Source organism: Paraburkholderia phymatum, from assembly GCF_040965635.1.
GTDB classification, from domain to species: domain Bacteria; phylum Pseudomonadota; class Gammaproteobacteria; order Burkholderiales; family Burkholderiaceae; genus Paraburkholderia; species Paraburkholderia phymatum_B.
Genome location: NZ_JBFRCH010000005.1, coordinates 1 through 115343 on the forward strand (window position 1 = coordinate 1; position 115343 = coordinate 115343).

92 protein-coding genes and 2 tRNA genes (1 of these 94 running past the window's edge) are annotated in these 115343 nt (G+C 63.5%); 53 read left to right on the forward strand and 41 right to left on the reverse strand.

Annotation, left to right across the window (positions count from 1 at the left end; translation table 11 throughout):
- Window positions 1–723 precede the first annotated feature (723 nt).
- The 7 genes from iolB to AB4Y32_RS11785 all read right to left on the reverse strand — a co-directional run bounded on the left by iolB (window position 724) and on the right by AB4Y32_RS11785 (window position 9957).
- Window positions 724–1527 (reverse strand): 5-deoxy-glucuronate isomerase, encoded by an 804-nt coding sequence (gene iolB / locus AB4Y32_RS11755; protein ID WP_368721524.1) that lies wholly within the window; start codon window positions 1525–1527, stop codon window positions 724–726.
- Entirely contained in the window at window positions 1524–2444 is a 921-nt protein-coding gene (iolE, locus tag AB4Y32_RS11760) for a myo-inosose-2 dehydratase (protein ID WP_368721525.1), read from the reverse strand. Before iolE ends, iolB begins: the two co-directional genes overlap by 4 nt.
- 10 nt (window positions 2445–2454) lie before the next feature.
- Window positions 2455–4392, reverse strand: coding sequence for a 3D-(3,5/4)-trihydroxycyclohexane-1,2-dione acylhydrolase (decyclizing) (gene iolD / locus AB4Y32_RS11765; RefSeq protein ID WP_368721526.1), 1938 nt, complete (start codon window positions 4390–4392; stop codon window positions 2455–2457).
- Window positions 4389–6428 (reverse strand): bifunctional 5-dehydro-2-deoxygluconokinase/5-dehydro-2-deoxyphosphogluconate aldolase, encoded by a 2040-nt coding sequence (locus AB4Y32_RS11770; RefSeq protein ID WP_368721527.1) that lies wholly within the window; start codon window positions 6426–6428, stop codon window positions 4389–4391. Before AB4Y32_RS11770 ends, iolD begins: the two co-directional genes overlap by 4 nt.
- Window positions 6429–6494: 66 nt before the next feature.
- Window positions 6495–7298 carry an ATP-binding cassette domain-containing protein gene (locus tag AB4Y32_RS11775; RefSeq protein ID WP_368721528.1) on the reverse strand — a complete coding sequence of 268 codons (804 nt, stop codon included), beginning with the start codon at window positions 7296–7298 and terminating at the stop codon, window positions 6495–6497.
- Between the two features lie 98 nt (window positions 7299–7396).
- Entirely contained in the window at window positions 7397–8578 is a 1182-nt protein-coding gene (locus AB4Y32_RS11780; protein WP_368721529.1) for an ABC transporter permease, read from the reverse strand.
- 326 nt (window positions 8579–8904) lie between these two features.
- Window positions 8905–9957 (reverse strand): sugar ABC transporter substrate-binding protein, encoded by a 1053-nt coding sequence (locus AB4Y32_RS11785; RefSeq protein ID WP_368721530.1) that lies wholly within the window; start codon window positions 9955–9957, stop codon window positions 8905–8907.
- A gap of 275 nt (window positions 9958–10232) precedes the next feature.
- Here AB4Y32_RS11785 and AB4Y32_RS11790 point away from each other — a divergent pair, with 275 nt between their 5' ends.
- The 4 genes from AB4Y32_RS11790 (at window position 10233) to AB4Y32_RS11805 (ending at window position 13520) form a co-directional block, all read left to right on the forward strand.
- Window positions 10233–11114, forward strand: a complete 882-nt coding sequence (locus tag AB4Y32_RS11790) for a MurR/RpiR family transcriptional regulator (RefSeq protein WP_368721531.1) — start codon at window positions 10233–10235, stop codon at window positions 11112–11114.
- Window positions 11107–12126, forward strand: a complete 1020-nt coding sequence (iolG, locus tag AB4Y32_RS11795) for an inositol 2-dehydrogenase (RefSeq protein ID WP_368721532.1) — start codon at window positions 11107–11109, stop codon at window positions 12124–12126. The genes AB4Y32_RS11790 and iolG overlap by 8 nt, the downstream gene beginning before the upstream one ends.
- A complete protein-coding gene (locus AB4Y32_RS11800; protein WP_368721533.1) occupies window positions 12126–13148 on the forward strand; it encodes a Gfo/Idh/MocA family oxidoreductase in 1023 nt (340 codons plus the stop codon). Before iolG ends, AB4Y32_RS11800 begins: the two co-directional genes overlap by 1 nt.
- Before the next feature lie 141 nt (window positions 13149–13289).
- On the forward strand, window positions 13290–13520 hold the full coding sequence (locus AB4Y32_RS11805; RefSeq protein WP_087733718.1) for a sulfurtransferase TusA family protein: 231 nt from the start codon (window positions 13290–13292) through the stop codon (window positions 13518–13520).
- Window positions 13521–13639: 119 nt separating this feature from the next.
- On the opposite strand, the gene galU is transcribed toward AB4Y32_RS11805, so the two are convergent.
- Complete coding sequence (gene galU, locus AB4Y32_RS11810; RefSeq protein ID WP_342938356.1) at window positions 13640–14521, reverse strand: UTP--glucose-1-phosphate uridylyltransferase GalU; 882 nt, start codon at window positions 14519–14521, stop codon at window positions 13640–13642.
- Window positions 14522–14591: 70 nt separating this feature from the next.
- A complete protein-coding gene (locus AB4Y32_RS11815; protein ID WP_368721534.1) occupies window positions 14592–17474 on the reverse strand; it encodes a valine--tRNA ligase in 2883 nt (960 codons plus the stop codon).
- A gap of 314 nt (window positions 17475–17788) precedes the next feature.
- On the opposite strand from AB4Y32_RS11815, the gene AB4Y32_RS11820 reads away from it, so the two are divergent.
- Both AB4Y32_RS11820 and AB4Y32_RS11825 read left to right on the forward strand, forming a co-directional pair.
- Window positions 17789–20155, forward strand: a complete 2367-nt coding sequence (locus tag AB4Y32_RS11820; RefSeq protein WP_368721535.1) for a UvrD-helicase domain-containing protein — start codon at window positions 17789–17791, stop codon at window positions 20153–20155.
- Window positions 20152–20940, forward strand: a complete 789-nt coding sequence (locus AB4Y32_RS11825) for a 5'-methylthioadenosine/adenosylhomocysteine nucleosidase (RefSeq protein WP_368721536.1) — start codon at window positions 20152–20154, stop codon at window positions 20938–20940. The genes AB4Y32_RS11820 and AB4Y32_RS11825 overlap by 4 nt, the downstream gene beginning before the upstream one ends.
- 29 nt (window positions 20941–20969) lie before the next feature.
- Here AB4Y32_RS11825 and AB4Y32_RS11830 read toward each other — a convergent pair whose 3' ends face one another.
- Both AB4Y32_RS11830 and AB4Y32_RS11835 read right to left on the reverse strand, forming a co-directional pair.
- Window positions 20970–22886, reverse strand: a complete 1917-nt coding sequence (locus tag AB4Y32_RS11830; RefSeq protein ID WP_368721537.1) for a propionate--CoA ligase — start codon at window positions 22884–22886, stop codon at window positions 20970–20972.
- 289 nt (window positions 22887–23175) lie between these two features.
- Window positions 23176–24441, reverse strand: a complete 1266-nt coding sequence (locus AB4Y32_RS11835; protein ID WP_368721538.1) for an MFS transporter — start codon at window positions 24439–24441, stop codon at window positions 23176–23178.
- Window positions 24442–24904: 463 nt separating this feature from the next.
- On the opposite strand from AB4Y32_RS11835, the gene AB4Y32_RS11840 reads away from it, so the two are divergent.
- The 3 genes from AB4Y32_RS11840 to AB4Y32_RS11850 all read left to right on the forward strand — a co-directional run bounded on the left by AB4Y32_RS11840 (window position 24905) and on the right by AB4Y32_RS11850 (window position 28684).
- A complete protein-coding gene (locus AB4Y32_RS11840) occupies window positions 24905–26575 on the forward strand; it encodes a methyl-accepting chemotaxis protein (protein ID WP_368721539.1) in 1671 nt (556 codons plus the stop codon).
- Window positions 26576–26754: 179 nt separating this feature from the next.
- The gene (locus AB4Y32_RS11845; RefSeq protein WP_368721540.1) at window positions 26755–27822 is read left to right on the forward strand and encodes a type IV toxin-antitoxin system AbiEi family antitoxin; all 1068 of its coding nucleotides are present in this window, start codon (window positions 26755–26757) and stop codon (window positions 27820–27822) included.
- A 19-nt stretch (window positions 27823–27841) separates the two neighbouring features.
- Window positions 27842–28684 carry a nucleotidyl transferase AbiEii/AbiGii toxin family protein gene (locus AB4Y32_RS11850; protein ID WP_368721541.1) on the forward strand — a complete coding sequence of 281 codons (843 nt, stop codon included), beginning with the start codon at window positions 27842–27844 and terminating at the stop codon, window positions 28682–28684.
- An 11-nt stretch (window positions 28685–28695) separates the two neighbouring features.
- Here the strand turns inward: AB4Y32_RS11850 and AB4Y32_RS11855 are convergent, their stop codons facing one another.
- The 4 genes from AB4Y32_RS11855 to AB4Y32_RS11870 are packed head-to-tail and all read right to left on the reverse strand — an operon-like array spanning window position 28696 to window position 33599.
- Window positions 28696–29559 carry an efflux RND transporter periplasmic adaptor subunit gene (locus AB4Y32_RS11855; RefSeq protein WP_368721542.1) on the reverse strand — a complete coding sequence of 288 codons (864 nt, stop codon included), beginning with the start codon at window positions 29557–29559 and terminating at the stop codon, window positions 28696–28698.
- 13 nt (window positions 29560–29572) lie between these two features.
- Window positions 29573–29773 carry a DUF1656 domain-containing protein gene (locus tag AB4Y32_RS11860; RefSeq protein WP_087733654.1) on the reverse strand — a complete coding sequence of 67 codons (201 nt, stop codon included), beginning with the start codon at window positions 29771–29773 and terminating at the stop codon, window positions 29573–29575.
- Complete coding sequence (locus AB4Y32_RS11865; RefSeq protein WP_368721543.1) at window positions 29763–31994, reverse strand: FUSC family protein; 2232 nt, start codon at window positions 31992–31994, stop codon at window positions 29763–29765. Before AB4Y32_RS11865 ends, AB4Y32_RS11860 begins: the two co-directional genes overlap by 11 nt.
- A gap of 15 nt (window positions 31995–32009) precedes the next feature.
- Entirely contained in the window at window positions 32010–33599 is a 1590-nt protein-coding gene (locus AB4Y32_RS11870; protein WP_368721544.1) for an efflux transporter outer membrane subunit, read from the reverse strand.
- Window positions 33600–33761: 162 nt separating this feature from the next.
- On the opposite strand from AB4Y32_RS11870, the gene AB4Y32_RS11875 reads away from it, so the two are divergent.
- A complete protein-coding gene (locus tag AB4Y32_RS11875) occupies window positions 33762–34700 on the forward strand; it encodes a LysR family transcriptional regulator (protein WP_368721545.1) in 939 nt (312 codons plus the stop codon).
- A gap of 198 nt (window positions 34701–34898) precedes the next feature.
- Window positions 34899–35057 (forward strand): hypothetical protein, encoded by a 159-nt coding sequence (locus AB4Y32_RS11880; RefSeq protein ID WP_368721546.1) that lies wholly within the window; start codon window positions 34899–34901, stop codon window positions 35055–35057.
- Window positions 35058–35111: 54 nt separating this feature from the next.
- Here the strand turns inward: AB4Y32_RS11880 and AB4Y32_RS11885 are convergent, their stop codons facing one another.
- The 4 genes from AB4Y32_RS11885 to wrbA all read right to left on the reverse strand — a co-directional run bounded on the left by AB4Y32_RS11885 (window position 35112) and on the right by wrbA (window position 38599).
- On the reverse strand, window positions 35112–35972 hold the full coding sequence (locus tag AB4Y32_RS11885; RefSeq protein ID WP_368721547.1) for a metallophosphoesterase: 861 nt from the start codon (window positions 35970–35972) through the stop codon (window positions 35112–35114).
- A 27-nt stretch (window positions 35973–35999) separates the two neighbouring features.
- On the reverse strand, window positions 36000–37427 hold the full coding sequence (locus AB4Y32_RS11890; protein ID WP_368721548.1) for an FAD-binding oxidoreductase: 1428 nt from the start codon (window positions 37425–37427) through the stop codon (window positions 36000–36002).
- A 138-nt stretch (window positions 37428–37565) separates the two neighbouring features.
- Window positions 37566–37994: a DUF2069 domain-containing protein gene (locus tag AB4Y32_RS11895; protein ID WP_368721823.1), complete on the reverse strand. Its 429-nt coding sequence runs from the start codon at window positions 37992–37994 to the stop codon at window positions 37566–37568.
- 2 nt (window positions 37995–37996) lie between these two features.
- Window positions 37997–38599: an NAD(P)H:quinone oxidoreductase gene (gene wrbA, locus AB4Y32_RS11900; protein WP_368721549.1), complete on the reverse strand. Its 603-nt coding sequence runs from the start codon at window positions 38597–38599 to the stop codon at window positions 37997–37999.
- A 210-nt stretch (window positions 38600–38809) separates the two neighbouring features.
- Between wrbA and AB4Y32_RS11905 the strand changes: the two genes are divergently transcribed.
- Window positions 38810–40132, forward strand: coding sequence for a YihY family inner membrane protein (locus tag AB4Y32_RS11905; protein WP_368721550.1), 1323 nt, complete (start codon window positions 38810–38812; stop codon window positions 40130–40132).
- Window positions 40133–40216: 84 nt separating this feature from the next.
- Here AB4Y32_RS11905 and AB4Y32_RS11910 read toward each other — a convergent pair whose 3' ends face one another.
- The 3 genes from AB4Y32_RS11910 to AB4Y32_RS11920 form a co-directional block, all read right to left on the reverse strand.
- Window positions 40217–40540 (reverse strand): Mpo1-like protein, encoded by a 324-nt coding sequence (locus AB4Y32_RS11910; RefSeq protein ID WP_368721551.1) that lies wholly within the window; start codon window positions 40538–40540, stop codon window positions 40217–40219.
- 129 nt (window positions 40541–40669) lie between these two features.
- The gene (locus AB4Y32_RS11915; protein WP_368721552.1) at window positions 40670–41515 is read right to left on the reverse strand and encodes an alpha/beta fold hydrolase; all 846 of its coding nucleotides are present in this window, start codon (window positions 41513–41515) and stop codon (window positions 40670–40672) included.
- Entirely contained in the window at window positions 41512–42873 is a 1362-nt protein-coding gene (locus AB4Y32_RS11920) for an O-acetylhomoserine aminocarboxypropyltransferase (protein WP_368721553.1), read from the reverse strand. The genes AB4Y32_RS11915 and AB4Y32_RS11920 overlap by 4 nt, the downstream gene beginning before the upstream one ends.
- A 378-nt stretch (window positions 42874–43251) precedes the next feature.
- On the opposite strand from AB4Y32_RS11920, the gene AB4Y32_RS11925 reads away from it, so the two are divergent.
- The 4 genes from AB4Y32_RS11925 (at window position 43252) to AB4Y32_RS11940 (ending at window position 48601) form a co-directional block, all read left to right on the forward strand.
- Window positions 43252–43719 carry a CBS domain-containing protein gene (locus AB4Y32_RS11925; RefSeq protein ID WP_368721554.1) on the forward strand — a complete coding sequence of 156 codons (468 nt, stop codon included), beginning with the start codon at window positions 43252–43254 and terminating at the stop codon, window positions 43717–43719.
- A 177-nt stretch (window positions 43720–43896) separates the two neighbouring features.
- Window positions 43897–45834: an MFS transporter gene (locus AB4Y32_RS11930; protein ID WP_368721555.1), complete on the forward strand. Its 1938-nt coding sequence runs from the start codon at window positions 43897–43899 to the stop codon at window positions 45832–45834.
- Window positions 45835–45978: 144 nt separating this feature from the next.
- Window positions 45979–47079, forward strand: coding sequence for a chorismate synthase (gene aroC, locus AB4Y32_RS11935; protein ID WP_368721556.1), 1101 nt, complete (start codon window positions 45979–45981; stop codon window positions 47077–47079).
- Between the two features lie 58 nt (window positions 47080–47137).
- Window positions 47138–48601 (forward strand): tetratricopeptide repeat protein, encoded by a 1464-nt coding sequence (locus AB4Y32_RS11940; RefSeq protein WP_368721557.1) that lies wholly within the window; start codon window positions 47138–47140, stop codon window positions 48599–48601.
- An 84-nt stretch (window positions 48602–48685) separates the two neighbouring features.
- On the opposite strand, the gene AB4Y32_RS11945 is transcribed toward AB4Y32_RS11940, so the two are convergent.
- The gene (locus AB4Y32_RS11945) at window positions 48686–50359 is read right to left on the reverse strand and encodes an electron transfer flavoprotein-ubiquinone oxidoreductase (RefSeq protein ID WP_368721558.1); all 1674 of its coding nucleotides are present in this window, start codon (window positions 50357–50359) and stop codon (window positions 48686–48688) included.
- Between the two features lie 186 nt (window positions 50360–50545).
- Between AB4Y32_RS11945 and AB4Y32_RS11950 the strand changes: the two genes are divergently transcribed.
- Window positions 50546–51322, forward strand: coding sequence for an SDR family oxidoreductase (locus AB4Y32_RS11950; RefSeq protein WP_368721559.1), 777 nt, complete (start codon window positions 50546–50548; stop codon window positions 51320–51322).
- 220 nt (window positions 51323–51542) lie between these two features.
- Window positions 51543–51971, forward strand: a complete 429-nt coding sequence (locus AB4Y32_RS11955; RefSeq protein ID WP_368721560.1) for an acyl-CoA thioesterase — start codon at window positions 51543–51545, stop codon at window positions 51969–51971.
- Between the two features lie 62 nt (window positions 51972–52033).
- Here the strand turns inward: AB4Y32_RS11955 and AB4Y32_RS11960 are convergent, their stop codons facing one another.
- Window positions 52034–52579 (reverse strand): LuxR C-terminal-related transcriptional regulator, encoded by a 546-nt coding sequence (locus AB4Y32_RS11960; protein ID WP_368721561.1) that lies wholly within the window; start codon window positions 52577–52579, stop codon window positions 52034–52036.
- A gap of 289 nt (window positions 52580–52868) precedes the next feature.
- Between AB4Y32_RS11960 and AB4Y32_RS11965 the strand changes: the two genes are divergently transcribed.
- From AB4Y32_RS11965 to AB4Y32_RS12035, 15 genes are all read left to right on the forward strand, one after another.
- Window positions 52869–53573 (forward strand): CoA transferase subunit A, encoded by a 705-nt coding sequence (locus AB4Y32_RS11965; RefSeq protein ID WP_368721562.1) that lies wholly within the window; start codon window positions 52869–52871, stop codon window positions 53571–53573.
- Window positions 53574–53575: 2 nt separating this feature from the next.
- The gene (locus tag AB4Y32_RS11970) at window positions 53576–54217 is read left to right on the forward strand and encodes a CoA transferase subunit B (RefSeq protein ID WP_368721563.1); all 642 of its coding nucleotides are present in this window, start codon (window positions 53576–53578) and stop codon (window positions 54215–54217) included.
- Between the two features lie 224 nt (window positions 54218–54441).
- A complete protein-coding gene (locus AB4Y32_RS11975) occupies window positions 54442–55362 on the forward strand; it encodes an alpha/beta fold hydrolase (protein WP_368721564.1) in 921 nt (306 codons plus the stop codon).
- Window positions 55363–55489: 127 nt separating this feature from the next.
- A complete protein-coding gene (locus tag AB4Y32_RS11980; RefSeq protein ID WP_368721565.1) occupies window positions 55490–55843 on the forward strand; it encodes a RidA family protein in 354 nt (117 codons plus the stop codon).
- Between the two features lie 98 nt (window positions 55844–55941).
- Window positions 55942–58182, forward strand: coding sequence for a bifunctional (p)ppGpp synthetase/guanosine-3',5'-bis(diphosphate) 3'-pyrophosphohydrolase (locus AB4Y32_RS11985; RefSeq protein ID WP_368721566.1), 2241 nt, complete (start codon window positions 55942–55944; stop codon window positions 58180–58182).
- A 124-nt stretch (window positions 58183–58306) separates the two neighbouring features.
- A tRNA-Val gene (locus tag AB4Y32_RS11990) sits at window positions 58307–58383 on the forward strand.
- Window positions 58384–58657: 274 nt separating this feature from the next.
- Window positions 58658–60565, forward strand: coding sequence for a threonine--tRNA ligase (gene thrS / locus AB4Y32_RS11995; protein WP_090872015.1), 1908 nt, complete (start codon window positions 58658–58660; stop codon window positions 60563–60565).
- Window positions 60566–60614: 49 nt separating this feature from the next.
- Window positions 60615–61139, forward strand: coding sequence for a translation initiation factor IF-3 (gene infC, locus AB4Y32_RS12000; RefSeq protein ID WP_081767593.1), 525 nt, complete (start codon window positions 60615–60617; stop codon window positions 61137–61139).
- A 265-nt stretch (window positions 61140–61404) separates the two neighbouring features.
- Complete coding sequence (rpmI, locus tag AB4Y32_RS12005; protein WP_004191477.1) at window positions 61405–61602, forward strand: 50S ribosomal protein L35; 198 nt, start codon at window positions 61405–61407, stop codon at window positions 61600–61602.
- A gap of 30 nt (window positions 61603–61632) precedes the next feature.
- Window positions 61633–61992, forward strand: a complete 360-nt coding sequence (rplT, locus tag AB4Y32_RS12010) for a 50S ribosomal protein L20 (protein WP_004192938.1) — start codon at window positions 61633–61635, stop codon at window positions 61990–61992.
- A gap of 159 nt (window positions 61993–62151) precedes the next feature.
- Window positions 62152–63165 carry a phenylalanine--tRNA ligase subunit alpha gene (gene pheS / locus AB4Y32_RS12015; RefSeq protein WP_368721567.1) on the forward strand — a complete coding sequence of 338 codons (1014 nt, stop codon included), beginning with the start codon at window positions 62152–62154 and terminating at the stop codon, window positions 63163–63165.
- Window positions 63166–63331: 166 nt separating this feature from the next.
- Window positions 63332–65764, forward strand: a complete 2433-nt coding sequence (pheT, locus tag AB4Y32_RS12020; RefSeq protein WP_368721568.1) for a phenylalanine--tRNA ligase subunit beta — start codon at window positions 63332–63334, stop codon at window positions 65762–65764.
- Between the two features lie 54 nt (window positions 65765–65818).
- Entirely contained in the window at window positions 65819–66229 is a 411-nt protein-coding gene (locus tag AB4Y32_RS12025) for an integration host factor subunit alpha (protein WP_368721569.1), read from the forward strand.
- Between the two features lie 56 nt (window positions 66230–66285).
- Window positions 66286–66684 (forward strand): MerR family transcriptional regulator, encoded by a 399-nt coding sequence (locus tag AB4Y32_RS12030; protein ID WP_368721570.1) that lies wholly within the window; start codon window positions 66286–66288, stop codon window positions 66682–66684.
- A 69-nt stretch (window positions 66685–66753) separates the two neighbouring features.
- Window positions 66754–66830: transfer RNA gene (locus tag AB4Y32_RS12035), tRNA-Pro, on the forward strand.
- A gap of 183 nt (window positions 66831–67013) precedes the next feature.
- Here the strand turns inward: AB4Y32_RS12035 and AB4Y32_RS12040 are convergent.
- From AB4Y32_RS12040 to AB4Y32_RS12055, 4 genes are all read right to left on the reverse strand, one after another.
- Entirely contained in the window at window positions 67014–67304 is a 291-nt protein-coding gene (locus AB4Y32_RS12040; protein WP_368721571.1) for a DUF3303 domain-containing protein, read from the reverse strand.
- A 158-nt stretch (window positions 67305–67462) separates the two neighbouring features.
- Window positions 67463–67699 (reverse strand): hypothetical protein, encoded by a 237-nt coding sequence (locus tag AB4Y32_RS12045; protein WP_368721572.1) that lies wholly within the window; start codon window positions 67697–67699, stop codon window positions 67463–67465.
- 44 nt (window positions 67700–67743) lie between these two features.
- A complete protein-coding gene (locus tag AB4Y32_RS12050; protein ID WP_368721573.1) occupies window positions 67744–67947 on the reverse strand; it encodes a hypothetical protein in 204 nt (67 codons plus the stop codon).
- Window positions 67948–67975: 28 nt separating this feature from the next.
- Window positions 67976–68392 carry a type II toxin-antitoxin system HicB family antitoxin gene (locus AB4Y32_RS12055; protein WP_368721574.1) on the reverse strand — a complete coding sequence of 139 codons (417 nt, stop codon included), beginning with the start codon at window positions 68390–68392 and terminating at the stop codon, window positions 67976–67978.
- A gap of 25 nt (window positions 68393–68417) precedes the next feature.
- Between AB4Y32_RS12055 and AB4Y32_RS12060 the strand changes: the two genes are divergently transcribed.
- Window positions 68418–68924 (forward strand): SOS response-associated peptidase family protein, encoded by a 507-nt coding sequence (locus AB4Y32_RS12060; protein WP_368721575.1) that lies wholly within the window; start codon window positions 68418–68420, stop codon window positions 68922–68924.
- Window positions 68925–68937: 13 nt separating this feature from the next.
- Here the strand turns inward: AB4Y32_RS12060 and AB4Y32_RS12065 are convergent, their stop codons facing one another.
- Complete coding sequence (locus AB4Y32_RS12065; RefSeq protein WP_368721576.1) at window positions 68938–70095, reverse strand: acyltransferase family protein; 1158 nt, start codon at window positions 70093–70095, stop codon at window positions 68938–68940.
- A gap of 343 nt (window positions 70096–70438) precedes the next feature.
- Between AB4Y32_RS12065 and uvrA the strand changes: the two genes are divergently transcribed.
- From uvrA to AB4Y32_RS12080, 3 genes are all read left to right on the forward strand, one after another.
- Window positions 70439–76363 carry an excinuclease ABC subunit UvrA gene (gene uvrA / locus AB4Y32_RS12070; protein ID WP_368721577.1) on the forward strand — a complete coding sequence of 1975 codons (5925 nt, stop codon included), beginning with the start codon at window positions 70439–70441 and terminating at the stop codon, window positions 76361–76363.
- Window positions 76364–76386: 23 nt separating this feature from the next.
- Window positions 76387–77451: a DMT family transporter gene (locus tag AB4Y32_RS12075; RefSeq protein WP_368721578.1), complete on the forward strand. Its 1065-nt coding sequence runs from the start codon at window positions 76387–76389 to the stop codon at window positions 77449–77451.
- Window positions 77452–77594: 143 nt separating this feature from the next.
- Window positions 77595–78299 carry a glutathione binding-like protein gene (locus AB4Y32_RS12080; protein WP_368721579.1) on the forward strand — a complete coding sequence of 235 codons (705 nt, stop codon included), beginning with the start codon at window positions 77595–77597 and terminating at the stop codon, window positions 78297–78299.
- 92 nt (window positions 78300–78391) lie between these two features.
- Here the strand turns inward: AB4Y32_RS12080 and AB4Y32_RS12085 are convergent, their stop codons facing one another.
- The 4 genes from AB4Y32_RS12085 to AB4Y32_RS12100 form a co-directional block, all read right to left on the reverse strand.
- Complete coding sequence (locus tag AB4Y32_RS12085) at window positions 78392–80506, reverse strand: phosphocholine-specific phospholipase C (RefSeq protein WP_368721580.1); 2115 nt, start codon at window positions 80504–80506, stop codon at window positions 78392–78394.
- A gap of 717 nt (window positions 80507–81223) precedes the next feature.
- Complete coding sequence (locus tag AB4Y32_RS12090; RefSeq protein WP_439899776.1) at window positions 81224–82078, reverse strand: alpha/beta fold hydrolase; 855 nt, start codon at window positions 82076–82078, stop codon at window positions 81224–81226.
- On the reverse strand, window positions 82078–83676 hold the full coding sequence (locus AB4Y32_RS12095) for a benzoate-CoA ligase family protein (protein ID WP_368721582.1): 1599 nt from the start codon (window positions 83674–83676) through the stop codon (window positions 82078–82080). The genes AB4Y32_RS12090 and AB4Y32_RS12095 overlap by 1 nt, the downstream gene beginning before the upstream one ends.
- A gap of 64 nt (window positions 83677–83740) precedes the next feature.
- Window positions 83741–84220 carry a DUF4863 family protein gene (locus tag AB4Y32_RS12100; RefSeq protein ID WP_368721583.1) on the reverse strand — a complete coding sequence of 160 codons (480 nt, stop codon included), beginning with the start codon at window positions 84218–84220 and terminating at the stop codon, window positions 83741–83743.
- 526 nt (window positions 84221–84746) lie between these two features.
- Here AB4Y32_RS12100 and AB4Y32_RS12105 point away from each other — a divergent pair.
- The 4 genes from AB4Y32_RS12105 to boxA all read left to right on the forward strand — a co-directional run bounded on the left by AB4Y32_RS12105 (window position 84747) and on the right by boxA (window position 90321).
- Entirely contained in the window at window positions 84747–85709 is a 963-nt protein-coding gene (locus AB4Y32_RS12105) for a helix-turn-helix transcriptional regulator (RefSeq protein ID WP_368721584.1), read from the forward strand.
- Between the two features lie 131 nt (window positions 85710–85840).
- Window positions 85841–87523, forward strand: a complete 1683-nt coding sequence (gene boxC, locus AB4Y32_RS12110) for a 2,3-epoxybenzoyl-CoA dihydrolase (protein ID WP_439899777.1) — start codon at window positions 85841–85843, stop codon at window positions 87521–87523.
- Window positions 87524–87610: 87 nt separating this feature from the next.
- Window positions 87611–89038 (forward strand): benzoyl-CoA 2,3-epoxidase subunit BoxB, encoded by a 1428-nt coding sequence (gene boxB, locus AB4Y32_RS12115; protein WP_368721585.1) that lies wholly within the window; start codon window positions 87611–87613, stop codon window positions 89036–89038.
- A gap of 35 nt (window positions 89039–89073) precedes the next feature.
- Complete coding sequence (gene boxA / locus AB4Y32_RS12120; protein ID WP_368721586.1) at window positions 89074–90321, forward strand: benzoyl-CoA 2,3-epoxidase subunit BoxA; 1248 nt, start codon at window positions 89074–89076, stop codon at window positions 90319–90321.
- A 40-nt stretch (window positions 90322–90361) separates the two neighbouring features.
- Here the strand turns inward: boxA and AB4Y32_RS12125 are convergent, their stop codons facing one another.
- Entirely contained in the window at window positions 90362–91066 is a 705-nt protein-coding gene (locus AB4Y32_RS12125; RefSeq protein ID WP_439899778.1) for a TetR family transcriptional regulator C-terminal domain-containing protein, read from the reverse strand.
- Between the two features lie 398 nt (window positions 91067–91464).
- Here AB4Y32_RS12125 and AB4Y32_RS12130 point away from each other — a divergent pair, with 398 nt between their 5' ends.
- The 11 genes from AB4Y32_RS12130 to AB4Y32_RS12180 all read left to right on the forward strand — a co-directional run bounded on the left by AB4Y32_RS12130 (window position 91465) and on the right by AB4Y32_RS12180 (window position 105017).
- On the forward strand, window positions 91465–92742 hold the full coding sequence (locus AB4Y32_RS12130) for a Zn-dependent hydrolase (RefSeq protein ID WP_368721587.1): 1278 nt from the start codon (window positions 91465–91467) through the stop codon (window positions 92740–92742).
- A 111-nt stretch (window positions 92743–92853) separates the two neighbouring features.
- On the forward strand, window positions 92854–94203 hold the full coding sequence (locus AB4Y32_RS12135) for an NAD(P)-dependent oxidoreductase (RefSeq protein WP_368721588.1): 1350 nt from the start codon (window positions 92854–92856) through the stop codon (window positions 94201–94203).
- Window positions 94204–94252: 49 nt separating this feature from the next.
- Entirely contained in the window at window positions 94253–95575 is a 1323-nt protein-coding gene (preA, locus tag AB4Y32_RS12140; RefSeq protein WP_368721589.1) for an NAD-dependent dihydropyrimidine dehydrogenase subunit PreA, read from the forward strand.
- A gap of 130 nt (window positions 95576–95705) precedes the next feature.
- The gene (locus tag AB4Y32_RS12145) at window positions 95706–97217 is read left to right on the forward strand and encodes an NCS1 family nucleobase:cation symporter-1 (RefSeq protein WP_368721590.1); all 1512 of its coding nucleotides are present in this window, start codon (window positions 95706–95708) and stop codon (window positions 97215–97217) included.
- A 28-nt stretch (window positions 97218–97245) separates the two neighbouring features.
- A complete protein-coding gene (gene hydA, locus AB4Y32_RS12150) occupies window positions 97246–98697 on the forward strand; it encodes a dihydropyrimidinase (RefSeq protein ID WP_368721591.1) in 1452 nt (483 codons plus the stop codon).
- Window positions 98698–99159: 462 nt separating this feature from the next.
- Window positions 99160–99942 carry an amino acid ABC transporter substrate-binding protein gene (locus AB4Y32_RS12155; RefSeq protein WP_162497881.1) on the forward strand — a complete coding sequence of 261 codons (783 nt, stop codon included), beginning with the start codon at window positions 99160–99162 and terminating at the stop codon, window positions 99940–99942.
- Between the two features lie 22 nt (window positions 99943–99964).
- Window positions 99965–100642: an amino acid ABC transporter permease gene (locus AB4Y32_RS12160; protein ID WP_090872065.1), complete on the forward strand. Its 678-nt coding sequence runs from the start codon at window positions 99965–99967 to the stop codon at window positions 100640–100642.
- A gap of 3 nt (window positions 100643–100645) precedes the next feature.
- A complete protein-coding gene (locus AB4Y32_RS12165; RefSeq protein ID WP_368721592.1) occupies window positions 100646–101413 on the forward strand; it encodes an amino acid ABC transporter ATP-binding protein in 768 nt (255 codons plus the stop codon).
- Between the two features lie 154 nt (window positions 101414–101567).
- A complete protein-coding gene (locus tag AB4Y32_RS12170) occupies window positions 101568–102017 on the forward strand; it encodes a hypothetical protein (RefSeq protein ID WP_368721593.1) in 450 nt (149 codons plus the stop codon).
- A 102-nt stretch (window positions 102018–102119) separates the two neighbouring features.
- Entirely contained in the window at window positions 102120–102350 is a 231-nt protein-coding gene (locus AB4Y32_RS12175) for a hypothetical protein (RefSeq protein ID WP_368721594.1), read from the forward strand.
- A 561-nt stretch (window positions 102351–102911) separates the two neighbouring features.
- Window positions 102912–105017 carry a YadA family autotransporter adhesin gene (locus AB4Y32_RS12180; protein WP_368721595.1) on the forward strand — a complete coding sequence of 702 codons (2106 nt, stop codon included), beginning with the start codon at window positions 102912–102914 and terminating at the stop codon, window positions 105015–105017.
- 141 nt (window positions 105018–105158) lie between these two features.
- On the opposite strand, the gene AB4Y32_RS12185 is transcribed toward AB4Y32_RS12180, so the two are convergent.
- Both AB4Y32_RS12185 and AB4Y32_RS12190 read right to left on the reverse strand, forming a co-directional pair.
- Window positions 105159–106466 (reverse strand): DUF3443 domain-containing protein, encoded by a 1308-nt coding sequence (locus AB4Y32_RS12185; RefSeq protein ID WP_368721596.1) that lies wholly within the window; start codon window positions 106464–106466, stop codon window positions 105159–105161.
- An 11-nt stretch (window positions 106467–106477) separates the two neighbouring features.
- Complete coding sequence (locus tag AB4Y32_RS12190; protein ID WP_368721597.1) at window positions 106478–106957, reverse strand: DUF2844 domain-containing protein; 480 nt, start codon at window positions 106955–106957, stop codon at window positions 106478–106480.
- A 473-nt stretch (window positions 106958–107430) separates the two neighbouring features.
- On the opposite strand from AB4Y32_RS12190, the gene bamC reads away from it, so the two are divergent.
- A complete protein-coding gene (gene bamC / locus AB4Y32_RS12195) occupies window positions 107431–108660 on the forward strand; it encodes an outer membrane protein assembly factor BamC (protein WP_368721598.1) in 1230 nt (409 codons plus the stop codon).
- A 547-nt stretch (window positions 108661–109207) separates the two neighbouring features.
- Here the strand turns inward: bamC and AB4Y32_RS12200 are convergent.
- From AB4Y32_RS12200 to thiC, 5 genes are all read right to left on the reverse strand, one after another.
- Entirely contained in the window at window positions 109208–110182 is a 975-nt protein-coding gene (locus AB4Y32_RS12200; RefSeq protein WP_368721599.1) for a DMT family transporter, read from the reverse strand.
- A 284-nt stretch (window positions 110183–110466) separates the two neighbouring features.
- Window positions 110467–112065 carry an L-lactate permease gene (locus AB4Y32_RS12205; protein WP_368721600.1) on the reverse strand — a complete coding sequence of 533 codons (1599 nt, stop codon included), beginning with the start codon at window positions 112063–112065 and terminating at the stop codon, window positions 110467–110469.
- A gap of 334 nt (window positions 112066–112399) precedes the next feature.
- Window positions 112400–113026: a hypothetical protein gene (locus AB4Y32_RS12210; RefSeq protein ID WP_368721601.1), complete on the reverse strand. Its 627-nt coding sequence runs from the start codon at window positions 113024–113026 to the stop codon at window positions 112400–112402.
- A 333-nt stretch (window positions 113027–113359) separates the two neighbouring features.
- Window positions 113360–113572 carry a glycine zipper 2TM domain-containing protein gene (locus AB4Y32_RS12215; protein ID WP_087735561.1) on the reverse strand — a complete coding sequence of 71 codons (213 nt, stop codon included), beginning with the start codon at window positions 113570–113572 and terminating at the stop codon, window positions 113360–113362.
- A 343-nt stretch (window positions 113573–113915) separates the two neighbouring features.
- Window positions 113916–115343, reverse strand: the 3' portion of a protein-coding gene (thiC, locus tag AB4Y32_RS12220) for a phosphomethylpyrimidine synthase ThiC (RefSeq protein WP_368721602.1). 504 nt of this gene lie beyond the right edge of the window; 1428 of the gene's 1932 nt are visible here — the last part of the coding sequence; its start codon lies off the right edge, out of view — the gene reads right to left on this strand; it ends in the stop codon at window positions 113916–113918.

Below are 115343 nucleotides of genomic sequence, written 5' to 3' on the forward strand. Positions count from 1 at the left end.
CTTGCGGGTGCGCTTCGTCGACAGATCCAGACCAAGACCAAGCTGTGTCATCTCGCCGCTCCTTGAAGTATCCCCATCCCAGGATAGTTCACGCTCACGTCAGTGCCAGGACTTTTGCAGAGATTCCTAAGCAAAGAAATCGGGCTCACACCGCCAGCGCTTGACGTTTACCCACGGGCTCTCAGCGTCCCCATCCTTCACGCTGCAACACACATGGCCCATGTTCGTTGCCAGCTCACTACTTAAGCGCCTCACCCGCTTCGTGCACCCGAATTACGGCCCGCGATATCGAACATTCCGCGCCCCTTTGCGGCAAACTGTGTGTAGGCATTCGCGCCGCACAGGACACCGTCGCTACGCGATGCGGCACAAGTGCGGGCGTTGCCCTGTACCGTACAGCAACCGCATTCACTACCGAAATGGGGCGCTAAGAAGTTCGATGCCCTACGCCGTGCCACAGATGCACGGAGCGGGTGAGGCGTATAGCCAAGGCGTTGGCAACGAATATAAGTTAGTTCACTGCCGCGTGAAGCACGGGGACGTTGAGAGCCCGTGGGTAAAGGTCAAGCACTGGCGGTGTGAGCGGCTTTCTTCTGCCTACTCTTCTTTGCCGCGGCAAAGAAAAGTAGGTGCCGCCCCGCACAGGGGCAACGCCCGCGCCGCGAGGCGCATCGCGGATGCCTGCGATAAAGGCAACAAACCCACAGCGTCGCAGGCAAAAAATCACTTCGAATCCCTCTCCACGATCCACTCATGCTTCGGATCGTTCTTGAAGTGCCACGTGCGCGTCGGTCCCGCCATCACATTCAGATAGTACGAGTCATAGCCGTACGGCACGACGACGGGATGATAGCCGCGCGGCACCATCACGACATCGTGATCCTCGACGGCGAGTGATTCGTCGATATCGCGCTCATCCGTATAAACGCGCTGAAACGCAAACCCTTGCGAAGGATTGAGCCGGTGATAGTACGTCTCTTCGAGCGAGCTTTCCGTCGGGATGTTGTCGGTGTCGTGCTTGTGCGGCGGATAGCTCGACGAGTGGCCACCCGGCGTGCGCACTTCGACGACGAGCAGCGACTCCGCAGGCTCCGTTTGCGGAAGAATGTCGCATACGTAGCGCGTATTTGCCCCCTTGCCGCGCACCGAACGCTTCATCTGCGATGGCTCGATCAGACGCGCAGGGTAGTCGCCCTTCGCGGGCGCGCTGGCGACGCCTACTTCGGCATGCCGGTTCGCGCGAATCGTTGCGCGGGTGTTGGGCGGCAGATAGACCGCGACGGGTGCGCTGTCTTCGAACACGCTGTCGCGCGAGCCGAGCCCCGTCCATGTCTGCGCATCCGTTTCGACATCGACGGCGCCCGCCATTACGACGATACACACTTCGCGCGACGCTTCGAGCACGTGCACGACTTCATTCGGCTCCATCCGGTACGCGGCGAAACCCACATACTTCCAGCCCGCCGTGTCGGGCGTGACGCGCGCGATCGTTTGACCTTCGCGCTGTGCTTTCACGAGCAAGCTCATGCTGCCTCCTGTGCGACATCGAGGGGCGCATCGACGAGCGTGCGCAGCGTGCGATACCCCTTCTGCGCAAAAGCATACGACGGCGCGACGGCGGGGTCCTGCTCCGCTTCGACGACGAGCCAGCCGCGATAGCCATGCCGCTTGAGCGTATCGATGATCGCGGGGAAATCGACGGCGCCATCGCCCGGCACCGTGAACGCGCCCGCGATCACCGCATCGAGAAAGCTCCAGTTGCGATTGCGCGCGAGCTTCATCACGGCCGGGCGCACGTCCTTGCAATGCACGTGACAGACGCGGCCGATATGTTTGTTCAGTACCGTCAACGCATCGCCGCCCGCGAACGTGATATGGCCCGCGTCGAACAGCAGGCCGACATCGTCGCTCGTCAGCGCCATCAGACGGTCGACGTCGGCAGGCGTTTCGACATACGCACCCATATGATGGTGATATGCGACGCGCACGCCCTTGCTCAGCGTATAACGCGCGAATTCATCGAGGCGCTTCGCGTACGTGCTCCATTGCTCATCCGTGAAGAAGCGCGGACGCTGATAAAGCGGCAGAGGCGAGCCCTGTATCGTGTTGTGCACTTCGCCGTAGACCATCACGGTCGCGCCGTTTTTCGACAGCAGTTCCAGATGCGAGCCGACGGCCTTGCATTCGTCTTCGATGCTGCGGCTCAAGTCCGCGAGCCGCCCCGAATACCAGCCGGAGACGAGCGACAGATCGTACTGCTTGAACAACGCCTTCAGCGCGTCGGGCTCGCGCGGAAACTTGTTGCCGAGCTCAAACCCCTGATAGCCGATTTCTCGCCCTTCCGTGAGCGCGACTTCGAGCGGCGTCTCGCCGCCGAGCGACGGCAGATCGTCGTTCATCCACGACAGCGGATTGATGCCGATGCGTACTTCGAACTGACTCATGTGCGCTTCCTCACTGGTTGTCCCTGCCGCGTGCGTTCATGTGCGCTTCGTAGTCGGCGCGCGCGTCGCGCACGCCTTCGCGCGACGACACTTCCGGCACGGCGACTTCCCACCAACAGCCGCCTTCGTCGGTGGTGCGCGCGGGGTCGGTATCGATACAGATCAGGTACGTGCGGTCCGCGGCGCGCGCGCGCTGCATCGCGGCTTCGAGTTCCCGCACGTTGGCGACATGCTCGGCCTGCGCGCCCATCGCACGCGCATGCGCGGCGAAATCGATGTTCGGCGCGCCCGGCGCGCCTTGCACGCAGTCGTCGAACATGTTGTTGAACGGCGCGCCGCCGCACGCCTGTTGCAGCCGGTTGATGCAGCCATAGCCGCGATTGTCGAGCACGACGACGACCAGCTTCGCGCCGAGCATCACCGACGTCGCGATCTCGCTGTTCATCATCAGATAGCTGCCGTCGCCGACCATCACGATCACTTCGCGCTCTGGCCTCGCGAGCTTCGCACCGAGACCGCCCGCGATCTCATAGCCCATGCACGAGTAGCCATACTCGACGTGATACGCGCCCGGCCGGCCCGCGCGCCACAGCTTGTGCAACTCGGCGGGCAGCGTGCCCGCCGCGCAAACGACGATGTCGTCCGTCGTCGAGCGCGCGCTCGAACGCTGGACGGCACCGATCACGTCGGCATCGTAGGGGAGCGCATTGTCGGCTTGCGGCGCGTGCGTGAGCCTGTGCACGATGTCTCGCCATTCGTTCGCGCGCTGCTGGGCGCGCGCGGTCCACGACGCATCCGCTTGCCACCCTTCGAGTTGCGACGTCAGCGCTTCGAGTGCGAGGCGCGCGTCGGCTTGCACGATGCAGCCGCGATGCTTGAGGCCATCGAACGCGTTCGCGTTGATGCCGATCACCTGCGCCTGCGTGAAGAGCGTGTTCGATCCCGTCGTGAAGTCCTGCAAGCGCGTGCCGATGGCGAGCACGCAATCGGCTTCGTGCGCAAGCTCGTTCGCGCCGGGCGAACCCGTCACGCCGAGCGCGCCGAGATTGAGCGGATCGTCCCACGCGAGCGCGCTCTTGCCCGCCTGCGTCTCCGCGACGGGAATGCCGTGCTCGTGCGCGAACGCCTTCAGCGTATCCGTTGCGCGGCCGTACAACACGCCGCCGCCCGCGACGATCATCGGACGCTTTGCGTTGCCCAGCACCAGCAGCGCATCGTCGATTTCGCTCGCGACGGGCGAGGGCGCATGCAGCTTCACGACGCGCGGTTCGAAAAACACGGCGGGGTAGTCGTAGGCGGTTGCCTGCACGTCTTGCGGCATCGCGAGCGTCACGGGACCGCACAGCGCGGCGTCCGTCAGCACGCGAATCGCGCGCGGCAACGCATTGAGCAGTTGCGCCGGATGCACGATGCGATCGAAGTAGCGCGACACGGGCTTCAAAGCATCGTTGGCCGAGATGCCGCCGTCGTGGAAGTCCTCGACCTGCTGCAACACCGGGTCGGGGGCGCGCGACACGAAGATGTCGCCGGGCAGCAGCAACACGGGCAAGCGGTTCACGTGCGCGAGCGCGGCCGCCGTGACGAGGTTCGTCGCGCCAGGACCGATCGATGTCGTGACGGCCATCAGCCGTCGGCGGAAATGCGACTTCGCGAACGCGATCGCGCTGTGCGCCATCGCCTGCTCGTTGTGCGCGCGATACGTCGGCAGTTCGTGACGATGCTGATAGAGCGCTTCACCGAGGCCCGCGACGTTGCCGTGCCCGAAGATCGCGAACACGCCGCCGAAGAGCGGCTCGGTGCTCTCGCCGTCTTCTGTCTCGACGAGTTGCGCAGCGAGATAGCGGACGACGGCCTGCGCTGCCGTCAGACGAATCGTGCCGTCCGCCGACACTTGCGCGGCCGCGTCGGATGAGACCGTTTCATCGTGATGCACCACGCGCTGATTCATGCCACCTGCTCCTGATGAACGTTACGTGGCGAAGTCGCATTCGACGTGCCACCCCCGCTGCCTGGACCAGCCGTTGCACGCGAGTCACGCCACGACTGGATCAGCGTTTCGAATGTGCGGCGCACGCGCGCGATCACTTCGTCGTCGCCGATCTCGCCCGTGAGCCACGCCTGGCTCGGCTCGTGGAAGATCGTGCGGCCGACCGTGAAGCCCTTGCACGTCGTCGATTGCGCGGCCGAGCGGAAGCCTTCGATCATCTGCTCGACAGGCGCTGACAGGCCGAGCAGCACGACGCCGCGGCAATACGGATCGCGCTCGTGGATAAGAGCATCGACGGCTTGCCACTGCGACGCTTCCATCGGTTCGAGCTTCCACCACTCCGGATAGATGCCGATGTTGTAGAGGCGCTTCAACGCGCGAAACACGATGTCCGGTCCGGCCGGCAGATGCTTCGGCGGGATCACTTCGAGCAGCAGCTCGTGGCCGGACTCCTGCACGGCGTCATAGAGCGAACGAAGCTGCGCTTCCTGCTCGATGCGCTGCTCGATCGGCTCGTCGGGGTGGTATTGAACGAGGCACTTCACCACGTGCTCGCGCGGCCAGCTCGTGAGCGTCGTACCGACGGAGCGCCCATGATCGAACACCAGCGGCACCGAGCCCGGCAGCTCGACGGGACGGCCGATCCACCAGCCGCGTCCCGTTGCTTCGTTCAGTGCATCGTGGCCATAGCGATCGTCGATCAGGACCCCGATGCGGCCTTGCAAGCCAAGCGCCTGTTCCGTCTGCTCGACGGCTTCGACGAACAGGCTCTTCAGCTTTGAAATGCGCGCCGGGTTCGCGCCCGCTTGTTGCGCGAGTTCGAAGAACTGATTGCGATGATCGAACGCGAAGCCGAGCACTTCGTCCCAGGCCTTGCGCGCGGGCGTCACGCGATGCAGACGCGCGAGCGTTGCGTCGCGATCGGGGCGGCGCATGCGCGCCGGGTCCGCTTTCGCTTCGCGCAGGAAGTAGTCGAGCTCGGCAGGTGTAGGCATCGCGGGCGCGCAGCCGTGACGCGACACGACGAGCGCGCCGCTCGCATTCGCGGCGCGCGCGCATGCTTCGAGCGGCTGGTCGCGCAGCCACCCCGACAGGAAGCCCGACGCGAACGCATCGCCTGCGCCGAGCACGTTCAGCACTTCGACTTCGACGCCGCCGTGAATCGGCGCATCGTCGATCGAAGCGGGCACGTCGCCGTCGATGATCTGGCAGCCGAGCGGCCCGCGCTTCACGACGAGCGTCGCAGGCGTCACGTTGCGCACTTGCGCGAGCGATTCGATGAGCGATTCCTTGCCGCCCGCGATGCGAAACTCTTCTTCCGTGCCGATCACGAGATCGAAGAGGGGCAGGATGTTCTGGATGTGCGCGCTCACGCTGTCGTTCGCGATGAAGCGCGTCTCGCCATCGGCCTTGCCCGTCAGTCCCCACAGCACGGGTCGATAGTCGATGTCGAGCACGGTGCGCACGTCGTTGCGGCGCGCGTACTCCAATGCGCGGCGGCTCGTGCGGTTCACCTGTTCCGTCGAAAAGTGCGTGCCCGTAATGAGCAGCGCTTTCGACGATGCGATGTATGCCTCGTCGAAATCCGCTTCGTCGACGGCCATGTCCGCGCAGTTCTCGCGATAGAAGATCAGCGGAAACGTGTCGCGGTCCTTCAGGCCGAGCAGCACGAGCGCGGTGAGCCGCTCGTGATCGACGCGCACGTGGCTGACGTGGCAGCCTTCCTTCGTGAGTGTTTCGGTGAGAAAGCGGCCCATGTGATCGTTGCCGACGCGCGCGAGCATCGACGCGTTCAAGCCGAGCCGCGCGCAGCCGAACGCGATGTTCGCCGACGAGCCGCCCAGATATTTCGCGAAGCTCGCGACGTCTTCGAGCCGCGCGCCGACCTGCTGCGCGTACAGATCGACGGCGAGCCGGCCAAGGCAGACGATGTCGAGGGCGCGGCCCGCTGCGAAGCGGCTCGCGCTGTTGGCGTTGGGTGTGCTGGTGAGAGCCATAGGTGTGTCCTGAGTATGCTGCACGCAGCGAGAAGGGCGTAGGGATGCAGCGGCAAGCCGCGCGAATCAGATCGTCGCGCCTTCGAGCTCGCTGATCATCTTCTGCATTTCGGCGCCGCCTGCCATCATGTCGAGCACCTGGTCCTTGGTGATGGTTTCCTTCGTGAAGGTGCCCATCGACTTGCCCCGATTGAGCAGCGTGAACGAATCGCCGATCGGGTACGCGTGGTGCACGTTGTGCGTGATGAAGATCACGGAGATGCCTTTCGCGCGAGCCTTGTGGATCAGCTTCAGCACGTTGAAGCTCTGCTTCACGCCGAGCGCCGCAGTCGGTTCGTCGAGGATCAGCACGCGCGCGCCGAAGTGAATCGCGCGTGCAATCGCGAGACATTGCCGCTCGCCGCCCGACATCGTGCCGATCGGTTGATGCGGGTCGCGCACCATGATGCCCATTTCGGCGAGCTTGTCGCGCGCGATACGCGCGCTCGTGTCGAGGTCCATCACGTTGACGAGGCCGAAGAGCTTCTTCTGCGGCTCGCGTCCCATGAAGAAGTTGCGCGCCACCGAGAGCAGCGGCACGAGTGCGAGATCCTGATACACGGTCGCGATGCCGAGGTCGAGCGCGTCGCTCGGCGATTCGAACAGCACCTTCTTGCCATCTACCAGGTAGTCGCCGGAAGAGGGCTGGTGCACGCCCGCGAGCGTCTTGATGAGCGTCGACTTGCCCGCGCCGTTGTCGCCGAGCAGGCAGTGCACTTCGCCGCGCTTCAGCCGAAGCGTGACGCCCGACAGCGCGATCACCTTGCCGAAATACTTGCTGACGTTTTCGAGCGAGAGAATGTAGTCGTCTTGCTGGAGAGTGTCGGACATGGCCGTTTCCTCGTGTCTGGTGCGTGTCTATCGCATGTTCGATGCGATGGCGTGGTTACGATTGCCGGGGTTGTGATTGCCGGGGCAAGACTGACGGGTCACGATTGAGACACGCGGCGGCGCACATAATGGTTGAACAGCACCGCGATCAGCAGCATCACGCCGAGGAACACACGGAACCAGTCGGAACTGACATTCGTATAGGTGATGCCGATCTGCACGACGCCGAAAATCAGCGCGCCGAAGCAGGCGCCCACCACCGAGCCGTAGCCGCCCGTCAGCAGCGTGCCGCCGATGACCGCGGCGATGATCGCCTCGAATTCCTTTTGCAGACCACGGTCGGCGGCGGCCGAGCCGATGTCGCACACTTGCAGCACGGCGAACAGGCACGAGCAGAAAGCCGTCAGCACGAAGAGCGAAATTTTCACGCGGCGCACGGGCACACCGACGTTCTTCGCGGCGTTCGCATCGCCGCCGACTGCGAGCATCCAGTTGCCGTAACGCGTCTTCGCGAGCACGAATGCGCAGATCGCAGCGAGCCCGAACCACCACAGCAGCACTTTCGGAATGCCCGGCACGAGCGGCTGGCCGTTGTCGAGCAGCGAGCCGATGCCGATGTGCGCGAGGCTCGTGAAGAGGCCATGCAGTGCGACGCCATGGAACAGAAAGTTCGTCACGTGGTCGGCTTGCGCGAGATCGCCGACGCCCGAGATGATCGTGCGGTCCGCGACCATGATCGACAGCGCGAGCGTGAGGCCGCGCAGGATGAACAGGAACGCGAGGGTCACGATGAACGACGGAAGACGCGTGCGCATCACCAGGTAGCCGTTCAATGCGCCGAGCGCCATCGATCCGGCGAACGCAAACACGATCGCGGCCCAGATCGGCCAGTGAAAATAGACAGCGGGTATCGCGACCATCATCCCGGCGAAACCGATCATCGAACCGATGGACAGATCGAACTCGCCCGCGATCATCAGCAGACAGGCGCCGACGGCCAGAATGCCCAGATACGCGGACACCTGCGACCAGTTCATCACGCCATCGAGGTTGAACATGCCCGAGCCGCCCGCGCCGATCGCGAACACGAGGAACACGAGCACGGTGCCGGAAATCGCGGCGAATTCCGGCCGGTTCAGCAGATGTCCGAAGAACGATTCCTTTCTGATTCGCTCGTCGGCTGCCGAGGCCGGGACCGACTGCGACGACTGCGACGATTGCGCGTCGTTGTCCGCTGCGTCGTGACCATGCGAAGGAAAGTGTTTGCCGGCTACGCCCATGATGTCTCCTTTGTGGACCCGAGTCGGCGCTACAGCGCCTTTCCCGGGTCCCATGCAAGCAATTGCGGTCGACGGTAACTGGTGCGCGAACGCCCGCTCCCGTCACATGCACGATAGTTGCTGATGCCCGGCCTCGCTGCGCGGTTCACTCGTGAGAGTGGCGAGAGATGCGCAGAAGGCCGGTCAATCTCGCGGTCGGACGCCCGACGATGGCGGCTGCTGCTTGCACGTGAAAATGCGAAAGTGCGAACGTGCAACAGGCCGCCGGGGTCGCGCATTGGCTGCCGCGCCCGGTACCGCGTATGACCAGATAAAAGGTCAGTCGGTTAGCGGTACTGGCCCGCGTACTTGACGACCGTGTCGATATTCGCCTTCGTGATGAAACCCGGACCGGAACGGATATTCTTCGGCCCATACGACGGTTCGAGGCCGTACGTTTGCATGCGCGCCTTGAACTTCGGATTGGCCTCGAGGATCTGCCGGATCTTCGCCGGGTCGGTCGTGTGTTCCTTCTTCACGATCGCGAGCACGGCAACGGGGATATAACCCTGCAGATACGGTTGCTGGTCGATCGCAAATGCAATCGTGCCGGCCTGGATGCCCTTCGCGATGTCATCCGAGAAGTCGAACGTGCAGAAGTAGATCTTGCCCGCGAGGCCCATCTGCTGCACGGCCTTCAGCGACGCCGACGCGGGCGTCGGTCCGAGCGTCAGGATCGCGCCCGTGTTCGGATGGTTGCGCAGATACGCGCTCACCTTCGACTGGATTTCGGTCGGGTCCTGGCCGGAATCGATCGTCGAGCTCTTGTAGTTCACGCCGAGCGCATCGGCAAAGCCACGGCAGCGCTCGAACGAAACGGCATTGGTCGCGAAGTGGTTCACGCACAGGAACGATTTCACGCCCGCTGCCTTCGCCTTCTCGCCTGCCGCCTTGCCCGCCACGTATTCGGGCTGTCCGATATGCATGATCGCGCCGAGCTTTTCGCTTTGCTCTTCCGTGCCGGAGTTGATCGTGACGAGCGGGATCTTTTTGGCCGTGACCTTGCCGATCGAGCTCTTCAGCACGTCGAAGTCGGCGATGGTGACGATCACGCCGTCGTAGTTGCGCGCCGCCGATTGCTCGATCAGACGCGACATGTCGGCGATGTCGCCGTTGGGCGGATTGCGGTAGTCGGTTTCGACGTTGAAATCCTCGTCGGCCTGCTTGATCGCATTCTTGATCGTGTTCCACCACGAATCGGAGTCCGGCGCGTGACTGATCAGCACGAAGTGAGCGTCGGCCGCCTGTGCCGCCGGCGCCGTCATCGCGCCGATGCCCGCCGCCAGCGTGACGGCGGCTGCCAGAACCTTGAACGAAGCCTTGCCCTTGCAAAGTCTCATTGTCTCCACCTTTCTCGGTCTGTTCGTTTTTGAGGGGAGCGTCTGACGCTTTGCGAGGTGATGCCGGCTCGCCGTTGCGTCATCGCTCAGGACCAAGAGTAGGCCAACTTTTCGAGAGTTGCAATGAAAATTTCATGTCAAAGAAAAATGGAAAATCCATTCCATTTGCTTTCGGTTGTGCCTATACTCGGCATCGTCGGGACAGCGCGTCGACGTTGCCGCGAACGCTTGCGGCACGCGGTTTTGCGCTGCAAAAAAGCACAGAGGTCAGGACCATGGCGGAAGACAGCACAGAAGAATTGCCGAGCGTCGATGAATTGATGCAACGCATCGCGGAGAACTACGAGTCGCTGCCGCGTCAGTTGAAGAGCGTGGCGACGTATATCGAGCAGCACCGCTCGAGCGTGATGGTCGATCGCACCAGCGATATCGCGTTGAGTTGCGGCGTGCATCCGTCCGCCGTCGTGCGCTTTGCGCAGCGTTTCGGTTTTTCGGGCTTTTCGGATCTGCAGGCGGTGTTCCGCCAGGCGTACACGACGCAGGGCGCGTCGTCGCAGAGCTATCAGCAACGCATCCGCAAGCTGATCGACGAGAAGCCTGGGCGGCTGTCGGGCGGCGGCGTCGCGCGCGAATTCATGGCCGCGTGCCGCGACGGTCTCGACGAACTGGAACGCTCGCTCGATGACGCGCAATTCGACGCCGCCGTGAAGATGCTGCAACAGGCCGAGAACATCTACGTGGTCGGCGTGCGGCGCTCGTTTCCCGTCGCGAGCTACATCGTCTATGCGTTGCAGCACACGCCGAAGCGCGTGCATCTCGTGTCGGGTTTCGGCGGGATGTATCGCGAGCAGATTCGCAGCGTGAAGAAGGGCGACGTCGTGATCGCGATCAGCTTCGCGCCCTATGGCAAGGAGACGCAGTACTGCCTGCGCGTCGCGCATCATCATCAGGCGAAGACACTCGTGATTTCGGATAGCCAGCTGTCGCCGCTCGCGCGCTATGCGACGACGCAGCTGTATGTGAAAGAGGGCAGCGCGTTCGCGTTCCGCTCGCTGACCAGCACGATCTGCCTGTGCCAGGCGCTGTTCATCGCGCTCGCGTACAAGCTGGAACTGAACGTGGAAGAGTCGACAGACACTGGAGGATACGATGACTGATGTGGCAGGCAAGACGATCGACGTGGCTGTGTTCGGCGCGGGACGCATCGGCAGGATTCATGCGTCGAATCTCGCGCGGCAGCCGGGCGTGCGGCTCAAGTATGTGGTCGATGTGAATCGCGACGCGGCGGCCGCGCTCGCCGCGCAATACGGCGCGCAGGTTGCGGATGTCGACGGCGCGATGGGCGATGCGTCGGTCGGCGCGACGGTCATCTGTTCGAGCACCGATACGCACGCCGAGCTGATCCTGCAATCGGCCGCGCAGAAGAAGCACGTGTTCTGCGAAAAGCCCGTCGATCTGACGCTGGAACGCGCGCGTGCGTGCGCCGATGCCGTCGCGAAAGCGGGCGTCGTGTGCATGATCGGCTTTCAGCGGCGCTTCGATCCGACGTTCGCCGCACTGAAGTCTCGCCTCGATGCGAGCGAGATCGGCACGCCCGAAATGCTCGTCGTGACGAGCCGCGATCCGGGCGCGCCGCCCGTCGAGTACATCAGGCACTCGGGCGGCATCTTCAAGGACATGCTGATTCACGACTTCGACATCTTCCGCTGGATTCTCGACGACGAAGCCGACACGCTGCACGCGACGGGCAGTTGTCTGTCCGATCCCGCGATCGCCGATGCGGGCGATATCGATTCGACGGCCGTGACGATCCGCACGAAGCGCGGGCGGCTGTGCCAGATCAACACGGCGCGGCGCGCCGCGTATGGCTACGACCAGCGCTTCGAAGTGCTCGGCAGCGACGGCATGCTGCAGGCGGGCAACGTGCGTCCGACGCAAGTGTCCGCGTACTCGAAGACGGCCGTTTCCAGCGACGTGCCCGAGCACTTTTTCCTCGAACGCTATCGCGCCGCGTATGCGCTCGAAATCGCGCATTTCTTCGAAGCCGTCACGCAAGGCAAGCCGGTGCGCACGACGGTCGCCGACGGCATGAAGGCGCTCGAACTCGCGGAAGCCGCGACGCGTTCGTGGCGCGAAGGACGCGCTGTAAAGCTCAACGAGGCGCTGTGATGAGCGCATCACCATTGCGTATCGGTGTCGTCGGTCTGGGCCGGCTCGGCAAGCGGCACGCGGAGAATCTCGCGTATCGCGTGTCGGGCGCGGCGCTCGTGGCCGTGTGCAGTCCCGTCGAAGCGGAGCGGATGTGGGCGCGCGAGACGTTGCCCGCGCCGCGCGTCTACGACGACTATCGCGCATTGCTCGACGATCGCGACGTCGATGCCGTGTGGCTCGTCACGCCGTCCGCTTTGCACGCGCAGCAGATCATCGATGCGTTGCGCGCGGGCAAGCATGTGTTCTGCGAAAAACCGCTGTCGCTCGATTTCGCCGAATGCGAGCGCGTGATTGAAGAGGCGCAGCGTCATCCGCAGTTGCAGGCGACGATCGGCTTCATGCGCCGCTTCGATCCGAGCTATCGCAACGCATTCGAGAAGATCGAGGCGGGCGCGATCGGGCGGCCGTTCATGGTGCGCTCGCAGACCTGCGACCAGAACGATCCCGAAGGCTTCTTCGTGCGCTTTGCGCCGACCTCGGGCGGCATCTTTCTCGACTGCACGGTGCACGACATCGACGTCGCGCGCTGGCTGCTCGGCATGCCGAAAGCGAAGCGCGTATATGCGAGCGGCGTGGTCGCGCTGCATGAGGGCCTGCGCGAATTCGGCGACGTCGATAACGGCGTCGCGATCTGCGAGTTCGAGGGCGGACGCCTGGCGATGTTCTACGCGTCGCGCACGCTCGCGCACGGCAACGACACGGGCAGTGAAGTGATCGGCACGGCGGGCGCGTTGTATATCGGGCGCAATCCGCGCGCGAACCGCGTCGAGATTGCCGACGCGAGCGGCATCCGCAACGAGTGCGCGCCGACTTTCTTCGATCGCTTCGAAGAGGCGTTCTTGTGCGAAGCCCAGGCGTTCGTCGCCGCGGTGAGGGAAGGGCGGCAGAGCGGCGCGACGCTTGCGGACGCGATGGAGGCAACGCGCATCGGCTATGCGCTGCGCGAATCGCTCGCAAGCGGACGGGCTGTCGATCTGTAAGCGAAACGCGCGTCCGGACTGTCGCGGCCCGGGCGCGCTCGAAGCGCATGCGTTAGAATTTGACCCTCTGCCTGGCGCTGATTTCCGTGATCATTCGAGCGGAATGCACGCGCCGCCTCACGAAGGTCATCGTCGATGGAAATTCAGATTCACAAGGAAGTCGATGCGCGCGGCTTGAAGTGCCCGCTGCCCATTCTGCGCGCGAAGAAAGCGCTGGCCGACATGGAAAGTGGCCAGATTCTCAAGGTGCTCGCCACCGATCCCGGCTCGCAGCGCGATTTCGCCGCGTTCTCGAAGCAGACGGGCAACGAGATCGTCGAGTCGTCGACGCTGCCGGACAAGGTGTTCGTGTTCCTGATGCGGCGTCGCTGAGGTTTCGCGGCTGCGTCGCAAGTTCATGAAAAAAGGCGCTGCGTCCCCGATGGGGCGCAGTGCCTTTTGCTTTTTGCTTACGTGGCCTCGTAGTGCTGTTGCACACGCCGAACGTTCGATCAGCCTTCAAGCACGGGCGAACGCGTACGCAGATACTCTTCGAAGTCCGCGGCCACTTCCGGGTGGCGCAGCGCGAATTCCACCGTCGCCTTCAGATAGCCGAGCTTGCTGCCGCAGTCGAAGCGCGTGCCGTGATACCTGTACGCGAGCACCTGCTCGTCGGCGAGCAGCGACTGGATGGCGTCCGTCAGCTGCAGTTCGCCGCCCGCGCCCGGCTTCAGCGCGCGGATGTGATCGAAGATGCGCGGCTTCAGCACATAGCGGCCGACCACGCCGAGATTCGACGGCGCGACTTCGGGCGCCGGCTTCTCGACGATGCCCGACATCTTGATGATCGCGTCTTCCCACTCCTTGCCATCGACGATGCCGTACGACTTTGTCTCCGACGGCGGAATCTCTTCGACGCCGATCACCGAGCTGTGATAGTGATCGAACACCTCGATCATCTGCTGCATGACGGGCGGTTTGCCGTACAGCAGGTCGTCCGCGAGGATCACGGCGAACGGGTTGTCGCCGACCAGCTTTTCCGCGCACAGGACGGCGTGGCCCAGACCCAGCGCCTCCGGCTGACGCACGTAGAAGCAGTCGACGTGGCTCGGCTTGATGCTGCGAACCAGTTCGAGCAGCTTCGCCTTGCCGCGCGCTTCCAGCTCGGCCTCGATTTCGTACGACTTGTCGAAATGGTCTTCGATCGCGCGCTTGCTGCGGCCCGTCACGAAGATCATCTCGGTGATGCCGGCCGCCATTGCCTCTTCGACTGCGTACTGGATCAGCGGCTTGTCCACGATGGGCAGCATCTCCTTCGGGCTCGCCTTCGTGGCAGGAAGAAAGCGCGTACCGAGACCCGCGACCGGAAAAACTGCCTTAGTAACTTTTAGCATGTGTCTACCCTACGTCCTCTGGTTTGGAATGCGTGGAGGCGCCGTTGGCGCGGCACGCATGGGGCGTAAATCAGGCCGGCAAGCGCGACAGTTGTGCCGTCAGCTTGCCAATCGTGGTCTGGTATTCTGCCAGCCTTCTTTGCTCCTGCTCAACGACCGCCGGCGGTGCTTTTGCAACAAAGCTCTCGTTCTGGAGCTTGGCATTACACTTCGAAACCTCTGCATTCAATCTGGCGATTTCCTTTGACAGGCGTTCGCGTTCGGCGGCGACATCGATTTCCACCTTCAACACGAGCTTGTCCGTTCCTACGATAGCAATCGGCGCGCCATGTGCCTGTGCATCGAGCGTTGCCTCGTCCGCGATGATCTGCACCTCGGACAAACGCGCCAACGCCTGAGCGTAGGGCGCGAACGACGTGAGCCGCCCGGCGTTGCCCGTCACGAGCAGCGGCACCTTCGTCGCCGGCGACAGGTTCATCTCGCCACGCAGATTACGGCACGCGTCGATCACAGCCTTCAGATCGGCGGCCCATTGCTCGGCCGTTTCGTCGATCTTGCGCGGCTCCGCGATCGGGTAGGGCTGCGTCATGATCGATGCCTCGCCTTCCGCCTTGCCTTCCGGATACTTCTCCGTAAGCGGCGCCACCTTCTGCCACAGCGCTTCCGTGATGAACGGAATCACGGGATGCGCGAGCCGCAGCACCGTTTCGAGCACACGCAACAGCGTGCGGCGCGTAGCGCGCTGCTGTTCCGGCGTGCCCGTCTGGATCTGCACCTTCGCGAGTTCGAGATACCAGTCACAGTATTCGTCCCACACGAACTTGTATAGGGCGTTCGCCACATTGTCAAAACGATAATCCGCGAAGCCTTTTTCGATTTCGGCTTCGACGCGCTGAAGCAGCGACACGATCCAGCGGTCGGCCTGCGAGAAGTCCGTGTAGCCGCCCGGGCCGCAATCGCCAGGCTGGCACGCGCCCGGCTTCGAGAAGCCGCAGTCGTGGCCTTCGCAGTTCATCAGCACGAACCGCGTTGCGTTCCACAGCTTGTTGCAGAAGTTGCGATAGCCTTCGCAGCGCGCGAGGTCGAAGTTCACGTTGCGGCCGAGCGTCGCCATCGACGCCATCGTGAAGCGCAGCGCATCCGTGCCGAACGCGGGAATGCCTTCGGGGAATTCCTTGCGCGTCTTCTTTTCAATCGACGCGGCCTGCTTCGGATTCATCAGGCCCGTGGTGCGCTTCGCGACCAGCGCGTCGAGACCGATGCCGTCGACGATGTCGATCGGGTCGAGCGTGTTGCCCTTGCTCTTCGACATCTTCTGACCCTCGGCGTCGCGCACGAGACCGTGCACATAAACGGTGTCGAACGGCACCTTGCCGGTGAAGTGCGTGGTCATCATGACCATGCGCGCGACCCAGAAGAAGATGATGTCGAAGCCGGTGACGAGCACCGACGACGGCAGAAACGCTTCCAGCTCCCGCGTCTCGTTCGGCCAGCCGAGCGACGAGAACGGCACGAGCGCCGACGAGAACCACGTGTCGAGCACGTCTTCGTCGCGCTTGAGCGCGCCCTTGTAGCCCTTCGCATCGGCTTGCGCGCGTGCTTCTTCTTCCGTCTTCGCGACGAAGATTTCGCCGTTCTCGCCGTACCACGCGGGAATCTGATGCCCCCACCACAACTGACGCGAGATGCACCAGTCCTGGATGTTTTCGAGCCACTGGTAGTACGTGGTCGTCCAGTTTTCCGGCACGAATTTGATCTGGCCGTTGCGGACCACATCGAGCGCCGTGTCGGCGATCGACTTGCCCGGATTGAACGTGCCGAATGTGGCATCAGGGGCCGGCTTGCTCATCGCGACGAACCACTGGTCGGTGAGCATCGGCTCGATCACGACGCCCGTGCGGTCGCCGCGCGGCACCATCAGCTTGTGCGGCTTCACCGATTCGAGCAGCCCGAGCGCTTCGAGATCGGCGACGACCTGCTTGCGCGCATCGAAACGATCCATGCCGCGATATTTTTCGGGCGCGTTGTCGTTGATCTTTGCGTCGAGCGTGAGGATTTCGATCTGCGGCAGCTTGTGGCGCTGGCCGACCTGGTAGTCGTTGAAATCGTGCGCGGGCGTGACCTTCACGACGCCCGTGCCGAACTCGCGGTCCACGTAATCGTCGGCGATGATGGGAATCTCGCGGTCCGTCAGCGGCAGCCTGACTGTCCTGCCGATCAGATGCGCGTAGCGCTCGTCTTCAGGATGCACCATCGCGGCGACGTCGCCGAGCATCGTTTCGGGACGCGTCGTCGCGACGGTCAGATGGCCCGAGCCGTCGGCGAGCGGGTACTGGATGTGCCACAGATGGCCGTTCTCTTCCTCGCTCACCACTTCGAGGTCGGACACGGCCGTGAGCAGCACCGGGTCCCAGTTGACGAGGCGCTTGCCGCGATAGATCAGACCCTGTTCATACAGACGCACGAACACGTCGCGCACGGCGGCCGACATCTTGTCGTCCATCGTGAAGTATTCGCGCGACCAGTCGATCGATGCACCGAGGCGCCGCACCTGGCTCGTGATCGTCGAGCCGGACTGCTGCTTCCATTCCCACACGCGCTCGACGAATTTCTCGCGGCCGAGGTCGTGGCGCGAAACGCCTTGCGCGTCCAGTTGCCGTTCGACGACGATCTGCGTCGCGATGCCTGCGTGGTCCGTGCCCGGCACCCACAGCGTGTTCTCGCCGAGCATGCGGTGATAGCGCGTCAGGCCGTCCATGATCGTCTGGTTGAACGCATGGCCCATGTGCAGCGTGCCCGTGACGTTGGGCGGCGGCAGTTGAATCGAGAAGTTCTTGCGGCCCGGTTCGAACGCCGGAGCGGCGTAGCCGCGTTTTTCCCATTCGGGGCCCCAGTGGGCCTCGATCGTCTGCGGCTCGAAACTCTTGGCCAGCGTGCTGTCGCTTGTCGTCATCGTCAAAATCTGCCGGAAAATACGTGGAAAGATGCCCGAAACGTTGAATTATAAAGGGTGGCGCGAGGCGGCGGTCCGCGCCGGCCGTTGCTCGTGCGCAAGCCGAGGGCAACACGGGCGCGGGGCGGGGTGCAAGGCGGGGCGGAAGACAGCAAGGAAGACAGCGTGCGCAAGACAGGGCGCGATCAGGCGCGAGATCCTGGCGGAATCGAAGACCGACAGTCCCACGCGCACCAGCGGCGCACCAGGCTCCGGGCGTCGCGGTCTTATAATGACGGACCACCCGCCGCAATCGTAGTTTCTTCTCGTCATCCATGCCCGAACTGCTCGCGAATCTGAACCCCGAACAACACGCCGCCGTCACGTTGCCGAACGAACCGGCGCTCATTCTGGCGGGCGCAGGCAGCGGCAAGACGCGCGTGCTGATCACGCGGATCGCCTGGCTGATCCAGCACGGTCTCGCAACGCCTGCCACCCTGCTCGGCGTCACCTTCACGAACAAGGCCGCGCGCGAAATGATGTCGCGCCTGTCGGCGCTGTTGCCGATCGATACGCGCGGCATGTGGATCGGCACATTCCACGGCCTGTGCAACCGGATGCTGCGCGCGCATCACCGCGACGCGGGCCTGCCGCAGACGTTCCAGATTCTCGACACGTCGGATCAGCTCTCGGCGATCAAGCGCCTGATGAAGGGCCTGAATATCGATGACGAAAAATATCCGGCGAAGAACCTGCAGTACTTCATCAACAACGCAAAGGAGCAGGGGCTGCGTCCGAAGGACGTCGACGCTTCCGACAACTTCAACCGCAAGTTCGTCGAGCTGTACGAAGCGTACGACCAGCAATGCCAGCGCGAAGGCGTCGTCGATTTTCCAGAGCTGCTGTTGCGCTGCTACGAACTGCTGTCGTACAACCCGCCGCTGCGCGCGCATTATCAGGCGCGCTTCCGCCACATTCTCGTCGACGAGTTCCAGGACACGAACAAGCTGCAATACGCGTGGCTGAAGCTGCTCGCGGGCGAGCACAACGCGATCTTCGCGGTCGGCGACGACGACCAGTCGATCTACGCGTTTCGCGGCGCGAACGTCGGCAACATGCGCGACTTCGAGCACGAGTTCAAGGTCCGGCATCTGATCAAGCTCGAACAAAACTACCGTTCGCACGGCCATATTCTCGATGCGGCGAACCAGCTGATCGCGCACAACGCGCGGCGTCTCGGCAAGAACCTGCGCACGGACGCGGGCCATGGCGAACCCGTGCGCGTGTACGAAGCCGCGACGGATTCGCAGGAAGCGGGCTGGATCGTCGAAGAGATTCGCGCGCTGATCAACACGGGCCTGTCGCGCAGCGAGATCGCCGTGCTTTATCGAAGCAACGCGCAGTCGCGCACGATCGAACATACGCTCGTGAACGTCGGCATTCCGTATCGCGTGTATGGCGGCCTGCGATTCTTCGAGCGCCAGGAAGTGAAGCACGCGCTCGCGTATCTGCGCCTGATCGACAACCCGAACGACGACACCGCGTTCGCGCGCGTCGTCAATTTCCCGGCGCGCGGCATCGGCGCGCGCTCGATCGAACAACTGGCGGATGCGTCGCGCCTGTACAACTGCTCGATGGCGGCGGCGATTCCGTACGTGACGGGCAAGGCGGGCACGAGCCTCGGCGGGTTCGCGAACCTGATCGCGAGGATGCGCGCCGAAACGGCGCAGATGAGCCTGCCCGAAACGGTCGAGCACGTGGTGCGCGCAAGCGGGCTGTCCGAGTTCTATCAGAACGAGCGCGAAGGGCAAGAGCGGCTGGAGAACCTTCAGGAACTGGTGAACGCGGCCACGGCCTTCGTCAGCGAGGAAGGCTACGGGCTCGATACGCCCGCGCGCTCGATTCCGCTGCGTCCGGGCGCGACGGCCTCGCCGGAACTCGTGGTCGCCACCGACGATCCCGGCGTCGACGTGCTCGATGCCGCGAATCCCGCCGACCCCGCGCAGAACCCCGACACGATGACGCCACTCGCGGGCTTCCTGTCGCACGCGTCGCTCGAAGCGGGCGACAACCAGGCGCAGGCCGGCCAGGAAGCGGTGCAACTGATGACGGTGCACGCGGCGAAGGGCCTCGAATTCACGGCTGTGTTCATCACCGGCCTCGAAGAGGGGCTCTTTCCGCACGAGAACAGTGCGATCGAAGCGGACGGGCTCGAAGAAGAGCGACGCCTGATGTACGTCGCGATCACGCGCGCGAAGGAGCGCCTGTATCTGTCGTTCGCGCAGAGCCGGATGCTGCACGGCCAGACGCGCTACAACATCCGCTCGCGCTTCTTCGACGAGCTGCCGCAAGAGACGCTCAAGTGGCTCACGCCGAAAGTCGAAGCGGGCGCGCGCTGGGGCGGCCGCTCCGACAATGCGGGCTGGGGACGCGACTGGTTCGCGCGGCCCGACCGTCAGCAGGGCTATGGCGGCGGGGGATCGACGGCATCGGGCGCGCCGCTGCCCGCGTTCGCGAACCAGCAACGCGCGGCGGAAACGGGCTTCCGGATCGGCCAGCAGGTGTTCCATACCAAGTTCGGCGAAGGCACGATCACGGCGCTCGAAGGCGGCGGCGCGGACGCGAAGGCGCAGGTCAAGTTCAAGCGGCACGGCGAGAAGTGGCTCGCGCTGGCCGTCGCGAAGCTGCAGGCGGTCGAATGAGCGCGCTGGCTTTCGAAGCGACGGTTCCGCGCCGTCCGCTCGCCGTGATGGCGGCGCTGCCCCAGGAACTCGGCGATCTCGTCACGGCGATGCGCGCTGAAGGTCCCGTCGAAACCGTCACGCACGGCAAGCGCGACTATCACATCGGCACGGTGCACGGCGCGCCTTGCGTCGTGACGCTTGCGCGCGTCGGCAAGGTCGCGGCGGCCGCCACCGTCAGCGCGCTGATTCATGCGTTCGATGTCGAAGCCGTCCTGTTCACGGGCGTCGCGGGCGGCGTCGGGCCGTCGGTGCGGATCGGCGATATCGTCGTGGCCGAATCGCTGATGCAGCACGATATGGATGCGTCGCCGCTGTTTCCGCGCTTCGAGGTGCCGCTGCTCGGCATGTCGCGCTTCGCCGCCGATGCGCTTTTGACGACCGCGCTGGTGGCCGCGTGCGAGCATTTCATCGACGAAGAAGGCGCCGCGCTGTCGGAGCGTTTCCTGACCGAGGCGCTGCCGACCGTGCATCGCGGCCTGATCATCAGCGGCGATCAGTTCGTTGCGAGCGCGACTTCCGTCGATCTGTTGCGCGCCGCATTGCCCGACGCGCTCGCCGTCGAGATGGAAGGTGCGGCCATCGCGCAGGTCTGCTACGAGTACGGGGTGCCGTGCGCGATCGTGCGGACCATTTCCGACACCGCGGACGCGCATGCGCCCGCATCGTTCGTGTCGTTCCTCACTGAGATCGCGGGCACGTATTCAAGCGGGATTCTCAGGCGGTTTCTCGCGGCGCGCGGTTGACAGGAAGCGCGCTGCTTTTCTCGCGACGCTCAGCCGCCCCGCACGCTAAAGCCGCCGAGCATGATGGCATCGCGAATCTGCTGCAACGCCGACGGATCTTCGATGGTCGGCAGGTCGCCCGGGTCGCGGCCTTCGGCGAGCGCCGCAATCGCGCGGCGCAGCAGCTTGCCGGAGCGCGTCTTCGGCAGCATCGATACGAGCACGACATGAGCCGGCCGCGCGATCGCGCCGAGATGGCGATCGACGGTCGCGCACAGCTCGGCTGAGAGCTTCGCGCGTGCATCGTCGGATTCGTAAGCGGGCGCATCGCGCACGACGACGAAAGCGATCGCCGCCTGTCCCTTCACCTGATCCGTTACGCCGACGACAGCGACTTCCGCGACAGCCTTGTGGCTCGACAAGGCCTCTTCGATTTCGCGCGTGCCGAGGCGATGGCCCGCGACGTTGATCACGTCGTCGGTGCGGCCCAGGATCGTCACGTAGCCGTCCTCGTCCTGAATGCCCCAGTCGAACGTCGAATACACCTGCTGGTTCGGCACGCTTTCCCAGTACGTCTTCACGAAGCGCGCGTCGTCACCCCACACCGTCGACATGCAGCCAGGCGGCAGCGGATAGCCGAGCGTGATCACGCCTTTTTCGCCCGTCGGACAGGGCTCGCCCGTGTGCTCGTTGCGCAGCGTCAGGTCATAGCCGTAGCAGGGCACGCCCGGCGAGCCGAGCTTTTGCGGCAGCGCCTCGATGCCGCGCTGGATCGCGAGAATCGGCCAGCCGGTTTCCGTCTGCCAGAAGTTGTCGACGACGGGCTTGCCGAGCGAATCGGCGATCCATGCCGCCGTCGGTTCGTCGAGCGGCTCGCCTGCCAGAAAGAGCGTGCGCAGACTCGACAGATCGGCCTGCTTCAGCAATGCCGGGTCCTGCTTCTTCAGCACGCGGATTGCGGTCGGCGCGGTGAACATCAGGTTGATCTTGTACTGCTCGACGAGCCGCCACCAGATGCCGCCGTCGGGACGGATCGGCGTGCCTTCGTACATCACGGTCGTGAGGCCCGAGATCAGCGGCGCGTAGACGATATAGCTGTGGCCGACCACCCAGCCGACGTCGGACGCCGTGAACATCGTGTCGCCCGCCTTGCCTTCGAAGATGTATTCCATCGATGCCGCGAGCGCCACCGCATAGCCGCCGACGTCGCGCTGCACGCCCTTCGGCTTGCCCGTCGTGCCCGACGTGTACAGCACATACGAAGGCTCTGTCGATTCGAGCCATTCGCATTGCACGTGCGCATTGAAGAACTGCTCGCGCAGCGGCTCGTACGCGACGAGATAGGGCGCGTTGAGCCGCTCGGGTGTGAGCTGCCGGTCGATCAGCAGCACTTTCGACGTCTTGTGCGCCGCGCGCGCCAGCGCTTCGTCGACGAGCGGCGTGTAGTCGATCACCTTGCCCGCGCGCGCGCCGGCGTCGGCCGTCACGATCAGCACGGGCTTCGCGTCGTCGATGCGCGCGGCGAGATTCGGCGCGGCGAATCCGCCGAACACGACCGAGTGGATCGCGCCGAGCCGCGCGCACGCGAGCATCGCGAACACGGCTTCGGGAATCATGGGCAAATAGATCAGCACGCGGTCGCTGCGCCCGACGCCGAGCGAGCGCATCACGGCCGCCATCCGGTTCACTTCCGCGTACAGCTCGGCATACGTGTAGCGACGCTCGATGCCCGTTTCCGTCGACACGTAGATCAGCGCGTTCTGCTGCGCGCGCTGCGCGAGATGCCGGTCGACCGCGTTGTGACAGAGGTTCGTCCGTCCGCCGACGAACCAGCGCGCAAACGGCGGATTCGAGCGGTCGAGCACGGTATCGAACGGCGTTTCCCAATGGATGCGTCGCGCTTCGTCGCGCCAGAAGTCTTCGGGGGCCTCGATCGAGCGGCGGTGGAATTCGCGGTAGGTGGTCATCGGCGGCGATCCTTCGGACTGCGTGGGTGAGCGGGCGAATGAGCGGCTGTGGACGGCACGCGGCTACGGCTTGCGCCGTGGCGGGTGAGCAAAGGATAGAGCACGCGCGGCCACGCGGACAACGCGGGTTCACCATGAGCGCTGCACTGCACGATAGGACCACCGGACGCGGCACCAGCAGACCAAAAGCAAAAAGGCGCCGCGTGAAGCGGCGCCTTGTCGAATCCTTGCGCGAGGAAAGGCGCGGAGCGCGCTGGCGCTCTTCGGCGGCTCTTCAGCCTTTCACCCCTCACCCTCTTACCCGCTTCGCCTCGATATCCGGCAGAAACACCGTCAGGATGCCCAGCAGCGGCAGGAACGAGCAGACCTTGTACACATACTCGATGCTCGTCGAGTCGGCGAGCTGGCCGAGCACCGCCGCGCCGATGCCGCCCAGGCCGAACGCAAAGCCAAAGAACAATCCGGCCACCATGCCGACCTTGCCCGGAATCAGCTCCTGCGCGTAGACGAGAATCGCCGAGAACGCCGATGCGAGCACGATGCCGATGATCACCGTCAGCACGCCCGTCCAGAACAGGTTCGCGTACGGCAGCAGCAGCGTGAACGGCGCGACGCCGAGAATCGATACCCAGATCACATACTTGCGGCCGATGCGGTCGCCGACGGGGCCGCCGATCACCGTGCCCGCCGCGACGGCCGCAAGGAACACGAACAGATGCACTTGGGCGGCCTGCACGGGCAGGTGGAACTTGTCGATCAGATAGAACGTGAAGTAGCTGTTGATGCTCGTCAGGTAGAAGTACTTCGAAAACACCAGCAGCACGAGGATGCCCATCGCGAACGCAACCTTGCCGCGCGAGAGCGTCGCGTGCGGAACGTGGCCCGCGCGCGCCTTCTTCGTCGCCGGATGCTGCTTGTACCAGCGGCTGATGTGCGCGAGCACGAGAATGCCGACGAGCGCCGCCGCCGAGAACCACGCGATGCTGCGCTGTCCGTGTGGAATCACGATCAGCGCGGCGAGCAGCGGCCCGAGCGACGAGCCCGCGTTGCCGCCCACCTGGAACAGCGACTGCGCGAGACCATGCTTGCCGCCCGACGCCATCCGCGCGACGCGCGACGACTCCGGATGGAACACCGAGGACCCACAGCCGACCAGCGCCGCAGCGACGAGCAGCACGCCGAAATTCGGCGCGACCGACATCAGCAGCAGACCCGACAGCGTGAAGCCCATGCCGACAGGCAGCGACCACGGCTTCGGATGCCTGTCCGTGTAGATACCGACGAGCGGTTGCAGCAGCGACGCCGTGATCTGATACGTGAGCGTGATCAGGCCGATCTGCCCGAACGACAGCGAGAAGTTGTCCTTCAGCATCGGGTAGATCGCGAGGATCAACGACTGGATCATGTCGTTCATCAGATGCGAGAAGCTGATCGCGCCGAGAATCGAATAGACGGTGCGCGCTTGCGGCTTGCCTGCCGGGGCGGAAGCTGAAGCGGTGGCGCCGGAAGCGCCGGCGGCGCCAGCCAGGGCGCCTTTGTCGAGGCTGGATTCCATGTGGTCGGTCTGGAGAGAGTGACTCGGGATGCCAGCACCAGCGGTCGGGGGGAACCGTCGGCGGCGGCCGGTGTTTTTAGCGTTTGATGAAGTGTAGTGTGTCTCCCGCCAATTGTCCGGCCAAGTTTTGTCGCGAACCGGACACGCAATTCAGGTGAGGATGCCCCTTCCGGTGCGGGTGGCTTCCGTGGAGCACAGTCGTCGAGCGCCATTCCAGGCGTCGATACTCGCATCAGCGGATGAACGAGGTCGGCGTAAAGCGCTCGAAGGCGCGCGGGGCGAATTTTGGCCGTGTATAAATCCGGCGCGGCGCGCGGCCCACGAAGCGGCGCGCCGAGGACGGGGGCGATGACGGGACGGCGGGCCTCAAGAACACCGCCCGCGATGCCGTCAACCCGGAGAGATAAGAAGGCATGCCGGAACCGACCTTTCCGGTTGTTGTTAGTCAGTGGGGACAGGAAATATGAAAGCAGTTTCGCTGGGTGGCCAGCCGGGCGCGGGGTTCGTAGCGGATGGTGAAGCGGCCGGTGAGCCGGCGCGTTCGGGGCAGCGGGCAGCGGGCGGCAAGCCGCGCGGATGGTCCGTGAAGACGACGTTGCGCTTCGCCTTTGCCGTGCTGCTCGTCGGCACACTGGCGATCGGCGTGTTCTCGCTGGCGCAGATCAGCCGGCTCAACGGCCAGATGCGCTCGATCTACGAGCAGGGTCACGTCGCGAGCCGGGCCGCCGAGGAAGCGCGCGGCTACCTGCTGCGTGCGAGCCGCGCCCAGAAGATGCTGCTGACGGCGACGACGGCGAAGGAACGCGACGAGCTCGGCGCCGACATCGACAAGGGCCTGGCGGGTCTGTCGGCCGAACTCAACACGCTCCAGCAATACGCCGATTCCGCCGAGGTCGCCGCGCAGCAGAAGAAGTTCGCCGACGCGATCGGCGCGTGGAGCGGACATCTGCGCGATTTCGTGACGCTCGTGAAGGCGCAGCCGCTCGACCTGTCGCAGATGAACTGGCAGGTCGGCACGACCGACGTGTCGTTGCTCGTCGAGACGGGCAAGCTCGAAAAGCTCGTCGACGATCTCGTCGCGCAGCGCGGCAAGGCGGCGAAGGCGACCATCGACGCGTCGTCGTTCATCTATCAGTCCTCGTTCGTGATGATGGCCGTGATGACGATTGCGCTGATCGTGCTCGCGTTCGTGATCAGCGAATGGGTGGTGCGGCGTCTCGCGCGCCAGCTGGGCGGCGAGCCTGTGTACGCCAAGGAGATCGCGAGCCGCATCGCGGCAGGCGATCTGTCGAACGACATCGTGCTCGGCAAGCGCGACAAGTCGAGCATGCTGTTCGCGCTGCGCGACATGCAGGACGGCCTTTCGTCGACGGTCGCGCATATCGCGGCGAGCGCGGAGGCGATTGCGTCCGCATCGGGTGAGATTTCGATGGGCAATCTCGATCTGTCGCAGCGTACCGAGCAGCAGGCGATGGCGCTCGAGCGCACGGCGAGCAGCATGGAAGAGCTGACGTCGACGGTGCGCCAGAACGCGGACAACGCGAAGCAGGCGCGCACGCTGGCCGATAACGCGTCGGCGATCGCGGAGAAGGGCGGCGAAGTGGTGAGCCGCGTCGTGTCGACGATGGGCGAGATCAACGACAGCGCGAAGAGCATCGGCGACATCATCGGCGTGATCGAAGGGATCGCGTTCCAGACGAACATCCTTGCGCTCAATGCCGCCGTCGAAGCGGCGCGCGCCGGAGAAGAGGGCCGCGGATTCTCGGTGGTGGCGGGGGAAGTTCGCAATCTCGCGCAGCGCAGCGCCGCCGCGGCGAAGGAGATCAAGGGCTTGATCAGCACGTCGGTCGAGCGCGCGAGCAACGGCTCGCAGCTCGCGCAGGACGCGGGGCAGACGATGGACGAAGTCGTCAAGGCCGTGAAGCGCGTCACCGACATCATGGGGGAGATCTCAGCTGCTTCCGCCGAGCAGAGTTCCGGAATCGAAGAGATCAATCTCGCCGTTTCGCAAATGGACGCGGGAACCCAGCAGAATGCCGCGCTCGTCGAGCAGGCGACGGCGGCGGCTCGTGCGCTCGACGATCAAGCGCAGGCGTTGAAGGCGGCGGTGGCGAAGTTTTCGCTGCGGGGGTGACGCCGAAGGGGCGCTGTACGGAAAAATCACAGCGTATGATTTTTTCGTACAAAGACAGAAAAGCATACGAAGAATTTTCAATATATTTGCTTTTCAATGGGTTACATCCGTCGTGTACGATTTCTTGACTCTGTACGATTTTTTCGTACACTAGTCTAAAATCGTACAAAAGGTGCCGGATGATCTCGCGACCCGACGTTCTGTCGATAACCGGGCAGCAAATTCTGGCTGGAGCGTGTAGCGCGTTCCAGTCTTCGACGCGCATATACAAGGCTAAACCCGTCGCCGCCTCCAGAATCAGCCTGGAGGCCCACGGCGCCATCCAGTTCGATATCGACGGCAAGAAGCTGGTGATGCCCGTTCATGTGGCGTCCCGTGCCAGCCGCGCCAACGTTCTTCTCGTCTCCGATCGCCTGCAATCCGCGAGTGTCGACGGCCGTCCGCTCATGCTGGTCTCGCCCTATGTCGACCCCGACCTGGCGATGGATCTGATCGATCGCAACATCCCCTTTCTCGACGCGGTCGGCAACGCGTTCATCCGGGAGCCCGAGGCCACGATCATGATCGTGGGTCGCCCGCGACTGCCATGGGCGACGGGCACGCAGACTTCGCGGTCCACGACCAGCAAAGGCTTGCAGGTCATGTTCGCGCTCGCCACACAACCGGGTCTCGCGAGCGAGCCATACCGCAAGATCGCGGAAGCTTCCGGCGCTGCCTTGAGCACGGTGAATCAGGTCGTCGACGATCTGCTGGCTCGCGGTCTGCTCGTCACGCGCCGAAATGGCGAGCGGATATTCCCGGACTGGCGGAAATATGTCGATGAATGGGTGAGCCTGTACCCTACGCGCCTGAGGCCGAAGCTGGCATTGTCGACGTACGCTGCCACGTCGCCGGAATGGTGGCGTGCGTTCGACTTCCTCAAGTTCGACGCCCGGCTTGGCGGCGAGGCCGCAGCGGATCTCGTCACGCAAGAGCTCAAGGCGGTTCGTGTGACGATCTACGCGCGTCAGAACCTGGGTGCGGATTTTCTGAAGGAGGCGCGCCTGCGCCCGAGTCCCGACGGCGAAGTGGAGGTTCTCGCATCCTTCTGGCGCGAACCGGCCGACTATGGATGGGACGCGCCGCCGTCATTGCCCGTCGTGCATCCATTGCTCGTGTACGCGGATCTGATCGCATCCGGCGATAGCCGGAATCTGTCCATCGCGAAACAGCTGTACGAGCGCTACATCGGAAATCTTCATGCTTAGAGTCAGCGAAGAACGTCCCATGCACCCCGCGACTTCGGCGCTGCTCAGGCGAGTCTGCGATGCGACGAAGCGTTTGGGCACGCCGTTCGTCGTCGCGGGGGCGACGGCGCGCGACATCGTTCTCTGGCACGTCTACGGCATTCGCGCCGAACGAGCCACGCGAGACGTCGATGTGGCCGTCTGCGCAGTCAGCTGGAAATCGTACGAGGTGCTGATCGGCGAGCTCGTGAATGTGGAGGGCTTCCGTCAGGACCATCGCGCTCCGCAGCGGCTGTTGTTCGGGCACGCCGACACGGGCATGACGATCCCGCTCGACCTCGTGCCCTTCGGCGACATCGAAGCACAGGAAGGTTCGATCGCGTGGCCGCCTGAGGGCGAGTTCGTTCTCACCGTGCTCGGCTTCAGCGAGGCCGTCGACACGGCGTCTCAGATCGAGATCGAAGCCGGCCTGGTGGTGCCCGTCGTCACGCTCCCCGCACTGACGCTGCTGAAACTGCTAGCCTGGGAAGATCGCAGACAACAGGAAAACAAGGACGCTTCCGACCTCTTGCTCATTCTGCGAAGTTATCTGTGGGCGGGTAACGAAGAGCGCGTGTGGACCGAGGCAGCCGATCTGATGGAAGCCTACGCGTTCAACGACTCGACGGCTTCATGCGCGCTGCTCGGACGCGATGCGCGCAATCTTGCGTTGCCGTCGACGCGTGACAAGATTCGCTCGCTGCTCGGTGACGAGCGCACCTACCAGACGCTTGTGAGAGACCTCCTGGCACGCGCGGCCGCCGTGCCATTCGAAGAGGGCTTTGCAGACAAGCTGGAGGCAGACGTCGAGGCGTTCCGTGTCGGTTTCATGGCCGAGTCCTGAAGGGGCATGGCTCACAAAGAAGGCGTCACCACGACGGTACAGGTCGTTCCCGCAGAAAGCAGCACACCGTCCGGCACCGAATCGATCTTCACCCGCACTGGCACGCGCTGCGCCAGTCTCACCCAGTTGAACGTCGGATTCACATCGGCCAGCAATTCACGGCTTTCCGGATTGTCCCGGTCGTAGATCCCTCGCGAGATGCTCTCGACATGGCCTTTCAGCGTGCCGCCGCTCATCAGCCGGATATCGGCCTTGTCGCCGACCTTCACATGAGGCAGCTTCGTCTCCTCGAAATATCCATAAACCCAGAACGAGCGGCTATCGACGATGGCGAGCTTCGCTGATCCCGCAATCGCATAGTCGCCGCGATAGACATTCAGGTTCGTGACGTAGCCATCGACGGGCGACACGACGCGAGTCCGCTCGAGGTTGAGCTTCGCCGCATCGAGCGCGGCGAGCGCCTGCTGAAACTGCGCCTCGGCAGCTGTTGCGGTGTGCGTCGCGTTCTCGCGGCTTTCCTTCGATACGACGAGGCTGTCCATATCCGCGCGACGCTGCGCATCGTCACGGCGCATCTGCAACTCGGCCTTGCGCGCGGCAACCGCGGCCTGCGCCTGCTCGACGGCGATCTGATAGTGCGACGGATCGATCTGCATCAGCAGATCGCCCTTGTGGACGAACTGGTTGTCGCGCACCGGCAGTTCGACGACGGACCCCGATACATCGGGCGCGATGTTCACGACCTCGGCGCGCACGCGGCCGTCGCGGGTCCACGGCTCGTCCATGTAGTGCACCCACAGCGTACGCCCGATCAAGATCGCGACGACGAACACGATGGCCGTCGCGATAAACCCAATGATGTTTCTGATAGTCATGATTCGACTCTGATCAACGATAAACGGCGAGGCCCAATACGCCGCACACACACACGAGCAGGCTCGCGCGGAACAGGGACGGGTGCCATACGACGCGGTACACGCCCGTATAGGCGATCACGCGATCCAGCACCCACGTGATCGCGGCGCCCGCAATGAACAGCAGCACGATCGCGGGCATGTACGCGTCGAGGACGGCGATCTCACGTGGCATGGCGAACTCCTTGTGGCGCGTCGCCGCTCGCATCGCCATCGGCGCCGAGTTGCCCGAGCGGCGATTGCGGATCGAGCAGCGCGCTCCGGATGAAATGCAGGTGGCTCAGGATGCGTTGCAACTGATGACGCTCCTCGCGCGGCGGTGTGAACGTCGCGAGCGTCTGCTGGACGGCGGCGATCGCATCGGCCGTCGCGGCGAGCGCGTGGTCGAGGCGCTCCGGGCGCGGTCGCGCGAAGAGATGCGCGATTGCGTCGCACGTCGCGCGCAGCGTCACGCGCCACGGCATCGACGGCGCGTAGCGCGCATCGCGCGGCAGCGTCGCGATTTCGCTGCGCAAGTCGATCGCCGCGTTGCCGATCTCCAGCACCGCGAACATCCAGCGCATCGTGTCGCGCTTCACGTCGGGCTCGTTCGGCGCGAGCGCGTTGATCTGGTGCATCAGGTCGCGCGTGCCGCTTTCGAAGCGCGTGCGCAGACGCCACAGACGTTCCCACCGAGGCCCGATGTGACCACGGCACGCGAGCACCGCCTGGGCGCGCAGATCGTTCAGCAGACGGTTGCGCAGCCATGGCGTCGACGGCGGCAGAAGCACGGCGAACGCGATCGACGCGACCAGCATCGAGATCACGAGCGCGAGCGCGTCGTTGATGAAGCTGCTCGGGTCGTAATGAATCACGTTGTCGGGGCCCGCGAGGTAGCAGAAGAAGATGCAATAGCCGACGCCATAGCCGGCCAGCTTCGGGCGCGTCGTCATCCACACGCCGAGCGCGAGGAACGGCGTGAGCGCCGCGCACAGCAGCGCAAAGCCGTCGATATGCGGATAGATGCCGAACGTCGCGAACATCGCCAGCGTCGACGACAGCGCCGTGCCGGCCGCCATCTGGAACACAGTGCGCGTCGGATTCGGCGACGACGACGCGAGCGCGCAGACGGCGGCTGCGTCCAGCGTGAGCGTCGCGCCGCTCGGCCAGGCGGTGGCGATCCAGAAGGCGCCGAGTATCGACATCACGATCGCCGCGCGCAAACCCGCGACGCCCGCCGCGATGCCATTCGTCTTCGGCTCGTAGCGTTCGATCCAGCGCTCGCGTTCATGCGTCGCGACGGCGAGCGACGCATAGGTCGCCGCATACGCGTGCAGATCGTCGACGAAGCGGTACAGCAGTTCCGCGCCAGTGTCGAAATCGAGCAAGGGCACATCGGCGTTGCGTTCGAGTTCCGCGCGCGTCGCCCGCACGCGCTTCGGCAGTTCGGCCTTGTACGTTTCGAGCTGTGCGGCGGCGTGCGCGGCGTCGGCGGCCGTGAGCACGGGCTCGCCCGATTTGCTCAGCAACGGCGCGATCTCGCGGAAGTACGGTTCGAGCGCGGCCACCGCGGCCGTCGCGCCCGCCGCGCGCAGGCGGTTCATCAGCTGATGCAGCGCGTGAAAGCGCGTCGATGCCGTCATGAACTCGCTGTTCAGACGCGACAGGCGGCCGTTGCGCATCCGCGAATCGGGGCTCTCGAACACGGCGACGCTGCGCACGGCTTCGAAGCCCACGATCTCGGCGACGAACTTCGCATTGGTGTCCTCGATGCGCGCGCGATCGGCCTTGCCCGACATCGCCGCACGCACATAGTCGACGAACGACGAGAAGCGCGCGCGCACCGTGTTGCGCATCTGCTCGCCCGCGTGCTCCGGAAACACGAGCGCGCTGACGATACCCGAACAGACGATGCCGACCACCACTTCCGCGACCCGCGTGAGCGCCGTCATGAACGCGCCGTCGGGATGCTGCGAGGCGGGAATGCCGATCAGCGCCGCCGTGTAGCCCGCGAGCACGAAGCCATACGAGCGGAAGTTGCGGTTGCGCGCGGCGCCCGCCGTGCAGATGCCGACCCAGATCGCCGTCGACGCGATGAAAAGTTCCGGCTGCTGCGCGAACAGGCCGATCAGCGCGAGCATCACCACGAGACCGATCAGCGTGCCGCAGATCCGATAGAAGCTCTTGGCGAACACCATCCCGCTTTGCGGCTGCATCACGATGAACACGGTCGTCATCGCGGTGCGCGGCTGCGGCAGGTCGAGCCTCATCGCGATGCCGAGCGCGAGGAAACACGCGGCGAGCGCCTTGAAGAGGTAGATCCACGTGCGGCCGTCAGTGCGCGCCCAGTCGACGAACGCGGCGTAGAGCGCGCCGGGTGTCTGGGGCGTGCGGGAGACGGAATGGTTGGTGGACATCGGCGGCTTCTCCCGTTAGCGGACGGCGGGGGCGGCCATCGTCGTGCCCGCCGTTGCGCCCTTCGACGCGTCGACCGTGGAGGCGGCCGCGCCGTCCGCCGTCCTGTCGTTGTGCTTGCCCTTGCCATGCGCGGGCAGAACGTCCTTTTGCGTCGGGCCATCGGCGGGATCGATCAGGCCGCCGCCGAGCGCGGTGACGAGCGTCGCGTGCGCCGACAACTGCTCGGCCTGCACCTTCGCGACCCCTTCCTGCGCGCGCAGCAATTGCGTCTGCGCGATCAGCACGTTCACGTAGTCGGTCAGGCCGCGCCGATAACCTTCGCGCGCGAGCTGGTAGCTCTTGTTCGCGGTCGCGACGGAACGCTGCGCGTCCTTCAGCTGCGTATCGAGCGAGCGCATGCGCACGACCTCGTCGGCAATTTCCTTGAGCGCGGTGACGATCGTCTGGTTGTATTGCTCGACGGCCACGTCGTAGCCCGCCGATGCGGCGCCTAGTTGCGAGCGCAGGCGTCCTCCCGTGAAGATCGGCAGCGACAGCGCGGGGCCCGCCGTCCAGCCGCCCGATGCCGACTTCAGAAAGCCGAACAGCGGCCCCATCGCCGCATAGCCGCCGACGGACGCGAGCAGGTCGATGTTCGGATAGAAGTCGGCCTTCGCGACGTCGATGCCGCGCGCCTGCGCAGCGACCGTCCAGCGCGCGGCGACGATGTCGGGGCGATGGCCGATCAGCTCGGCGGGCAGCGTCGACGGGAGGCCGGCGAACGCGGATAGCGACAACTGCGGGCGCGTGATCGAGTCGCCCGCGCCGGGACCCTTGCCCGCGAGCGCGGCAAGCTGGTTGCGGCCGAGCGCGATCGATTCCTCGATCGCGTCGACCTGGCGTTCGTATTCGGGCAGCGGCGCTTCCGCCTGCGCGACTTCGAGCTGCGTGCCGATGCCGCCCTTCAGGCGGCGGTTCGCCAGCGCGGCGACCTGCTGCTGCTGTTCGAGCGTCGACTTCGCGATATCGAGCAGCGCGTAGTTCAGCGACATCCCGACATAGGCGCGCACGATGTTCGATTCGAGCTCGAGCTGCGCGGCGCGGTAGTCGGCGGCGCGGGCGTGCGCGACGTCGAGTGCCTGTTCGGCGGCGTTCTTGTCCTTGCCCCACAGGTCGAGGTGGTACGACAGGCCGAGCTCGGCCGTGTTGTTCCACGATTCCTGGCCGGCGAGCGGGCCGGGGCCGTAAAAGACGTTGTCCGGCCATTGCTTGCGCTGGATCTGCATGCTCCCGTTGACCTGTGGCAGCAGCGCGGACTTCGCGACGCCTGCCATCGACTGTGCCTCGCGCACGCGCGCCTGCGCAGCGGCGAGCGACGGATTGCCTGCCTGCGCCGCTTCGATCCACGCGCTCAGTTGCGGATCGTTATAGGCGCGCCACCAGTCGGCGGCGGGCCATTGGGCTTCGGCATTGGCCGCGCGGATCGCGGCGCCGGCATCGAGCGTGGCGGGATCGGTGCGGGTGGATTCGGGGGCAATGTGCCCGGTACTCGCACAGCCGGCGATTATCAACGAGATCGTAAGAACCGACACTGCGGCGATCCCTTTTCTTACCGGAAACTGCACGATTTGCTCTCCACGAGACTATATAAGCTTGGGTGACATTATATTTTTCGGATAATTAAGGAATAACCCGTAAGGGTGCAACGCATACTTACGGAGAATGAGATAATCGTCTTTCCAAATCGTGCAACAATCCTAGTCGTACAGAGAGACTGGATTCGAAATATGGATACGCTTCAGAACATGCGCGTATTTGTCCGCGTCGTCGAAGCGGGCAGCTTTACGGGCGCGGCTCAGCACCTCAACACGACGACGGCTTATGCGTCGCGTGCCGTATCCGATCTGGAGGCGCATCTGCGCACGCGTCTGTTGAACCGCACGACGCGCCGCATCGCGCTGACGGAAGCGGGCGAGCGCTATCTGCAGCGCTGCGAGCAGATCCTCGCGTACGTCGATCAGGCGGAAGCGGAAGCCAGCGACGCGCACGCGCGTCCCTCCGGCAAGCTGAAAGTCCATGCAATGACCAGCTTCGGCCAGCACTACGTGGTGCCCGCCGTCGGCCGCTATCAGCGGCGCTATCCCGACGTCCATCTCGAACTCACGCTCGCGCAGCGCATGCCCGATCTGCTCGACGAAGGCTATGACGTCGCGCTCGTGCTCGCGCAGAGCCTGCCGGACTCGGGGCTCGTGTCGCAGCGCCTTGGCAGCGCGTTCAGCATTGCATGCGCATCGCCGGATTATCTGGAGCGCAACGGCGTGCCGCAGACGCTTGCCGATCTGCGCGGTCATACCTGCCTGCAGATGATCACGCCCGTCATGCCTGCCGACGAATGGACGTTCGACGGCCCGAACGGCCAGGAGACGCTGCACCTCGGCGCGAGCACGTTCCAGATCAACGTCGCGGAGGCGATGGCCGTGGCCGTGCGCGAAGGGATGGGCGTCGCGGTGCTGCCGATCTATTCGGCGATTGCGGGCTTGCGCAGCGGCGAACTCGTGTGGATTCTCCCCGAGTACATTTCGCAGGAGATGAACGTGTACGCGTTGTATCCGTCGCGGCAGTATCTGGACGCGAAGATCCGCACGTGGGTCGAATTCCTGCGCGACGAACTGCCCGCGACGCTCGCCGCCGATCAGGCCGAACTGCGCAAATTCGCGCGGACGTAAAACCGGCCGGCGCGGCGTGCGGCATGCGATGTGCGGCGTGCGATGAATCGCGTGATGCGGGAAAGGCCTTTGACGCTCTGTTACATCCCGCCGTTGCGCCGCAACACTTCCTTACTTCCTCGCGGCATCGAGTTTGCTAACGTTTCGTCAAGGCCGAGATCCCCGGCACGCAGGCACATAGGAAACGAAGAGGAAATCATGGATACGCATCTGATGATCGGCGTCGCCGTCATGCTCGGACTGATTGGAATCGCGGCGTCGCGCGACATTCTCCGGCGGTTGCGGCCGCAGGCGCGGCTCGCGCCCGTGCGCGCCGACCAGCCCGCGCAGCGCCCGCGCGATGCCAGCGGCATGTAGTCGGCGGATAACAGAGCTTTAAGCAGACCTTCAGGCAGTTTTTCAGACAGATCTTCAGAGTTCCACGACCTTGTCCCACGCGAACTCGGTGTTTTCGAGTTGACGCGTGCGGCGGTGGATATAGCCGCGCGGATTGCAGACGACGCGCGTGCCGTTCTCCACGTAATCGAACGCCGTGTGCGTGTGTCCGTGGACCCACAGCGCGACAGGCGCGCGCACGAGCGACGGCAGGTGATTCACGAAGCCCGCTGACACGTGATCGTCCGCGTAACGCTCGGCGAGACTGCGCCGATGCGGCGCGTGATGCGTGACGACGATCGTCTTGCCGTCGAACGGTTTGGCCAGTTCCGTTTCGAGCCACGCGCGCGCGTGCCGGTGAAGCGCGAGCGTATCGGCGGCGGTCAGGTTGCGCGGCGTGTTGTCCTTCACGTCCTGCGCGCGGTTCGCGCGTTGCGGGTCTGGCGCATCGTCGGCATCGTTGCCGGCCGTCCACGTCACCTGAATCAATCCGCGATAGTCGAGCATCACGCGCTCGGCGGCTGCAATCGATGTCGCGCGCGAATCTTCATCGGCGCCATACAGGTCGAAGTCGGTCCATAGCGTCGTGCCGAGCACGCGCCAGTGGCCATCCGGATCGACCAGCGTCGCGTTGTTGAGAAAGTGCACGTTGTCGATGCTCGCCGCTGCGTCATGCATCGCCGCTTCGAGCGCGCCGAACTCGCCGTCGTAGTACTCGTGATTGCCCGGCACGTAGACGACAGGCACCGTGCCGTCAAATGTTTCAGCAGCCCAGCGCAACCCTTCAGCGTGGTTGTGAATATCGCCTGCCAGCACGACGAGATCGGCGTTGGCATGTGGGATCACTTCCGGCTCGTCGCACTCGAGATGCAGGTCGGACAGCACGCGAATCTTCATAAACGCCTCTCGTCGATACCGATGCCGTTAGCGTAGCACCTTGCCGGGATTCATCAGATTGAGCGGATCGAACGCTGCCTTCAACGTCTTCATCAGACGCACTTCGACGTCTGACTTGTAATGCGCGGCTTCGTCGATTTTCAGCTGCCCGACTCCATGTTCCGCGCTGATGCTGCCGCGATGCCGATGCACGCTGTCGTAGACGATCTGATTCATCGCGCCCTGGTACTGGTCGAGAAACGCTTTCGCATCGACGCCTTCCGGCGCCTGAACGTTGTAGTGCAGATTGCCGTCGCCGAGATGGCCGAACGTGACCATGCGCGCGCCCGGGACGGCCTTCGCGATCGCGGCGTCGGTTTCGTCGATGAAGTGGCCGATGCGCGAAATCGGCACGGCGATATCGTGCTTGATGTTCAGTCCTTCTTCGGCCTGCGCGAGCGGAATGTGCTCGCGCAGATTCCAGAATGCCTTCGACTGCGCGAGATTTTCCGCGACCACGGCATCTTCGACGAGATTGTCTTCGAGCGCCGTTTCCATCAGCCGTTCGAAGAGGGCGCGCGCGTGCTCCTCGCTCTCGCTGTCCGACAGTTCGAGCAGCACGATCTGCGCGTGCCGTTGCGCGAACGGGTAGCGCATCTGCGGGAAATGCTTGCCCACGAGTTGCAGGCAGAAATCCGACATCAGCTCGAAGCCCGTCAGCAGCGGCCCGGCGTGACGCTGCGCGAGCGACAGAAAATCGAGCGCGGCATGCGGCGACGGCAGCGCAGCGAGTGCGGTCACGCGCGCGGCCGGCTGCGGATGCAGCTTCATCACGGCAGCCGTAATGATGCCGAGCGTGCCTTCCGCGCCGATGAAGAGATCGCGCAGATCGTAGCCCGTATTGTCCTTGCGCAGTCCGCGCAGCCCGTCCCATAGCTCGCCTTGCGGCGTCACCACTTCGAGGCCGAGACACAGCTCGCGCGCGTTGCCGTAGCGCAGCACGCCCGTGCCGCCCGCGTTCGTCGACAGATTGCCGCCGATCGAGCAGCTGCCTTCCGCCGCGAGGCTCAGCGGGAACAGGCGTCCTGCCGCTTCGGCGCGTGCCTGCATGTCCGCGAGCACGACGCCCGCTTCGACCGTGATCGTGTTGTTGTGCGGATCAACGTCGCGCACGCGGTTCAGGCGCTTGAGACTCAGCACGGCTTGCGCGCCGCTCGCATCGGGCGTGGCGCCGCCGGCGAGGCCCGTATTGCCGCCTTGCGGCACGATCGCGACGCGATGCTCGTTCGCGAGCCGCACGAGCGCGGCGACCTCGTCAGCCGTCGACGGACACAGCACCGCGCACGCGCTGCCCGTGTAGCGGCGGCGCCAGTCGGTCAAAAAAGGCGCGGTGTCGTGCGGATCGGTGAGGACGTGCGCGGCGCCGATGGCATCGATGCACGCGGCGACGAAGGGCGAAGTAGCGGCGGAATTCATGTTGGTCGGTCAGAACGGGTAGGGCATTTTCGGCTCGTGCGCGAATCGGCTCGCGCGGGTTGGACCGCTGTGGCTATGGCGGCCACCGGGTCATTGGGCGCTGCGCGGCGGGGCTGGCGTCGCGCGGCGGCGGGCGATTCAGGCGGAACCGCTTGCAGGCCCGCTTGCAGGCCCGTTCTCACGCGCATGTCGTTTCGCCGCGCGCTTGAACGGCGCAACATAGACAAGCGCGCAGACGAAGAACGTCGCCGCGAGCAGCACCTCGCACCAGCCGAGGCGAGCGCTCAGGCCACGGTCGGACATGCCGCGCACGATGCCTTCCATCAGATACAGCAGGCTCAGCATCGACGCCCATTGCAGCGTGTAAAGCCGCTTGCGGAACACGCCCGGCAGCGCGAGCAGCAGCGGCACCGCCTTGAGCACCAGCAGCGAGCCGCCCGAGCGCAACGGCGCGAGCCACCATTCCCACGCGACGCACAGCCCGATCAATGCAGTGAGCGCAAGCGCCGCGCCCGATGCGGCGGCGCGACTGCCTTGCGTGCCCATGCCAGGTGCGTTGCGCGGCATGTTCACGGCCGATCGCTCATCGACGCCGCCGCGCGGGCGATGCGCGCGCCCAGCGCGATCGCGAGCGTCTTCTCGTCGGCGGAAATGCCGTGGCCCGCCGAATCCGCGCGCGCGAAATGCGACGCACCGTACGGCGTGCCGCCCGTGAGCGTCGTGGTCAGCGTGCTTTCGGTGTACGGAATGCCGAGGATCATCATGCCGTGATGCAGGAGCGGTAGCATCATCGACAGCAGCGTCGATTCCTGGCCGCCGTGCAGACTGCCCGTCGACGTGAACACGCAGGCCGGCTTGCCCGCGAGCGCGCCCGAGAGCCACTGCGGCGTGGTGCCGTCGAGATAGTATTTGAGGGGCGCGGCCATGTTGCCGAAGCGGGTCGGCGAGCCGAGCGCGAGTCCCGCGCATTCTTCGAGATCGCGCAGTTCCGCGTAGGGCGGGCCTTCTTCTGGAATTTCGGGCTGCGTGGCCTCGCAGACGGTCGAGACGGGCGGCACCGTGCGCACGCGCGCCTGCATGCCGGGAACGCTGTCGATGCCATGCGCGATCGCCAGCGCGAGTTCGCGAGTGGCGCCGTGCCGGCTGTAGTAAAGCACGAGGATGTCTTTCATAGGCATTTGCAGTGAACGGGTATTATAGGGGTGGGTCCGTTGACGGTGCCGCGAGTCTGTCGGCGTTCATCTCTTTCTTGCTTGCGGTCCGCTTTCGGGTGCCCGCTTTCTGGATGCAAAAACCGTGGGCTCGTCGAACGCCTGATGATGCGTCGGCCGTCACGCGCATGCAGGCGCGTGTATCGAAGTCGAAAGTCAGAGGAGGTTGTCTTGTTGTCCAGGTTGCGTCTCGATCTCGACGCGCTCAAGCGTCTCGCGGAATTCGCCGCGAAGCGCAGCGGCGAGGATCGCATCCCGCAGGTGGCTGGCAGTCTGACGTTCACGACAATGCTGTCGCTGGTGCCGCTCGCGACGGTCGCGTTCGCGCTCTTTACGGCGTTTCCGATCTTTGCGCAATTTCAGGCGTCGTTGCAGACCTTTCTCGCCGAACACCTGATGCCCGATCAGGTCAGCAGCCAGATCTTCAAGTATCTGAACCAGTTCGCGTCGAAGGCGAAGGGGCTGACGACGCTCGGGATGATCGTGCTGTTCGTCACGTCCGTGATGACGATGATGACGGTCGAATCCGCATTCAACGTGATCTGGCGCGTGCGCAAGGCGCGGCCGTTCGCGCAGCGCGTGCTGGTCTATTGGGCGGTCCTGACGCTCGGGCCGATTCTGATCGGCGTGAGCCTGTCGATCTCGTCGTATCTGTTCACGCAGTCGATGAGCTATACGGCCGCGCAGCGCATCACGCCGCTGATCGAATGGGCGCTGGCAGGCGCGGCACTGCCGCTGACGGTGCTTGCGTTCACGATGCTCTACGTGTTCTTGCCGAACTGCCGCGTCGAGTGGCGCGACGCGATTGTCGGCGGCGTGACGGCCGCGATCGCCTTCGAGTTCGCGAAGCGCGGCTTCGGTTTCTACATCCGGCGCATTCCCACTTATACGGCCGTGTATGGCGCGTTTGCCGTCGTGCCGCTCTTTCTGCTGTGGATGTACCTCAGCTGGTTCATCACGCTGGCAGGCGCGATGATCGCGTCGGCGCTGCCCGCGATACGCATCGGGCAGTTTCATCGCCGGGACTTTCCGGGCAGCGATCTACTCGATTCGCTCGAATTGCTTGCGCGCCTCGCCGAAGCGCGCGACGCGGGCACGCACGGCCACACGGTGCCCGAACTCGCGCGCGCACTGCGGCGTGATCTGGCGACGACCGTGCGGCTGTTGCAGCAGCTCGAAGCAATCGACTGGATCGTCCAGCTCGACGAGGACGGCCAGCGGCCGCATTTCCTGCTGGTCGCGAATCCGAATCAGATCACGGTCAAGCGGCTGTTCGACATGTTCGTGATAGACCGTGAGGAGCTGGCTTATCAGTTGAAACTCGAATCGACGCGCGTCGACAGTACGATGCTGCTAGCCGCACTCGATACCGAGCGGCTCAATGTATCGCTTGCGAGCTTGCTGGCGGCGCGGGAGGCTTCTCGGGGAATTGCGCAGCAGCCTCCTCAGGCGGGCGCGAACAGCACGCCCGCGTTGCCGCAGCAGACGGCATGAAGCTGCGTGCCTTCAACGCTTGCTTTTTAACTCGTTGGCTTCGACTCTTCCGCGCTACCTTGCGCATTTCATCCGGCGCCGACGCTAGAGCGAAATGCGCCCCGTGCAGATATCCTTGAACATCACCCAATCGCCCATCAGGCTGTAGACGGGATGCCGGAATGTCGCGGGCCTGTTCTTCTCGAAGAAGAAATGCCCGACCCACGCGAACCCATAGCCGCACACGACGGCAGCGGGCAGCCACAGCCAGGCGCCTGTCGCGACAGCCATCGCGACGCAGCCGATCACGGCCAGCGATCCGATGAAATGCAGCCGCCGCGACATCGTGTTGCGATGCTCGGTCAGATAGTACGGATAGAACTCCGCGAAGCTCGCGAAATGCGCGTCGTGCGTTGTCTGATGGCTCATGATCGCCTCCATTGCCTGCCCGCGTCGGCGCAGGCGCGCCGACCCGCGCAGGCATGGATTCATTGTGCTGCTATCGACAGGCACGTGCAACCTGGCCATCCGGCATATGGCGTGCGCTTTCCGGCGCGGTTAATGTGACGCAGATGGACGGTTCGAAGTGCGTGTGGCTGCAAACGCGTAGAGCGCGTCGAGCGTCGCGTCGGGCTGCTCGGACATCAGCGCGTGACCGGCGTCGAGCGTGATCGTGTCGACGAGCACGCTCGCTTCGCGCAGCGCGTCGGCGAGCGCCCGGGCCGCGCGCGGCGGCGTCATCAGGTCGCGCCGGCCGACGATCAGGCGCACTGGGCACGTCACTTGCGCAGCCCGGGCGAGGCCGTCCGTGTATGCGTTGCAGACGCTGAAGTCCGTATGAAAGAGCTGCGGCTCGCCCGTTGCCGACACGCGCTCCATCAGCCGCTGGTTCATGCCGTGTAGCCAGAAGCCGGGCGCGGGGCACGACGGCTTCGCGGCGATGGTCGAATGCGACCACTGGTTCACCATTTCGATCGCGTCCGGCTCCCGCTCGCGAGCGGCGTCGAGCAGCGTGTCGGAGACGGCCATCGGCACGGCCGTCGCGGCGAGGGCAAGGTGCGTCGCGCGCGACGGGTAGCGGGCCGCGAAATCGAGGGCGACGAGCGAGCCCATGCTGTGTCCGGCGACGAACGCGCGCGCGACGCCCAGCGCGTCGAGCAACGCGACCAGCCAGTCGGCCATCGCGCCGATGCTGGTCAGCGCGGGGCCGGCGCTGCGATGATGGCCGGGCAGATCGACGGCGAGCACGCCGAAGCCGTGGTGCGCGAAGTAGCGCGTCTGCAGCGCCCACACGCTGTGATCGTGCTCGGCGCCATGAATGAATACGGCTGTGGGCAGCGCGGCATCGAATGCTTTGCCGCCCGTGTACGCATAGGCCGGCTTGCCGTTCACGTCGACGATCATGGGGACTCCTTGCGTCCAGTGGCCGCCGGCTTGCTGGCGGATTGCGGGGCGGATTGACCGGGGGAGCCGCCCGCGGACTTCTGCGCGGCCTTCAGCGCGCGCTTGAGGTCGTCGATCAGATCGTCGGAGTCTTCGAGGCCGATCGACAGGCGGATCGTGCCCTCCGCGATGCCCGCCGCGGCGAGGGCGGCGGCGTCCATGCGGAAGTGCGTCGTCGATGCCGGGTGGATCACGAGCGAGCGGGCATCGCCGACATTCGCCAGATGCGAGAAGAGCGACAGCGCTTCGATGAACGCGCGGCCGGCGGCGCGGTCGCCGCGCAGGTTGAAGCTGAACACGGCGCCTGCGCCGCGCGGCAGCAGGCGCTGCGCGAGCGCATGGTCCGGGTGCGTGGGCAGTTCGGGATACGCGACGGATTCGACGGCGGCGTGCGCGGCGAGAAATTCGACGACCTTACGCGTATTCGCCACATGCCGTTCCATCCGCAACGGCAGCGTTTCGATGCCTTGCAGCAGTTGCCACGCGGCTTGCGGATGCAGGCATGCGCCGAAGTCGCGCAGCCCTTCGCGTCGAGCGCGCAGCAGGAAGGGCGCGACGGTGCTTTCCTCGGCGAACACCATGCCGTGAAAGCCTTCGTACGGTTCCGTGAATTCGGGGAAGCGCCCCGAAGCCTCGAAGTCGAACGTGCCGCCGTCGACGAGCACGCCGCCGATCGTCGTGCCGTGTCCGCCGAGAAACTTGGTCGCCGAGTGGTGGACGAAATCGGCGCCGTGGTCGAAGGGCTTCAACAGATATGGCGTGGTGAACGTCGAGTCGACCAGCAGCGGCACACGGTGCTCATGCGCGATCTGCGCGACTGTCGCGATGTCCAGAACGTCGAGCCCAGGGTTGCCGAGCGTCTCGCCGAACAGCAGTTTCGTGTTCGGGCGCAGCGCGGCACGCCATGCGTCGATATCGCCGGGCTTCACGAACGTCGTTTCGATGCCGAAGCGCGGCAACGTGTAGTTGAGCAGATTGTGCGAGCCTCCGTACAAAGCGCTCGACGCGATGATGTGCGAGCCCGCGCCCATCAACGTCGCGATTGCGAGGTGCAGCGCGGCCTGGCCGCTCGCCGTGCCGATCGCGCCCGCGCCGTCTTCGAGCGCAGCGACGCGCTCTTCGAACACGGCGACCGTCGGGTTCGAGATGCGCGAGTACACGTGGCCCGCGCGCTCCATGTTGAAGAGCGCGGCGGCGTGATCGGTGTCGCGGAACGAGAACGACGTGGTCTGATAGATGGGCGTGGCGCGCGCGCCCGTCGCGGGGTCGGGCGCGGCCCCCGCATGCAGCGCAAGCGTGTCGAAACGGTTGGCGGACATCGTGGACGGCCGGGCGTCGGCGGCCCAGCGAAGGTGAAAGTGACGGCCATCGTATCACCGGGCCGCGCGCGCACCACTCCGTTTTCGCCCGCATGGCGACACGCGTGCGGGCGTGATTCCGCTGTACGTGGCGGGTGTTGCGGATCGTGCGGGACGCGTCCGGCGAATGTTCCGATATGTCAATGAGCGCCGTTTGTCGGACGTTCGGTGGGGCGCTATCGTCCGTTCGGTCCGCTTTCCTTTTGTGGGCCTTTCCGATAGCATCGAAAGTCAGTCATGCCCTTTAAGCCTCACCGGGCCTCATCCGCAACCATGTTGCACGGGACCAGAGCAAGGTAACGCGCGAATGCGCCAACTCTGGTCGACAGGAGACACATCATGCGAGTCAGCGACATTCTGAAGGTCAAGGGCAACACCCTGTTCACGGTCACACCCGATACGCCACTCAACGAGGCCGTCAATACGATGGCCGAGCACGACATCGGCTCACTCGTCGTGATGGAGTATGGCGATCTCGTCGGCATGCTGACCTTCCGCGAGATCATCCTCGTGCTGAGCCGCAACGGTGGCAGCGTCGGCGGCACGACGATCCGCAAGATCATGGACGATCATCCGCTCACGTGCACGCCCGAAACGGATGTCAACGAAGTGCGCCGCATGATGCTCGAGCACCACGTGCGCTATCTGCCTGTGATGGAAAGCCGCACGCTGATGGGCGTGATCTCGTTCTACGACGTCGCGAAGGCCGTCGTCGAAGAGCAGGGCTTCGAGAACCGGATGCTGAAGGCCTATATTCGCGACTGGCCGGCGGAAGACGAGCCGCAGCAGGAGCAGCCCTCGCGCTGAGCGGATTTTCGTTGGCCTCGTCGCCTCGATCAGTTGGCCGGCCGGCTTGCAGTGCGCCGACATGCCGCTGTCGCATGACTGAATCATTCTCTAGGCGCGCGCGAAAAGCGTGCGCTTTTTTTGTGTCCGCCATTCCCGCAGTGCCGCTTTGAATCTGCGCCTTCTTTCAAGCACTCGATGAGCGATCGTCCGTTGTCCACCGCCCAACACGCAAGGCGCACAGCTCGCGAACACGGCTCGCAGTTCCGCCTGTTGCGCGAGCGCCGTTTTGCGCCGTTCTTCTGGACGCAGTTTCTCGGCGCGATGAACGACAACGTGTTCAAGATCGGCTTTACGTCGCTCGTCACGTATCAGGCCGCGCGATTCTCAGGTGTGAATGCGGACACCGCAGCCTTTCTGATTTCGGCGATCTTCATTCTGCCGTTCGTCCTGTTCTCGGCGACGTCCGGCCAGGTCGCCGACAAGTATGACAAGGCGATGCTCACGCGCTTCGTGAAGACTTTCGAGATCGGCGTGATGCTGGTCGGCGGCGCGGGCTTCTGGCTGCACGACGCGCTATTGCTTTATCTGTGCACTTTCCTGATGGGCGTCCACTCGACCGTGTTTGGCCCTGTCAAATACGCGTATTTGCCGCAGCATCTGGACAAGACGGAACTGGTCGGCGGCAACGGCATGGTCGAGATGGGCACGTTCGTCGCGATCTTGCTCGGCACGATTGCGGGCGGTGCGGCGGCGGGCTCGGAGGCGCACGGCGCGGCGATTCTCGCGTTCGGTTGCGTGGCCATCGCGCTGGTCGGGCGCGTGGCGTCGGGCTTCGTGCCGCAATCGGCGCCATCGCAACCCGATCTGCGCATCAACTGGAATCCGATCAGCGAAACCTGGCGCAATCTGAAGCTGGCGCGCGAAAACAGGACCGTCTTTCTGAGCCTGCTCGGCATTTCCTGGTTGTGGTTTGTCGGCGCGACGTTTCTGTCGTCGTTCTTCCGTTTCGCAAAGGACGTGCTGTCCGCGAACCCCGATGTCGTGACCGTGCTGCTCGCGACATTTTCGATCGGTATCGGCACGGGCTCGTTGCTGTGCGAGCGGCTGTCAAAGAAGCGCATCGAGATCGGCCTCGTGCCGCTCGGCTCGATCGGAATCAGCGTGTTCGCGATCGACCTGTTCTTCGCGAGCCACGCGTTCCCGAAAGCCGCGCAACTTTTGACGGTGGCCGAATTCATGACGCTGCCCGCACATTGGCGCGTGCTCGCCGATCTGTTCCTGCTCGCGATGTTCGGCGGCTTCTACAGCGTGCCGCTCTATGCGCTGATCCAGAGCCGCAGCCAGCCGAGCCATCGCGCGCGGATCATCGCGGCGAACAATATCCTCAACTCGCTGTTCATGATCGTGTCGTCGCTGATGGCCGTCGCGCTGACGTCGGCGGGCGTCGGCATTCCTGGGCTGTTTCTCGTGACGGCGCTGCTCAACGTGATCGTCGCCGTCTACATCTATTCGCTCGTGCCCGAGTTCCTGTTGCGCTTCGTCGCGTGGCTGCTCGTGCATACGTTCTACAGGATTCGTCTCGTTCACGCCGAACGCATTCCTGAAGAGGGCGCGGCCGTGCTGGTATGCAATCACGTGAGCTATGTCGATGCGCTCGTGATCATGGCCGAGAGTCCGAGGCCGATCCGCTTTGTGATGGACCATCGTATCTTCCGCGCGCCGTTTACCGGCTGGCTGTTCAGACACGCAAAGGCAATTCCGATTGCCCCCGCGCATGAAGACGCGGATTTGCTCAAGCGCGCCTACGATGCCTGCGCAAAGGCGCTCGACGATGGCGATCTCGTCTGCATCTTTCCCGAAGGCAAGCTGACCAAAACGGGCGACATGAATACGTTCCGCCACGGCGTATCGGAAATTCTGCGGCGCGCGCCCGTGCCCGTCGTGCCGATGGCGTTGCGCGGCCTGTGGGGCAGCGTCTGGTCGCGCAGCGCGGATGCGCGATTCCCGCGTCCGGTCCACAAGGGCGTGATGAGCCGTCTGACGCTGGTTGTCGGCGAGCCGCTCGATCCCGCGCAGGCGACGCGGGAACTCCTCCAGCAGATCGTGTCGGAACTGCGCGGCGCCCGGAAATAGCGTTTCGGGTGTGGCCGCCCGCCGCGCGACGCAACGCGCTTTCGTGCGTTTGTCCTATACCGATCGCCCGAGTCCCCGCGCGCCACGGCGGAGCGGCCAGGCTGGCATAATAACGCTCTCCCCGCATTTCTTTGGACGACGCTCATGTCCGGCAATACCCTCGGTACGCTCTTCACAGTCACGACCTTCGGCGAATCGCATGGCCCGGCTATCGGCTGTGTGATCGACGGCTGCCCGCCGGGCATGTCGCTCGCCGAGGCCGACATCCAGTTCGAACTCGATCGTCGCAAGCCCGGCACGTCACGGCACGTGACGCAGCGCCAGGAAGAAGACAAGGTCGAGATTCTTTCGGGCGTCTTCGAGGGCAAGACGACGGGTGCGCCCATTGCGCTCCTGATCCGCAACACGGATCAGCGCAGCAAGGACTACGGCAACATCGCCGAAACCTTCCGTCCGGGCCACGCCGACTACACCTACTGGCAGAAGTACGGCATCCGCGACTATCGCGGCGGCGGCCGTTCCTCAGCGCGGCTGACGGCGCCGACGGTGGCGGCGGGTGCTGTCGCGAAGAAATGGCTGCGCGAAAAGTTCGGCACCGAGATTCGCGGCTATATGGCCGCGCTCGGCGAGATCGACGTGCCGTTCGTCGACTGGCAGCACGTGCGTGAGAACCCGTTCTTCGTGCCGAACGCGGACATCGTGCCGCAACTCGAAGCGTATATGGATGCGCTGCGCAAGGACGGCGATTCGATCGGCGCGCGTATCAACGTGGTGGCGTCGGGCGTGCCCGTCGGCCTCGGCGAGCCGCTTTTCGACCGGCTCGACGCCGACATCGCGCACGCGATGATGGGCATCAACGCGGTGAAGGGCGTCGAGATCGGCGCGGGCTTCGCGAGCGTCGCGCAGCGCGGTTCGGTGCACGGCGACGAACTGACGCCGGAAGGTTTCATCGGCAATCATGCGGGCGGCGTGCTCGGCGGCATTTCGACGGGACAGGACATCACGGTGTCGATCGCGATCAAGCCGACGTCGAGCATCCGCACGCCGCGCCGCTCGATCGACAAGAGCGGGCAGCCCGCCGTCGTCGAAACGTTCGGGCGCCATGATCCGTGCGTCGGCATTCGCGCGACGCCGATCGCCGAGGCAATGCTTGCGCTCGTGCTGATCGACCATGCGCTTCGTCATCGCGCGCAGTGCGGCGATGTCGTCGTCGATACGCCGAAGATTGCTGCCAGCGCGCCCTGAACTCGAATAGTCGAACCACGGCATCGCAAGCTCGCTGGCTATCGACAGGGCGGTCAACATGAATCACATCGACTCCACGCGCGCCGACGCACTGGCGCAGCTTTATGCGCGCACGTCGGCACCCGACGCCGTTGCAACGGACTGGCTCGCGCTCGGCAAGGCGCTGCTCGCCGGCACGAACGGCGACAAGACACGGCTGCGCCAGGCGGTCGATGCGCTCGTGCGCGCATACCGCCTCGACGCGAACTGCGATGCGCGTCTGCTGCACGAGATCGCGCAGACGGCCTTCATTCTGCGGGACTGGGCGCTCGTCGAATCGGCGACGGCGCTGCTGTTGGCGCGCGACGCCAACGATGCGAATGCGCTCGTCTGGCGTTCGGCCGCCTTCCAGCAGCGCGACGATTTCGCCGAAGCCCAACGTCTGCTGCACGAGGCCGCGCGCGCCGCGCCGGGCAACCACATCGTGTTGCACAAGCTCGCGCTGTGCATCAAGGAGCAGGGCCGCTTCGCCGAAGCCGAGGCGCTGCTGCGCAGTGTGCTGGAACTGACGCCGAACAATGCGCACGCGCTCTTCGATCTGTCGGAGCTGGAAGTGCGCGCGGGACGATATGCGCAGGGCTGGCTCGACTACGAAGCGCGCGTCGCATTCGCCGACGATGTGAACGCCGCGAAAACAGCGCTTGCGGCGATCAGCGCCAACTGGCGCGGCGAGTCGCTGGCGGGCAAGACGCTCGTCGTGTATGGCGAGCAGGGCAACGGCGATTGCCTGTGGGCGGTGCGCTTTCTCCGTCTACTCGCGGAACGCGCGCAACGCGAAGGCGGTCGCGTGATCTTCGGCTATGCGGGGCCGATGCAGCATCTGTTCGAACGCATGCTGCCTGCTGGCATCCGGATCGAAACGAGCCTCGAAACGAAGCCCGTTTTTCACTGCGGGCTGATGAGTTTGCCGCTGCGGCTCGGCATCGACGATCCGTCGATGTGGGGGCATCCGTATCTGAGCGCCGATCCCGCGCGCGCCGAGTTGTGGCGCGAACGTGTCGCTGGTGCCGCGAAGGCGGGGAACAAGACGGTTGGCCTCGTGTGGAACGGCAATCCCGATCACATCCGCGATGCGCGGCGCTCGGTTCCCGTCGAACTGCTTGAGCCGATTCTGAGCGCGCCTGGCATTACGTTCTTTGCGGTGTCGCCGGGGCGTCCGGCGACGGTCGAGCGATGGCGAGGGCAGGGCGTCGATATCGTCGATCCGACCGCGCACTTCGAAGCGGGCTTCGACGATGTGGCCGCGCTGCTCGTGAATCTCGATGCGCTCGTGACCATCGACAGCGGTCCCGCCCATCTGGCAGGCGCGCTCGGCGTGCCGACGTGGTTGATGATCGATTACGTGTCTGCGTGGTTCTGGGGCGAAGAGGTGGAACGCACGCCGTGGTATCAGACGATCGAGCTGTTTCGTCAGCCGTCTGTCGGCGTGTGGGCGCCTGTTATCGAACGGGTGCGCGCACGGCTCGCGACGCTTGCAGCGTGAATCGTGTGGGCGTGGGCTCGGCCGTCATGCAAAAAGCGCCGCTCGATATGAGCGGCGCTTTCGTTTGTCTGGACGCAGCGCGCGTCACATGTTCGGATAGTTCGGACCGCCGCCGCCTTCCGGCGTGACCCACACGATGTTCTGCGTCGGGTCCTTGATGTCGCAGGTCTTGCAGTGCACGCAGTTTTGCGCGTTGATCACGAGGCGCTCGCTGCCGTCGTCGTTTTTCACGAACTCATACACGGCGGCGGGGCAGTAGCGGCCTTCGGGGCCTGCATACGTTTGCAGATTCACCTTGACGGGCACCGACGGGTCTTTCAGCGTCAGATGCGCAGGCTGGTTCTCTTCGTGATTCGTGTTCGAGATGAACACCGACGACAGCCGGTCAAATGTGAGCTTGCCATCAGGTTTCGGATAGTCGATCGGCTTGCACTGCGACGCCGGCTTCAGCATCTCGTGATCCCAGTGCTGGTGATGCAGCGTCCACGGCACGTTGCCGCCCAGCAGCTTCTGCTCGATGCCGACCATCAGCGTGCCGAGGTACAGGCCCTTGCTCATCCACTGCTTGAAATTGCGTGCCCGGTACAGCTCGGTGTGCAGCCACGAGGTCTTGAACGACTCCGGGTAGGCGGCGAGTTCATCCGACTGACGGCCGGATTGAACCGCATCGAACGCGGCATCGGCGGCGAGCATGCCTGTCTTGATCGCCGCGTGCGAGCCCTTGATCCGCGAGGCGTTCAGGAAGCCCGCGTCGTCGCCGACCAGCGCGCCGCCCGGAAACACGAGCTTCGGCAGCGACATCAGCCCGCCTGCCGTGATCGCGCGCGCGCCATACGACACGCGCTTGCCGCCTTCGAGGAACTTGCGGATTTCCGGGTGCGTCTTGTAGCGCTGGAATTCCTCGAACGGCGAGAGATACGGGTTCGAATAGCCGAGGCCGACCACGAAGCCCACCATCACCTGGTTGTTGTCGATGTGATAGAGGAACGAGCCGCCGTACGTCTGCGTATCGAGCGGCCAGCCGGCGGTGTGAATCACCAGCCCCGGCTTGTGCTTCGCGGGATCGATTTCCCACAGTTCCTTGATGCCGATGCCGTACACCTGCGGATCGGCGCCGTCACGCAGTTTGAATTTGTCCGACAGTTGACGCGCGAGATGCCCGCGCGCGCCCTCGCAGAACAACGTGTACTTCGCATGCAGTTCCATGCCGAGCTGGAGGTTTTCCGTCGGCTCGCCGTCCTTGCCGATGCCCAGGTTGCCCGTTGCCACGCCCTTGACGGAGCCGTCGTCGTTGTACAGCACTTCCGCCGCTGCAAAGCCCGGGAAGATCTCGACGCCCAGCGCTTCGGCCTGCTGACCCAGCCAGCGCGTGACGTTCGCGAGGCTGATCACGTAGTTGCCGTGATTCTTGAAGTTGTCCGGCAGCGCCCAGTTCGGCACGGCCTTCGCGCCCGTTTCGGAGAGGAACAGGAAGCGGTCTTCCGTCACTTCAACCTCCAGAGGTGCCCCTTTTTCCTTCCAGTCCGGCATCAGTTCATTCAACGCACGCGGGTCCATCACCGCGCCCGAGAGGATATGCGCCCCGATTTCCGAGCCCTTTTCGAGCACGCAGACGCCAATCTCGATGCCCTTTTCCGCCGCGCGCTGCTTCAGACGAATAGCCGCCGACAGGCCCGCCGGGCCGCCGCCGACGATCACCACGTCATATTCCATCGATTCGCGCGGGCCGTACTGCTCGATCAGGCTTGCGGGGGTCATTGATGCTCCTCTTACCGTTAGAATGCTTTTTTCGGGATCGTATTGTCATTGAACGATCCCTGCGCTGCAACACAAAGAGGCAAGATTAGCACGACCGTACTATTATGGTGACTGAGGATTGACCCCAATGCCTGCGCGGCGCGTGGGCCTGCATCCCGTCACATCCATGTTCCAAGGAAAACGACAATGGGCCGTTCGATCAATCTGGAAGGCAAGGTGGCGCTGATTACGGGCGCATCGAGTGGACTGGGCAAGCGGTTTGCCATGGTGCTGTCGCAAGCGGGCGCAAAGGTCGTGCTGGCAAGCCGACGCATCGAACGTCTGAAGGAATTGCGCGCGGAGATTGAGGCATCGGGTGGGGCCGCGCACGTCGTCTCACTCGACGTGACCGATTATCAGAGCATCAAGTCGGCCGTCGCGCACGCGGAGACGGAGGCGGGCACGATCGATATTCTCGTCAACAACTCGGGCGTATCGACGACGCAAAAGCTGACCGACGTGTCCCCCGCGGACTTCGAATACGTGTTCGACACGAACACACGCGGCGCATTCTTCGTCGCTCAGGAAGTGGCCAAGCGGATGATCATGCGCGGCGGCGGCTCGAACAAACCGCCGTACCGGATCATCAATATCGCGTCGGTGGCCGGCTTGCGCGTGCTGCCGCAAATCGGGCTCTACTCGATGAGCAAGGCGGCCGTGGTCCACATGACGAAAGCGATGGCGCAGGAATGGGGCCGCCACGGCATCAACGTCAACGCGATCTGCCCCGGTTACATCGACACCGAGATCAACCACCATCACTGGTCGACCGATCAGGGGCAAAAGCTGATTTCGATGCTGCCGCGGCATCGCGTCGGCAAGCCGGAAGACCTGGACGGACTGTTGCTGCTGCTCGCCGCCGACGAATCGCAGTTCATCAACGGCTCGGTGATCGCCGCCGACGATGGTTTCGGTCTTTCGTAATCAGCGGCAGGCAATCGTTTGACTGACACGCTTGCCTGTTGGCTTCGGAGCAGAAACGCGCGAGAAGCGCGATCATTGACGCCCACGTGCAGCGTCCGCACAGCGCAGACGTTGCATAAACCTTTTTAGCCGCTGCAATTCGCGGGTTGCGTGCATTTGCCGGATGCAGCCCGCGCAGTTCCATTTTTCCGATTCAGATTCAAACCGTAGAAGAAGTGCGATGAGCGATTACCACCCCGTTTTTGAAATGTCGATGCCGATCCGCTGGGGCGACATGGACGCGTTCGGCCATGTGAACAACACGGTCTATTTCCGCTACATGGAGCAGGTGCGGATTTCCTGGTTCGAGCAACTTGGCATCGCGGGCGGCAACGGCGAAGGGCAGGGGCCCGTGATCGTCAATGCGTCAATGGAATTCCTGACGCAGTTGCACTATCCGGGCGACGTGATCGGCCGCATGACGGTGGGCACGCCGGGCCGCAGCAGTTTCGATACGCGCTTCGAGCTCTTCCGCGCCGACGACCCCGGCACGCTTTACGCGCGCGGCTCCGCGAAGTGCGTCTGGATCGACTACGCGGCAGGCAAATCGGCGCCGCTTCCCGACCTGCTGCGCACGACCATCGAAAGCGCCCGGCTCGTCAAGGCCTGACCCTTACCTTCCCGTTCGATGCGCGCCGGCTCCCGCAGCGAGCGCTTCCTTCCGGTCGAAAGTCAATTGCCGAGCAGGCGCTGCAGCAGTTCAGTCGCGTTGCCCGTACCGTATTTGCGCATCAGCCGCGCGCGGTAGACATCCACTGTCCGCGGGCTGATGTCGAGAATCCGGCCGATCTGCTTGCTCGTCTTTCCTGTCACCAGTTGCGCGGCGATCTCGCGCTCGCGCGGCGTCAGCTCGACGGCGACGCGCCGCGTCGCGCTCAGATCCTCGAAGGTCCAGACGCCCGCTGCATGCGGCACCGAAAGATCGAGTGAGCGCCCCGTCACATGGCACCAAAACAGCTCGCCGTTCGCGCGCTTCATGATGCGGTCATCGGCGTAGCTGCCTTGCGCCGTCATGATGGGCGGGATGCGCTCGCCGATGCGCTCGAACTCATCCGGCGACGGATACAGCACCGCGAACGATTGCCCCAGCAACGACTCGCGCGAACGGCGGAAGATCGCGGCGACCTGCTCGTTGCAGTCTTCGATGATCCGCTCGCGCGACAGCACGAGGCCGATCGGCGCAAGGTGAAAAGCGGTTTGGTAATCCAGTGCGGGCATGAAATCAGAGGGTGCGATTACTTATGTATTTTTGCGTATTGTGCCGCAACACCGCCGCATCGTACCCTTTCGGCACATCACAAGATGCGCGGCTGGCGCGGCGAGGTTTATCCGCATCGCGCCACCGTTCGCCGCAGATGACTAGAATGACGTTTCGGGCTGTGCCCGCAGCGCCCCGGCAGCCGGCTCGTGCAAGTGCACCGGCGAGCAGGAGCGGGCGCGAGTCGACACAAGAACGGCGTCGCATCGATCCCAATTTCGGGTATCCAATCAAGGAAGGGACACACTGATGAATAAAGTCTACGCAAGCGCGGCTGCCGCGCTCGAAGGCATCGTCAAGGACGGGCAGACATTCGCCGTCGGCGGCTTTGGCCTGTGCGGCATTCCTGAAGCGCTGATCGCCGCCCTGCGCGACTCCGGCGTGAAGGGCATCACCTGCATCAGCAACAACGCGGGTGTCGACGGCTTCGGCCTCGGCCTGCTGCTGGAAACGCGCCAGATCAGGAAGATGATCTCGTCGTACGTCGGCGAGAACAAGGAATTCGAGCGCCAGTATCTGGCGGGCGAACTCGAGCTGGAATTCACGCCGCAGGGCACGCTCGCCGAAAAGCTGCGCGCGGGCGGCGCGGGCATTCCGGCGTTCTTCACGAACACGGGCTTCGGCACCGTCATCGCGGAAGGCAAGGAAACGCGCCAGTTCGGCGACAACCACTACGTGCTCGAACCGTCGCTGACGGCGGATGTCGCGCTCGTCAAGGCGTGGAAGGCGGACAAGTCGGGCAACCTGATCTATCGCCGCACCGCGCGCAACTTCAATCCGATGTGCGCAATGGCAGGCAAGATCACGGTCGCGGAAGTCGAAGAGATCGTCGAGACGGGCGAACTCGATCCGGACGCGATCCACACGCCGGGCATCTTCGTGCAGCGCCTCGTGCTCAACGCGCACCCGGAAAAACGCATCGAACAACGCATCGTCCGCGCGAAAGGAGAGTAAACATGGCTTGGAATCGTAACCAGATGGCCGCGCGCGCGGCGCAGGAGCTGCAAGACGGCTTTTATGTGAACCTCGGCATCGGCCTGCCGACGCTCGTCGCCAATCACGTGCCCGCAGGCATGGAAGTGTGGCTTCAGTCGGAGAACGGCCTGCTCGGCATCGGCCCGTCGCCGTACGAAGAGGAAGTGGACGCGGACCTGATCAACGCCGGCAAGCAGACGGTGACGACGCTGCCGGGCTCGTCGATCTTCTCGTCGGCCGATTCGTTCGCGATGATTCGCGGCGGCCACATCAACCTGGCGATCCTCGGCGCCATGCAGATCAGCAAGAAGGGCGATCTGGCGAACTGGATGATCCCCGGCAAGATGATCAAGGGCATGGGCGGCGCGATGGATCTGGTGGCGGGCGTCAAGCGCGTCGTCGTGCTGATGGAGCACGTCGCGAAGGGCGACCAGCACAAGATTCTCGAAGAATGCACGCTGCCGCTGACGGGCGTGGGCGTGGTCGATCGGATCATCACGGACCTTGGCGTGATCGACGTGGTCGATGGCGGCCTGAAGCTGGTCGAACTGGCTGACGGTGTGACCGTCGACGAGATCAAGGCGAAGACGGGCGCGCCGCTCGATACGAGCGCGGTGAGCTGAGTCTCTTCGTTCGACCGTGCGTCGAAAGCGGTTGTCGAAAAGCGGGCGCGATGCGAGTCGCGCCCGTTCCTTTTTGCCCTATGTATTGAGGCCCGCGCTTGCTGGCTTCGTGCTTTCGTCCTATGCCTTTACGCCGATGAGCGCGCGAGACGAAGCGGTTTAGAATCGATCGTGTTCCGTGCGCCTTTCATGCACGCTGCAGCCTTTCGATCGAGGGAACTCTGATGACCGCTACGCCTGTTGCCGTTTCGCCCGTTGTCGACACCACCGTGCCCCGTCAGCGCTATGTGCAATGCGCGAGTCCCGCGGGGCTGCATCGCATCGCGTACACCGAATGGGGCGCGCCGGATAACCCCCGCGTGCTCGTGTGCGTGCATGGGCTGACGCGCTCCGGACGCGACTTCGACCGGCTCGCGGCGGCGCTGTCGCCTGTGTATCGCGTCGTATGTCCGGATGTGGCCGGGCGTGGCTTGTCTTCGTGGCTCGCCAATCCCATTTACTATGGCATCCCGCAATACGTCGGCGATATGGTCACGCTGATCGCGCGGCTCGGCGTCGAGACTGTGGACTGGTTCGGCACCTCGATGGGCGGGCTGATCGGCATGGCGTTCGCCGGGCTGAAGGACTCGCCGATACGCAAGATGATCGTCAACGATGTCGGCCCGCATGTAGAACCCGTCGCCATCGAGCGCATCGGCAACTATCTCGGGCAGCCAGTGTCGTTCGACACGCAGCAGGAAGCGATCGATCACGCCGCGTTGCTCGCTCAATCGTTCGGGCCGCTCACGCGGGACGAATGGCGCGAGATCAACACGCCGCTCGTGCACGAGCGCGATGGCGCCTGGCGCTTTCGCTACGATCCGCGCATCGCGGAGCCGTTCACGCAGACAACGCCCGAACTGACGGCACTCGGCGAGGCGGCGTTGTGGCAGTCGCTTGCATCGACGGAAGGGCCCGTGCTCGTCGTGCGAGGCGAGCGATCGGATCTGCTGTCCCGTGAAACCGTCGCGAAGATGATCGAGAAGGGACGCAATGTGTCGAGCATCGAAATCCCCGGCGTAGGCCATGCGCCGGCCTTTCTTTCCGCAGATCAGATCGATATTGCGAAACGGTTCTTCATCGGAAATAGCGCCGACGCGTCATAATATGAGATTGGCCGCGGGCTTAGGTTGACCGCTGTTCGATCGCGATCGGCGCATCGCGCACAGCGCGTGCAAAACGAACCCCGCATAGCGTCGTTTCACTCCTCATTCACAATGGACAGGAAATTTCATGGCAGTCATTCGTCATCACGTCGGCAAGCGTCTTTCGGAAACCGCTGTGCATAACGGCACGGTTTATCTGGCTGGCCAGATTGCCGAGGACACCGATCAGGACATCGTCGGCCAAATGCGCGAAGTGCTCGGCCACATCGACCGTCTGCTCGGTGAAGTCAACAGCGACAAGGCGCATCTGCTTTCGGCTCAGATCTACATCGCGGACATGGCGGACTTCGCCGGCATGAACGCCGTATGGGACGAGTGGGTCGCGCAAGGCAACACGCCGCCGCGCGCAACCGTCGAAGCGAAGCTCGCGAATCCGAAGTGCCTGGTCGAAGTGGTCGTGGTCGCCGCCCAGCGCAGCTGATACGGGCCACACGCGCGAAATACGCGACACACGCAACCTACGTTTCAGGCATTTGCATTGGCCTCATTCGCCCGCGCGAGCCGCGGGCCCGCTGCACGATGAATAGCGACACCGTCACGACCGCTCCGAACCCGACGCCGTCCTTCGACGACGCGCTTGCGTTCGTGCGCGAGCACGCGCGTGGCGCGCGGCTGTCGTCGGGTGAGTTGCTCGCCGATCATGCGGCGGGCACGGCTTCCATCATGCGCACGCTCAACGTCGATCCGCCGGCCGTGCTGGCGGCGGCGCTGTTTTCGCTGACGCCGCATCTCGAGAATCCGGAGCAAACCATCGCCGACAACTTCGGCGAAGAAGTCGCGCAACTGGTGAGCGACGTGCGCAAGCTGTTGCGCCTCGGCACCGTGAGCATGCGCGCCGCGCAGAACGCGATGCCCGAGGCGGGCCGCGACGCGCAGGCCGCGCGCCGCGCGCAGGTCGAAGCGCTGCGCAAGATGCTGCTCGCGTTCGCGCAGGACATTCGCGTCGTGCTGATCCGGCTCGCGTCGCGGCTGCAATCGATGCGCTATTACGCGGCAGCGAAGATCACGCCGTCGCCCGACGTGGCGCGCGAGACGCTCGACATCTACGCGCCGCTCGCGAATCGCCTCGGCATCTGGCAACTGAAGTGGGAGCTCGAAGATCTCGCGTTCCGCTTCGAAGAGCCGCAGACGTACAAGCGCATCGCGAAGCTGCTCGACGAGAAGCGCGTCGAACGCGAAACCTATGTCGCCGAAGCGATCGCGCGGCTGCAGCGGGAGCTGGCGGCCGCGCACATCGATGCCGAAGTGAGCGGCCGGCCGAAGCACATCTACAGCATCTGGCGCAAGATGCGCGGCAAGGAGCTCGACTTCTCCGAGCTTTACGACGTGCGCGCGTTTCGAGTTATCGTGCCCGACATCAAGGATTGCTACACGGTGCTCGGCATCGTGCACAACCTGTGGCAGCCTGTGCCGAGGGAATTCGACGACTACATCTCGCGGCCCAAGCCGAACGGCTACAAGTCGTTGCATACGGTGGTGATCGGCGACGACGGTCGCGCGTTCGAAGTGCAGATCCGCACACAGGAGATGCATCGGTTCGCCGAATACGGCGTGGCCGCGCACTGGCGCTACAAGGAAGCGGGCACGCGCGGTTATGGCGGCCAGTTCAGCGCGAGCGAGAAATACGACGAGAAGATTGCGTGGCTGCGTCAACTGCTTGCGTGGAAAGACGACGTGTCCGAAGGCAAGCACGGCGACAAGGGCGCGGCGAAGCCATGGGAGCAGTTGCGCCAGGCAACGCTCGACGACGATCACATCTACACGCTCACGCCACAGGCGCGCGTGATTCCGTTGCCGCAGGGCTCGACGCCGCTCGACTTCGCGTATCACCTGCATAGCGAACTGGGGCATCGTTGCCGCGGGGCGCGCGTCGATGGCGCGATGGTGCCGTTGAATACGCCTTTGCAGAACGGGCAGACGGTCGAGGTCGTCGCCGTCAAGGAGGGCGGTCCGTCGCGCGACTGGCTCAATCCGCAACTCGGCTACCTGCAAAGCAGCCGCGCGCGCCAAAAGGTGCGGGCGTGGTTCAATGCCGTCGAGGCGCAGGAGAACGTCGCGACGGGGCGCGCGATGGTCGAAAAGACTTTGCAGCGCGAGGGCAAGACATCCGTCAGTCTCGATCAGCTGGCGGCGAAGCTCGGCTTCAAGTCACCCGAGGATCTGTTCTCGGTGGTCGGCAAGGAAGAGTTCAGCTTGCGGCTCGTCGAACAGGCGCTCAGCGATGCGCCGCCCGCCGAGCCTGTCGTCGAGGCGCCCGAGCAGTTCGAGAAGCGCAGTAGCGGCGCAAGCGTCGCGCATGGCGCGTCGACGGGCGTGCTCGTCGTCGGCGTCGATGCTTTGCTGACGCAGCTTGCGCGTTGCTGCCGTCCGGCGCCGCCCGATGACATCGCCGGTTTCGTGACACGCGGCAAAGGCATGTCGATTCATCGCAGTGACTGCCCGACGTTCCGGCGTATGGCCGAGCGCGCGCCGGAGCGTGTGCTGCAAACCGCCTGGTCCGCCGATGTGATGAGCGGGCGCGGCAAGTCGGTGTATCCCGTCGACCTGTCGATCGAGGCAACCGACCGGCAGGGCCTGCTGCGCGACATTTCCGAAGTCTTTGCGCGCGAGAAGATGAATGTGATCGGCGTGAAGTCGCAGTCACGGCGCAACGCGGCGTTCATGCAGTTCACCGTGGAAGTGTCGAGTGCCGCGCAGATCCAGCGCGCGTGCGCGATGCTGGGTGAAGTGGCTGGCGTCGTCAGGGCAACGCGCAAGTGAAGCCGTCGACAATGCGCTCGTGATTTCCGTTGTCGTGCGCGTGCGTATGCGCAGAGAAATTTTGGTGCCGACGCATAAAAACGCTTGCCAACTTTCTCTGTGCTCCATATAATCTCGTCTCTCTAGGCTCGTAGCTCAGCTGGTTAGAGCACCACCTTGACATGGTGGGGGTCGTTGGTTCGAGTCCAATCGAGCCTACCAACGAATCTGAAACTTCGGCTTGCCGAGGTTTCGCAAACGCAAGTAGCAATGAACGCTTCGGCGTAAAGAGCGAACCAGGCGAACATGGTTATGACACCGCGAACGTTGACCGGAACCGTTTCGGAGCGACGCTAGTCGAGGACCACTTTCGCCCTTGTTGTTTGCGGTAGTTTGCAGAAATGTGAATGCGGCCCCTCGAAAGCGGGGCCGCATTTTTTTTTGTCTTTAGCGCTTGTTGCATGTGCCGCCGCCTGCCGGCATTACGGAGAACGCAATGGTTTCGATACGACTGCCCGATGGTTCCGTTCGACAGTACGAGCACCCGGTGACTGTCGCCGAAGTGGCTGCATCGATTGGCCCCGGTCTCGCGAAGGCTGCGCTCGGCGGCAAGATCGACGGCGAACTGGTCGATACGTCCGCGCTGATCGACCACGACGTGTCGCTCGCGATTGTCACGGACAAGGACGCAGACGGTCTCGACATCATTCGCCACTCGACGGCACACCTGCTCGCTTACGCGGTGAAGGATCTCTTTCCGGAAGCGCAGGTGACGATCGGGCCGGTGATCGACAATGGCTTCTACTACGACTTTTCGTATAGCCGTCCCTTCACGCCCGAAGATCTCGAGAAGATCGAAAAGCGCATGCAGGAGCTGGCGAAGAAGGACGAACCGGTATCGCGCCGCGTCGTGTCGCGCGATGAGGCCGTCGAGTACTTCAAGAGCATCGGCGAAAAGTACAAGGCCGAGATCATCGAATCGATTCCCGCCAGCGACGAAATCAAGCTATACGCGCACGGCGGCTTCACGGATCTGTGCCGCGGCCCGCACGTGCCGTCGACGGGCAAGCTGAAGGTCTTCAAGCTGATGAAGGTCGCGGGCGCGTACTGGCGCGGCGATTCGAAGAACGAGCAGTTGCAGCGCATCTATGGCACGGCCTGGACGAAGAAGGAAGACCAGGACGCCTATCTGCACATGCTCGAAGAGGCTGAAAAGCGAGATCACCGCAAGCTCGGCAAGCAACTGGACCTGTTCCACATGCAGGACGAGTCGCCGGGCATGGTGTTCTGGCATCCGCGCGGCTGGACGTTGTGGCAGCAGGTCGAGCAGTACATGCGCCGTCGCGTGAACGAGGCGGGCTATCTCGAGATCAAGACGCCGATGATCATGGACCGCTCGCTGTGGGAGGCGTCGGGTCACTGGCAGAACTATCGTGAAAACATGTTCACGACCGAGTCGGAAAAGCGCGACTACGCGATCAAGCCGATGAACTGCCCGGGCCACGTGCAGGTGTTCAATCACGGCTTGCGCTCGTATCGCGATCTGCCGCTGCGCTATGCGGAGTTCGGTTCGTGCCATCGCAACGAGTCGTCGGGCGCGCTGCATGGTCTGATGCGCGTGCGCGGATTCGTCCAGGACGATGCGCACATCTTCTGTACGGAAGACCAGTTCATCAGCGAATCGATTGCTTTCAACACGCTGGCGATGAGCGTCTATAAGGATTTCGGCTTCGACAATGTCGAGATCAAGCTGTCGCTACGCCCCGACGCGCGTGCGGGCACGGACGAAATCTGGGATCGTGCCGAGCAGGGTCTGCGCGACGCGCTGACCGCTTGCGGCGTGACGTGGGAAGAATTGCCGGGCGAGGGCGCGTTCTACGGTCCGAAGGTCGAATATCACATCAAGGACGCGCTCGGCCGCTCGTGGCAGTGCGGCACGCTGCAACTCGACATGGTGCTGCCGGAGCGTCTGGGCGCCGAGTACGTGGCAGAAGACAACAGCCGGCGCCGGCCGATCATGCTGCACCGGGCAATCGTCGGATCAATGGAGCGCTTCCTCGGCATTCTGATTGAGCACCATGCTGGTGCAATGCCTGTGTGGCTGGCGCCGATGCAGGTCGTCGTGATGAATATCGCCGAAAGTCAGGCGGAATACGCTCAATCTCTGGCTCAATCGTTGCAAAAACAAGGGGTTAGAGTGGAGGCCGATTTGCGCAATGAGAAGATTAGCTATAAAATACGCGAGCACACGCTTGAAAAGGTGCCGTATTTGCTGGTCGTCGGCGACAAGGAGCGTGATGCACAAACGGTAGCCGTGCGTGCCCGTGGCGGCGTCGATCTGGGCGTGATGTCCGTCGATGCCTTCAGCGAGCGTCTGCGTCAGGACGTACAGACGTTCAACTAAACCACCTGGCAGCGCGGCTCGTTTTTTTAATCTTTAGAGGAAACGTAACATCGCTACTGATAAGTCGTCGCATCGCATCAACGGTGAAATCACTGCGCCCGAAGTGCGTCTGGTCGGAGTCGACAACGAACCGCTCGGCATCGTAAAACTCGCTGAAGCTTTCCGCTTGTCGGAACAGCAGGATGTGGATCTGGTCGAAATCGCGCCGCAAGCGGTTCCGCCTGTCTGCCGCCTGATGGACTACGGCAAGTTCAAGTACCAGGAAGCAAAGAAGCAGCACGAGGCCAAGCTCAAGCAGAAGGTCATCCAGGTCAAGGAAGTCAAATTCCGGCCGGGTACGGATGACGGTGACTACAACGTCAAGCTGCGTAACCTTGTCCGCTTCCTCGAAGATGGCGACAAGACGAAAATCACGTTGCGTTTCCGTGGCCGCGAAATGGCTCACCAGGAAATCGGCATGCGCATGCTCGAACGTCTGCGCACCGATCTGGATGAAGTCGGTCAGGTCGAGCAAATGCCCAAGATGGAAGGCCGCCAGATGATCATGGTGCTGGCGCCGAAGAAAAAGAAGTAAGCAGACATCCGCCGCACTATGATGTGCGGCTTGTTTGTCGGAATTTGTCGGAATGTTTGAAAGTCGCGCGTCGTGGTGATGCGGCGCGTGCGAAGCAGATTTCGGAAAGTCGACCGCGTCCTGTTGTACAGCGGGCGTTTTCCCGAAAAGCAGCGGCCAGTGGTTCAGGCTTGCTGCATACCAAGTGGAGTGGGTTTCGAAGGGCGGGTGAGGGCTTTCTGAGCCGACCGCACACCCATGTCCATCAAATAATGGAGTAGTTGTCATGCCGAAGATGAAGACCAAGAAGAGCGCTGCAAAGCGCTTCGTGGTTCGTCCGGGCGGTACCGTCAAGCGCGGTCAAGCCTTCAAGCGCCACATTCTTACCAAGAAGACCACCAAGAATAAGCGTCACCTGCGCGGCGCCACGGCAGTTCACGATTCCGATCTGAACTCCGTACGTGCGATGCTGCCGTTCGCCTAACCCCTTAACCGACACTCATAGGAGCGAAACATGCCTCGAGTCAAACGTGGGGTTACCGCACGGGCCCGCCATAAGAAGATCATCAATCTGGCCAAGGGTTACCGCGGCCGCCGCAATAACGTCTATCGCATCGCCAAGCAGGCGGTCATGCGCGCAGGTCAGTACGCCTACCGCGATCGCCGCAACAAGAAGCGTGTGTTCCGCGCGCTGTGGATCACGCGTATCAACGCGGCGGTGCGTCAGCACGACATGACGTACAGCGTGTTCATCAACGGCCTGAAGAAGGCGTCGATCGAACTCGACCGCAAGGTGCTGGCCGACATGGCTGTGTTCGACAAGGCTGCTTTTGCTGCGATCGTCAAGCAGGTGAAAGCCGCCGTCGCAGCCTGATTGCGCTGTTAGCATCTAGTACTGCGTGGTTCGTTGCAGCGAACAGTCCGGTAGTCTCGGTGACGCTGCAACAAAAACGGGGCTCCTCACCGAGCCCCTTTTTTGTTGGTCGAGCCAGTTTTACTTCGATTGAATACTGACGTTGAAAAGATGGGATCAATGGATCTGGACCAGATTGTCGCCGACGCGCAAAGCGCCTTTGAACAAGCCTCCGACGTCACCACGCTCGAAAACGAGAAGGCACGCTTTCTCGGCAAGTCGGGTGCCCTGACGGAACTGTTGAAGGGGCTGGGCAAGCTCGATCCCGAAGCGCGCAAGACGGAAGGCGCGCGGATCAACATCGCCAAGCAGCAGGTCGAAGCCGCGCTGACGGCGCGCCGTCAGGCGCTGGCCGACGCCCTGCTGAACCAGCGTCTTGCCGCTGAAGCCATCGACGTCACGCTGCCCGGCCGCGGCATGGGCACGGGCAGCCTGCACCCCGTGATGCACACGTGGGAGCGCGTCGAGCAGATCTTCCGCACGATCGGCTTTGATGTCGCCGACGGCCCGGAGATCGAAACCGACTGGTACAACTTCACGTCGCTGAACAGCCCGGAGAACCATCCGGCGCGTTCGATGCAAGATACCTTTTACGTCGACGGCAAGGACGCCGAAGACCGCCCGCTGCTCTTGCGCACGCATACCAGCCCGATGCAGGTCCGCTACGCGCGCACCAACACGCCGCCCATCAAGGTGATCGTGCCGGGCCGCACGTACCGTGTCGATAGCGACGCGACGCACTCGCCGATGTTCAACCAGGTGGAAGGCCTGTGGATCGACGAGAACATCAGCTTCGCCGACCTGAAGGGCGTCTACACCGATTTCCTCAAGAAATTCTTCGAGCGCGACGATATTCTCGTGCGCTTCCGCCCTTCGTATTTCCCGTTCACCGAGCCGTCGGCCGAGATCGACATGATGTTCGAGCAGGGCAAGAACGCCGGCAAGTGGCTCGAAATTTCGGGCTCGGGCCAGGTTCATCCGACGGTCATCCGCAACATGGGCCTCGACCCGGAGCGTTATATCGGCTTTGCGTTTGGCAGCGGCCTCGAGCGTCTGACCATGCTGCGCTATGGCGTTCAGGACCTGCGTCTGTTCTTTGAAAACGATCTGCGTTTCCTGCGCCAGTTCGCCTGACGCAACGAGAGCCTGAGCGCAAGCGCCATCAGGCTCAAGCTTCAAGCACGCTACGAGAGCGGCCCGGCGTCCAGCATCATGACTGCCGCGCCGCAAACAGCGCTTCCGGCCCGGTGCCGATGTATCGGCCGGATGCGGACACAACCTGTTTAGAACGTACAGAACCATGCAATTCCCGGAATCCTGGCTCAGAACCTTTGTCGATCCGCAACTGACGACGCAAGAGCTGTCGCACGCCCTGACGATGGCCGGTCTCGAAGTCGAAGACCTGCGCCCCGCTGCGCCGCCGACGTCGAAGATCGTGGTGGGCCGCGTGCTCGAAGTCGTCAAGCACCCGGACGCCGACAAGCTCAACGTGTGTCAGGTCGACGCCGGCACGGGCTCGACGCTGAACATCGTGTGCGGCGCGCCGAACGTGGCGCCCGGCATCAAGGTGCCCGTTGCGCTGGTGGGCGCGCAGTTGCCGCCTGCGGAAGAGGGCGGCGCGCCGTTCGCGATCAAGCTGTCGAAGCTGCGTGGCGTGCAGAGCGAGGGCATGCTGTGCTCGGCGCGCGAACTGAAGCTGTCGGACGATCATAGCGGCCTGTTGATCCTGCCGGAAGATACGCCGATTGGCCAGGACATTCGTGAAACGCTGAATCTCGACGACACCGTCTTCGAAATCAAGCTGACGCCGAACAAGGCCGATTGCCTGTCGGTGTTGGGCGTCGCGCGCGAGACGGCTGCAATCACGGGCGCGCCGCTGCGTCCGCTGGACATCAAGCCCGTCGAAGTGAAGCTGAACGAAACGCTGCCCGTGAAGATCTCGGCGCCGGATTTGTGCGGCCGTTTCTCCGGGCGCGTGATTCGCGGCGTCAATGCGCGCGCGAAGTCGCCGGCGTGGATGGTCGAACGCCTCGAACGTTCCGGTCAACGAAGCATTACCGCGCTCGTCGACATCTCGAACTACGTGATGCTCGAACTCGGCCGTCCGTCGCATGTTTTCGATCTGGACAAGATCCACGGCAGCATGGACGTGCGCTGGGGCAAGCGCGGCGAGTCGCTCAAGCTGCTGAACGGCAACACGGTCGAAGTGGACGAGACGGTTGGCGTGATCGCCGACGACCGCCATATCGAAAGCCTCGCGGGCATCATGGGCGGCGACAGCACGGCAGTCACGCTCGAAACCACGAACATCTATCTCGAAGCGGCATTCTGGTGGCCCGATAGCATTCGCGGCCGCTCGCGCCGCTACAACTTCTCGACGGATGCGGGTCATCGCTTCGAACGCGGCGTCGATTACTCGACAACCGTCGAGCATATCGAGCGCATCACGCAACTGATCCTCGATATCTGCGGCGGCGAGGCCGGTCCCGTCGACGACCAGATTGTCAATGTGCCGAAGCGTGAGCCCGTCAAGATGCGGGTCGCGCGCGCGAACCGCATCATTGGCGTTGCGGTCTGCGCCGATGAGATCGCGCAGATCTTCACGCGCCTCGGCCTGCCGTTCGAGCGCGAAGGCGACGACTTCCTCGTGACGCCGCCACCGTATCGCTTCGATATCGAAATCGAAGAAGACCTGATCGAAGAAGTCGCGCGCATTTACGGCTTCGAGAAGATTCCGGCGCGCCCGCCCGTCGCGCGCAGCGAAATGCGCCGCACGAACGAGACGCAGCGTTCGATCCATGCGCTGCGTCATGCGCTGGCCGCGCGCGACTACGCGGAAACGGTGAACTTCAGCTTCGTCGATGCCGAATGGGAACAGGATTTCGCCGGCGACGACAACCCGGTGCGCCTGCTGAATCCGATTGCGAGCCAGTTGTCGGTGATGCGCACGTCGCTGTTCGGCAGCTTGATCAACGTGCTGCGCCATAACCTGAACCGTCGCGCGGATCGTATCCGCGTGTTCGAAGCGGGGCGCGTGTTCCTGCAGGACACGTCCGTCAAGGCGGGTGAACTCGCTGTCGAAGGCTTCGCGCAGCCCAAGATGATCGGCGCGCTCGCGTATGGTCCCGTCGTCGAAGAGCAGTGGGGCGCGACGACACGTGCCGTCGATTTCTTCGATGTGAAGGGCGATCTCGAAGCGCTGCTTGCGCCTGCCGTCGCGCGCTTCGTGAAGGCGGAGCATCCGGCGCTGCATCCGGGACGCAGCGCGCGTGTCGAGCTCGATGGCCACGCAATCGGTTGGATCGGCGAACTGCATCCGCGCTGGATGCAGAAGTACGATCTGCCGCATGCGCCGATTCTGTTTGAAGTCGACGCGGAAGCTCTGATGCAACGCGCGCTGCCGACTCCGACGGAAGTACCGAAATTCCCGCCGGTACGGCGCGATATCGCGATCGTTGTGGACCAGAAAATCGAGGTCCAGGCGCTCTTCGACGAGATGCAAAAGGCGTTGTCCGAAGACGCATGCAAGACCATTCAAAGGGTTGCGCTTTTCGATGAATTTCGTGCAAAATCAAATACTTCCGGCGGGCTGGCGGCGCACGAGAAAAGCCTTGCGTTCCGTGTAACCTTGCAAGATACTGGTGGGACCCTTCAGGATGAAACGGTCGATTTGGCCATTCAGACTTTGGTGGATCGTCTTGCTCGAGTGTATGGCGCCCGGTTGCGCGGATAACCGATAACGGTTGCTCCGCATGTTCCGTTGTGGTTGACGCGCCATTTGACAGATATGAATGAAATGAACTCGAGTGATTTCGAAGCCCTTCTTTCGGCGCAACGTAGCGCCATGATTCGCGATATTCCTTCATCGACCTCCAGCGCGTCGGCCGAAGCACCGACGCTCACCAAGGCTGAACTTGCCGAGCTGCTGTTCGACAATGTCGGGCTCAACAAGCGGGAAGCGAAGGACATGGTCGAGGCGTTCTTCGAGGTGATTCGCGACGCGCTCGAGAGCGGCGACAGCGTGAAGCTGTCCGGCTTCGGCAACTTCCAGTTGCGCGACAAGCCGCAGCGTCCCGGCAGAAATCCGAAAACGGGCGAGGCGATTCCTATCGCCGCGCGCCGCGTCGTGACGTTCCATGCAAGTCAAAAGCTGAAGGCGCTGGTTGAGAACGGCGTCGAAGAGAGCTTCGCGCGTTGATCGCATCGCGCGCCCCGCGCAACCACTACGACGGTTTAACCGACCGCTAACTGACGATGACAGCGACGATGGAAAAAGTCGTCTTGCCTCCGATTCCCGCGAAGCGCTACTTCACGATCGGTGAAGTGAGCGAATTGTGCGGCGTGAAGCCACATGTGCTGCGGTATTGGGAGCAGGAGTTCACGCAGTTGCGTCCAGTGAAGCGCCGGGGCAATCGGCGGTACTATCAGCATCATGAAGTGCTGCTGATCCGGCGGATCCGCGAGTTGTTGTACGAGCAGGGCTTCACGATCAACGGTGCGCGCAACCGGCTCGATTCGCATGGGCCCGTGCAGGGTGCGGAAGGCGAGGGCGAGGTCGTCGAAGGGACGGTTGTGCAGCCGACCACCGCCACCGTCGACGTCGATCAGTTGCGCAAGGAGTTGTTGCAGGTGATCGACCTGCTCGGACATTGAAGAATTTATTGCGGTTGTCGATTGTTGCAGTTCTATTCGCGTGAAGTGTCTGTTATACTTTCACGCTTTCGGGGCGTAGCGCAGCCTGGTAGCGTACCTGCATGGGGTGCAGGTGGTCGGAGGTTCAAATCCTCTCGCCCCGACCAGATGGACAAAAGGACTTACGGTGCAAGCCGTAAGTCCTTTTTTTCTTTGTATCGGTCGTCGCCGTCAGTAGGCATCTATAGAACGAGAAGACGCAAGTGCATCGGTATCCTGATTAACATCCCTGCCATCGTCGTCGCCCTGCGCATGCTCTCAAAGCCGTCAGCGGACAAGGCATCGCCGCCTCACTTCCCCGCCTGAGCCTGATACGCTCCCAGCGCCGCTCCGAGCTCCTCGTCGGTGACAGCGGGCGTGATGGTGAACTCAAAGATATCGCCCCACTGCAGCATCCACGCCGCCATGGGCGCGGTGTTTTCCGCCTCGATGATCGCGCACCCGCTCAGCTCGCCGATCGAATGCCATCGTCCGAGCATCTTGATGCCATCGGGTGGCAAGGCGCCGCCCGTTTTCATGAAACGTTCGATGGCCGACTGTTGCGCCGTTGGCTGCCCGTTCCACTGAACAATGAACTTCATTGGAGACCTCCACTCGACTCGCGACGGTGCCGGCCAGTGGCAAGCCGTCACCGCGACAGACGCCGCCGCATGCGGCGCATGGGAGCCTGCATCGGGCGCGGATTCGTCTTACGTTATCCAACATTCCGTGCCGCCACCGTGGCGCTCTAAAGCTCGCTTCAAAGAATGATAGGCAGCGTCTGGGCAACTTCCATCGGCGAAGCAGCAAATTCGATCCACCTCTGCGCGACATCCCGCATTCGACCGAGCGCACCCCGCCGCTTTAAGTTTCCGTTAAGGCTGCGCTCATAGAGTATTTCCGCGTTCGGACGATGCTGTCGGTGCTGCGAGTAGTCGTCCGACGCTTCTTGGTCCGCCGGGGGGCGAACCAGACGAAGACCATCGTCGATGCGCATTCGACCGCCGCAAGGGTGCCAGATGGCGTGTGGTAAGCGGCCGATCAGCCTTCGCCCGAGGGCTGTGGGGGACGGCCATTCGAACCCGGCGCTTCGCCGGGTTTTTTCTTTTTCGACGCAAACGTCGGAACGATCCGATCCTGTTTTATTTCCGCTGCAATCGCAGATGCCTTCATCGCAATGCAGGGATCGAAAGCACTTCGACTATTGCCGCGTACAAGGTCATCGTGGTCGTCCGCATTTTCCATTCCTCCGCCAGGATCCGCTGCGTGTCAATCACACTACCGCGATCTCGAGCTGCCTGCCGAGGGCTTCCAACGCCTCTGCGATCGTGTCGATTTTCGTCGCATGCTTGATGTCGACGATGCGATTTACGACCTGTGGACTTGTGCCAAGCCGTCGCGCAAGGTCTGAAGGTGTCACCTTCTGCGCGATCATTTCGTTCAGAAGCAACACCTTCGCCGACACGCTGGCGGGCAGCGCGACCAACTCTTCGCCCCGTTTTGCCTTCAACGGCGTTGGCACAGGGCGCCTATCCTCGAAATAGAAGTCCATTGCCGCCAGAAGCGCGTCGGCGGCCATTGCGCGGGCTTCTTCCATCGTCTCGCCGCTCGTCAATGCCTCCGGGATGTCCCGAAACGACACCGCGAAGCCATCGCCATCCGGTTCGAACAGGGCTGGGTAACGCAACATAGTGCACTCCATTGTTTGAGAAACGGTGCGAAGAAAGCCCCTTTCGGGGCTCCCTTCACTTCAGACCAAGTCGATTGAGCAGAAGCGGAACTTCAGCGGCGCGTGGAAGAGCCTGCAGCTATGCCTAATTCCATGCCGGACGTTCTTCGAGCCGAATTATGAAACTGGAAAGCCGGTACGCGCGAAGATCGGCATGGCGAACGGCGATCCGCTTGCGATCGCGGGCCTGTGGCGTTCATGGAAGGAGGTCGATGGGTCGCAGACTTTGGCGTTCACCATATTGACGGTCAACTCGGCTGAGCACTCGCTTATGAATCGTTTCCACAAGCCGGGCGATGAAAAGCGTTCAGTCGTAATCGTTCCTCCGACCGAGTACGGCGACTGGCTGTACTGCCGTTCGACCGACGAGGCGCGATCGTTTCTGAATCTCTATCCGGCCGAAGCGATGCACGCCGAGCCATTCCCGCTGCCCCCGCGAAAGCCAAAACAGCAGTCAGAGGAAGGCCCGGAGCAGACGACACTACTCGATTGAAACTCAGCGATGCTCAAGCCGGGGTTCCGATAGTCGGCGCTTCCCGCTTCTTAACTCTCAGCAGCGCCTTCATCCACTTCGTGATGCAGCGCTCGGCGACGAACCATAGCACGACCGAGGCCGCGATCGTCACGCCCCAGTAGAGCGCGAACTGCGCTTTCATTGTCCAGTCAGTCGGCCACCAGATCATCGACGGATTCAGTTGCAGGACGCGCACGATCAGTTGATGGACGAGGTACATAGCGAAGCTGACTTCGCCGAGCTTGCGCAGCGCCCATACCGACAGCGCACGCGCGACATACCCTTCACCGCGCGCGAGCATGAACACGCCGACTGCATAGAAGGGTGCCGAGCCGCTCACTGTGATCCACGTGCGCGCCGCTTCGTCGATGTACCCTGCGTGTGCGAGACGCCAGGCAAGGCCCGGCATCTTTAGCGATCCGAGCAGGATTAGCAGCACGCCGATTACTTCGGCGCTCGTCGACATCCACTTACCGGCGAACTGCTGGCCGTAGAGCTTCCACGTGTGACCGGCCGTCATGCCGAGCACGAATTCGATGAGGTGCGCAGGCGGCCAGATGTATACCCACGATGCGACCGACAGACTGTCTCGACCATCGAAGCCAGTGGCATCCGTGGTGTTGACGAGGCTCATGGCGTAGATCACTAGTAGCGCGGATACGCCGAGCTTCACCTTCCACGTGCGCGAGAAGTCCGCGGTCAGCACCGGGAACGCCGCGTAGAAGAACAGTTCGACTGAAAGTGTCCATGCGACGCTATTGAAAGCAAAGAAGCCCGACGGCGTAGGATCCCATGCCTGCAACAGCGCGGCATTGGCCACCCACGTTTCCATCGGCGGATCATAGGCAATGCCGATGCCCATGACGAACAACGCATAGAAGACCAGCATCGTAATGATGTGCGCCGGCCAGATCTTGGCGATGCGGTTGAACAGGAACCGGAAGCCTTCGCCGATGCCGCTGATGTTCCCGTACTGGTACGTCAGGATGAAGCCCGACAGCACAAAGAAAAACGTGACGCCCTGGATCAGGACGTACTTCGCGGCTAACGCCTCGCCAAGATGAAAATAGGGGATCGAATGCTCAAGTACGATTGCCGCCGCTGCGAAAAAACGCAACGAGGTAAGCGCGGGCAGCAAATGCTGTCTCATTATTGTTGTCTCTCGAAATGTATTTGTAAGAATACCGAGAGTTTAGCGTAATCGTTTCCGGTTTGCTTATGGCGTTACGTTCCTAGTGGCAAATGTTGCCGTTTCCACTACGTGTTTTTCATCTGAGGAATACCGGTTATTGGTCTCGGCCTCGCGCAGCAATGGCTCTCCCGACGCCTTGGCGCGCGCCCGAAAATCTGTATGGATATACAGTAGAATATGCGGTGACATGAATCCAAAACGCCGTTGTAAGTGTCTGATTTCGTTAGTGCGCTATTGTGCATTTCGTGGACGCGCAACGCCTCTCAAATTATTATTTAACTCGTTGATTTAAGGTCATATTTTGGCTTCAAACAACCTAATCCGAATTCGAGGCGCACGCCAGCACAACCTGAAGAACGTCGATCTCGACCTGCGCACGGGCGAAATGACCGTCGTGACGGGACCGTCGGGCTCGGGCAAGTCGAGCCTCGTGTTCGATACGCTGTACGCCGAAGGGCAGCGGCGCTATGTCGAAACCTTCAGCGCGTATGCCCGCCAGTTTCTCGACCGGATGGACCGGCCGCAGGTCGACCGCGTCGACGGCGTGCCGCCCGCTATCGCGATCGACCAGACGAACCCGGTGCGCAGCTCGCGTTCGACGGTCGGCACGATGACGGAGCTGAACGACCATCTGAAGCTGCTCTACGCGCGCGCTGCCGAGCTGTTCGATCGCAAGACGGCGCAGGCCGTTCGCCACGATTCGCCCGAAACGATTTACGCCGAACTGAGCGCGCGCACGGCGGGTGATGATCCGCGTGTCGTCGTCACGTTTCCCGTCGAGCTACCGGACTCGACGAGCGAAGCGGAAGTCGAGCAATGGCTTTCCGCGAGCGGCTACACACGTGTCCAGGCACAGCGCGAAATTCCGTCGCCGACGGGTATGCGCAAGGTGCTCGACGTCGTCGCCGATCGCTTCCGTCTCCACCAGGTCGAAAAGGCGCGCGTGGTCGAAGCGATCGAGGCGTCGCTGAAGCGCGGCGGCGGGCGCGTGAACGTCTATGTGCTGGCGCAGGAAGGCGCGCAAGGCGAGCCGGCTGGGCAGCAAATCTGGCGTTTCTCGACGGGCCTGCACAATCCCGACAGCGACCTGCGCTATGCCGATCCGCAGCCCGCGTTGTTCTCGTTCAACTCGGCCTACGGTGCGTGCGACACCTGCCGGGGCTTCGGGCGCGTAATCGGCGTCGACCTGGGGCTCGTGATCCCCGACGAACGCAAGACGCTGCGTGGCGGCGCGATCAAGCCGATGCAGACACCGGCGTGGAAAGAATGCCAGGACGACCTGATGCGCTATTCGGCGAAAGCGGGCATCCGTCGCGACACGCAGTGGTCGGAACTCACTGAAGCCGAGCGCGACTGGGTCATCAACGGCTCGCCGGATTGGGATGGCGACTGGCAGAAGCAGTGGTACGGCGTGAAGCGCTTCTTCGGCTACCTCGAATCGAAAGCGTACAAGATGCACATCCGCGTGCTGCTGTCGAAATATCGCAGCTACACGCCGTGCGAGACATGCGGCGGCGCACGTCTGAAAACGGAATCGCTGCTGTGGCGCCTCGGCTCGAAACAGAACGCGGACGCCGTGCTTGAACCTGCGCAGCGCTTCATGCCGCGCGGCGTCGACTGGAACCGCGCGCAGCTCGAAGCGTTGCCGGGCCTGACGGTCCATGATCTGATGCTGCTGCCCATCGAGCGCATTCGCCGCTTTTTCGACGAGATCACGCTGCCGAGCGCACTGCTCGACGACGCGCTGAAATTGCTGCTCGCCGAAGTGCGCACACGCCTCAAGTATCTGTGCGATGTGGGGCTGGGCTATCTGACGCTCGATCGCCAGAGCCGCACGCTTTCAGGCGGCGAGGTGCAGCGGATCAACCTGACGACGGCACTCGGCACGTCGCTGACCAAGACGCTCTTCGTGCTCGACGAGCCGAGTATTGGCCTGCACCCGCGCGACCTGAACCGGATCGTCGAGGCGATGCAACGTCTGCGTGACGCGGGCAATACGCTCGTCGTCGTCGAACACGATCCGTCCGTGATGCTTGCCGCCGATCGCCTGATCGACATGGGACCCGGTCCGGGGGAGCGCGGCGGCACGATCATTTACGACGGCACGCCCAACGACATTCGCTCGGCCGGCACGCTGACGGGCGAGTATCTGGGCGGACGCAAGCACGTTGCGGACGTGGCGCACTGGGCGCGACGACCCGTCGACGAAAGCACGCCGCGCATCGTGCTGGAAGGCGCGCGTCAGCACAATCTGCGCGATGTGACTGTCGACATTCCGTTGCAGCGTCTCGTGTGCGTGACGGGCGTTTCGGGCTCGGGCAAATCGACGCTGATCCAGGACGTGTTGAATCCGGCGCTGTCGCGGCAACTCGGCAAGGCCACGGAAGCGCCGGGCGCTCACCGAAGCCTGACGGGCATCGAGCAGATCAGCGACGCCGTGTTCGTCGATCAGTCGCCGATCGGCAAGACGACGCGCTCGAACCCGGCAAGCTACGTCGGCGCGTTCGACGAAATCCGCAAGCTGTTCGCGAAGGCGCCGCTCGCGCTGCAACGCGGCTATGGCGCGGGCGTGTTCAGCTTCAATTCGGGCGATGGCCGTTGTCCGACTTGCGGCGGCTCAGGCTTCGAACATATCGAAATGCAGTTTTTGAGCGACGTCTATCTGCGCTGTCCGGACTGCGACGGCAGCCGCTACAGGCCCGAAGTGCTGGAAGTGAAGATCGAACGCGAACGGCGCGAACTAAGCATCGCCGACGTGCTCGAACTGACGGTGCACGAGGCCGTCGGCCTGTTTGCGGGCGACGGCGAAGTGTTGCGCGTGTTGCAGCCCATCGTCGATGTCGGTCTCGAATACGTGAAGCTCGGGCAGCCGGTGCCGACACTGTCGGGCGGCGAGGCGCAGCGGCTCAAGCTCGCTGGCTTTCTCGCGGAAACGGCTCAGGCGCGCACGGCCCGCGGCGGCACGAAGCAGGCGAGCGCGGCGCGTCTCTTCATGTTCGACGAGCCGACCACGGGTCTCCATTTCGACGACATCGCCAAGCTGATGCAGGCATTCGGCAAGCTGCTCGCGGGCGGTCATTCGCTGATCGTGATCGAGCACAACCTCGACGTGATTCGCGCGGCTGACTGGCTGATCGATCTCGGTCCGGAAGGAGGCGACGGTGGCGGCCTCGTCGTGTGTGCGGGCACGCCGGAAGACGTCAAGCGATGCCCCGATTCGCACACGGGCGCGGCGCTCGTGCAATACGATGGCGCGATGGGGCAAATCATCGAGCCTACAGAAGCAGCCGAAAAAGCCGAAGCCGCAACGCAGGGCACGCCGTTACAAACGGCGCTGAATGCGGCGCGCGCGCGGCGCGCAGTGGAAGGCGAAGACGTCGTGCGCATCGTGAACGCACGCGAGCACAACCTGAAAGCGCTCGACGTCGACATTCCGCACGGCAAGTTCAACGTGATCACGGGCGTATCGGGTTCCGGCAAGTCGACGCTCGCATTCGACATCCTGTTTCACGAAGGGCAGCGCCGCTATCTGGAGTCGCTGAATGCGTATGCGCGCTCGATCGTGCAGCCGGCTGGCCGTCCCGAAGTCGACGCCGTGTACGGCATTCCGCCGACAGTCGCAATCGAGCAGCGTTTGTCGCGCGGCGGCCGCAAGAGCACCGTCGCGACCACATCGGAGGTGTGGCACTTCCTGCGGCTGTTGTATGTGAAGCTTGGCATCCAGCACTGCATCCATGACGGCGCGCCCGTCACGTCGCAAAGCGTCGAATCGATCGTCGCCCAACTGATGCGTGACCACAAAGGCGAACATGTCGGCTTGCTCGCGCCGCTCGTCGTGAACCGCAAGGGTGTCTATACCGATCTCGCGAAGTGGGCGAAGGCGCGTGGCAATACGCATCTGCGCGTCGATGGCGAGTTCGTGCCTGCCGACCCGTGGCCGAAGCTCGACCGATTCCGCGAACATACGATCGAGCTGCCCGTCGGCGACATTGTCGTGTCGGCGGACAAGGAAGCGGAGCTGCGCCGCCTGCTCGAAGAAACCCTCGAGGCAGGCAAGGGCGTGATGCATCTGCTCGCGCCGCTCGACGGCCTCGAACATGCGATGACCAGCAACGGCACGACTGCTCACGTCGGCGAAGTTAAGGTGCTCTCCGTCAAGCGGGCGTGCCCGGTGTGCGGCACCAGCTACCCGGAACTCGATCCGCGCATGTTCTCTTATAACAGCAAGCATGGGTGGTGCACGACCTGTGTCGGTACGGGACTCGCGTTGACGCGCGAGCAGCGCGCGGCCTACGACGACACCGTGCTCGTCGACGACAATCGCGGCCGCGAGCAGACCTTGCCGTCAGACGAGCAGGAGCCGGAGGGCGTCGGCGAAGAGCCGTGTCCGGATTGCCATGGCACGCGCCTGAATCCGCCAGCACGCGCGGTGACGTTCGACGAAACGTCCATCGTCGACGTCGCGCAGTGGACCGTGTCGGACACGCGCCGCTGGATCGATGAGCTCCAACTGGAAGGCCGCGACGCCGAGATCGCGCGCGATGTGATCAGCGAAATCGGCAGCCGGTTGCAGTTTCTCGAAGAAGTGGGCCTTGGCTATCTGAGTCTCGATCGCGCGGCGCCTAGTCTGTCGGGCGGCGAAGCGCAGCGTATCCGTCTCGCCGCGCAGCTCGGCAGCAATCTGCAGGGCGTCTGCTATGTGCTCGATGAACCGACGATCGGCTTGCATCCACGCGACAACCAGATTCTTCTGAACGCGCTGCGCAAGCTCGGCGACAAGGGCAATACGCTCGTCGTCGTCGAGCACGACGAGGACACCATTCGCCGCGCAGATCACATCATCGACATCGGTCCGGGCGCGGGCAAGCGTGGCGGTACGCTGGTCGCGCAGGGGCGCGTCGGCGATCTGTCTGCGCAGTCCAGTTCGCTGACGGGCCAGTTCCTCGCGCAACCGATCCTGCATCCGTTGCAGGCGCGGCGCGCTGTATCGGTCGAGACGAAACGCGCGCCGGCCGTGCCCGACAACTGGCTAACCGTGCATGGCGCGACGCTGCACAATCTGCGGGGCGTGACGGTCGGAATACCGCTGGGGCGCCTCGTCGCGGTGACGGGTGTGAGCGGATCGGGCAAATCGACCCTCGCTCGCGACGTGTTGATGACGAATTTGCTCGATGCCGTCGGGCGGTCCGTGTTGTCGTCGCCAGCGGTGCGGCGTGCCCGCAAGGCCGCGCAAGCCGAACAGACTGAACAGTCTGCCGCGGCGAACCGCCCGTCAAGCGTGCTCGCGCGCAGCGCGCCGAAGCCGTCGCTGAACGTCTCTCACGTGTGGCAAGGGTGCGAGTCCATCAGCGGTTTCGAATCGATCGACCGCGTGCTCGAAGTCGATCAGACGCCGATCGGCAAAACGCCGCGCTCGTGTCCCGCGACGTATATCGGCGTGTGGGACACGATCCGGCGTCTCTTTGCCGACACGCTCGAAGCGCGGGCACGCGGCTATACGGCGTCGCGCTTCTCGTTCAATACGGGCGAGGGTCGCTGTCCCGCGTGCGAAGGGCAAGGCGTGCGCACGATCGGCATGAGTTTCCTGCCTGATGTGAAGGTGCCGTGCGACGTATGTCATGGGCAACGCTTCAATCCGGAAACGCTCGCGGTCACGTGGCGCGGCAAAAACATCGGCGACGTGCTGACGATGGAAATCGACGAGGCCGTCGATTTCTTCGCGTCGATGTCGAACATCGCGCATCCGCTGCAGTTGATGAAGGACGTCGGCCTCGGCTATCTGACGCTTGGCCAGCCGTCGCCGACGTTGTCGGGTGGCGAGGCGCAGCGCATCAAGCTCGTTACCGAACTGAGCAAGGTGCGCGACGACATCACCCGGCGCGGGCAGAAGGCGCCACATACGCTGTACGTGCTCGACGAGCCGACGGTCGGTCTGCATATGGCCGACGTCGCGAAGCTGATTCGCGTGCTGCACAGGCTGGCCGATGCTGGGCATAGCGTCGTCGTGATCGAACATGATCTGGACGTGATCGCGGAAGCCGACTGGATCATCGATCTCGGACCGGAAGGCGGCGTGGGCGGCGGTTCGATCGTTGCGGCGACGGACCCCGAAGGTTTGGTGCGCGTTGCGGCAAGCCATACCGGGCGCGCACTGGAGCCGGTGCTGGCTCGCGCCGCACGCATGTCCGACGAGGACGCCGACGGCAAGCGAGCCAGCGCAGGGTAAGACGGACAATGGGCAACACGACCATGCACACACGTCACAGCGCGGCTTTCACTGCGATTCTGGCGGCCGTCCTCTTCGGCGCGACCACGCCGTTCGCGAAGGCGCTGCTCGGCGCGTTGTCGCCGTTCATGGTGGCGGGGCTGTTCTATCTAGGCAGCGGGGTTGGACTCGCCATCGCAATTCTCATCCGGCGATTGTGGCGCGGGAAGGACGCTGATCATGCAGACGCGCATCCGATGCCTCTGGCAGAAGTGCCCTGGCTGATCGGCGCAATCGCTGCGGGCGGCATGGCCGGGCCGGCGCTTCTGATGTTCGGCCTGAACGCGACACCTGCCGCAACGGCTTCGCTGCTGCTGAACCTCGAAGGCGTGTTCACTGCGCTGATCGCGTGGGTCGTGTTTCGCGAGAACGTCGACATGCGGGTGTTTCTCGGCATGGTCGCGATCGTCGCGGGCGGGGTGCTGCTGTCATGGCAGCCAGGAGGAGGCGGAGCGGGAGCGGGCGCGTCGCTGGTTGCTACGGCCTGTCTGTGTTGGGCCATCGACAACAATCTGACGCGCAAGGTCTCGAACAACGACGCGATGATCATCGCGTGCGTGAAGGGGCTGGTCGCGGGTTCTGTCAACACGGGCATCGCGCTGTTGTCGGGCGCACACGTGCCGGCAGCGGGACTGATCGTCGCGTCGATGGGAGCCGGTTTTGCGGGCTACGGCGTGAGCCTCGTGCTGTTCGTGGTCGCGCTGCGGCATCTTGGCTCGGCGCGCACGGGCGCGTATTTCTCGGTGGCGCCGTTGTTCGGCGTCGCCATTTCGTTTGCGCTGTGGCCCGAGAGGCCGCCTCTATTCGTCTGGATCGCAGCGGCGTTGATGGCGCTTGGCATCTGGCTGCATTTGCGCGAGCGCCATATGCACGAGCACACGCACGACGCGCTCGAGCACAACCATCGGCATCGGCACGACGAGCATCATCAGCATGCACACGATTTCGACTGGGACGGTACGGAGCCGCATACGCACCCACACCGTCATGCGCGCATCACGCACATGCACGCTCACTTTCCCGACATCCATCATCGGCATCGGCACTGACGGGAGCTTAACGATGCCGTCGCCACACACATGCGGGCGCGAAGCGCGGATCGGACCCGTCCACGCAGATCCGCGCGCAAGCAACGACGGCGCAACGCGTCTATATTGACCGTCTGTTTGCCGATCAACGACGAGGACCTTTCATGCCTGACCCATCCGTTTTTCCGATCGCGAAGAAGTGGCCCGCTGAGCATCCCGAGCGCATCCAGCTCTACTCGCTGCCGACGCCCAACGGCGTCAAGGTGTCGATCATGCTGGAGGAGACGGGTCTCGCATACGAGCCGCATCTGGTGCGCTTCGATGCGAACGATCAGATGTCGACGGAATTCCTGTCGCTCAATCCGAACAACAAGATTCCCGCGATCATCGACCCGAACGGACCCGATGGCGAGCCGCTGCCGCTGTTCGAGTCGGGCGCGATCCTGATCTATCTCGCGGACAAGTCGGGCAAGTTGCTGCCAAAGCGTGCGTCGGATCGCTACGAGACGATTCAATGGCTGATGTTCCAGATGGGGGGCATCGGGCCGATGTTCGGCCAGGTCGGTTTCTTCAACAAGTTCGCGGGCAAGGAGTACGAAGACAAACGCCCGCGCGACCGCTACGTCAATGAATCGAAGCGGCTGCTCAACGTGCTGAACGAGCGGCTCGCGACGCGCAAGTGGATCATGGGCGACGAGTACACGATCGCCGATATCGCGACGTTTCCGTGGGTGCGCAATCTGATCGGGTTCTACGAGGCGGCCGATCTGGTCGAGATCGACAACTATCCGCACGTGAAGCGCGCGCTCGATGCGTTTCTCGCGCGCCCCGCTGTTGTGAGGGGGCTGGATATTCCAAAGCGCTTATAAGCAGCCATCCGCAAGGATTCGACAAAACAAAAAAGTCCGTGCCATTTTCGCCGGCACGGACTTTCTCTCTTTTGGGTCCTTCCCGCAAAGCGTTACATGCCGAGCGCCGGATCGCTCATGGTCGCCTTGCCCGTCTCCACGTGACCGGCATAGCGGCGCACGAACGACGCATCGCTATCGACGGTGATCGTCAGGTCGTACCAGCCGTACACGTGACGCAGATCGAGATACACGGTGTCGCTATCGCCGCCGCGAACCGTGTGCTCGACGGGACTGCTCGCGTCATACGCATTGACGATCGTGAACTGGCAGCGCGCATTGCCGTCGTTCTTCAAGCGCAACTGCAAATTGCCGTTGGCGACATCGTAGCCCTCGACGACTTCCGGCTTCGCCTGATCGTGGCTGTTCCAGAAATGCTGAGTCGTCTGCTTGCCGGCGAAGCGGCGCAGGAAGCCGTTCGGCCCATGCACCGTGAAGTCATACGTACCATCGGCATTCACGTTGAGCTGATCGACGAGGCGCTTGTTCGCTTCGACCGTGTACGTGCGCGGCGCATTCGCGCTCATCGCCGCGAACACGAGGAAGTTCGCACCGACCTTGCCCGTGTTGACAAAGCGCATCGACAGTTTGCCACTGCTGCTGTCGTCGATGCGCACGAACAGTTCGTACGGCACGGCGCGCGCGGGGCGCACACCCTGTTCCTGCTTCGGCACCGAGCCGACGAGGGGCGGCACCGGAATATAGTCCGCGTGACGGTTCTGGTCCTGTGGCTTGTATGAGGCCGTCGACGGCAGCGTCGGGAACGCATCGTTTGGATTGTCGAAGTTGAACGCCGACGTCAGATCGCCACACACCGCGCGACGCCACGGCGTGATGTTCGGCTCCGACAGATTGTGCCCATGCCCGAAGCGCTTCTCGATGAAGCGGATCACCGACGTGTGATCGAACACTTCCGAGCACACCCAGCCGCCCTTCGACCAAGGCGACACGACGAGCATCGGCACGCGCGGCCCGAGGCCGTACGGACCGGGTGCGTATTTGCCGCTGTTGCCGCCCGGATAGATTTCGTTTGTCGTATCGACGGTCGAGAGGCCGTCCGCGTCCGACGACGGCGCAAACGGCGGCGACACGTGATCGAAGAAGCCGTCGTTCTCGTCGTAGTTGATGAGCAGCACGGTCTTGCTCCACACGTCGGGGTTCGACGTGAGAATCTGCAAGACCTGATCGACGTACCACGCGCCGTAATTCGCAGGCCAGTTCGGATGCTCGGTGTACGCCTCGGGCGCGACGATCCACGACACCTGCGGCAACTGGTTGCTCTGCACATCCTGACGCAGCACGTCGAAGTACGTGCCGCCCGCCGACACGTTCGTGCCCGTGCGTGCCTTCTCATACAACGGACTGCCGGGCTGCGCGTTGCGATACTGATTGAAGTAGAGCAGCGAGTTGTCGCCGTAGTTGCCGATGTACGGATTCTGCGTCCAGCCCCACGAGCCGTTCGCGTCCAGACCCGTGCCGATGTCCTGATAGATCTTCCACGAGATGCCCGCGGCTTGCAGCACTTCGGGATACGTCGACCAGCCGTAGCCCAGTTCCGAGTTGTCGACGACGGGGCCGCCGCCCGAGCCGTCGTTGCCGACCCAGCCGGTCCACATGTAGTAGCGGTTCGGATCGGTCGCGCCCATCAGCGAGCAGTGGTACGCGTCGCATATCGTGAACGAATCGGCAAGCTGATAGTGAAACGGGATGTCGTCGCGCGTGAGATACGCCATCGTCGTCGTGCCCTTGCTCGGCACCCACTGGTCGTTGCGGCCTCCGTTCCACGCGCCGTGCGTCGTGGGCCAGTCGTGCGGCAGGTCTTGCAGGAATTGCAAGCCGAGATTCGGCGCGGTCGGACGGAACGGCAACACTTCGCCGACGCCGCCGACTCCCGGTTGATGCCACACCGGCTTGCCGTTCGGCAGATTGATCGCGCGCGTATCGCCGAAGCCGCGCACGCCTTTGAGCGTGCCGAAGTAGTGGTCGAACGAACGGTTTTCCTGCATCAACACGACGATGTGCTCGACGTCGCGGATGCTGCCCGTCTTGTTGTTGGCGGGAATCGCAAGCGCATTGCGGATGCCGAGGGGCAGCATGCTCAGTGCAGTTGCGCTGCCGGCTGCGTGGGCGGCGGTGCGCAGGAAATCACGGCGGTTCTTTGAGGTCATGTTGGCTTCGATCACGAAGAAGGAAACGGTAAGGGGCGGCTTCCATGAGGGCGAGAAAGCCGTGCTGGGCAGAACTCAATCGACGGTGTGAATCACGGGTGGTGCGAGTACGACGGAATCCGTTGCGCTGTTGCTGACCGGGGATGCAGCGGGCGACTGCGCGGATGTTGACTGCGGGGTTTGAGGCGAGGGACTCGCGGGTGAAGCCGACAGCGTTGGGACGGCGTTGAAGGTCGTCGCGAGGGGCGGTTGCGGCTGACTCTGCGTCTGCTGCTGTTGTTGCCGTTGCTGTGGTCGCTGTGCTTGCGATGCGTCGGCGGAGGCGCCGTCGCTGCATGCCGCAACCGCGATGGATGCCGCGACGACGGCGAGCGCAGGGCGCAAACGCTTGCGTCGCTGGCGACGTGCGGCGGCGTGCAGAGCGGGCATCGTCATCCTCCGGCGTCAGGGTGAGAGCGGCGAAAGGATAGCCAGTGTGTATGTAGGTATTGTGAAGCGAGGGATGAAGCGGAAAAGGAGCAGAAAAGAAGCAGAAAAAGAAGCAGGAATGGAGGGCGGGGAAAACGGCGGGAGAAGAACCGATTGGAAAGTGCGGACGGAAATGCGCTGCATGTGATGCAGCGCGTATTCCGTGTGGCGGTTCAATGACTTGCGTGCGTTATCGGCGCGTTGTCCACAGGGTTGGTCACGGATTCTGTGGAGAACTTCAATGCCGCGCTACGCGTTGAAGTGCTTGTTGACGAATGCGACGATCGCATCGTTGAGTGCTTGCGGCGCGTCGCGATGAGGCGAATGTCCGCACTTGTCGAGTTTCGTCAGTTGCGTCTGCGGCGCGTTTTGCGCGATGGTGTCGATCTGCATCATCGTGCCGTAGTGATCGTCGTGACCTTGCACGGCGAGCAACGGCCTGCGAATGCGCTTTAGTTCATCGACGATGCTCCACGACCGGAACGCTGCGCTCAGCCACACATCGTTCCAGCCATAGAAGGCCGAATCGATATCGTCGTGATAGCGGGCGAGCCTGCTGCGCAGATCGGACTGTTCATACGCCGTCTTCGCGTCGGCAATGCTCGCGACGGAAATATCCTCGACGAATACGTGCGGTGCAATGACGACGGCGCCCGCGAGTGCATCGGGAAAGGCGGCAGCATAAAGCAGCGTGATCGAGCCGCCGTCGCTGTGGCCGATCAGCCACATGCATTGCCGTTCCTGAGTGCTGACACCGAGTGCATCGAGCAGCGCGGGCAATACATCGCGGGCCTGCACTGACATGAAATCGACGGGCAGCTTGACATTGTGCGGACGCGGCGTCGAACGGCCGTAGCCGGGGCGCGAGTACACGAGACCACGCATGCCGAGCCTGTTGCACAAAACCTGAGGCCAGTCTTTCCACATCGCGACCGAGCCCAGCCCTTCGTGCAGGAACAGGGCGAGCGGCGCGTCGGCCAGATGCGCGTTGAGCCAGCGGTATTCGATCTCCAACGCGCCGCGTTGCGCATTGGCCGGCAATTCAATCGACGCACTCTTCGCGTCGTCGCGCAAGGTCGTGACAGGTTCTGACATTCCGTTCATCAGCTGATTGGCTGTTCTCGCAGTTTGAAGCGTTGAATCTTACCCGTTGCCGTCTTCGGCAGATCGTCGACGAAGACGATATCACGCGGATATTTGTGCGGCGCCAGCTTGCCCTTGACGAACGATTTCAGTTCGTCGGCGAGTGCATCACATGCATCGGCACTTTGCTTCAGCACGACGAATGCACGTGTTTTCACGAGACCGCCGTGATCGATGCCGACGACGGCCGCTTCGAGGACGGAAGGATGTTGCACGAGCACCATCTCCACTTCGACTGGCGATACATACTGGCCGCTGACTTTCAGCATGTCGTCGCTGCGGCCCGCGTACTGATAGCAGCCGTTCGGCAGACGGCAATACTTGTCGCCGCTGCGGATCCATTCACCCAGGAATGTCGCGCGAGACTTCTCGCGATTGGACCAGTACATCAGCGCCGCGCTCGGCCCTTTGATGAACAGATCGCCCACTTCACCGTCGGGCACGGGATGACCCGCTTCGTCACGCAACTCCACTTCATATCCGGGCACGGGACGGCCCGTCGTTCCGTATTCCACTTCACCTGCGCGATTCGACAGAAAGATATGCAGCATCTCGGTCGAGCCGATGCCGTCGAGAATTTCGCAGCCGAAATGCGCGGTGAACCGTTCGCCGACCTCGCGCGGCAACGCTTCGCCCGCCGACGCGCAGATGCGCATAGCGACCTGCTCGCGCGGCGGCAGACTGGTCGAGATCAGCATGTTCGCGTACAGCGTCGGCACACCGTAGAAGATCGTCGGCCGATGTTCGACGAGGCGCCTGAAGATCGCGTCGGGCGTCGGCCGCTCGGACATCAGCACGGCCGTCGCGCCGACCGAAAGCGGAAAGGTCAGCGCGTTGCCGAGCCCATACGCGAAGAACAGCTTGGCGGCCGAGAACACGACATCCTGTTCGCTGATGCCGAGTACCGGTTTCGCGTAAAGCTCAGCAGTCCAGTACAGGTTGGCGTGCGTGTGCACCGTGCCTTTCGGCTTCCCCGTCGAGCCCGATGAGTACAGCCAGAACGCGATGTCATCGCCGCTACATGCATTCGGTTTCAGCATGGGCTCGGCGCCGTCGATCAACCGGTTCAACATGTATTCCGGTGGCGGATCGACCTGTACTGGCTGCGCGGCGATTAGCAGGCAGCCATCGTGTTCCGCTTCGCGCATCGCCTTCTCGACGGTCTGCAGCAGTGCGCCTGATGCGATCACGGCGCGCGCGTGACTGTGAGTGAGCATGTACAGATAGTCGGCGGCCGTGAGCAGCGTGTTCGCGACGACGGGCACGACGCCCGCGTACAGCGCGCCGAGAAACGCGATCGGCAGTTCGGCGGTGTCGAGCATCACGAGCAGGATGCGCTCTTCGGGATGCACGCCGAGCGAGCGCAACGCGGTGGCGAAACGGCGCGCGCGGTCTTCGAGTTGCGCATAGGTGACGACGCTTGCGTCGTCGATATAGGCGGGCTTGTCGGGGCGCACGTCGTTGAGGCGGAACAGATGCGACGCGAAGTTGAATTGCGCGGGGGGCGCTTCGACTTTTGGCGCGGGCTCGCTCGGGCGCGATTCCAGCAAGGCTTCCATGTGTCCTCCGGGGTATTGAGGCGGCGTGCGTATTAGTGCAGATGGGGCGCGGCTGGATGCGTTCTCAGGCGCTCGACTCGTCCAGTGTGAATTCGATTGCACCTTGCGGCAGCAGATACAGCACGAGTGCCTGTCCGCGCGCGACGGTCGGCCGATGCGCGCTGCCCGACTCATAGACGCACCAGCCGGCCGGGTGGCCGTCGAATGTCGCACCGTCGGTGAGCGGCATGATCAGATCGATTTCGCCATTCGGATGCATGTGATGCGGACCGGCAATGTCCTGCATGTCGACGACGTCGACGGAAAAGCCGTGCGTATCGGGTGTCGGCTTGATGATGCGGCCATAGCGGATGCCGCCGTGCTTGCGGTTGCACAGCCAGCCTTCGGCGACTCCCGTGCGGCATGCGTCAGCAAGCTCGCTGTACGTATCGCTACCGGAAGGCCAGGTTGCGTTGAGCCACGCAGCTAGCGACGCGTCGAGCGGACGGCCCGCGAGTTGTGCGGTAACGCCCGAGATCAGACGCTGAAAGTCCTGAGGAACCATGCTTGCCTCCTGTGTCGACGGGAGTTAGCGCTTTAGCGCTTGCTCCGGTCCCATGCAGAGCGGTCGACGGGAGTTAGCGCTTTAGCGCTTACTCCGGTCCCATGCAGAGCGGTCGACGGGAGTTAGCGCTTTAGCGCTTGCTCCGGTCCCATGCAGAGCGGTCGACGGGAGTTAGCGCTTTAGCGCCGACCCTCGTCCCATGCAGAGCATCGACCGGACTCACGGTCTCGCCTCGCTCCGAACCCATCCATCCGAGGTCGACCGGAGTCGGCGTTTCAACCGGGTTCGCACGTTGATGCGTATTCCGGTCCCATGCCTCGCACTTGTCACATGCAAGATGGCTGCTGCCGTCCGACACGCACCTTAGTTCATGTGCTGTGCGACCGATCGTCTCCGATTTCGCCTATGCCATCCGGACGAGGGCTCGCGGCGTTGTTATTGCGTCAATATGCGGCGAAAATTAACCGTTCACCTTGCGTGTGTCAAGCACTATAGTACATATACCTATGCGATGAGGGCTCGCGACATGAATCAAACTTACTCTGCCGTAGCGGCCGGTGCGGCGCCGTCTCCGGGCGCCGACGACGAAGCGCCGAAAGCCGAGCGCGAAGAGCGCGACCCGTTTCTGACGGCGATGGGCGAGCGGGTGCGCCTGCTGCGCGCGCGGCGCGGCATGACGCGCAAGACGCTGGCTGCCGAAACGGGCCTGTCCGAGCGGCATCTGGCGAATCTCGAATCAGGTCTGGGAAACGCGTCGGTGCTGGTGCTACGGCAAATCGCGGCCACGCTGAACTGTCCGCTCGCCGAAGTGATCGGCGACGAAACCACGTCCTCCGCCGAATGGCTGCTGATCCGCGAACTGCTGCAGGGGCGCGATCAGGCGGCATTGCAGCGGGCCCGCGTCGCGCTGTCGGAAATGTTCGCGCAGGCGCCGCGCGACCCGCACCGGAAGGACCGCATCGCGTTGATCGGGTTGCGCGGCGCGGGCAAGTCGACGCTCGGCCGCATGCTCGCGCAGGAGCGCAAGGTGCCGTTCATCGAGATCACGCGCGTGATCGAGCAGATGGCCGGCTGTCCCCCGTCGGAGATCCATTCGCTGTACGGAGCGAGCGCTTATAGACGGTACGAGCAGCGCGCGCTGGAAGCCGTCATCGGCGAGCACGAGCGGGCCGTGATCGCGTCGCCGGGCGGGCTCGTGTCCGAGCCCGCCACGTTCAACATGCTGCTCGCGCACTGCTTCACCGTCTGGCTTCAGGCCAGCCCCGAGGAGCACATGCGCCGCGTCGTCGCGCAGGGCGATCTGCGGCCGATGGCGGGAAGCAAGGAGGCGATGGAGGACCTGAAGCGCATTCTCGCGGGCCGCAGCGAACTGTACGGACGCGCCGACATGAGCTTCGACACCAGCGAGCGCACGCTGGCCGACGCTTATCTGCAGTTGCGCGATCGACTCGCAGCGCGGCTCGCTGCCGAACTGGGCGACGAAGCGTGATGTACTCGGGCGCCATCGGGTGGCGCTGGCGCCAGGGATAACCCGCGAACATGAAGTAAAGTGCTTTACATGGCCGTGGCGGTGCACTATTGTTCTTTCAAACAATTTGCATCCGCCTCAGGAGACGCCCCATGTCCTCAGCCATGTCTTCAGTAGACGCCCCGGTCGCGCGAGTCGACTACCGTACCGATCCGTCGCAGTACAAGCATTGGAACCTCTCGTTCAATGGCCCAGTGGCGACGCTCGGCATCGACATCGCCGAAGACGGCGGCATCCGTGACGGCTACAAGCTGAAGCTCAATTCATACGATCTGGGCGTTGACATCGAACTGCACGATGCACTTCAGCGCATCCGCTTCGAGCATCCCGAAGTGCGCACGGTCGTCCTTACCAGTCTGAAGGACCGCGTGTTCTGCTCGGGCGCGAACATCTTCATGCTGGGTCTGTCGTCGCATGCATGGAAAGTCAACTTCTGCAAGTTCACGAACGAAACGCGCAACGGCATCGAAGACTCGTCGCGTCATTCCGGCCTGAAGTTTCTTGCAGCCGTCAACGGTGCATGTGCAGGCGGCGGATACGAACTGGCACTCGCATGCGATGAGATCTATCTGGTCGATGACCGCTCGTCGTCGGTCGCGCTGCCGGAAGTGCCGCTGCTCGGCGTGCTGCCTGGCACGGGCGGCCTGACGCGTGTCACCGACAAGCGCAAGGTTCGACATGACCGCGCCGACATTTTCTGCATGCTGGTCGAAGGCATTCGGGGCGCGCGGGCGAAAGAGTGGCGACTCGTCGATGAAGTCGTGAAGCCGAACCAGTTTGAGCAGACGATCGCGGCGCGTACACTGGAACTCGCGCAGCAAAGCGACCGTCCCGCGGACGCGAAGGGCGTGACGCTCACGCGCATCGAGCGCACGGAAAGTGAGGATGGCCTCACGTATGCGACGCTGGACGTCACGATCGACCGCGCGAAACGCACGGCCACTTTCACCGCGAAAGCGCCCACGACCGATCAGCCGACCGATATCGAAGCGATCGTTGCGAAGGGTGCGAGCTGGTGGCCGCTGCAGTTCGCGCGCGAGCTCGACGACGCGATCCTGTCGATGCGAACGAACGAACTGCAAATCGGCACGTGGATACTGAAGACGGAAGGCGACGCGCGCGCGGTGCTCGCCGCCGACGCAACGCTGCTTCAGCACAAGGACCACTGGTTCGTGCGCGAAACGATTGGCCTCTTGCGCCGCACGCTTGCGCGCATCGACGTGTCGTCGCGGTCGCTGTTCGCGCTGATCGAGCCGGGTTCGTGCTTTGCCGGCACGTTCGCGGAATTCGCATTCGCCGCCGATCGCACGTACATGGCGGCGCTGCCCGCGCACGAGGACGAGGAGCCTGCAATCACGCTGTCGGAAGCCAACTTCGGCCTGTATCCGATGGTCACGCATCAGTCGCGCCTCGCGCGGCGCTTCTACGAGGAAGTCGAGCCGCTCGATGCCGCGCGCGAGAAGATCGGCCAGCCCGTGAAAGCGGTGGAAGCCGAGCGCCTGGGTCTCGTGACGGCCTCGCCGGACGATATCGACTGGGCGGACGAAATCCGCATTGCGCTCGAAGAGCGCGCGGCGATGTCGCCCGATGCGCTGACGGGCATGGAAGCGAATTTGCGCTTCAACGGTCCCGAGACGATGGAGTCGCGCATCTTCGGCCGACTGACGGCGTGGCAGAACTGGATTTTCAACCGGCCGAACGCAGTGGGCGAGAAGGGCGCGCTCAAGGTGTACGGCAAGGGCAGCAAGGCGCAATTCGACGTGTCGCGCGTTTGAGCGCTCAGCTCACGTCATCGCACGTACGTCGACACATCGATACGACGCCTCTCGCCGGACAACACGCACTGCGCTCAAGGAACCGACATGTCCACGATCAACTACAGCGACAAGATTCCCAACAACGTCAACCTCGCCGACGACCGCGCGCTGCAACGCGCGCTCGAACAATGGCAGCCTGACTTCCTGTCATGGTGGAGCGACATGGGACCGGACGGCTCGCACAACTTCGACGTCTATCTGCGCACCGCGACCAGCGTCGACCCGGGTGGCTGGGCACACTTCGATTACGTGAAGATGCCCGACTATCGCTGGGGCATCTTTCTCTCGCCCGGCGAGCAGGACCGCAAGATCCATTTTGGCGAGCACAAGGGCGAAGCCGCGTGGCAGGACGTGCCCGGCGAGCATCGCGCGAACCTGCGCCGCATCATCGTCACGCAAGGCGATACGGAGCCCGCTTCCGTCGAGCAGCAGCGTCATCTCGGCCTGACGGCGCCATCGCTGTACGATCTGCGCAACCTGTTCCAGGTGAATGTGGAAGAAGGACGTCACCTGTGGGCGATGGTGTATCTGCTGCATCGCTATTTCGGCCGCGATGGCCGCGAGGAAGCGGAAGCGCTGCTCGGCCGCCGCTCGGGCGACGACGACAATCCGCGTATCCTCGGCGCGTTCAATGAGAAAACGCCCGATTGGCTCGCGTTCTACATGTTCACGTATTTCACGGACCGCGACGGCAAATTCCAGTTGAGCGCGCTCGCCGAATCCGGCTTCGATCCGCTCGCGCGCACGACGAAGTTCATGCTGACGGAAGAAGCGCATCACATGTTCGTCGGCGAGTCGGGCGTGTCGCGTGTCGTGCAACGCACCGCGCAGGTGATGAACGAACTGAAGACCGACGACGTCAGCAAGCTTCGCGCTGCGGGCGTGATCGATCTGCCGACCATTCAGCGCTATCTGAACTTCCATTACTCGGTGACGATCGATCTGTTCGGCGCGGATCAGTCGTCGAATGCGGCGACGTTCTATAGCTCGGGCCTCAAGGGCCGCTATGAAGAAATGAAGCGCGATGACGATCATCAGTTGGGCGGCCTCAACTACAAGCTGCTCGACGTCGAAGACGGCAAGCTCATCGAGCGCGAAGCGCCGATGCTCAACGCGATGAATGAAGTGCTGCGCGACGACTACATCAAGGATTCGATGGCAGGCGTCGGGCGCTGGAACAAGGTGCTGGAGAAGGCGGGAATCGACTTTCGTCTGAGCGTGCCGCACAAGGCGTTCAACCGCCAGATCGGCACGTTCGCGGGCACGCATGTATCGCCCGATGGCCGCGTGATCGGCGAGGCCGAATGGGCCGCGAACGAAGCGAAATGGCTGCCGACCGTGGAAGACCGCGCATTCGTCGCATCGCTGATGGGGCGCGTCGTCGAGCCGGGCAAGTTCGCGAACTGGATAGCGCCGCCCGCGATGGGCATCAACCGCCAACCCGTCGACTTCGAATACGTGCGCTTCAACTGAACAGCACCAAGGCAAGAGGGCAGGAGACAGCAATCATGAACGCGCCTGTGTCGATCGAAATCCTGAAGCAGCATCTGATCGATCCGGAGATCTGCATTCGCTGCAACACGTGCGAAGAAACCTGTCCGATCGATGCGATCACGCACGACGGCACGAACTACGTCGTGAATCCCGACGTGTGCAACGCCTGCATGGCATGCGTGCCGCCGTGTCCGACGGGCGCGATCGACAACTGGCGCTCGGTGCTCAAGACCGAGGCGTACAGCATCGACGAGCAGTTCACATGGGACGTGTTGCCCGAGCAGGGAACGATGGCGCTGCCGCCATCCGCAGAGTCGCAAAGCGCGCCATCGGCGAGCAGCGACCCTACCGATGAAGCGGAAGGCATCGAGGTCGATACGATGCGCGGCGCCGTGGTGCCGCCATGGTCCGCGGCGCGTCCGTATGTGAATCTCTACACACACAGGAATCCGACGACGGCGACCGTCGTCGGCAACTATCGGCTGACAGACGAAGCGACGCAGAGCGACATCCATCACATCGTGATCGATTTCGGTCCGATGCCGTTCCCGGTGCTCGAAGGGCAGTCGATCGGTATTCTGCCGCCCGGCGGCACCGCCGATGGACGCTCGCATCATGCGCGTCAATATTCGATCGCGAGTCCGCGCGATGGCGAACGCCCCGGCTACAACAACGTGTCGCTGACCGTGAAGCGCGTGACGCAGGACTACCAGGGCAATGCGACGAACGGCGTGTGCTCGAACTATCTGTGCGATCTGAAGAAGGGCGATGTCGTCAACGTGATCGGCCCGTTCGGCAGCACCTTCCTGATGCCGAATCATCCGAACTCGCATCTGCTGATGATCTGCACGGGCACGGGCTCGGCGCCGATGCGCGCGATGACGGAGTATCGCCGCCGGCGCAGGCTGAAGGGCGCGACGGGCAAGCTGATGCTGTTCTTCGGCGCTCGCACGAAAGAAGAACTGCCTTACTTCGGCCCGTTGACGAATCTGCCGAAAGATTTCATCGACACGAACCTCGCGTTTTCACGCACGCCCGGCGAGCCGAAGCGCTACGTGCAGGACGCAATGCGAGAGCGTGCCGCCGACGTCGCCCAGATGCTCAAGGACGACAACACGTACATCTACGTGTGCGGCCTCAAGGGCATGGAAGACGGCGTGCTGCAGTCGCTGCAGGATATCGCCGGGCAGCATGGCCTCGAATGGGATGCGCTGTGGCAGAACCTCAAGCGCGAAGGGCGCCTGCATCTGGAAACGTATTAAGCACGCGAAAGAAGCGCGTAAATGAAGCGAGTCGAAGCGCTCAGGTCTTCGCGTAAGGAGATTTGGCGCCGCACGCGCGAATCACGAGTTGCACGACCTGTTCCGTCGCCGCATCGAAGGCCTTTTGCGACAATGCACGTCTGCCGCCCAGCGCGCGTATCTGCGCATCGAAATCCGCGTAGTGCTGCGTCGTCGCCCAGATCATGTACATCAGCGTCTGCGCATCGACGTTCGCGAGCAGTCCGCGTGCGATCCAGTCGTCGATGACCTTCACGCGCGTGTCTAGCCACGGTTTCACGCGTTGATCGAGGATGTCCTGCATGTGTTCGGCGCCGTGGATGATCTCGTTCGCCCACACCTTCGAGCCGAGCGGCCGCCGCCGCGACAACTCCATCTTCGCGCGCACATAGCCGCCGATCGCTTCGACAGGGTCGTCGCTGCCTTCGAACGTATTCGCCGCGCGATGCCAGTCTTCGAACAGGTCTTCGAGCACGCGCCGGTAGAGCGCGAGCTTGGTCGGGAAGTAGTAATGGACGTTGGCTTTCGGTAAGCCCGCGCGCTCCGCGATCATCGCCGTGCTCGCGCCTTCGAAGCCTCTTTCCGCGAACACCGCCTCGGCGCACGCCAGCAGATGCGCTTCGTTGCTCTCGCGAATGTGAGCCTTGCGCCGCCGCAAAGGTCGCGCCGCTTCGTCGTGATCCGTCTCGCTCACCGCTGCGTCTTCCATTGGCTTGTCGTCTTTCATCGTCGGCCTCGCGCGGTCCCGGTGCCGCGTCGCGCTTCATTCTAGCCGCTTGTGCTCACGTCGACATGGACATTCGCACCGCTTCGCAGCGCAAGCGAAAGCGCCTTGCTGCGTTGCAATCGGCATGTTTTTCGCTATGTTCCTGTCCGCACGAAAGAGATTGATTTGCTGATTTTGATCGACTACAACCTGTCCAATCGGACAGGATTCGCAAAGCGCCCCGCGCCCCCAACCGAGCGGGACACGAACGCGTTCGCGCGATGCACGCGATGCGTGCATCGATGCCCGAAAGCGAATCCGATGACGTCGCCGATGCACCAGTTTCACGGCGTCGCGAGGCATCGCAAGACCGCTCGCGTCTGAACTGCAACGCGTATTGATCCAGAGGAGCAAGACGAATGAATGCGGTATCCGAAGCGTTGAAACAACGACTCGATACGTCGATCGCCGTCAACGGAAAGCGGCTGTGGGACAGCCTGATGACGATGGCGAAAATCGGCGCGACACCGAAGGGCGGCGTCTGCCGCCTCGCGCTCACCGACCTCGACAAGCAGGGACGCGACCTGATCGCCAGCTGGGCGAAGGAGGCCGGCTGCACGGTGAGCATCGATCAGATGGGCAATGTGTTCATGCGGCGCGCGGGCACGAACGCGAATGCGTTGCCCGTGATGACGGGGTCGCATGCCGACTCGCAACCGACAGGCGGCCGCTTCGACGGCATCTATGGCGTGCTCGGCGGGCTCGAAGTGATCCGCAGCCTCAACGATCGCAACATTCAAACCGAGCATCCCATCGAAGTCGTGATCTGGACCAACGAGGAAGGCTCGCGCTTCGCGCCTGCGATGGTGGCGTCGGGCGTGTTCGCGGGCGTCTTCACGCTCGACTATGGCCTGTCGCGCAAGGACGTCGACGGCAAGACGATCGGCGAAGAACTTAAGCGGATCGGCTATGCGGGCGATGTGCCGTGCGGCGGCCGTCCGCTGCATGCCGCGTTCGAACTGCACATCGAGCAGGGACCGATACTCGAAGCGGAGCGGAAGACGATCGGCGTCGTCACCGATGCGCAAGGGCAGCGCTGGTACGAAGTTACGCTGACCGGGCAGGAAGCGCACGCGGGCCCGACGCCGATGCCGCGCCGCAAGGACGCATTGCTGGGCGCTGCGCGCGTCGTCGATCTCGTCAACCGCATCGGCCTCGATCACGCGCCGCTCGCGTGCGCGACGGTCGGCATGATGCAGGTGCATCCGAACTCGCGCAACGTGATTCCCGGCCGCGTGTTCTTCACCGTCGATTTCCGTCATCCGGACGATGCCGTGCTCGCGAAGATGGACGCTGCGCTGCGTGAAGGTGTCGAGAAGATCGCGGGCGCGATCGGCCTCGAAACGCAGCTCGAGCAGATCTTCTACTACGAGCCCGTCAGGTTTGACGCGGCATGCGTGAAGTCCGTGCGCGCCGCTGCCGAACGCTTCGGCTATTCGCATCGCGACATGGTGTCGGGCGCGGGTCATGACGCGTGCTATCTGTCGCAAGTCGCGCCGACGTCGATGGTGTTTGTGCCGTGTGTCGACGGAATCAGTCACAACGAAATTGAGGACGCGACGCCCGAATGGATCGAGGCGGGCGCGAACGTGTTGCTGCATGCGATGCTGGAGCGCGCTTGCGAGCCTGCAACGTAAGAGCCTGATCTAACGCTTTACCGATTTACCCATAGAACACATGCCGTCCCGGCTTCGTTGAAGCGAAGCCGGCAGGCACGGCTACGTCCTCACTTTGACGAAGGAACGCGTATGGCCATCAAGCAAACCGGCGACATCGCGGCACAGCGTTTGTCGTCCGAACAGCTTTCGTGCGAGTTCGCCGACATCGCGCCGTTGCTCGATCCCACAGCCGCCGCCGCGGCCGCGAGCCGCTGTCACTACTGCTACGACGCACCATGCGTGCAGGCCTGTCCGACGCAGATCGACATACCCGGCTTCATTCGCAAGATCGGCAACGGCAATCTGAAGGGCGCCGCCACCGACATTCTTTCGGCCAATCCATTGGGCGGCATGTGCGCACGCGTCTGCCCAACCGAGATTCTTTGCGAAGGCGCTTGCGTGCGCAATCACCAGGACGCGAAGCCCGTGGCGATCGGCGCGTTGCAACGTCATGCGACGGATTGGGCGATCGCGCGCGACGCCGTGCAGTTCACGCGCGCGCCCGACAGCGGACGTCATGTGGCCGTGGTCGGCGCGGGGCCGGCTGGGCTCGCGTGCGCGCATCGTCTTGCTGTTGCGGGCCATCGCGTGACGATCTACGACGCGCGCGACAAAGGCGGCGGGCTCAACGAATACGGCATCGCCGCGTACAAGACCGTCGATGACTTCGCGCAGCGCGAAGTGCAATGGCTGCTGTCGGTGGGCGGAATCGAATTGAAGACGGGTGTTGGGTCGGGCCGTGAGGTGACGCTCGACGCGTTGCGTCAACAGCATGACGCCGTATTCCTCGCGGTCGGCCTCGCGGGCGTGCGCGCGCTCGAACTCGAAGGCGAGTCGCTGAGCGGCGTGATGAACGCTGTCGACTTCATCGAGCAGGTACGTCAGGCGAAAGACCTGTCGACGGTGCCCGTCGGGCGCCGTGTGGTCGTGATCGGCGGCGGCAATACGGCTGTCGATGCCGCCGTGCAAAGCCGCAAGCTTGGCGCGGCGAGCGTGACGATGGCGTATCGGCGCGGCGTCGAATCGATGAGCGCGACATGGGCCGAACGCGAGTTCGCGCAGACTCAGGGCGTGACGCTCATCACGCATGCAAGACCCGTGCGTTTGATCGGCAGCGATGGAGTGGTGACGGGCGTCGAATTCGAACGCATCGCAAACGACAACAGCGCGGAGCGCTTCACCATCGAAGCCGACATGATGCTCAAGGCGATCGGTCAAACGCTCGTGTCCGTCGGTCTCGATCGTGAACTGCTGACGCTCGACGGCGGACGCATTGCCGTCGATGCGGACATGCGCACGTCGCTCGACAACGTCTGGGCGGGCGGCGATTGCGCGGCCTCGGGCGGCGTCGATCTGACCGTGCAGGCCGTGCAGCACGGCAAGCTCGCGGCGGCGTCGATCGACGCGGCGTTCGCGCTCGCGGCCGTCAAGGCGGCCTGAAACGAGCACGCGCAACGTCACAACACAACCGAATCCCACGGAGCCGATCATGGCCGATCTACGCTGTACGATTGCCGGCATCAATTCGCCGAATCCTTTCTGGCTCGCATCCGCGCCGCCGACCGACAAGGCGTACAACGTGAACCGCGCGTTCGAAGCGGGTTGGGGCGGCGTCGTATGGAAGACGCTCGGACTCGACCCGCATGTGGTCAACGTCAGCTCGCGTTACGGCGCGGTGCAGTGGAACGGTCAGCGCATCGCGGGCCTGAACAACATCGAGCTGATCACGGACCGGCCGCTCGATGTCAACCTGCGCGAAATCACGCAGGTCAAGCGCGACTGGCCCGACCGCGCGCTGATCGTATCGCTGATGGTGCCGTGCAACGAGCGCGACTGGAAATGGATTCTCCCGCTCGTCGAAGACACGGGCGCGGATGCCGTCGAACTGAACTTCGGCTGTCCGCACGGGATGAGCGAACGCGGGATGGGTTCGGCTGTCGGTCAGGTGCCCGAGTATATCGAGATGGTCACGCGCTGGGTCAAGGAGGGCACGAAGCTGCCGTGTCTCGTGAAGCTCACGCCGAACATCAGCGATATCCGCATGGGCTCGCGCGCCGCGTACAAAGGCGGCGCGGATGGCGTGTCGCTGATCAACACGATCAACTCGATCGTCGCCGTCGATCTCGACCAGATGGCGCCGATGCCGACCGTCGACGGCAAGGGCACGCATGGCGGCTATTGCGGACCCGCCGTCAAGCCGATCGCGCTGAACATGGTCGCCGAAATCGCACGCGATCCGCAAACGCCGGGTCTGCCCATCTCGGGCATCGGCGGCATTTCGTCATGGCGCGACGCGGCTGAATTCATCGTGCTCGGCGCGGGCAGCGTCCAGGTGTGCACGGCGGCGATGCACTACGGCTTTCGCATCGTGTCCGATCTCGCGGACGGCCTGTCGAACTGGATGGACGAAAAGGGCTACGCGACGCTCGACGGGATTCGTGGCCGCGCGGTGCCGAACGTGACCGACTGGAAGTATCTGAACCTGAAGTACGACATCAAGGCGCGCATCGATCAGGACACGTGCATCCAGTGCGGTCTGTGTCACATCGCATGCGAGGACACATCGCACCAGGCGATCACGCGCGAGAAGGACGGCAAGCGCCATTTCGAAGTGATCGACGCGGAGTGCGTCGGGTGCAATCTTTGCATGCACGTGTGCCCGGTCGAGCAATGCATCACGATGGAGCGCGTCGATAGCGGCGAGTACGCGAACTGGACGACGCATCCGAACAATCCGGCGCGCGTCGTTGCCGACGCATCCGAACCAGGCCACGCGCAAGCCGATGCACGGCACGCGGCAAAAGCAGCCTGATTTGTCGGCCATCTTCCGGCTCGACGCGTTTCGCCGAATCACATCAGAGTACGCGCGGGCTTTCGAAATCAATGAGCGGTCAATGAGCAGTCAATGAGCAGTCAACGAGCGATCAAGTGGAGATCCATCGATGAAGCAGACAGCGCAATCCGCCGACGCGCCGCATGCGGCCGGCGCGCACGGCAGCAGTCTCTATAACGACGACCTCGCGCCGACGGGCCCCGCGCAGCGCACATGGAAGTGGTATCACTTCGCGGCGCTGTGGGTCGGCATGGTGATGAACATCGCGTCGTACATGCTCGCGGCCGGCTTGACGGAAGAGGGCATGTCGCCGTGGCAGGCGGTGCTGACGGTCCTGCTCGGCAACGTGATCGTGCTGGTGCCGATGCTTCTGATCGGACATGCGGGCGCGAAGCACGGCATTCCGTATGCGGTGCTCGTGCGCTCGTCGTTCGGCACGCAGGGCGCGAAGCTGCCGGCGATGCTGCGCGCGATCGTCGCGTGCGGCTGGTACGGCATCCAGACGTGGCTCGGAGGCAGCGCGATCTATACGCTGCTCAACATCCTGACGGGCAACGCGCTGCACGGCGCGGTGCTGCCGTTTCTCGACATCTCGATTGCGCAACTCGCGTGTTTCCTCGCGTTCTGGGCCTTGCAGATCTACTTCATCGTGCACGGCACCGATTCGATCCGTTGGCTCGAAAGCTGGTCCGCGCCGATCAAGGTCGTGATGTGCATCGCGCTGGTCTGGTGGGCGACGTCGAAGGCAGGCGGCGTCGGCTCGATGCTGTCGGCGCCTTCGCAGTTCGCGCCGGGCGGCAAGAAAGAAGGGCTCTTCTGGGTCACGTTCTGGCCGGGCCTTACCGCGATGGTCGGCTTCTGGGCGACGCTCGCGCTGAATATCCCGGACTTCACGCGCTTCGCGAAGACGCAGCGCGACCAGATCGTCGGGCAGTCGATCGGCCTGCCCGTGCCGATGGCGTTGCTGTCGGTGATCTCGGTCGTCGTCACGTCGGCGACGGTCGTGATCTACGGCAAGGCGATCTGGGACCCGATCGACCTGACAAGCCGCATGACGGGCATCGGCGTCGGCATCGCGCTCATCATCCTCACGCTCGATACGATGTGCTGCAATCTCGCCGCGAATCTCGTCGGGCCCGCGTATGACTTTTCGAGCTTGTGGCCACGAGCGATTTCATATCGCACGGGCGGCCTGATGACCGCGACCATCGCGATCGTGATGATGCCGTGGAAGATTCTCGCGACCACGCAAGGCTACATCTTTACGTGGCTCGTCGGTTACTCGGCGCTGCTCGGCCCCGTTGCGGGCATCCTGATGGTCGATTACTTCCTGATTCGCGGCACGCGGCTCGATCAGCGCGAGCTGTTCGACGAAAACGGCGAATACAGCTATACGGGCGGCTGGAACATGGCCGCTGTCGTCGCGCTCGTGATCGGCGTGCTGCCGAATCTGCCCGGCTTTCTGCACACGGCGTTTCCCGCGTCGTTCCCCAACGTGCCAGGGTTCCTCAATACGCTCTACACGTATGCATGGTTCGTGGGGCTCGCACTCGCATCGATCGTGTACGGCACGTGGATGAAGCTGCGCGGCAGTCCCGGCGCGAGCATGGCGAATGCGTGAACACGGCACTTAATGAAGGAGGCAACCGATGACAACCCTGATTCGCGGCGGCACCGTGATCGACGCCGACCGCACGCACAGAGCGGACGTGTTGATCGCGGACCCGCAGGACGGCGGCACGATCCTGCAGATCGACCGCACGATCGATCCGCCCGACGGCGCGACGATCGTCGATGCGCACGATCAGTACGTGATGCCCGGCGGCATCGATCCGCATACGCACATGGAGCTGCCGTTCATGGGCACGACGGCGAGCGACGACTTCTATACGGGCACGGCGGCAGGCCTGTCGGGCGGCACGACGAGCATCATCGACTTCGTGATTCCGAGCCCGAAGCAGCCGCTCATGGATGCGTTCAAGCAATGGCGTGGCTGGGCCGAAAAGGCATCGGCGGACTACGGCTTTCACGTGGCCGTGACGTGGTGGGACGAGTCGGTGCATCGCGACATGGGCACACTCGTGCATGAGCACGGTGTGTCGAGCTTCAAGCACTTCATGGCCTACAAGAACGCGATCATGGCCGACGACGAAGTGCTCGTGAACAGCTTCTCGCGTTCGCTCGAACTCGGCGCGTTGCCGACCGTGCATGCGGAGAACGGCGAACTCGTGTTTCAGTTGCAGAAGCAACTGCTCGCGAAGGGATTCAAGGGACCGGAGGCGCATCCGCTGTCGCGTCCGCCCGAAGTGGAAGGCGAGGCCGCGAATCGTGCGATCCGCATTGCACAGGTGCTCGGCGTGCCCGTGTACATCGTGCACGTGTCGGCGAAAGAGGCTGTCGAAGCAATTTCGCGCGCGCGCAACGAAGGGCAGCGCGTGTTCGGCGAAGTGTTGCCTGGGCATCTCGTGATCGACGAATCCGTGTATCGAGACCGCGACTGGACGCGGGCCGCCGCGCATGTGATGAGCCCGCCGTTTCGCACGAGCGAGCATCGCGAGGCGCTGTGGCGCGGCCTGCAATCGGGTCAGCTCCATACGACGGCCACCGACCATTGCGTGTTCTGCGCATCGCAGAAGGCGATGGGCCGCGAGGACTTCACGAAGATTCCGAACGGCTGCGGCGGCGTCGAGGACCGGATGTCGGTGCTATGGCACGAGGGCGTGAACCGCGGACGCATCACGCCCAACGAGTTCGTGCGCATCACGTCGACGAATGCCGCGCAGATTTTCAACTTGTATCCGCGCAAAGGCGCGGTGGAGGTCGGCGCGGATGCCGATCTCGTCATATGGGACCCGGCCGCGACGAAGACGATCTCGGTGAAGACGCATCATCAGAAGGTCGACTTCAACGTGTTCGAAGGGATGACGGTGCAGGGCGTCGCGATGCACACATTCACGCGCGGCGCGCATGCGTGGGCCGACGGCGATCTGCGCGCGCAGCGCGGCACGGGCCAGTATCTGAAGCGCCCGCCCAATGCCGCGTACTACGACGCGGTGCGCGTCGCCAACAAGCTGAAGGAGCCGCATCCCGTCGAACGCTGAACCGCGCCTTTGCACCAGACTCGACCGGGCTCAATCTGGCTGCACGACACGAACGGCCGCTTCGCCTCGCAGGGCAGGAGCGGCCGTTGCTAATTTCGGGTATGCTTCCGGCCTCGCTGCGGGAGCGGCTTTCGGCGCACCACGGCGCGCGTGCGAGCAGCGCGAAAGGGAGCGGCAAATCGATGCCGAAGCCATCGGGAAGCGATGACAACGCGGCGGCGAAACGAAGCGACGAACTGCACGCCAATGTCCCATGCGCTACAAGGATTCGCGTGCGTCCGTATACTTGCGCATTGCCAACCCCTCTGTTTCGGTCTAGTTTATTCCGCCGCGGCATATATATAAGGCTTCAAATGCGTTGTGGAAATATGGACCGTTTGCTACAGTCCGCCCACGCTGCCGGACGGGGTGTTCCGGCAGACGCACGCACAACCGGATAAAACGAACCTCGGAGCACACATCATGAAGTCGATTCGATCCCTCCTGCTGATCGGCCTGCTGCAAGTCGCGACGGCCACGGCCGCGTTCGCCGCGGACGACCTCTCGAAGATCAAGTCCGCCGGCGAGATCAAGTTCGGCACGGAAGGCACCTACGCGCCGTTCACGTTCCACGATGCGTCGAACCAGTTGACGGGCTTCGATGTCGAAATCGGCCGCGCGATCGCGCAGAAGCTGGGCGTGAAGCCGGTGTTCGTCGAAGGCAAGTGGGACGGCCTGATCGCCGGTCTCGACGCGAACCGCTACGACGCCGTGATCAACGAAGTGGCCGTCACCGATGCGCGCAAGCAGAAGTACGACTTCTCGACGCCGTACATCACGTCGCACGCGGCGCTGATCGTGCGTGCGGACAACAGCGCAATCAAGACTTTCGACGACCTGAAGGGCAAGAAGTCGGCCAACACGCTGACCAGCAACTTCGGCAAGATCGCCGCCGCGCATGGCGCCGAAGTGGTCCCGGTGCAGGGCTTCAACGAATCGATCGACCTGCTGACGTCGGGCCGCGTCGATGCGACGGTCAACGATTCGCTGTCGTTCCTCGACTTCAAGAAGCACAAGCCAGACGCGAAGGTGAAGATCGCGGCGATCGACACGTCGTCGGATAGCTCGGACAAGTCGGCTGTGCTGATCCGCAAGGGCAATCCGGAGTTGCAGGCCGCGATCAACAAGGCGCTCGCCGATATCAAGGCCGACGGTACGTACGAGAAGATCTCGAACAAGTACTTCGGCAAAGACGTTTCGCAATAAGCAAGAAGGGCGAGCCTGAATCATGCCTGCATGGTTGCACCTGATGGGGGAATCGCTGTGGCCGCTGCTGTACGCGGGCCTCGTGTTCACCGTGCCGTTGACGCTCGTGTCGTTTGCGATCGGACTTGCGCTGGCGTTCATCGTGGCGCTGCTGCGGCTCTTCGGGCCGGCGTGGTCGGTGGCCGTCGTGCGCTTCTACGTGTGGCTGTTTCGCGGCTCGCCGCTGCTCGTTCAGTTGTTCGTGATCTTCTATGGCCTGCCGAACGTCGGCATCGTGCTCGATCCGTTGACGGCCGCGATCATCGGCTTCTCGCTGAACGTCGGCGCGTATAACTCGGAAGTGATCCGTGGCGTGATCGAGTCGATCCCGAAAGGGCAGTGGGAAGCCGCATACTCGATGGGCATGACGCGCGCGCAGGCGCTGCGCCGCGCGATCCTGCCGCAGGCGGCGCGCGTCGCGTTGCCGCCGCTGTCGAACTCGTTCATCGCACTCGTCAAGGACACGTCGCTTGCCGCCGTGCTGACCGTGCCGGAGATTTTCCAGGCCGCGCAGCGCATCGCATCGGTGACATACGAGCCGCTGATTCTCTATACGGAAGCCGCGCTGATCTATCTCGTGTTCAGCTCGGTGCTGTCTTCCGCGCAGGTGCGCCTCGAACGCCGCTTCGGACGTCACGCGCTTTTCACGTCGGGTAGCTGAACGATGATTCGCCTTGAAAAAATAGAAAAGTATTTCGGCGATCATCGCGTGCTGAACAGCGTCGATCTCGCGCTCGAACAGGGCAACGTGACGGCGTTGATCGGCCCGTCGGGCAGCGGCAAGAGCACGTTGTTGCGCTGCGTGAATCTGCTGGAAATTCCCGAAGCCGGTTCGCTCGAACTCGGCGATCAGCGCATCCCGTTCAGCCGCACGGAAAAGCCGTCGAAGGAAGCGGTGCTCGCGATTCGCCGCCGCACCGGGATGGTGTTCCAGAACTTCCAGCTGTTCCCCCACCGCACGGTGATTGAGAACGTGATGGAAGGGCTCATCACTGTGCAGAAGTGGGACCGCGAAAGGGCGCGCGCGCGGGCGCTCGAACTGCTGGAAAAGGTCGGCATCGCACACAAGGCCGATGCGTGGCCCGTCACGCTGTCGGGCGGCCAGCAGCAGCGCGTGGCGATTGCGCGGGCGCTCGCGCCGTCGCCGGAAGTGCTGCTGTGCGACGAGCCGACTTCCGCGCTCGATCCGGGCCTCGCCGCCGAAGTGGTCGAAGTGCTGCGCCAACTCGCGAAAGAAGGCATGACGATGCTGATGGCCACGCACGATCTGCGGCTCGCCGCATCGATCGCGCGCAACGTTGTGTTTCTGAGCAACGGGGCGATCGTCGAGCAGGGCCATTCGCGCGACATCTTCACGCGGCCGAAGCAGTCGGAAACCGCGAGCTTCGTGTCGACGCTCACGCAGACGCTGCCGGACGGCTGGGAAGACTGATCGCCTACCGTCGGATACGCGTCAACTCTCGAATGACAGCGAGGGCGCCTGTGGGCGCCCTTGTTGTTTCGCGAGGCCTGCGCTTCGGGCGAGCTTCACGCCGGCATCCGACAGCTACGCTACAATGGCCGTCGCCTTGAACCACGGAACATCGATGAAGACACGCACTCTGCTGATCGCTTGCTGCACGGTTGCCGCGGCTTTGTCCGCGGGATGCGCGTCCGTGTACAAAAACACGAGCGCATGCGAGCAGATGATGCGGCAATCGGCGAGCGAGCTTTCCGCCGCCGATACGTTGAAGATCGTGCACACGGGCGCAGGTATCCATGGCAGCCGCGTCGTCGTGGAAGGCACGCTGGAGCATCCGCAGACGGCATCGGAAGCAGCCGCCGCCAGGCCGCCGAATACGAACATCAACGAAGCCGGGCTGCTCGCGCCCGTCGCGGCCGCGATCGCAAAGACCAAGCCGCGCAAGACCGTGGTGCCCGCAGCCGTCGAATGCACCTACGACGCCAACGGCGTGAGCGCGTTCCGCTGGCTCGCGCCCGCGCGCCTCGCGAAGACGGGCACGCCCGCCGAAGCCGGAGAGCAAACGGGCGAGTGACGCGAGCGGCGCGGCATGCTGCGACGCACCTGCCACATCGAAGCCGACATGCTAGGATTTCTGCGTAATGCGGGCACGTTATGCAGGGTTCAGGAGGGCAGCATGGACGGCTTCGTCAGACATCACATAGAGGGCGCATCCGTCGATATCGACGTGATCCCCGTCACGCCGCGCGGCTACTGCGCGCGCTTTCGTATCTTCCGCGACGCCGCCGACAAACCCGAATGGCATCAGGTCCACGTGTCGGGCAGTGTGTTCGATACCGCTGAAGAGGCCGAGGAGGCGGCGCGTTCGATGGCGCTCGAAAAGGTGCTCGCGGGCGGCGGCTCCTAGCTCCGCCTTTGTGGGCTTGTCGCGTGCATTTCCTTTTCTTTTCGTTCAGTTTCATCTGCGAGGCGCGGCGGCGTCGCACGCGTTCCCTTTGTTCGCCTTCGATGTGCTCAATGCGCTACGCATGCTCATGCGCATTTTGAGCGGCGTCGCCTGCGAAGATCGAAGAAATCCGACTTTGGGAGTTTTCTTGTATTGAGGAATTTCCCGTCTACGTAGGATTTACCCGTCGTAACCGACATCGAAGAAGTGGCGGTACGTAGGAGGCATCTTGCGGAATGTCGGTTCCGTCGTTCGTCGAATACCTTGTCCATATTGATTCGGTATCCAAAATGATGAGGGCAGGAGCAAATCGTTTGATGCTGAATTTTGGGGAGATTATCCGTATCAAGGTTCTAGATGAGCAATGTGCAAAGCTTAGTGCGTGATCAACGCGAGCCGGTTTCTTCGTTGCCGATTGGTGCGCGAGGCGGCATTGGCCGCATTGGCCTGATTAGCCGCCGCGTCGCTCCTTATGTTGCGGTTGGACGCTTGGGCTGCGTCGATCGCTGCGGGCGCGCGGGCATGGCCGTCGCGGTGTTGGGGGCGATCGCGTGGTTGCCGGCGGCGCGCGCGGCGCCCGTCACCGATTACATCGCCGTCAGCGGCAACGTAATGACGGGTGCTCCGACCACGGTGTCGAATAACCTGAATGCAATGGCTATCGGCCCGTCGGCGAACGCGTCGGGAGACTATGCGCTCGCCGTGGGGGCTGGCGCAGGCGCGGCCCGCGCCGGCTCTACGGCCATCGGTTCGCGCGTTGCGGCGCTGGGCCTGGACACGACGGTGATTGGCTATAGCGCGTCGACGGGTTTCGACGCGGACAGGGCCGTTTCGATCGGCTACATGTCGGCGGCGGACGGCGCTGATTCACTCGCGTTCGGTTCGATGTCGATGGCGCGCGGTCAGCGTTCGGCTGCGATCGGCGTGAACGCGCTGGTGGGTGACACAGCCGCCGACGGGTTGGCCCTCGGCTCGAACAGTTCGGTCGTCGCAAGCGGTGCCGTGGCGTTGGGCGCGAATTCAAAAGCCGATCGCGCGAACGTCGTCTCCGTGGGCAATGCGACGCAGCAGCGGCAGATTGTCAACGTCGCGGCGGGCACGGCCGATACCGACGCCGTCAACGTCAGCCAGCTGCGGGCTGCCGTATCGGCTGGCGTGCCGGACGCGGTCACGTATGACTCGATGGCACATGACGCCGTCACTTTGGGTGGTGCGGCAGCGAGTACGCCCGTCCGGCTCGGCAACGTGGCAAACGGTATCGTCGCTGCAAGCAGCAACGACGCGATCAACGGGGGCCAGTTGCATGACCTAAGCGCGAGCGTGGCATCGGCGTTGGGCGGCGACGCGACGGTCGCACCAGACGGAACGGTCGTCGCGCCGTCATATCGTGTCGGTGGCAGCGTGTTCCGCAATGTTGGCGATGCCCTTGGCAATATCGATAGTCGCGTGGCCAGCAACACGAGCGCAATCAATGATCTCAACGTCGCGCTCGGCAACGTAATGAACAACGGTGTCGAGCCGCGCTATTTCCATGCGAATTCGACGCTCGCCGATTCGCTAGCGACGGGCGCCAATTCGGTAGCGATCGGCGGTGGCGCACAGGCCGCATTTGAGAACTCGGTCGCACTCGGTGCAAATGCGGTCGCGGATCGGGCCAATTCGGTGTCGATCGGGACGGCGGGCGGTGAACGGCAGATCACGCACGTTGCGGCGGGCACGGCCGATACGGATGCCGTCAACGTTGCCCAGTTGAAGCAGGCAGGGCTGGTCGACGGAAGCGGCCGCGCAACGAGCGCCGTCGTGTACGACCATGCGGGAGATCAAGTGGACTATGCGAGCGTGACCTTGGGCCAGGGCGTGGCAGGCGGCACGGTCCTGCACAATCTCGCTAACGGTGTTCTGGCCAGCGACGCGGTCAATCTCGGTCAGTTGAACGACGCGATGAATCAGATCGTCAACGCGCAGACGCAAGGCGCACCGAATCCCTTCGTGAGCGCGAATGGCGACGTCAGCACGGAAGCAGCGGCTGCGACGGGCACGCATGCGACTGCCGTGGGTGCGAGCGCGGTCGCAAACGGCGATCAGGCCACCGCGCTCGGCGCCAATGCACAGGCGAGCGGCCTGACGGCGACGGCTGTGGGCTCGCAAGCTGTTGCGAACGGCGCGAATGCTTCGGCGTTCGGCGCAGGCAGCCAGGCCGTCGCCAATGGCGCGGTTGCATTGGGCGCCGGTTCCATCGCCGATCGCGCGAACGCCGTGTCTGTGGGCCAGGCAGGCGGTGAACGGCAGATCGTCAATGTCGCGCCAGGCACGCGCGGCACGGACGCGGTCAACCTGAACCAGTTGAACGCAGCGATCGATCAGACTCATCAGTCTCTTCGGGACCTCGACACGAGCACCCGAAAGGGGATCGCCGCCGCGTCGGCGTTGCAGATCGTCACGCCGTACCTGCCGGGGCGTACGACACTCAACGCCGGTATCGCTGGCTATCGGGGGCAGGCGGCTCTCGGTCTAGGCGTCTCGCGCTGGAATGAGAAGGGGACGATCAACTTCAATGCGGGCGTCGCGTCGTCGGGCAGTAACAGTACGATTGTGCGTGCCGGCATTGGCATCGTGCTCGGCGACTGATCCGCTTGCGTATCACCGGCGCACGCGCTGTGGTTCCGCTATGGTCCCAACGGTGCCATGGCGTGGTCCCGTTCCAGCAGCGCTTGCGTTGGCCTTAGAGGCGAGCGGTCCAGAGTTTGGCACGCAACCTGTCTCGCCTGCTCAAAACGCGTAGTACGGCCCGTTGCCGGCCGAGGTCAAGCGCGACTCGATCGCGGTGTAGATGCGTCGTCCGAAGAATAACGGCAGTCCCCAATCGAATGCGCTCGACGGGCCGCCCAGGTTGTTGAACGCGTAGTTGTTGGTGGCAAACAGCGTTTGCGCATTGGCGATGGAAAATTCTGGCGACGCCGTTGAGCCATTGACGCCCGTCAGTGTCGCCGACAACGATCGCGTCGACGCTGGGCACCACCAGACTCCGCAGCGCGTAAGCGTCGTGCTGGGGAAAAACAGGCCGTTCGAACCACTATCGATAAAGCTTTGCGAGTACGGTTGTCCGTTCAGGGAGGTGGTCACATAGCCCGTCGTGGTATTGGCCTTCAGCACGGTTGCGCTGCCGAGCGTGTTGTTGGCCTGTGTGCCGATGCCAAAGATCATCGATCCATAGACAGTCGCCGCGCCACCCGGACCGACCGTCGGCAGGTCGATCACGACGCCGTTGTTGTCGAGCGCAAACCGGCTGATCGGGTTGGTCACTTGCTGGTCGAGCGGCTGCGTGCTCGATGCACACGCGCCTGACGCGTCGCATGCGTAGTACCAGCGCGGCAGGGCCGACGCGATGCAACCGCCGCCACAATCGGCGGAAAACAGGCCAATGCCGAGAATGCCGTTCACGCGCAGCGCCGTGGGCGTCATCATCGGCAGGCCGGAGGCCGCACAGTCGGACGGGGCGGTCGGCACGGACGGATCGGCGATCACCTGGATCGACAGGCTCGGCGCGAGCTGGCCCGCCATCCGAACATCGGCGGTACGTACGGCGCCCCATGTGTATCCGGTGCCGAACACGCCGCATTCTCCGCTGACGCCGATCGCCGTGCCGGAAGGCGTGGTGGCTGACACGATGGGCAACGCGAGAGTCGCGGGCAATTGCGATGCGAGTACGCGCAGCCCTTGCGAACCCGTGTCGACTTGCACGTTGTCGATCGTCACGCAGTTCGACGTGCCTGGGGCGCATACCGTCACGCTCGTCGTGAGCATGTTGCGTGTTTGCGTGGGCGTCGAGGTGACGACGATCGGCTGGACATTGGGTATCGTCGATTGAGGAACGGTTGCGACGGGCGCGCTGGCCGGGATGGGGGCACTGGCCGTCGGCGCGCTGCTGGCGCCGCTGCCGGGCGAAGCGGGTGTCGTCGGGGACGAATGGCCCGTCGTGTCCGAACTGCCGGAATTCCCGCCACCGCCGCCGCAACCGGGCAATGCGACGAGTACTCCCACGAGAAAGCCAAATGCGAGAAGGCGTTTATGCGTCATCACTCGTCTCGTCAGCGCAAATCGGCAAGCGAAATGCCTGATGGAACGGCAGCCGGCAGCCAGGCGCGGCCAACGTAGCTGCGCATCTGGCCACCCGACTCGACGATGACTTCCGGTTGCTCGACGCGCGAAGCATGAAGGTGATTGAACTCGCTCAGCTGCGCGGCCGCTTTCGCGCGGTAGGGGACCGCATATCGTCCGAGCATCCGCGTGAGATCGGGCATCGTCGGGCCCTGCCATGTGTACGCGAAGACATGGCCGTCGCTGGTCGCGTACTCGTTGATGGTGGTACCGCCGGCGTCAACGGTCGAGCGTATCCGGACCGCACTGCCTGGCAACACACTTTGCGTCGAGCCGTCGTCCGCTCGCGGTGCGGACATCGTGCCGCCGAGCTCCGCATGTGCGGGGCCGGCGAGCAGAGCAATGACGCCTGCCGCCAGAACGGTAAGTGCGGCAAAGATCGTCGTCCGATGGTGATCGATACGCGTCATGGTTTTGCTCCCCGAAGTCCCTCGGACATTATTGAGATCGTTATTTCAAGATATCACCGGGGTTTTGAGGCGCGATTCACTCACAGAACAGGGTCCGATGCTCGTAACGAGGGAAAGGGCACGATCGTTTTATGTTTAGCCCAAAGAAATCAAAGGCATAGGTCGCCGTCTGAACTCGTCCCGATTCTGCTGAAAATTATGGCGGAATGTTAAATTTCGGCGCGAAATGGGCTCTCCCGCGCCGGCTTTTCAAGTGATTATGAGATGATGCGAGCGGCTTTTGCGTTGAGGGCAGTGGTGCCCAGGCTCGGTATTTCGGACCTCGACGGCACGTCGGCAGGGCATGGCGGAAACACGGCCGAATGCATATCCCGCGCGAGGGGAACCCCGCTTTTTGCACTTCGTGACGCCGGACCGGTAAAATGATGGGTTACCACGGACTTGCCGTGGCGTAGCGGAAGGATTTCCAGAACATGACAGATCTTCGTCTCACCAAGCGGTTCGCAGCATTGCTGATGGCAGGCGGTCTGGTCGCCGGCTGCGGCACGTCTTCGCCGACCAAAATCGACTACAAGAGCGACTCGAAATCGAAGGAAGCGTCCCTCGCTGTTCCGCCGAACATGACGGAAGAAACGGCAGACCAGCGTTCGCTGCCGCCGCAAAGCGGTCAGACGTCGCTGTCCACGTTGCAGCAGGTGCAAACCGAAGCGCCGTCCACTACGGCTGTCGCGCCTGTCGTCAGCGGCATGCACATCCAGCGCGACGGCACCGAAAGCTGGCTCGTGCTCGACAACAAGACGCCGGATCAGGCGTGGCCGCAAATCCGCCGCTTCTGGCAGGAGCAGGGTTTCCTGCTCGTCGTCGACCAGCGCGACAAGGGCGTGATGGAAACGGACTGGAACGAGACGCATCCGTCCATCAACGATGGTTTCATCCGCAGCACGCTGTCGAAGGCGATGGGCAATTCGTACGTGACGGCGGAGCGCAACAAGTACCGCACGCGTCTCGAAGCAGCACCGAACGGCGGCACGTATGTGTTCGTCAGCCAGAAGGGCCTGCGTGAGGCGCTGAGTGGCGCGAACAACGACACCAGCAAGTGGGAGCCGAAGCCGAACGATCCGGCGCTCGAAACCGAATACCTGAAACGTCTGATGGCGTCGCTCGCCCAGACCGATTCGGGTACGCGCGTGGCCGGTTCTCCGGCTGCGCCGGCTACGGCGCCCGCCGGTTCGCAACTCGCGCCGAACGCCGCGACGAATGGCGCGAAGTCGGCCGCTGCCGCGACGGCTGCGCAAAACGTCTCGTTGTCCGCGCAGACGCCCGTGCCGGATGCGTCGTCGTTGGATACGCCGGCGCAGGCTTCGTCGACCGAACTGACGCTCGGCGAGCCGTACGACCGCGCATGGCTGCGCGTCGGCCTCGCGCTCGATCGCAGCAACTTCACCGTCGACGACCGCGACCGCACGCGTGGCCTGTACTTTGTCCGCTACGTCGATCCGAAGGATTTGTCGTCGGAGGAACAGGGCTTCTGGAGCCAGGTGTTCCATGGCCGCAAGGAGAAGGTCGCCAAGCAATATCGCGTGAACGTGCGCGAGGTGACGCCGAATCAGTCGCGTATCTCAGTCGTCGACGACAAGGGCAACATCGACTCGTCGTTGCAAGCGAAGCAGATCATGTCGCTGATGGTCGATCAGTTGCACTGAGCACTGAGTACTGAACACGGCCGCGCTTTTCGCGCGGTCTCGCATCAAGCCCGCGTGACGCTCGCCGTCATGCGGGCTTTTTTGTTGCATCGAGTTCGTCGCGGGCGACCGCTTCCGCCTGAAGCAGCATCGTTATGTCGAGTGAGTCTCCGCAAGCCCCTACGCAACGTGACGTTACGCCGTAACGCCGCGCATCGGCGCCCCGTGCAAAACGCCGTCTTTCCTCGTTCCCGTCGTCAGATCAACGGCTTGCGCGGCGCAAGGCGCCATGTAAGCGCTTGGCACACTAGCTGCTTTTAACAACCGCGTCCGCATGAAATCTCACCGCGAAGCCTCATGCTGTCTGCGTCTGCGGGATGCGTTTGTGCGAGGTGCAGAAGCCACGTTTGCGCAGACGCTCAATGAGTGGGATCTCGCTGGATAACGACGGGGCGCTGAAAGCGCCCGTCCCGGTGGCCCCGTCGCCTATCCTCGTAGGGGCGACGGTTTTGCCCGCGCTCTACGGTTGGAGTTTTTTCCTGCTGTCGCGTGATGTCGCGACGACGAATCAGCAGCGTTCGCTGACGCTGCGTCCGCCAAAGCCCGGAATGCGTTTGACAACGCCGGTAGCGAGCGCGGTACCGACAAGGATCACCGCGCAGCCTTCCAGCATGCCGACCGAGACGCGTTCGCCGAGGAACAGCGCGCCCCACAGAATGCCGAAGATCGGGATGACGAACGTGACGGTGATCGCGCGAGCGGGGCCGGCGACGGCGATCAGGTGGAAGAACAGCATGTACGCGATGCCCGTGCACGCGACGCCCAGCGCGATCACCGAGCCCCACGCCTTGAGCGACGGCGCGGCCGCCGGCCACGAGGCCAGCGCGAGCGGCAGCAGCACGATGGTTGCGCCGATCATGGTGCCCGTCGCGACAGTGAGCGCATCGACGCCCATCAGGTGCTTTTTCGTGTAGCTGGCGGCGATGCCGTAGAGCAAAGTCGCGCCCAGCGCGGCAGCCGCAGCGAGTGCCGTCGTCGTCGGCGATACGTTCGAACCGCTTGGCGCGGCGATCTGATCCCACACGAGGGTCAGCACGCCCGCGAAGCCGATCACGAGGCCCACGCTGCGCAGCGCGCTCAGGCGGTCCTTGAGCCACACGAAGGCGACGAGCGCGCCCCACAGCGGCGTCGTCGCGTTGATCACGGAAGTGACGCCGGCGGACAGCGTGATTTCCGCATAGGCGAACAGGCAGAACGGCGCAGCCGAATTCAGAATGCCGACGACCAGCAGCGGCAGCGCGCGCGTGCGCAATGTCCCGGCGGATTCGCGCAGCGGGCGCCGCGCGGCCAGCACGATCAGCAGGAACAGCGCGCCGATGCCGACACGCAGCGCCATCAGCGGCGCAACGCCGAAGTCGGTCACGCCGACGCGGATGAACAGAAACGACGCGCCCCATAGCGCGGCGAGAATCAGAAGCTGGAAGACGTTAACGGGATTCATCGTGAGTGTGTCGCGCGCAGTTGAGTCGCGATGCGTACGCATGCTAACACCGGCCATGAGCTTGTCGTTTCACGATGGAATGAAATAGCAAGAATCGGCAACCGCGCGGACGGGAAGGGGACTACGAGGCGAACAATGAGCGGCAAACAAAGAGAGGCAAACAAAGAGAGGCAAACAAAGAGAGGCAAACAAAGAGAGGCAAACAAAGAGAGGCAAACAAAGAGAGGCAAACAAAGAGAGGCAAACAAAGAGAGGCAAACAAAAAAAGCGGGCGCCTCGTACACGGCGCCCGCTCCCGTTTCTAGTGGCCGAAGCCTCAGGCTAGCTCAATGCGGAATCATCCCTTGCAGCACGTTCTGCTGCAGCCAGACGAGAATGCCGAGCACGATCGTGAGCAGGATCGAATGTTTGAAGGTCTTCGCGAACACGTAGCCTTCCTTGCCTTTGAGATCGGTCGTCGCGACGCCCGTCGAGATGTTCTGCGGCGAGATCATCTTGCCCATCACGCCGCCCGACGAGTTGGTCGCGGCCATCAGCACCGGGTTCAGGTTCAGCTGATGCGCGGCCACGACTTGCAGATTGCCGAACAGCGCGTTGCCCGACGTATCGCTGCCCGACAGGAACACGGCCACCCAGCCGAGGAACGCCGACACCAGCGGGAAGAACGGGCCCACCGACGCGACGCCCAGCCCCAGCGTGTAGTTCATTCCCGAGTAGTTCATCAGGTACGCGAGGCCGACGATCGTCGCGACGGTCAGAATGGCGATCCGCGTCTGCACCCACGTATCGACGATCGCCCGTCCGAAGTCGGCCACCGACAGCCGCACGACCATGGCCGTGATGATAGCCGCGACGAGAATCGCGGTGCCCGTCGCGAGCGGCTGGAAGTCCCAGATCGCGCCATAGGGCGTGTTGTACAGCGTGATGTAGACGGCCTTGTCGAGGCCCGGCCACGGCACCTTCACGTCGCCGATCATGAAGATCTTCGCGATCGTCCAGATGATCACGACGGCCGATACGATCAGCCACGGATACCAGCCTTCCACGCCCGAGACCTTGCCGCGCGTCTCGTTCACGCGATCGACGTTGATCGCGAAAGCCGGGTCCACCGCGGGACGCCAGACACGCAGGAACGCGATTGTGAGGATCAGCGAAACGAGCGATGACAGCACGTCCGTCAGGCTGTAGTTGATGTAGTTCGAAGTGACGAACTGCGTCAGCGCGAAGCTGCCGCCCGATACCAGCAGCACCGGCCACACGCGCATCATGTTGCGAAAGCCCGCATACACGCCGATTACATAGAACGGCAGCAGCAGCGCGAAGAACGGCAACTGGCGGCCGACCATCTTGGCGAGCGCATCGGTGGGCAGGTGCGTGACGGCGCCGAGCACCGTGATCGGCACGCCGAGTGCGCCGAACGCGACGGGCGCCGTGTTGAAGATCAGCGTGAAGGTCAGCGCTTCGAGCGTCGGGAAGCCGAGCAGGATCAGGAGCGAACTCGTGATCGCGATCGGCGTGCCGAAGCCCGAGATGCCTTCGAACAGCGCGCCGAACGAAAAGCCGATCACGACGAGCACGATGCGCCGGTCGTTCGGCAGGTTGTCGATCATCCACATGCGGAAGGCCGCGAAGCGTCCCGAATACTGCGCGATGTTGTAGAGCAGGATCGCGGTGAAGACGATCCACATCACGGGCCAGCAGGCGAACACGGCGCCCGCCGCGACCGAGTTGAAAGCGAGCCCGGCGGGAAATTGCCAGCCGAAGATTGCGATCACGATACCGACGATCAGGCCGGCCATCGACGCCTGCCACGCCGGCCGCCGCGCCCAGCCGAGCAGCGCAAGCACGACGACGATGGGTAGCACCGCGACGAGAAACGACGGCAGCAGCGAGTTGCCGATGGGGGTCAATAGCTGATGGAACATCACGTCTCCTTCGTTGTTGTTCGATTCGACGCGAAGACTGCACCTACGCGGCGAAGCGGCAGGGCTGGACGGATGAAGGCGGCGACGGGCGCAGGATGTCGACGAAAAAACGCGCGGGGCGCCGGATCACGCAATTAAACGGGCGTTGCACTGGCACTCGCCAGCATAGATAGCGCTGGCGAATCCAGTCAAGCAGGGAAAACGAAAGAACGCATTGCGGGAATAGATGGGGGTGTTCCTGCGTAGCGGGCCGCGGTGTGTCTGCGGCGCGGCCTGCTGTGCGGTCGACGGCACGGAATCCGCCGTCGACGCGCGGGACGGCGTGCGCCGCCGCTCAGTGTGAATGGCCGTGGCCGCCGCCTCCTCCCCAGTAGTGTCCGCCGCCGCCACCCCAGCCAGCGTGCATGCCGCCCCAGGACCCATGACTGCCACCCCAGGTGCCGTGACTGCCACCCCAGGTGCCATGACTGCCGCCCCAGTATCCATGACCGCCCCAATAGCCATGATGTCCCCAGTAGCCGTAATGGCCATGGCCGCCGCAACAACCTCCCCAGTACGCGAAGCTGAACGATACCGACGGCCACCAATATCCCGGCCAGCCGTAGCCGTAGTACGGATAGGGATACGGATAAGCATACGGATAGGCGATCGGATAGTACGCAGGCGCGCCATAGGCGGGAGCGGGCGCGACGTCATAGGCGGGCGGCGCGTAGGGCGACGAGCCGTCGGGCATCGCGAACTGCGCCTGTGCCGGAGCCTGCGATGCGTCGCCAGGGGAAACGGGAATCTCGGACAGCGTGGTTGCCGTCGGAACAGTGGAATAGGGGGGATACGCGGGGTAATACCCGTAGCCCGGGTAGTAGCCGTATGGCGCGTAGTAGTAGCAGCCGGACAGCGTCCCGGACAACGCCAGGACTGCAACGGCGCAGCTGACGCGCAACGTTGCATCGAGCGGTTTCATGACGTGCTCCTCGTTATCGCGCGGCCTCACAGGCGGTGCGCGCTTTATGTATTGAGCTTACGTCAGGGCTTCGTGCTGCATGTCACAAAGTGGTAACGGCGTATTTCACCGCAAGCGTGTTGCAGGACATGTCCGGCGCGTACGTGCGCGCCGGACTCTGTCCATCTCCCTTCGGCTTTCGAGCGTCACGCGTAAAGCGGATGCGTGGGTTCGAGGCCGTTTGCCCGCATCGCCTTCGATGGCGATTTGTCGTATTCCGGATCGCGTTAGCGATCGGATGGCGCGTCGGCTAAAACGCTCAGGTTCGATTCAGTGCTGCTGAGAGAGGCCAGCTTACTTGCCGACCTGGTTGCCGATCACGCCGCCGACGGCTGCGCCACCCAGCGTCGACAGCGCATTGCCGCCGATCACCGCGCCCGCTGCACCGCCCACGCCTGCGCCGATCGCGGTATCGCGTTGTCGCCGGGTCATGCCGTCGCATGCGGAAAGACTCGCCACCACGGCTACCAGCGTGGCCAGCGCACCGATTCGATGGAACGTTCTCATGATTGCGACTCCTTCTGTCGACGGGACACGCAAGTTGCGCTCCCGCTCGGTTGATTCGTTGGCTTCGATGGTATCGCCGCGTGCCGTTTCTGTTTGTATGGGCTTGTCAGCAAAGTGTCCGTTTCGTAATCGAATGTTTCCGCAAATGTCTTTCCTCGCCGATGGTCCCTTGACGCATGGAACTTCCCTATGCCGCCCTGCGCGTATGAACGACAGGCGGCGCAGCAGCGCGCGATAAGAACGGACGAAAAAAAGCCCGCCGTCGACGAGGCGGGCTTTGCGCTCCGGGAAGCGCCGCGACGCGGCGCCCGACAGATGCTGCGCTGACAGCAGCGCTGCGTGGCTACTGCCGCTGATAGATTTCCGCGCCGCTCTTCATAAACTCGACGGCCTTCACTTCCATGCCTTTCTTCAGCGCGTCGCTGTCGCTCATGCCTTCCTTCGCCGCGTAGTCGCGCACGTCCTGCGTGATCTTCATCGAGCAGAAGTGCGGTCCGCACATCGAGCAGAAGTGAGCGACCTTCGCCGAGTCCTTCGGCAGCGTCTCGTCGTGGAATTCGCGTGCCTTGTCGGGATCGAGGCCGAGGTTGAACTGGTCTTCCCAGCGGAACTCGAAGCGCGCCTTCGACAGCGCGTTGTCGCGCACCTGCGCGCCCGGATGGCCCTTCGCCAGATCGGCGGCATGCGCGGCGAGCTTGTACGTGATGATGCCCGTCTTCACGTCGTCCTTGTTCGGCAGGCCGAGGTGCTCCTTCGGCGTCACGTAGCAGAGCATCGCCGTGCCGAACCAGCCGATCATCGCCGCGCCGATGCCCGACGTGATGTGGTCGTAGCCCGGCGCGATGTCCGTCGTCAGCGGTCCGAGCGTGTAGAACGGCGCTTCGTCGCACCAGTCCAGCTGCAGGTCCATGTTCTCCTTGATCAACTGCATCGGGACGTGGCCCGGGCCTTCGATCATCGTCTGCACATCGTGCTTCCACGCGATCTGCGTGAGTTCGCCGAGCGTCTTCAGCTCGCCGAGCTGCGCTTCGTCGTTCGCATCATAGATCGAGCCGGGGCGCAGGCCGTCGCCGAGCGAGAAGCTCACGTCGTACGCCTTCATGATTTCGCAGATGTCTTCGAAGTGCTCGTACAGGAAGCTCTCCTTGTGATGCGCGAGACACCACTTCGCCATGATCGAGCCGCCGCGCGACACGATGCCCGTCATCCGGTTCGCGGTGAGCGGCACGTACTGCAGACGCACGCCCGCATGGATCGTGAAGTAGTCGACGCCCTGTTCGGCCTGCTCGATCAGCGTGTCGCGGAAGATTTCCCACGTGAGATCTTCGGCCTTGCCGTTGACCTTTTCGAGCGCCTGATAGATGGGGACCGTGCCGATCGGGACAGGCGAATTGCGAATGATCCATTCGCGCGTCTCGTGGATGTGCTTGCCCGTCGACAGATCCATCACAGTGTCGCCGCCCCAGCGGATCGCCCAGGTCATCTTGTCGACTTCCTCGCCGATCGACGACGTCACGGCAGAGTTGCCGATATTCGCGTTGACCTTCACGAGGAAGTTGCGGCCGATGATCATCGGCTCGCTTTCCGGGTGATTGATGTTCGCGGGGATGATCGCTCGGCCGCGCGCAATTTCTTCGCGCACGAATTCCGGCGTGATCTCCTTCAGCGCGTTCGCGCCGAACGCGGCAGCCCCGAACGCTTGCCCGGGATGCTGGCGGCCCATCATCTGCGCGAGCTTCGCGCCGTTCGGGCCGCTCGCCTTCAGGCTTTC

Bases quoted from the DNA above. Each gene is read 5' to 3' on its own strand.
- AB4Y32_RS12095 (WP_368721582.1), bottom strand. From the start codon at position 83,676: ATGGAAGCCTTGCTGGAATCGCGCCCGAGCGAGCCCGCGCCAAAAGTC.
- boxA (WP_368721586.1), top strand. From the start codon at position 89,074: ATGAACGCGCCTGTGTCGATCGAAATCCTGAAGCAGCATCTGATCGAT.
- AB4Y32_RS12130 (WP_368721587.1), top strand. From the start codon at position 91,465: ATGAATGCGGTATCCGAAGCGTTGAAACAACGACTCGATACGTCGATC.
- AB4Y32_RS12170 (WP_368721593.1), top strand. From the start codon at position 101,568: ATGAAGACACGCACTCTGCTGATCGCTTGCTGCACGGTTGCCGCGGCT.
- AB4Y32_RS12205 (WP_368721600.1), bottom strand. From the start codon at position 112,065: ATGTTCCATCAGCTATTGACCCCCATCGGCAACTCGCTGCTGCCGTCG.
- AB4Y32_RS12040 (WP_368721571.1), bottom strand. From the start codon at position 67,304: ATGAAGTTCATTGTTCAGTGGAACGGGCAGCCAACGGCGCAACAGTCG.
- AB4Y32_RS11845 (WP_368721540.1), top strand. From the start codon at position 26,755: ATGATCTCGCGACCCGACGTTCTGTCGATAACCGGGCAGCAAATTCTG.
- AB4Y32_RS12080 (WP_368721579.1), top strand. From the start codon at position 77,595: ATGCCTGACCCATCCGTTTTTCCGATCGCGAAGAAGTGGCCCGCTGAG.
- AB4Y32_RS11780 (WP_368721529.1), bottom strand. From the start codon at position 8,578: ATGGGCGTAGCCGGCAAACACTTTCCTTCGCATGGTCACGACGCAGCG.
- AB4Y32_RS11925 (WP_368721554.1), top strand. From the start codon at position 43,252: ATGCGAGTCAGCGACATTCTGAAGGTCAAGGGCAACACCCTGTTCACG.
- AB4Y32_RS11770 (WP_368721527.1), bottom strand. From the start codon at position 6,428: ATGGCTCTCACCAGCACACCCAACGCCAACAGCGCGAGCCGCTTCGCA.
- AB4Y32_RS11960 (WP_368721561.1), bottom strand. From the start codon at position 52,579: ATGCCCGCACTGGATTACCAAACCGCTTTTCACCTTGCGCCGATCGGC.
- AB4Y32_RS11825 (WP_368721536.1), top strand. From the start codon at position 20,152: ATGAGCGCGCTGGCTTTCGAAGCGACGGTTCCGCGCCGTCCGCTCGCC.
- AB4Y32_RS11785 (WP_368721530.1), bottom strand. From the start codon at position 9,957: ATGAGACTTTGCAAGGGCAAGGCTTCGTTCAAGGTTCTGGCAGCCGCC.
- preA (WP_368721589.1), top strand. From the start codon at position 94,253: ATGGCCGATCTACGCTGTACGATTGCCGGCATCAATTCGCCGAATCCT.
- AB4Y32_RS12155 (WP_162497881.1), top strand. From the start codon at position 99,160: ATGAAGTCGATTCGATCCCTCCTGCTGATCGGCCTGCTGCAAGTCGCG.
- iolB (WP_368721524.1), bottom strand. From the start codon at position 1,527: ATGAGCTTGCTCGTGAAAGCACAGCGCGAAGGTCAAACGATCGCGCGC.
- AB4Y32_RS11945 (WP_368721558.1), bottom strand. From the start codon at position 50,359: ATGACCCCCGCAAGCCTGATCGAGCAGTACGGCCCGCGCGAATCGATG.
- AB4Y32_RS11965 (WP_368721562.1), top strand. From the start codon at position 52,869: ATGAATAAAGTCTACGCAAGCGCGGCTGCCGCGCTCGAAGGCATCGTC.
- AB4Y32_RS12185 (WP_368721596.1), bottom strand. From the start codon at position 106,466: ATGACGCATAAACGCCTTCTCGCATTTGGCTTTCTCGTGGGAGTACTC.
- AB4Y32_RS12025 (WP_368721569.1), top strand. From the start codon at position 65,819: ATGAATGAAATGAACTCGAGTGATTTCGAAGCCCTTCTTTCGGCGCAA.
- AB4Y32_RS12045 (WP_368721572.1), bottom strand. From the start codon at position 67,699: ATGCGCATCGACGATGGTCTTCGTCTGGTTCGCCCCCCGGCGGACCAA.
- AB4Y32_RS11970 (WP_368721563.1), top strand. From the start codon at position 53,576: ATGGCTTGGAATCGTAACCAGATGGCCGCGCGCGCGGCGCAGGAGCTG.
- AB4Y32_RS11950 (WP_368721559.1), top strand. From the start codon at position 50,546: ATGGGCCGTTCGATCAATCTGGAAGGCAAGGTGGCGCTGATTACGGGC.
- AB4Y32_RS11955 (WP_368721560.1), top strand. From the start codon at position 51,543: ATGAGCGATTACCACCCCGTTTTTGAAATGTCGATGCCGATCCGCTGG.
- hydA (WP_368721591.1), top strand. From the start codon at position 97,246: ATGACAACCCTGATTCGCGGCGGCACCGTGATCGACGCCGACCGCACG.
- iolE (WP_368721525.1), bottom strand. From the start codon at position 2,444: ATGAGTCAGTTCGAAGTACGCATCGGCATCAATCCGCTGTCGTGGATG.
- AB4Y32_RS11985 (WP_368721566.1), top strand. From the start codon at position 55,942: ATGAATAGCGACACCGTCACGACCGCTCCGAACCCGACGCCGTCCTTC.
- AB4Y32_RS12215 (WP_087735561.1), bottom strand. From the start codon at position 113,572: ATGAGAACGTTCCATCGAATCGGTGCGCTGGCCACGCTGGTAGCCGTG.
- AB4Y32_RS12065 (WP_368721576.1), bottom strand. From the start codon at position 70,095: ATGAGACAGCATTTGCTGCCCGCGCTTACCTCGTTGCGTTTTTTCGCA.
- AB4Y32_RS11915 (WP_368721552.1), bottom strand. From the start codon at position 41,515: ATGATCGTCGACGTGAACGGCAAGCCGGCCTATGCGTACACGGGCGGC.
- AB4Y32_RS12085 (WP_368721580.1), bottom strand. From the start codon at position 80,506: ATGACCTCAAAGAACCGCCGTGATTTCCTGCGCACCGCCGCCCACGCA.
- AB4Y32_RS11875 (WP_368721545.1), top strand. From the start codon at position 33,762: ATGGATACGCTTCAGAACATGCGCGTATTTGTCCGCGTCGTCGAAGCG.
- pheS (WP_368721567.1), top strand. From the start codon at position 62,152: ATGGATCTGGACCAGATTGTCGCCGACGCGCAAAGCGCCTTTGAACAA.
- AB4Y32_RS11885 (WP_368721547.1), bottom strand. From the start codon at position 35,972: ATGAAGATTCGCGTGCTGTCCGACCTGCATCTCGAGTGCGACGAGCCG.
- AB4Y32_RS11880 (WP_368721546.1), top strand. From the start codon at position 34,899: ATGGATACGCATCTGATGATCGGCGTCGCCGTCATGCTCGGACTGATT.
- boxB (WP_368721585.1), top strand. From the start codon at position 87,611: ATGTCCACGATCAACTACAGCGACAAGATTCCCAACAACGTCAACCTC.
- AB4Y32_RS11865 (WP_368721543.1), bottom strand. From the start codon at position 31,994: ATGTCCACCAACCATTCCGTCTCCCGCACGCCCCAGACACCCGGCGCG.
- AB4Y32_RS11910 (WP_368721551.1), bottom strand. From the start codon at position 40,540: ATGAGCCATCAGACAACGCACGACGCGCATTTCGCGAGCTTCGCGGAG.
- AB4Y32_RS12165 (WP_368721592.1), top strand. From the start codon at position 100,646: ATGATTCGCCTTGAAAAAATAGAAAAGTATTTCGGCGATCATCGCGTG.
- AB4Y32_RS11835 (WP_368721538.1), bottom strand. From the start codon at position 24,441: ATGGAATCCAGCCTCGACAAAGGCGCCCTGGCTGGCGCCGCCGGCGCT.
- AB4Y32_RS12135 (WP_368721588.1), top strand. From the start codon at position 92,854: ATGGCCATCAAGCAAACCGGCGACATCGCGGCACAGCGTTTGTCGTCC.
- AB4Y32_RS12090 (WP_439899776.1), bottom strand. From the start codon at position 82,078: ATGAACGGAATGTCAGAACCTGTCACGACCTTGCGCGACGACGCGAAG.
- boxC (WP_439899777.1), top strand. From the start codon at position 85,841: ATGTCCTCAGCCATGTCTTCAGTAGACGCCCCGGTCGCGCGAGTCGAC.
- AB4Y32_RS11975 (WP_368721564.1), top strand. From the start codon at position 54,442: ATGACCGCTACGCCTGTTGCCGTTTCGCCCGTTGTCGACACCACCGTG.
- AB4Y32_RS12190 (WP_368721597.1), bottom strand. From the start codon at position 106,957: ATGACGCGTATCGATCACCATCGGACGACGATCTTTGCCGCACTTACC.
- rplT (WP_004192938.1), top strand. From the start codon at position 61,633: ATGCCTCGAGTCAAACGTGGGGTTACCGCACGGGCCCGCCATAAGAAG.
- AB4Y32_RS11850 (WP_368721541.1), top strand. From the start codon at position 27,842: ATGCACCCCGCGACTTCGGCGCTGCTCAGGCGAGTCTGCGATGCGACG.
- AB4Y32_RS12180 (WP_368721595.1), top strand. From the start codon at position 102,912: ATGGCCGTCGCGGTGTTGGGGGCGATCGCGTGGTTGCCGGCGGCGCGC.
- AB4Y32_RS12055 (WP_368721574.1), bottom strand. From the start codon at position 68,392: ATGTTGCGTTACCCAGCCCTGTTCGAACCGGATGGCGATGGCTTCGCG.
- iolD (WP_368721526.1), bottom strand. From the start codon at position 4,392: ATGAATCAGCGCGTGGTGCATCACGATGAAACGGTCTCATCCGACGCG.
- AB4Y32_RS12145 (WP_368721590.1), top strand. From the start codon at position 95,706: ATGAAGCAGACAGCGCAATCCGCCGACGCGCCGCATGCGGCCGGCGCG.
- AB4Y32_RS12030 (WP_368721570.1), top strand. From the start codon at position 66,286: ATGACAGCGACGATGGAAAAAGTCGTCTTGCCTCCGATTCCCGCGAAG.
- AB4Y32_RS11980 (WP_368721565.1), top strand. From the start codon at position 55,490: ATGGCAGTCATTCGTCATCACGTCGGCAAGCGTCTTTCGGAAACCGCT.
- galU (WP_342938356.1), bottom strand. From the start codon at position 14,521: ATGCTAAAAGTTACTAAGGCAGTTTTTCCGGTCGCGGGTCTCGGTACG.
- AB4Y32_RS11830 (WP_368721537.1), bottom strand. From the start codon at position 22,886: ATGACCACCTACCGCGAATTCCACCGCCGCTCGATCGAGGCCCCCGAA.
- AB4Y32_RS11895 (WP_368721823.1), bottom strand. From the start codon at position 37,994: ATGCCGCGCAACGCACCTGGCATGGGCACGCAAGGCAGTCGCGCCGCC.
- AB4Y32_RS11890 (WP_368721548.1), bottom strand. From the start codon at position 37,427: ATGAATTCCGCCGCTACTTCGCCCTTCGTCGCCGCGTGCATCGATGCC.
- AB4Y32_RS12075 (WP_368721578.1), top strand. From the start codon at position 76,387: ATGCACACACGTCACAGCGCGGCTTTCACTGCGATTCTGGCGGCCGTC.
- AB4Y32_RS11815 (WP_368721534.1), bottom strand. From the start codon at position 17,474: ATGACGACAAGCGACAGCACGCTGGCCAAGAGTTTCGAGCCGCAGACG.
- AB4Y32_RS11860 (WP_087733654.1), bottom strand. From the start codon at position 29,773: ATGCCACGTGAGATCGCCGTCCTCGACGCGTACATGCCCGCGATCGTG.
- AB4Y32_RS12175 (WP_368721594.1), top strand. From the start codon at position 102,120: ATGGACGGCTTCGTCAGACATCACATAGAGGGCGCATCCGTCGATATC.
- AB4Y32_RS11840 (WP_368721539.1), top strand. From the start codon at position 24,905: ATGAAAGCAGTTTCGCTGGGTGGCCAGCCGGGCGCGGGGTTCGTAGCG.
- AB4Y32_RS12210 (WP_368721601.1), bottom strand. From the start codon at position 113,026: ATGAAACCGCTCGATGCAACGTTGCGCGTCAGCTGCGCCGTTGCAGTC.
- AB4Y32_RS12100 (WP_368721583.1), bottom strand. From the start codon at position 84,220: ATGGTTCCTCAGGACTTTCAGCGTCTGATCTCGGGCGTTACCGCACAA.
- rpmI (WP_004191477.1), top strand. From the start codon at position 61,405: ATGCCGAAGATGAAGACCAAGAAGAGCGCTGCAAAGCGCTTCGTGGTT.
- AB4Y32_RS12200 (WP_368721599.1), bottom strand. From the start codon at position 110,182: ATGCGTACGCATCGCGACTCAACTGCGCGCGACACACTCACGATGAAT.
- AB4Y32_RS11940 (WP_368721557.1), top strand. From the start codon at position 47,138: ATGAATCACATCGACTCCACGCGCGCCGACGCACTGGCGCAGCTTTAT.
- pheT (WP_368721568.1), top strand. From the start codon at position 63,332: ATGCAATTCCCGGAATCCTGGCTCAGAACCTTTGTCGATCCGCAACTG.
- AB4Y32_RS11930 (WP_368721555.1), top strand. From the start codon at position 43,897: ATGAGCGATCGTCCGTTGTCCACCGCCCAACACGCAAGGCGCACAGCT.
- AB4Y32_RS12160 (WP_090872065.1), top strand. From the start codon at position 99,965: ATGCCTGCATGGTTGCACCTGATGGGGGAATCGCTGTGGCCGCTGCTG.
- iolG (WP_368721532.1), top strand. From the start codon at position 11,107: ATGACTGATGTGGCAGGCAAGACGATCGACGTGGCTGTGTTCGGCGCG.
- aroC (WP_368721556.1), top strand. From the start codon at position 45,979: ATGTCCGGCAATACCCTCGGTACGCTCTTCACAGTCACGACCTTCGGC.
- AB4Y32_RS11775 (WP_368721528.1), bottom strand. From the start codon at position 7,298: ATGTCCGACACTCTCCAGCAAGACGACTACATTCTCTCGCTCGAAAAC.
- AB4Y32_RS11855 (WP_368721542.1), bottom strand. From the start codon at position 29,559: ATGACTATCAGAAACATCATTGGGTTTATCGCGACGGCCATCGTGTTC.
- AB4Y32_RS11920 (WP_368721553.1), bottom strand. From the start codon at position 42,873: ATGTCCGCCAACCGTTTCGACACGCTTGCGCTGCATGCGGGGGCCGCG.
- AB4Y32_RS11800 (WP_368721533.1), top strand. From the start codon at position 12,126: ATGAGCGCATCACCATTGCGTATCGGTGTCGTCGGTCTGGGCCGGCTC.
- AB4Y32_RS12125 (WP_439899778.1), bottom strand. From the start codon at position 91,066: ATGAAAGACGACAAGCCAATGGAAGACGCAGCGGTGAGCGAGACGGAT.
- AB4Y32_RS12050 (WP_368721573.1), bottom strand. From the start codon at position 67,947: ATGGAAAATGCGGACGACCACGATGACCTTGTACGCGGCAATAGTCGA.
- wrbA (WP_368721549.1), bottom strand. From the start codon at position 38,599: ATGAAAGACATCCTCGTGCTTTACTACAGCCGGCACGGCGCCACTCGC.
- bamC (WP_368721598.1), top strand. From the start codon at position 107,431: ATGACAGATCTTCGTCTCACCAAGCGGTTCGCAGCATTGCTGATGGCA.
- AB4Y32_RS11820 (WP_368721535.1), top strand. From the start codon at position 17,789: ATGCCCGAACTGCTCGCGAATCTGAACCCCGAACAACACGCCGCCGTC.
- thrS (WP_090872015.1), top strand. From the start codon at position 58,658: ATGGTTTCGATACGACTGCCCGATGGTTCCGTTCGACAGTACGAGCAC.
- AB4Y32_RS12105 (WP_368721584.1), top strand. From the start codon at position 84,747: ATGAATCAAACTTACTCTGCCGTAGCGGCCGGTGCGGCGCCGTCTCCG.
- AB4Y32_RS11790 (WP_368721531.1), top strand. From the start codon at position 10,233: ATGGCGGAAGACAGCACAGAAGAATTGCCGAGCGTCGATGAATTGATG.